Below are 108992 nucleotides of genomic sequence, written 5' to 3'. Positions count from 1 at the left end.
GCCGGGCGGCGGGCTACAAGAGTCATGCGGCGGAAGGGTTCAGGCGCCGCGAGGATGGTTTCAAGCCGCGGGAGGAAGGCGACCGTCCGGCGCGCAAACCCTATGCCGGCAAGTCTGAAGGCTACAAGCCACGCGGCGAGGGCCTTGCTGCGCGTGAGGACGGCGAGCGCCCGGCGCGGAAGCCCTATGCCGGGAAATCAGAAAGTTACAAGCCGAGAGGTGAGTACAAGCCCCGGGAAGACGGGGATCGTCCGAAGAAACCCTATGCGCCGAAGGGCGAAGGCTTCCGTCCGCGTGAGGATGGCGACCGTCCGAAGAAGACCTATGCCGGGAAGGGTGACGAGGCGCGTCCCTTCGTGAAACGCGAGGGCGCGGCCAAGGCTGGCGGATTCAAGAGCCATGCGGCGGGCGGCAAGAAACCCTTCGACAAGCCGCGGGCGGAAAAGCCGAAGGCAGACGCGCGCGATACCTCGAAGCGGTTCGTGCCGCCCAAGGGGCCGAAACGCTGATACTGTGGCGAGAGCCCCGTCCCCTTGCCTGGGAGGGAAGGAGGGCTGAGATGCCAGAAACAGCAAAGCCGCCGTGTCTGAGCACCGGCGGCTTTTGCGTCGTTTGGAGAAGAATGGTGCCGGTGAAGGGACTCGAACCCCCGACCCCATCATTACGAATGACGTGCTCTACCAGCTGAGCTACACCGGCATTCTTCCCTGCGCGCGGCTCTTAGCATCGCCCAAGGGGACTGTGTAGCCCTAATTTGCGCGCCGCGCGATCTCGTCCAGCGGGAGGGGTTCCTCCTCCGGCGGAGGGGCTTCCGGTTCTGGTTCGGGGCGCGCCTCCATCAGTGGAAGAAGCTCGGCCAGCGCGGGGGAGGCAGTTGTCGTCGCCGGAGGCGTCTTCCAGGACAGGGTGTCGAAACTGCCGCAATTGTCGCAGACCGGCTGCCAGCCGTCGTGGATCGCATGGCATTTGTCGCAGACCCATTGCGGGCCGCGGGGCGCAGCTATGGCGCGAGCGACAATATCGCGCACGACTGAATCGTCCTCGCCCTCGCCCCGTGCGATGGCCGCCAGGATGGCCAGCGAACGCTGGGTTGGCGCACGGGTGGCCACATCATCCAGGGCACGCCGGGCGGTGGGGAAATCCTCGGTCGCCAGTAGAAGCTCCGCCAGGAGCATCTTCGACTCGTCGGCATCCGGCCTGGCGTTGGTCAGCGTGCGGAAACGTTTCAGCCGTTCCTGCGGTGTCTCATCGGGTTCGATATCGGCGAAGGCGGCGGCGAGGTCGGGATGGGGCAGAACCTCCCATGCCTTCTTGAGAACACGCGTGGCATTCTTGCGGTCGCCCTTGGCGAGATAGCCGCGCGCGGCCATGGCTGCGGCGGGAATCAGATCGGGCGACAGCTTGTTCGCCTCGATGGCGGCCTCGCGTGCCTCGATGCTGGACGCATCGTCGATCACCGTGCGCGCCTGTTGCAGGGCGAGAACGGCATCGCGGCGGCGATAGACATCCTTGGGCAGGGTCCCGGCCTTCAGCTTCGCCCCAAGTGTCGTGCGTGCACCGGACCAGTCGCCTGCGTCGGATTGCAGTTGCAACAGGACGTCCTGCGTCTCCGCATGGCGGGGCCGCAGCTCGAAGGCCTTCTCCGCCAGCTTCAGCGCGACCTCGCGGTCGCCCTCGGCGAGCTTCTGCTGCAGCAGACCGCGCACGCCGACGAAGCGGGTGGCATCGTCTTTCAACAGGGTCTTGTAGGCCTCGGTTGCACGCTTGCGGTCTCCGGCGGCTTCCGCGGCCTGCGCGACGAGCAGCGTGGTGAGCTCCGGCTTTCCGAGCAAACGCTCGGCATTCTGCGCACGGTTAAGCGCGAGCCGCGGTTCGCCCGAGGCCAGCGCCATCATGCCTTCGGACAGCGCGCGATAGCCCTTGCGTTCGCGGTTGCGGTCGAAATAGCGCGAGATCGCGGTCTCGTCGCCGTTCAGAAAGCGGAAGGTGGCGGCGAGGAGGCCAAGAATACGCAGCGCCAGCCATACCGCGAGGAAGAGAAGCACGCCCAGCACGACCGCCTGGACGGGGCCGATGGTGAACTCCCATCCCGCGACCACGATCCGCAGCGCTTCACCGGTTTCCGACAGGAGCCCGGCGCCGAGGGCCAGTGCGCCAATGATGATGACGAAGAGTACGACCTTTGTAAGCGACCAGAGCATCATTCCCCCCGTGCGGCTTGCAGGGCCGCAATGGCCGCAAGATGGGCTTTCGCCTGTGCAATCCACGGATCGAGCGGGGCTTTCACGGCTGAGTCTAGCGCGTCGAGTTCGGCCAGCGCGTTGGTGACGCGGCCCTCGGACAGCGCGAATTCGGCGCGGGAGAGCACTGCGTCGGGCGTGGTCCCCTCCAGCGGAGTCAGCGGGCGCGCGCCGGTCTGTGCGGCAAGGAAATCGACCAGGCGGGCGCCCCAGCCGTCTTCGGTGCTCAAGTCGCGGGACAGGCGAAGCACCTCGCGGGCTGCGTCGGGGAAGGCGGATTGGAGCTGCGTCAGGGAAGGCGCGCCAGCTTCTGCGAGCGGAGCGAGTGTTGTGGCGAGGGTCGGATCGTTCAGCGCCTGAAGCTCGGCGGTGAAGGGCAGGCCGGTTTCGATGGCGGCGGCAAGCGCATCCAGCGCCTTGGCGCGGGCCGCGGACCGTGTGGCCGCCTCGGCCTCGGCGGCGCGGGCGGTGGCTGCGGATTCGGCGGCGGTCAGACGGGCGAGGGCGTCGTCCAGCTTCTGTTGCAGGGCAGGGTCGGCAGCACCGGAAGGCAGGGTGGCAAGACGTTTTTCCAGTTCAGCGACCTTTGCGGTCAACGCGGGGGTCGAGGCGCTGCCCTCGGTCGGGATCGCTTCCAACGCGGCAAGGCGCTGGTCGAGGGCGTCGAGACGGGAGAGATCGGCCGCCGCCGGGGCAGGCGCGGATTCAAGGGCTGCAACCCGATCGGCAAGTTCGGCAAGGTCCGTCCCAAGCTTCTGCGCGGCAGTCGCCTGCTGATTTGCCGTCTCGTCCAGCCGGGCGTCAAGGACGGTCAGTGCGGAGGGATCAGTGCTCAGCCCCAACACATTGAAATGAGATAAAGCGAAGCCGCCGATAGCCGCAAGTGCGCCGCCGAAGAGCGGCGCAGCGATGCCGGGGCGCCGGGGTGGGGGGGACTGCGGCGACGACACCGGCTCGGCCTCGATGGGCGGTGCGGGCGGGACTGCGGACACGGGATCGACCTCGGCCACAAAGGGATCGACCGGGGGGGGTTCAGGCTGGAGGCTTTCCGGTTGGGGGTCCTTGCGTCTGGTCATGCTGCGGCCCTTTCCATCCCTTCTTCTAACCTAAGCATTCGCTGCCCAGGGGTTCAAGGCGCTGGCAGGGCGGCAAGCAAGCTTTCGACCGCTTCCAGCATCGCCGGGGCGTCGGGGTGGCGGGCAATGGCAAGCGCGGCGCGGGGCAGGCCGGCCAGCGCGTCAGCAACGGCGGTGCTCATCGCGGCAAGGTGCAGGCGGGCGGCGGTGTCGGGGGGCAGGGCCGCGCGGAAAAGGTCGGCGCTGCGCGGAGAAAACAGCGGAACGATCAGGTCGTGTGGCGTCGTGACAAGCGCGAGAGCCTCGGCGGCGAGCGGTCGGGGTTCCTGCGCATATACAATTGCAACATCGATATCAATTCCAGCAAATTCCAGCTTTTCCAAAAGATTGCCGCGTATATCTACACCATGTAGATACAGAATTCTGCCATCTGGCGGATTTTTCAGAATGGCGTCTGCCAGGGTCTTCGCATCTCCGTCAGCCGATCGTGCGTGGAACCCCGAAGCGCTGGCGGCGGCGGCGGTCTTGCGGCCGACGCACCAGGCAAGGCTCGGCAAGGAAATCCCCAGGCGGCGGGCGGCTTCGACGGCCTGGGCTGAGGTGAAGACCACGGCGGCGTAGTCACGGTCGGGAATCACCGGGGTCAGGAAGCGGGGGGCGATCAGGGGGGCGACGACGGGCCGCACTTTCCCGCCGAAGCGGGCGGTGAGCGCGGCGGCGAAGGCCTCGCCGTCGGCCCGGGCGCGCGTCAAGAGGACAGGGGTCGCCGGTGCGGATTGTCTCGCCATGTGCAAGGTGTTACCTGCCGAAAACTCTTCGCGCAACGGCTGCCATGGACCGGACCCTGACCCTTCTCGGCATCGAATCGAGCTGCGACGATACGGCGGCGGCGGTGGTGCGCGCGGATGCGGGACGACCGGAGATCCTGTCGTCGCAGGTGCTGGGGCAAACTGCGCTGCACGAGGCCTTCGGTGGCGTGGTGCCCGAGATCGCGGCGCGCGCCCATGCCGAGCGGCTGGACGGGGTGGTGGAGGAGGCGCTGGCGGTGGCTGGGGTCTCGCTGGACCAGATCGACGCGATTGCGGTGACGGCGGGGCCGGGGCTGATCGGCGGGGTGCTTTCGGGCGTGATGCTGGCGCGGGGGTTGGCGGCGGCGAAGGGCCTGCCGCTGGTCCCGGTGAACCACCTTGCCGGTCACGCGCTGACGCCGCGGCTGACCGACGGAATTCCCTTTCCCTACCTGATGTTGCTGGTCTCTGGCGGGCATTGCCAGTTCCTGCTGGTTCAGGGCGTGGATCGCTTCGTGCGTCTTGGCGGGACCATTGATGATGCGCCGGGCGAGGCTTTCGACAAGACCGCGAAACTGCTGGGCCTGCCGCAACCCGGGGGGCCCTCGGTTGAAGAGGAGGCGGCGCTGGGCGATGCGGGGCGGTTCCAGTTCCCCCGGCCGCTGCTTGATCGAGAGGGGTGTGATATGTCCTTCTCTGGCCTGAAGACTGCGCTCTTGCGGGCGCGGGATGCGCTGGTGGTGGAGAAGGGCGGGATCACGGTGCAGGACCGCCGCGACCTGTGCGCGGGGTTCCAGGCGGCGGTGGCCGAGGTGCTGGCAAAGAAAACATCGCACGCGATAGATCTCGCCGGGAGGCCGCTGACAGCCCTCGCCGTCGCGGGAGGCGTGGCGGCGAACACTACGATTCGGGCCATGTTAGAGACTGTTTCGACTCGCGCAGGCCTGCCGTTCCTCGCTCCGCCGCTGCGGCTTTGCACCGACAACGCAGCGATGATCGCCTGGGCGGGGATCGAGCGCCTGCGCACCGGTCTGTCGCACACCAGCGATTTCGTCGCGCGCCCGCGCTGGCCGCTGGATGACCGTGCCCCGGCCTTGCTCGGGTCGGGCAAGAAGGGGGCCAAGGCATGATCGGAATCGCGGGGGCGGGGGCTTTCGGGACGGCTTTGGCGGTGGCCTTGGCGAAAGGGGGGCGCGAGGTGCGGCTCTGGGCCCGCGACCCGGATCAGGTGCGGCAGATGCGTGAAACCGGGCGAAATGAGGTAGCCTTGCCGGGGATCGCGTTGCCGGAAAACGTCTCTGTTCACGCTCAGATCGGAGAAGTGACCCACGGACAGGCGCTGTTGCTGGCCATGCCGATGCAGGCCCTGGGCGCGGCGCTGGACGCTTCGCCAGAGATCGACGGGCGGCAGCCGTTGGTGGCCTGTTGCAAGGGCGTCGACCTGACGACCCTGCGCGGTCCGGTTGCGGTGATCGAAGGACGCCGACCGGGTGCGCCCGCGGCGATCCTGACCGGGCCAAGCTTCGCGGCAGACATCGCATGCGGCCTTCCCACCGCCCTGACGCTGGCAACGACCGGCGATGGCGAGGCATTGCAGGAACTGCTCTCCACTCCCACCCTGCGGCTTTACCGGACCGATGACGTGATCGGCGCAGAGCTTGGTGGCGCCTTGAAGAATGTCGTCGCGATCGCCGCCGGAACAGTGATCGGCGCGGGACTTGGCGACAGCGCCCGTGCGGCGCTGATGACGCGGGGTTATGCCGAGATGGTACGGCTGGCGGAAGCCCTAGGCGCAAGGGCCGAGACGCTGGCGGGCCTGTCGGGCTTTGGCGACCTGGTGCTGACCTGCACCTCTGCCCAATCGCGCAACTTCCGCTACGGCTGCGCCTTGGGGAAGGGTGAGGCTTTCGATCCCAAGGTCACGGTCGAGGGCGTCGCCACCGCCCGCGCTGTGGTGCGGCTCGCCGAGGGAAAGGGAATCGACATGCCGGTCACAACGATGGTCAATGCCCTTGCCCTTGGGCGGATCGCGTTGAATGATGCCATCGGCCAGTTGATGAGCCGGCCCCTTAGACAGGAATGACAATGCGTTACGCACTGATCTGCCTCGACAAACCCAACGCCCTGCAAACAAGGGTCGACAACCGCGCCGCGCATCTGGCGTATATACAGGAGACCGGCGTGGTGGAGCAGGCCGGGCCGTTCATCGACGCGGCGGGGCAGATGTGCGGGAGCTTGGTGGTGCTTGGGGTGGGCTCGAAGGCTGACGCGGAAGCTTGGGCGTCGGATGATCCCTATGCCAAGGCGGGGCTGTTCCAGTCCGTAATGATTCAGGAATGGAAACGGGTGATCGGATGAACCATTGGCTTTTCAAGTCGGAACCCGATGTCTGGGGCTGGGACCACCAGGTCGCCAAGGGCGATCAGGGCGAGGAATGGCACGGCGTCCGCAACTATCAGGCGCGCAACAACATGCGGGCGATGAAGATTGGCGACCGGGGGTTCTTCTACCACTCGAACATCGGGAAAGAGATCGTCGGGATCGTCGAGGTCTGCCGCGAAAGCAGCACCGACAGCACCACCGACGACTCGCGCTGGGACTGCGTCTGGATCAAGGCGGTAAAGCCGTTGAAGCGGGGGATCAGCCTCGAGGAATGCAAGGTCACGCCGGGGCTGGAGAAGATGGTTCTGGTCAACAACTCGCGTCTATCGGTGCAGCCGGTCAGTGACGAGGAATGGGCGATCATCTGCCAGCTGGGGGGTGTCGACCCCTGACGCTTGCGCTATGGGCGGCGTGCTGTATTCCTTCTGTCGACAAGCGGGGCGGCATGACCGAAGCGGATGACCAGCAGGAACGCAAGCGCGGTACCGGGGCGCGCTTCGTCTATGACACGCTGCGGGACGAGATCCTGAACCTTGTCCTGCAACCCGGTGAACCGATCGACGAGATCGGCCTGGCCGAGCGGCTGAGCATGTCACGCACCCCGGTCCGCGAGGCGCTGGTGCGGCTGGCGGGCGACGGGCTGGTGACGCTGTTGCCCAACCGCTCAACAGTGGTTTCGCAGATCGACTTCCCGAACCTGCATCACTTTTTCGACGCGCTGACTCTGATGTACCGCGTCACCACAAGGCTGGCGGCGCAGTTCCATGACGAGGCCGACCTTCAGGCGATCCGTGCCCGGCAGGCGGTCTTTGCGGAAGCCGTGCTGGCGGGCGATACGGCGGGGATGATCCAGCTGAACCGCGATTTCCACGTCGCCATCGCCGAGGCGGGGCGGAACCCCTATTATCTGCAACTCTTTTCGCGCCTTCTGGACGAGGGGCGGCGCATCCTGCGGCTCTACTATTACCCGACCTTCGAGCCGCGCCTGCCACACCCGTATATACAAGAGCACGAGGCGATCATCGCAGCGGTGGCGGCGCGGGATGTAGATACATGCGACCGGCTGGCGAAGGACCATGCCGACAAGATCGTCCGGCAAATCCAGGGGATGATGGCCCGCGACCTTCGGCAGGACATAGAGATCTAGGGCAACTTCGCCTTTCCTATTGAAATTATATGTAAAAATCTTGTCGACAAATAAAATGCAAGATATATGCTGGGATCAGGATGCGGATTCGGCCGCTATAGGAGGATTGCAATCATGAAGTCTGAAATCTTCTCGGGTACCATCCCGGCGCTGATGACTCCCTGCAAGGCAGACCGATCGCCCGATTTCGAAACACTTGTCGCCAAGGCCAAGGAACTGGTCGGGCTCGGCATGTCGGCCGTGGTCTATTGCGGCTCGATGGGCGACTGGCCGCTCCTGACCACAGAGCAGCGGATGGAAGGGGTGGAGCGGCTGGTGAAGGCCGGGATCAAGGTCGTGGTCGGCACCGGCGCGGTGAATACCGCCACCGCCGCCGCCATCGCCGCCCATGCCCAGAGGGTCGGCGCGCATGGTTTGATGGTGATCCCGCGCCTCCTGTCGCGCGGCACCGTGGTCGCGGCGCAGCGGGCGCATTTCAAGGCGGTCCTCTCGGCTGCCCCGACCCTTCCGGCGGTGATCTACAACAGCCCCTATTACGGCTATTCCACCAAGGCCGACCTGTTCTTCCAGCTCAGGGCCGAGCATCCGAACCTGGTCGGCTTCAAGGAATTCGGCGGCTATGACGACCTGTCCTATGCCGCAAACGCGATCACCGGGGCTTCGCCGGACCTGAAGCTGATGATCGGCGTCGATACCGCCGTCTATCACGGCTATGTCAACTGCAACGCCGATGGCGCGATCACCGGGATCGGCAACGTCCTCCCGCGCGAGGTGCTGCATCTGGTCTCGCTCTGCAAGGCTGCGCAGAAGGGCGATGCCGAGGCGCGGCGGCTGGCCTATGAGCTGGATCAGGCGATGCAGGTGCTGTCGGAAGTCGACGCCGGACCTGATCTGGTGCTGTTCTTCAAGCACATGATGGTGATGCGCGGCGAAGCGGCCTATACTCACCATTTCAACGCGGAAGATCAGCTGTCGGCCAGCCAGAAGGGCTTCATCGAGGCGCAGCTTCGGATGTTCGACGCGTGGTATGCCGATTGGGCGAAGCAGCCGGAGGCGCGGAAATACGCCGCCTGACATGACACGGATCGTCGTCATCGGCGCAGGGGTTATCGGGCTGTCCACTGCCCTGATGGCGCAGGCCCGGGGATTGTCCGTCACGGTGGTGGACCGCGAAGGTCCCGCCGCAGGAGCCTCGGCAGGCAATGCCGGGGCCTTCGCCTTCACCGACATCCTGCCGCTGGCCTCGCCCGGCATCCTGAAAAAGGCGCCGAAATGGCTGCTGGACCCGCTCGGTCCGCTGACAATCCCGCCCGCATATGCGCTACGCATCGCTCCATGGCTCTACCGCTTCTGGCGCGCCTGTTCGCCCCGAGCCGTCGCGGCCTCGACCACGGCGCAGACAGCGCTGATGGACCTTTCAAAGGCCGAGCTGGAGCCGTTCCTGGCGGCGACCGGCACGCTTCCGATGTTGCGCAAGGATGGGAATCTCCAGGTCTATGAAGGCGAGGCGGAGTTTCGGGCATCGCTGCCCGGCTGGAGGGCGCGCGATGCGCACGGGATCGAATTCCGGCATCTGACGGCCGAGGAGATGCAGGGCCTGCAACCCGGCCTCGCGCCCCGCTTCACGCATGGCACCTTCACCCCCGGCTGGTATTCCATTGCCGATCCCCTGGAGCACATGCTTGCGCTGGCGGCGCGATTTCGTGCGCAGGGCGGCGAGATCCTGCGCGCCGAGGTGACCGGCCTGGAGCCGCAGGAGAGGGGTGTGTGTATACGCACCAAGGGCGAACTGCTTCTCGCCGACAAGGTCGTGCTGGCAGCGGGGGCCTTCTCGCACCGGATCGCGGCGACGCTGGGCGAGCGCATCCCGCTGGAGACCGAGCGCGGTTACAACACCACCCTGCCACCGGGCGCGGTGGACCTCCGCTGTCAAATCACCTTCGGCGGCCACGGTTTCGTCATCACGCGCCTGTCCTCCGGCATCCGAGTCGGTGGCGCGGTAGAACTGGGCGGGCTCTCGCTGCCACCGAATTACCGGCGGTCAGACGCCATGCTGCAGAAAGCAAAGGCTTTTCTGCCGGACCTGACTACAGAGGGCGGTACGCGTTGGATGGGCTTCCGTCCCTCGCTTCCCGACAGTCTGCCCGCCATCGGGCGGTCGCGAGTTTCGCCACAGATTGTATATGCCTTCGGTCACGGTCATCTGGGCCTGACCCAATGCGCCGGGACCGCCCGGATCGTGGCCGATCTTCTCACGGACCGGACCCCGCCAGTGGACCTGGCCTCCTTCAGCCCGCAAAGGTTCTGACATGGCTGTATATACGTTCTCCTGCATCGACGGCCACACCTGCGGCAACCCTGTGCGGCTGGTCTCGGGCGGCGGACCGCGGCTGGAGGGGGCGACCATGCTGGAGCGCCGGGCGCATTTCCTGAAGGATTACGACTGGATACGGACCGGGCTGATGTATGAGCCGCGGGGGCATGACATGATGTCGGGCTCGATCCTCTACCCGCCGACGCGGGCGGATTGCGACGTGGGGGTGCTGTTCATCGAGACCTCCGGTTGCCTGCCGATGTGCGGGCATGGGCTGATCGGGACGGTGACGATGGGCCTTGAAAACGGCCTCATCACGCCCCGCGAACCGGGTCGGCTGGCGGTGGATGCTCCGGCTGGGCGGGTGGAAGTTTCGTATATACAGGAAGGGCGGTTCGTCGAGGAGGTGCGGCTGACCAATGTGCCGGGTTTCCTTTATGCAGAAGGGCTTACGGCAGAAGTCGAGGGTCTGGGCGAGGTGGTAGTGGACGTCGCCTATGGAGGCAACTTCTATGCCATCGTCGAGCCGCAGACGTGTTTCCGCGACATGGCCGACCATACGGCGGGGGAGCTGGTGGGCTGGTCGCCGAAGCTTCGCACCGCGCTGAATGCGAAGTATGAGTTCGTGCATCCCGAGCATCCGGCGATCACCGGGCTAAGCCATATCCTGTGGACCGGCAAGCCGACGGTGCCGGGCGCCCATGCCCGTAACGCCGTGTTTTACGGGGAAAAAGCCATTGATCGCAGCCCCTGCGGGACGGGGACCTCGGCCCGGATGGCGCAGTTGGCGGCGAAGGGGAAACTGGCCGTGGGGGACGAGTTCCACCATGAGAGCATCATCGGCTCGATCTTCAAAGGCCGGGTCGAGGCCGCGGCAAAGGTGGCGGGGAGGGAGGCGATTGTACCCTCGATCGCCGGCTGGGCCCGGCAGACGGGGATCAACACGATCTTCATCGACGACCGCGATCCGTTTGCGCATGGGTTCGTGGTGAAATAGTCGCCAGGCCGATCCTTCGATCCTTGGCCCTGTTCAGGTCGTGCCTGTTGCTCCGGCCCCCAACCGCTTCGACACTGTGGCAGCCATCACGAGCAGCTCTTCTCTCGCTCCGTCGACCGATACCGTGTTGGTCCCCGAAAGGCGCCGGATGAACGGAATGGTGATCGCCGCAACAACGCGACCTGTCATGTCACGGACGGGCGCGGAAATGTTGGTCACACCTGCGATGGTGAAGGACTCGTTCTGGGCATAACCCATTGACCGAACGGCAGTCAGATCGGTGATAAAGGCGGCCTGTCGGTCCCCACTGCCAGGTCCCGCATCCACCAGCAGAGCCGCGAGGGCGTCCTCGTCCATCCAGGCCGCAAGCACGCGGCCGGAGGACGTGTCGTACAGCGATATCTGCGCGCCCAGACGCACTGCGGTGATGTTGTTGTCGTTGCAGTCCACCTGCGCGATCACCAGGACCTTGCCCGAATGCAGGATCGCCAGGTGCATGGACTGGTTGATGCGGTTGGCAAGCTTCTGCATCGCCTCGCCCGCGATGCTGGTCAGGCGGCGCACCGGCGGATGGCGATGGGCGATCTCGAACAGCTTGGTCGTCAGGCTGTAACGGTCATCCTCCTCGTTCAGATGCACATAGCCGCGTTTGCGCAGGACCATCAGCATCCGGAAGATCTCGGAGGTGGTGCGCCCCAGCGTCTTCGCAATCTCGGCCTGGGTCTTGCCCTCGGCCTCGCTTGCCAGATGTTCCAGGATGTCGAGCCCTTTCGACAGGGCCGGCGCCCGATACTTGTCTTCCGGACCCTCGCCCTCGTCGAACTGGTCGTCGTCCTCATCCCTGCGCGCCATGCCGTCTCTCCCTTCGCCAGCGATAGCATGGGTTCAAATGTGAAATCAAATCCGCCGCTGGATTTGAAATGTGAAAATACGTTTTACTTGTAAATTGTATCTTGCTACAAAGCGACAGAAGGTGGAGGACCGGATTTGGCAACGGAAATCGTCCTGAAGGGCATGACTTGGTCCGATCCACGGGGCTATGATCCGGTCGTGGCGGCGGCGGCGGAGTTTGCCAGGCTGCATCCCGGTGTCCGCATCGACTGGGACAAGCGGTCGCTTCAAGGGTTCGAATCCACCCCGGTGGATGAACTTGCTGCAGCCTATGACCTCATGGTGATCGACCATCCCCATGTCGGCGCCGTGGTGGCCGACGGGTGCCTCTTGCCGCTCGACCTGCATGCCGATGCCGACAGCCTGTTGCAGCTCGAGGCCGACACCGTGGGCAAGAGCTTCGCTTCCTACCGGCTGGCTGGACGGCAATGGGCCCTGCCGATCGACGCGGCGACGCAGGTCCAGGCGATCCGGCCCGACCTGCAACCGACGCCGGCCCTGCGCTGGGATCAGGTCATGTCCGCCGCGCGCGACGGGGCCGTCCTCTGGCCGCTGCGACCACCGCATGTCCTGATGGGCTTCTTCACCCTCGCCGCCAACCTGGGCGATCCCTGTGCGGTGACCAAGGGGCCGCTGGTCGACCGCAGAACCGGCCTTGCCGTGCTGTCGGCGCTTCAAGCGCTGGCCGAGCTGGTCGATCCGGCCTGCCAAAAGATGGACCCGATTGCCGCGCTGAACGCCTTGGCCGAAAGCTCCCGGAGCCGGATCATCCCGCTGACCTACCTTTATGCGCCCTACGCGCGAGAGGGCTATCGGTCCAACCGCATCGCCTTCCACGACATGCCCGCCATTGGCCATGGCGGTCCCATCGGGTCGGCCCTCGGTGGGACCGGGATCGCCGTCTCGGCCCGGACCGCCCAGCCCGAGCTTTGCACCCGCTTCGCGGTCTGGCTCGCCTCGGCGACGGTGCAGCGCGGGCTCTATACAAAGCACAACGGGCAGCCCGGCAACGCCCGCGCCTGGGGCGATGCTTCCGTGAACTCCGCCGTGGGCAATGCTTACGCCGACACCCGCCTGACGCATGAGTGCGCCTGGCTGCGACCGCGCCACAAGGGTTACATGGCCTTCCAGGAGACGGGCAGCCATATCGTTCTTGATGCGATCACCGGCCGCACCTCGCACGCTGCGGCGCTGGACGCGCTGGACCGACGCTTCATCGAGAGCTTCCCGGAATGACGACCGCCCCCCTGCCGCTTGAGGGCCTGCGCGTCCTCGACTTCAGCCAGTTCCTGGCCGGGCCCTATGCCGCGCTGAAGCTGGCCGACATGGGTGCCGATGTCGTCAAGGTCGAGCGGATCGGCACTGGCGATCTGTCGCGCCACCTGTACCTCACCGACACGAGGATCGGCGGGGAAAGCACGATCTTCCACGCGATCAACCGCAACAAGCGGTCGGTTGCCGTGGACATGAAGTCCGAAACCGACCGCGCGGCGATCCGCGATCTTGTGCGCGGCGCGGATGTGGTGTTGCAGAACTTCCGGCCCGGCGTGATGGACCGGCTGGGGTTCGGATACGAGGCTGTCCGCGCTATCAACCCGAAAGTGGTCTACGGCTCGGTCACCGGCTACGGCACCGAGGGTCCTTGGGTGGACCTGCCCGGCCAGGATCTGCTGGCGCAGGCCCGGTCGGGCATGATGTGGCTGACGGGCGGCGCGGAAGACGGGCCGGTTGCCGTCGGCCTGCCCATCGCCGACGTGCTCGCGGGTGCTGCGCTGGCGCATGGTGTGCTGGCGCTCCTCTTCCGCCGCGAACGCCATGGGATCGGCGGGTTGGTCGAAACCTCGCTGATGGAAGTCTTGGCCGACCTTCAGTTCGAGTTGCTGACCACCTGGCTGAACGACGGCGGGCGGACGCCCCGGCGGTCGGCACAGAACCCTGCGCATGCCTATCTGGCGGCCCCCTACGGGGTCTATGCGACAGCGGATGGTCATATCGCCATCGCGATGGGCAAGCTGGATATTCTGGCCGGGATCACCGGACTGGACAGGGAAACCGCCTCGCTCGACCCCTTCACCGCGCGCGATCGCATCAAGGCCGGACTGGCGGCATCGCTCGCCACGAAACCAAGCGCCGAATGGATGGAGGCCTTCGTCGCCGCCGACATCTGGGCCGCGCCGGTGCTGGACTGGCGCGAGCTGGCCGCGATGGACATGATGGAAACGCTGGACATGCTGCAGGAGGTCGAACGCGGAGACGTGCGGCTGAAGACCACCCGGCTGCCGATCAAATTCGACGGACAGCGTCCCGCAGCCCCAAAGGCCGCCCCTGCCCTAGGCGATGCAAATGCGCTTCTTTCAAAGGGATGGACCTGAGCCATGGCTGAGATCGGCGTTCATGCGCGTGCGATGGCGGGTCTGCCGCAGGACCATGCGGCGATCCCGGTCTGGAACTCCGAGGACTGGTATTTCGAGGACTTCGCGATTGGTGACAGGATCCGTTCGATCCGCCGCACCATCGCCGAAGGCGAGTCGATGCTGTTCAACAGCCTCGTCATGGACCACCATCCCTATGTCAGCGACGAGACCTTCGCCCGCGAGGAAGGCGTCTTCGGGCGCAGGCTGGTGGCGGGAGCCTTCGTCTTTTCGCTGGGCCTTGGGCTTGCGGCGACGAACTGCCTGAATTCGTTCAGCTACGGCTATGACCGGCTGCGCTTCATCAAGCCGGTGTTCATCGGCGACACGATCTACACGATCCGCGAGAACCTGTCGAAAGAGGTCCACAACAAGACGATGGGCAAGCTCAAGGTCAGCTATTCCGTCTACAAGGCCGAGGGCGAACTGGTGCTTTACGCCGAACACCTGCTGACGGCGCTTTACCGCGATCCCGCCCCGTTCGCCCAAGAGGCGCGGGAAAGGATGGCGGCAAAGGAAAAGTCCCGCAGCTGATCAGCCACGGGACCCTTTCAGTCAGCTGTCGGCGATGCAGACCTGACGTTGTCGGCCCAGCCCTTCGATCCCAAGCTCCACCACGTCGCCCGGCTTCAGATACTGCGGCGGCTTCATCCCCAGCCCGACCCCCGGAGGCGTCCCGGTGCTGACCACGTCGCCCGGATGCAGGGTGAAGAACTGCGACAGGTAGGACACGAGGAAGGGCACCTTGTAGACCATTGTCGCGGTGCTGCCGTCCTGCATCCGCTTGCCGTTCACGTCCAGCCACATGCGCAGCTTGCCCGGGTCCGGCACCTCGTCCCGCGTGACCAGCCAGGGGCCGATGGGGCCGAAGTTGTCGCTGGACTTGCCCTTTGACCATTGGCCGGAACGCTCGGTCTGATAAGCCCGCTCCGACACGTCATTGCAGACCATGAACCCGGCCACGTGGTCCATCGCATCGGCCTCAGCGATGTACTTGCCGGACTTGCCGATGACGAAGGCCAGCTCAACCTCCCAGTCGGTCTTTTCCGAACCGCGCGGGATGATGATCGGATCATCCGGCCCGCAGACCGCCGAGGTGTACTTGGCAAAGATCACCGGTTCTGGCGGGACCGCCATGCCGGACTCGGCCGCGTGGTCGGAATAGTTCAGCCCGATGCAGATGAACTTGCCGATCTGGCCCACTGCGGCGCCGATCCGCGGGGTGCCGGGGACAAGCGGCAGGCTTTCCGGGTCAAGTGCCTGCAACGGGGCAAGGTCGGCCAGCACCGCACCCGCGATATCGGGCACATGCGCCGACAGATCGCGCAGGCGACCGTCCGCATCCAGCATCCCGGGCTTCTCGGCGCCCCGCGCTCCATATCGCACAAGTTTCATCGTGATCTCCTCAGGTCGTCCAGCCGCCATCGATGACATGCTCGGTTCCGGTGGTAAAGGCGGCCTCGTCCGAGGCCAGGTAGCAGACCAGCGCCGCAACCTCCTCGGCGCGGCCCAGCCGTCCCATGGCCTGCCGCGCGATGAACGCCTTGAGCGCGCCGTCATAGTCGCCCGTGGCGCGCAGCCGCTCGTGCAGGCTTGGGCTGTCCACCGTCCCGGGACAGATCGCGTTGCAGCGGATGCCTTGCGTCACGTAGTCCGCCGCGACCGCTCGCGTCAGCCCCACCACCGCCGCTTTCGATGCCGAATAGACCGCGCGGTTGACCGGCCCCTTCTTCGGTCCCGCGACCGAGGACATGTTGATGATGGAACCGCCCCCCTTTGCCAGCATCCCCGGCAGGAAGGCGCGGATCATGCGGAACTGCGCCTTGGCGTTCAGGTCGAAAGCAAAGTCCCAGTCGCTCTCTGATGCTTCCATCACCGTGCCGTTGTGGACCACGCCCGCGCAGTTGAACAGGATGTCGATGGCTCCGACCTCCTTCGCGCAGGCCGCAATGGCGGCGGCGTCCAGCACATTCAGCCTGCGTGCCACGATGCCCGGCACCTGTGCCAGCTCGGCCAGTGCGGCATCGTTCACATCGGTCGCGATCACGGTCGCGCCTTCGAGCGCCATACGCTCGGCGGTGGCGCGGCCAATGCCCTGCCCCGCGGCCGTGATCAATGCGGTCTTTCCGGTCAGTCGTTCCATCTGATGTCCTTATGCGCTGGCCGGCAGGCAGGCCGGGCCAATCGGGTCAAAGCTCTTGTAGGTCAGGATGAACTCCCGGTGCCCCAGCGTCTCGGAGGCGGTCTGACGTCCGCCGGCGACCGCAAGCACCAGATCCCGGATCTCGCGACCCACCTCATCGATGCTGCGGCGGCCCTCGATGATGTCGCCTGCGTTGACGTCCATGTCCTCAGCCAGCGCGCGGAAGGTGTCGGGGTTGGCGCAGATCTTGATGACCGGCGAAATCGCCGAGCCAACAACCGAGCCACGCCCGGTGACGAACAGCGTCAGATGCGCGCCCGAGGCGATCATCTCGACGATCTCGGCATTGTCGCTGATGTTCGGGAAGCCGAAGCGCACCTCGCCGTCGGGGACCACATCCATCAGGTAAAGCCCGCCGCGCGGCGGCAGGTCGCCGGGCTTGATGATGCCGGAAATCGGACTGTCACCGGATTTTACGTAGGCCCCCAGCGATTTCTCCTCGATGGTCGAAAGCCCGCCCGCGGCATTGCCGGCGGCAAAACTGCCATAGCCCAGCGTCGCGTAGTAACGCTCCGCCTTCTGCACGCTGTCGCGCAGAAGCTGGCCTAGCTCCGGAGTGACGGCGCGCGAGGCCATGATCTCCTCGCAGCCGATCAACTCGCCGGTTTCCTCGAAGATACACGCAGCGCCTTCACTGACAAGCAGGTCGAAGGCCCGCCCCGCCGCCGGATTGCCAGAGATGCCGCTGGTGCCGTCCGAGCCACCGCAAACCGTGCCGATCACCAGATCGCTTGCAGCCATCGGCACCCGCACGGCGGTGGCGATCTCGGCCAGCGCGCCTTCCACCCAGTCCTGCCCCGCCTTGACCGTGGCCCGGGTTCCCCCCGCCTTCTGGATCACCAGCGTCTTGACCGGGCGGCCCGAGGCTTCGACCGCATTGCTTGCCCGCACCTTGTCAAAGCTCTCACAGCCAAGCGAGACGAAGAGAACCGCACCCACGTTCGGGTGCGTGCAGAGCCGTTCCATCATCCGGGCGGCGTATTCGTTTGGGAAACACCCCGGGAACCCGATCAACTGCACATCCCGGCCGCGGAAGCCCGCCACGATCTCCGACGCGACGAAATGCGCGCATTCCACCAGATAGGCCACGACCACCGTGTTGCGGATACCCTTGCGCCCGTCGGCGCGTAGCCAGCCCTGCATCAGCCTGTCCTCCCGTCGGCATCCTGAAGAACCACGCTTGGCGTATAGCCGGAGCGGAGGTTGTGGACGTGGACATGCGACCCGGCAGCGATATCGGCGGTGGCGATGCCGATGGGCATGCCATACTTGCGGACGGTGTCGCCCGCCGCGATGGGCTGGCGAGCGATCTTGTGGGCCATCGGGATCGACTGCGACAGCCGGACAGCGCCGGTTTCAAGCGCGACCTCGGTGCCTTCCGGTGCAGTGGCGCGGGCGACCAGGACGTTGTCGTCCGGGTGCAAGAGCAGGAAAGGTCCGGTCATGGGCGACGCTCCACCATGTAGATATGATCGGCGACGAGCACCGTATCGCCCTGCTGGTTGGCGACGGTCAGCCGTTCGGTCACGCGGCCGAAGCCGGGGCGCTTCTCCATCGGCTCGACCGCGATGATCTCGACCCGCGACCGGATCGTGTCGCCGATGAAAACCGGCTTCACAAAGCGCAACCTGTCATAGCCGTAAGAGAAGGCGACCGGATTGATGATGGTCGCAGTCAAACCGACGCCAATGGTGAAGACCATGGTTCCATGCGCGATGCGCTGGCCGAATGGCAACGTCTTGCAGAACTCGACATCCAGATGATGCGGGAAGAAGTCGCCGGAATGGCCGGCATGGACGACGAAATCCGTCTCGGTGATGGTGCGGCCCGTGGTTTCACGGCCTTCGCCCACGACGAAGTCCTCGTAGTATTTCACCTGTTCAAGCATCGGGTGCCCCCTTGATCGGATGTGCGGGCAGGGCCGCGCTGTCATAGGCCGCTTCGACCAGCGCCATCGTATGCCAGGCGTCCTCGGCGCTGCCTTGCAGGTTGTCGTCCTCGCCCACCGCGAAACGCATCACTTGGGTGAAGCGGCCGAGGAAGGCCTCGATGAACCAGTTGCCCGCCAGCGACACCTGCTCCCACCCTGCGCCGGTGTTCAGCCACAGCTCGTCGGGTTCTCCCTTCGGATAGTCGAGGTTCACCCCCAGCTTCACATAGGCCGCCCCCCGGGTGCCGCAAATGCGGAACTCGCAGGCCTGGAATTGCCGACCGAAGCTGTGGTTGTGATTGATCGACAGGGCGCAGCGCACCTCTGGTCCGTAGTCGAGGATCATCGCCGAGCGGGTGTTCGACACGGTCGAGGAGGGATGGCCAAGGGTCCGGGCATGCACACCGAGCGGATTGCCCAGAAGGTCGCGGATCGCGTCGAGGTAGTGGATGGAGTGCAGCAGGATCTCCACCCTCGGCAGATTGGCCAGGAAGGCCCACAGATGCCACGGCGTGTCCACGGCCAAGAGCCCGTCGATATCGACGACCTGCCCCAGAAGGCCCCGGTCGATGGCATCCTTCAACGCCAGAAGGGCCGGCGCGAACCGAAGCTGGAAGTTGACCGCCGCCTTCAGCCCCTTCGCCCGGCAGATGCGGATGATGCGGTCAGCCTCGGCCATGTCCGAGCCCATCGGCTTCTGCATGATGCAGACGGCACCGTCCGGCAGCGCCTCCAGAAGGGCCGGATGCGCGGCGGGCGGGGTGGCAAGATCGTAGACCGCGCCCAGTCCAGGCGCGGTGGCCTCCGCGACGCTGGCAAACGCGCGGGTGCCTGCCTTTGCGGCCACCGCCTCCGCCTTCGCCAGATCGGGATCGTAGATCCCGGCGATCTTGAACCCCAGCCGGGCATAGGCCGGCAGATGTGCGTCGGTGACGATGGACCCGGCCCCGAAAATCACCAGGGGCAGCGAGGTCTTCGGCAGGAGAATGGTTTGCCGCAGCTCAGTCGACATGGAAGACTTCCGTCATCTCGGCCCACCACTCGCCATCCTTCCGGCTGTCCAGCGGGCGCTGCAATGGCATGTTGACCGCCCACCAGCGCTGCGTCTCGGGGTCTGCGGCCATCTTCATCATATCGGCGGCAAAGTCGGTGCCGTGGTATTCGAAGTAGGAGAACATCAAGTTCTCCGGCTCTTTCAGAAAGATCGAGTAGTTGCGGATATTGCACTCCGCGATCTTGGCGAGCACGCTAGGCCAGACGGCCGCGTGCAGCTTGCGGTATTCGGCCTTGCCCTCTTCCGACAGGCCGATGACGGAACCATAGCGCTTCATGCGGGCCTCACTTCAAACTGGCTGCCTTCGGACATGCGGGCCTGCAATGCGGCTTCGTCCCAGTCGATCCCGATACCCGGAGCCTTGGGGGCCAGCGCATAGCCACCCTCGCGCGCCATGGGGGCGGCGATCTCGTCCAGTTGCGGGATATATTCCAGCCAGGGCGCGTTCGGCACGGCGCACACCAGGCTGACGTGAAGCTCCATCAGGAAATGCGGGCAGATCGCCAGGTTATGCGCCTCGGCCATATGCGCGACCTTGAGCCAGGGGGTGATGCCGCCCACCCGTGCCACATCGGCCTGCACGATCCCGCAAGCCCCGGCCGCGATGTAATCGGCGAACTGGCCGGGAGAGTAAAGGCTTTCCCCCAGCGCGATGGGCACCCGCGACTGGCGGGCCAGGCGGGCATGGCCGGCGATGTCATCGGCGGGAAGGGGTTCCTCGAACCAGCCGATGTTCAGCGATTCCAGCAGCGGCAGGCGGCGCGCGGCTTCCGGCCCGGTCATCGACTGGTTGGCGTCGGTCATGATCTCGTAATCCGGGCCAAGGGCGGTCCGCACCGCCGTCAGCCGCGCGGCATCGCCTGCGACCGTCGGCTTGCCGATCTTGATCTTCGACCCCAGGAAGCCCTGGGCGCGCATGGCCAGCGCATCTTCGACAAGGGCCGCCGGTTCCAGATGCAACCAGCCACCTTCGGTCGAATACATCGGCACCCGCGGCTTCGCCCCGCCCGCCAGTACGTGCAGCGGCAGTCCGGTCCGCTTGCCGCGCAGATCCCACAAGGCGGTGTCGATGGCGGCGAGCGCCAGCGACATGATCGGCCCGACCGCCGTGGCATGGCTCGTGAACAGAAGATCGCGCCAGATCGCTTCGATCATCGCGCCCTCGCGTCCCATCAACGCGGGCAAAAGCGTGTGATGCAAGAGCGCCAGGACCGAAGGCCCGCCGTCGCCGATGGTGTAGGAATAGCCCCTGCCGGTCGCGCCCTCGGCGTCGGTCAGGGTGACGAAGATCGTCTCCTGGCTCTTGAAGCTCTGGATCGCGTCGGTGCGTTTGACCTTGGGCACCAGATCGACAAGGAAGGCCTCGGCCCGTTCGATGACCGCCATGTCATACCCTCAGGCTTGCGCCGGTCTCGGCGTCGAACAGGTGGCATTTGTCCAGCGCGATCCCGAAGCGCAGGACTTCCCCCGTCCGCACCGGGCGCGGGTTCAGCATCTTGGCCTGCACCTCGGTCCCCGCCAGCGTGCCGAACAGCAGCGTCTCGGTCCCCAGGGGCTCGGTCAGGGTCACCGGCATGTCCACATGCGCCATATGCGCGGTCGGCGGCAGGGAATGGCCTTCGGGCATGATGTTGTCGGCCCGCACGCCGAACTGCACCGCCTGCCCCTCGTGCGCCGAGAGACCGGGCGGCAGCGGCAGGGCGGTTCCATCGGCCAGTCGCAGCGCGCCGCCTGTCACGGTGGCAGGCATCAGGTTCATCGGGGGCGAGCCGATGAAGGTCGCGACGAAGGAATTCACCGGGCGCTCGAACACCTCCAGCGGAGTGCCGATCTGCACGATATGCCCGTCGCGCATGATGACGATGCGGTCGGCCAGCGTCATCGCCTCGACCTGGTCGTGCGTCACATAGATGATCGTGGTGCCGACCTTCTGGTGCAGGCGTTTGATCTCGACTCGCATCTGGGTGCGCAGCTTGGCGTCGAGATTCGACAGCGGCTCGTCGAACAGGAACACGTCCGGATGGCGCACGATCGCGCGGCCCATCGCAACCCTTTGGCGCTGGCCGCCCGACAACTGCCCCGGCTTGCGATCCAGCAGCGGGGTCAGTGACAGGATGTCCGCCGCCTCGGCCACGGCCTTTGCGATCTCCGGCTTCGACCGCTTGGCGATGTGCAGCGAGAAGCCAAGGTTTTCCCGCACCGTCATGTGCGGGTAAAGCGCGTAGTTCTGGAACACCATGCTGATGTTGCGGTCACGCGGGGGCAGATCGTTCACCATCCGGTCCCCGATCCGCACCTCGCCGCCCGAGATATCCTCCAGCCCCGCGATCATCCGCAGCGTGGTCGACTTGCCGCAGCCCGACGGGCCGACCAGCACCACGAACTCGCCATGCGCGATGTCGAGGTTGATCGCATGTACCACCGGCAGGGCGCCGTAGGTTTTCACAACGTCCCGCAGGACAACTTCAGCCATGACTTATCCTTTCACGCCGCCGAAGGTCAGGCCGGCGATGAGGTGTTTCTGCACAAGGAAGGTCAGCACCAGCGCGGGGATGATCATCAGCACCGCCAGCGCACACATGCCGCCCCAGTTGAGGGTGAACTGCGAGGTGAAGTCCATGAGCCCGACGGGCATGGTCTTCGAGTTGAGCGACCGGGTCAGCTGACTGGCCAGCGCATATTCGTTCCACGAGGTCAGGAAGGCGAAGATCCCCGCGCTGGCGATGCCCGCCCGCGCCACCGGGAATTCCACTTTCCAGAAGGCCTGCCAGCGGGTGCAGCCGTCGATCTCGGCCGCCTCGGCCAGTTCCTTCGGGACCTGCCGAAAGAAACCGTCGATCAGCCAGATTGTGAAAGGCACGTTCAGCGCGACATAGACGAGGATCATGCCGAAATGCGTGTCGATGATGCCAATCCGCCCGAACAGGATGAAGAGCGGCAGCGACAGCGCCACCCCCGGCACCGCCCGCGTGACCATCAGGCCGACGAAGATTGCCGCCTTGCCGGGAATGCGATGCCGCGCAAAGGCGTAGCCGCCCGCCATGCCGACCAAAAGCGCTATGGCGGTGGAAGTCAGCGAGATGATCATCGAGTTCCAGAAGTAGGTCAGCACCGGCACACCGCCCTCGCCGACGCCGCCGAACATCGCGCGGTAGTGGTCGAGGTTCAGCTCGGTCGGAATCCAGACCGGCGGCTTGGCCATGATCTCGACCGTGGGCCGGAAGCTGTTCAGCACGACCCAGAGGCCGGGCAGACAGATGATGCTCATCGCGAGGAATAGGCCAAGGAAATGGCCCCCCTTCAGCAGTCGGCGGCGGATTCGGTGCGTGCGGCCTTGGTCCATGGTGTCAGTCCCCCATGCCAAGACTGGTCCGCGCCGTGGTCAGCTTGCGGAAGAAGTAGACGGTGAAGACGATCGACAGCAGGATGGCGATGTACCCCATCGCATTGGCGTATCCCATCCGCGCGTCGACATAGCCGGTGCGCCCGATCAGCGTCCACAAAAGTTCGGTCCTGCGGGCGGGGCCGCCCGCGGTCATCACCTGCACGATGTCATAGGCCCGAGCCACGTCCAGCGACCGGATCGCCATCGCGATATAGATGAAGGGCATCAGGAACGGCAGCGTCACATAGCGGAAGGTCTGCCAGGGCGTACAGCCATCCACCCGCGCTGCCTCGACCGGATCCTGGGGGATCGCGAAAATGCCGGCAAGGATCAGGATTGCGAAGACCGAGGTCGAGGTCCAGACCTCGGCAGCCACGATGGCCAGGAAGGCGAGGTTGCCGTCGACCAGCCAGGGGATCGCCACGTCGGTCAGTCCCAGCGATTGCAGGGCGTTGTTCAGAAGGCCCACGTTGTCATTGAAGATGAACTTGAACTGGAAGCCCACCAAGATGGGCGAGAACATCATCGGGAACATCATCATCGTGCGCAGCAGGCGCTGCCCGAGCGTGACCTTGGCGACCATCACCGCCAGGCCAAGTCCCAGTAGCATCTCAAGGTTGAGGGCCAGCGTCAGGAGAAGAACCGCGCGCCCGAACGCTGCCCAGAAGTTAGCATCGCCCATCGCCTTCCCGTAGTTGAAAGTCCCGATCCAGCGGGTGATCGTCTCGGGCCGGGTCAGCTGGAAGGCGGTGAAACTGGAATAGAGGCTGAGAACCAGCGGAATCGCGACCACTGCAAGCAGGATCACGAATGCCGGCAACAACAGGACCAGCCACGGGGGTAGGCGCATCTGGTACATCGGGGTCCTTCCGCGAGGCAAGCTGGAAGCGGCGCCAGCGAAGGGCGCCGCTTCCATTCAGGTTCAGGACAGGATCAATAGACCCCGTTCTCGCGCATCAGGCTGTCCACGGCGTCAGAGGCGGTCTGCAATGCCTCGTCCACCGTCTTGTCGCCCAGGATGGCCGCCTGAAGTTCCGGGTAGATCAGGTTCGTCGCCTCGATCCAGTAAGGAGTCTTCGGCACCGGGAAGGCGGTCTTCGCGGTTTCCTGGAAGGCGGCCAGCACTTCGGCCTTGTAGGGGTCGGATGCGGCGTCGGCGATCACCTTGTCCCAGACGGCCGTCCGCGTCGGCAGCGGTCCGGCAGCGGATTCCAGCGCCTGGCTGTCCTCGTTGGTCAGGAAGTCGACCAGCGACGCGGCGGCCTCCTTGTTTGCGCAGGCTTCGGTGACGGAAAATCCGTGGAAGCCTGACCAGCCCGTGCGCACGCCCGCGGCTCCCTTTGGCGCGGGTGCCACGCCTACATTGCCGGCGACCTTCGATGCCGCAGGATCGTTGAAGAAGCCCGACCAGCCCGGCCAGTCCAGGTTCAGCGCGATGGTGCCCGAGGCAAAGCCGTTGCCAAGGTCATCCCACAGATAGTTGGTGGTCCCCGGCGGCACGGCCCCCGCCTTGTAGAGATCGACGAACCATTGCAGCGCCATCTTGCCCTCGGGCGAGTTGAAGGCGGGCGAGAAGTCGTCGTTGAACATCTTGCCGCCATTGGCCACGACAATCTCGTAGAACCGACCGGCAATGCCCTCTTCCTTGCCGGCGTACTGGGTGCCGTAGAAGTTGGGCGGATCGGCGAAGAACATTGCCTGGTCGCGGAACTGGTCCCAGGTCTCCGGCACGGCCAGGTCATAGCCATACTTCGCCTTGAACGCCTCGGCCTTGGCCGGGTCGGTGTAAAGCGACTTCTGGTAATACAGCGCCGAGACGTCGAACTGGGCGCGCGGCAGCATCACCAGCTTGCCGTCCAGCGTCGCCGCCTCGATGTTCGCGGGGACAAAGCCCGCGATCGTCTCGGCGGGCAGAAGCGGTGTCAGGTCGGTGTAAAGCTGCGGGTACTGCGGGGCGAAGGAGGAATGGTTCGACCCCACGCACCAGGTGATTGCACCGGCGGCGATGTCGGCCTTGAACTCCTTGTCCAGCTCGAAGTGGTTCTTCTGGCTGACGATGTTCACCTTGGCGCCGGTCTTGGCCTCCCATTCCGGGATGCGGGCATAAAGCGCCTCGTACTGCTGCCCGCCGATCAGCTTGGCGTCGATGGTGACCCCGGCATACTCGCCATCGGCGAGCGCGCCCGAGGCCAGGCCAAGCCCCGCCAAAAGTGCCAGCGCGCTGCTGGCCGCGAATGTCTTCATGGCATTTCCTCCCTGGTTTGTGCCGTGCCGTCGGCGACCGCACCTCGCACCGCTATCAATTTCATATCCGGAACGATGTTTCATGTATAAATGTAGTTGAAAGACTGCGTCAAGCTGCGTTTAGATGCGACAGTGCACCGCGCAGGCGAAATCCGGGGGATGGAATGATCTTTGACACGCACCTGCACCTCATCGACCGGTCGCGACTGAGCTACCCTTGGCTGGCCGGTGTGCCGGCCCTGGATCGTGACTGGGATTTCGATTCCTACGCAACCACCGCGGCGCGGGTCGGGATCACGAGCGTCCTGCATATGGAGGTTGATGTCGCGGAAACCGACATCGACGCGGAAACTGCCTGGATCGCAGAGCTGATGGCGCGACCAGGAAGTCTGCTGCGCGGGGCGATCAGTGCTGCCCGACCCGAATCCGACGGTTTCGAGGCCTGGCTCGACCGCGTCGATCGACGGGTCGTGCGGGGCGTGCGACGGGTGCTGCATGTTGTTCCCGATGCCGTATCGCAGGAAGAGCGCTTTCGCCGGAATCTTCGGAAACTTGGGCAGTTGGGGCTGCCGTTCGACATCTGCATGCTGCAACGCCAGCTTTCGCTGGCGGTTGCACTGGTGGATGCCTGCCCCGACACGATGTTCATTCTGGACCATTGCGGTGTGCCCGATATCGCATCGGGCGCCTTCGCTGACTGGGCAGGCTGGATCAGTCGCCTTGCCGAACGGCCGAACGTGAACGCGAAGCTTTCCGGGATCAGCGCCTATGGCCCGCCGGACTGGACCTTGCAGACATTGCAACCCTACACGCGCCATCTGATCGAAGCGCTCGGCCCCGGTCGTGTCGTCTGGGGGTCGGATAGCCCGGTTTGTACCCTGCAATCCTCTCTGCCCGAATGGGTCGCCGCCACGCAGGCCTTGTTGTCTGACCTCACCCCGGACGAGCGTAACGGCATCCTGAATGGCAATGCCGATCGGCTCTGGTTCAAGACCTGATAGTCGACCGTCATCCCAAGGCGACATGACCCAAGGCGAAGGGACCGGTGCATTCTACATAAGAATGCTTGGCATCGAGCGGTCGTGGCAGGACGAAGCCTTGGGTCGAGCCTCGGATCCTTTCTTGTCGCCGTCTCGTCGTCCCGATCAATCAGGCCGGCACGATCTCTGGACGTGGCTCTGGTCGTCTTTGGCCTGCAACGTGGATTGGCACAGAAAAGCGCCCGCTTACCCCTTTGCCGAGAAGTAGTCCGCGATGGTCTTGGCCATTGCCTCGGAAATTCCGTCCACGGCCTGCAAGTCTGCCACCCCGGCCCGCGCGACGGCCTTGGAGCTGCCGAAATGTTGCAGAAGGGCGCGTTTCCGGGTAGCGCCGATGCCGGGGATATCGTCGAGGGGGGTCAGGCTGACGGCCTTCGCCCGCTTGGCGCGATGCGCGCCGATAGCCCAGCGGTGGGCTTCATCCCGCAGGCGCTGGATGAAGTAGAGGACGGGGTCGTTCCTTTGCAGGGCGAAGGGGCGTTCGCCCGGGCGATGGAATTCCTCTTTCCCGGCGTCGCGGTCGACGCCCTTGGCGACCCCGACCATGGCGATGTCGTCCACCCCCAGTTCCGCCATGATCCCCGCCACGGCAGAGACCTGCCCGGCGCCACCGTCGATCAAAAGGAGGTCGGGCCACATTTCGGTCTTGCGGTCGGGGTCTTCCTTCAAGAGGCGCTCGAACCGGCGGGTCAGGACTTCCTTCATCATGCCGAAGTCGTCGGAATTGGCCCCGGCCTCGGAGCGGATGTTGAACTTGCGGTATTGGCTTTTCAGGAAGCCCTCGGCGCCCGCCACGATCATCCCGCCGACGGCATGGGCGCCCTGGATATGCGAGTTGTCATAGACCTCGATCCGCTGCGGCGGGGCATCGAGGTCGAAGGCTTCGGCAAGACCGGCGAGGAGCTTGTTCTGGGTGGTGGATTCGGCCATCCGGCGGGCGAGGCTTTCGCGGGCGTTGCGGACCGCGTTCTCCACCAGCTCGGCCTTTTCGCCCCGTTGCGGCACGGCGAGTTCCACCTTGCGTCCCGCCCGGATCGACAGGGCCTCAGTCACGAGGTCGGGGTTGTCGACGGGATGGGAGAGCAGGATCAGCCGCGGCGGCTCCTTGTCGTCGTAGAACTGGGTGAGGAAGGCCTCCATGATCTCGGGTGCCTCGGCCCCGGCGCCGGTCTTGGGGTAGAAGTCACGGTTGCCCCAGCTTTGGTTGGCGCGGATGAAGAAGACCTGCACGCAGGCCTGCCCGTGTTCGAGGTGGAGGGCCACCACATCGGCCTCGGCCACGCCCTGCGGGTTGATGCCCTGGCTCTGCTGGATCTGGGTCAGCGCCTTGATCCGGTCGCGCAGGGCGGCGGCGCGTTCGAATTCCATCGCTTCCGAGGCGGCGGCCATGTCGCGGGCGAGGTCGGCCTGGACCGAGGTGGTCTTGCCTTCGAGGAACCGTTCGGCATCGGCCACCAGCTCGGCATAACCCTCCTGGCTGATCTTGCCGACGCAGGGGGCGGAGCAGCGCTTGATCTGGTATTGCAGGCAGGGCCGGGTGCGACTTTCGAACATGCTGTCCGAGCAGTTCCGCAGCAGGAACACCTTCTGCAACTGGTTCAGCGTCCGGTTCACCGCGCCCGCGCTGGCGAAGGGGCCGAAATAGGCGCCCTTCTCGGACTTCTTGCCGCGGTGCTTCTTGATCTGCGGGAAGGGGTGTTCGGCAGAGATCAGGATGTTCGGGAATGACTTGTCGTCGCGCAGGAGCACGTTGTAGCGCGGCTTCAGCTGTTTGATGAGGTTCTGTTCCAGAAGCAGCGCCTCAAGCTCCGTCCGCGTGGTCAGGAACATCATCGAGGCGGTTTCGTGGATCATCCGGGCGATGCGGCCGGAATGGCCTGCAGGACGAGCGTAGTTCGTCACCCTTGCTTTCAGGTTACGCGCCTTGCCGACGTAAAGGACTTCGCTGGCCGCGTTCAGCATCCGGTAGACGCCCGGCGAACCGTCGAGCGTGCGGAGGTAATCCTGGATCACCTCATGTCCGGTACGGGGTTTTTCGTCGGTCATCTGGCGGTGTCGATTCTCTGGTCAGGGCTGCACTGAACGGGTGGTGGTGGCAAGAGCAAAGCTGTCCACGGAATCTGGGGATAACTCTGCGGAGAAGATTTCAGGAGCGCGGATTTTCCCTTGTTTTCGGGCCGGTTCGTGAAGTTGCCTATTTTTTAGGCACATTGGGAACACGTTGATTCCAAACAAAAGATTTTCTATCTCGTCGCAAATCCCTGAAATCCCAGTTGAATCATGACGGTCTTGTGACGGATGCGTGAGAAGTGGACAAGTTGACGCGGGGTCGTTCTGGAAAGCCTATTCCACGCCCAGAACGTCAGGCGTTTTCCAGCCGAGATGCTGGCCTCCGTCCACCGCGATGAACTGGCCGGTCACGCCAGGGCTGTCGAGGAAGAAGCCCAGCGCTGCGGTGATGTCCTCGGGGTTCGAGCCGCGTTTCAGGACGGTCGCCGCACGCTGGCGGGCGAAGTGGTCGCCGGACTGCCGCGCGCCGCGCAGGGTTGGGCCCGGGCCGATGGCGTTGACGCGGATATGCGGGGCAAGGCCCTGGGCGGCGGTCTGGGTCAAGGCCCAGAGGCCCATCTTGGCGATGGTGTAGGTGGAAAACTCGGGCGTGAGCTTCAGGATGCGTTGGTCGATCATATTGACGATCAGGCCCTGCGCACGGGGTTCGCCGGTTTCGTCTGCCGTCGCGGGGGGGCACTGGCGCGCGAATGCTTGTGTCAGGACGTAGGGCGCGCGGAGGTTGGATTCGATGTGGCGGTCCCAGCTTTCGCGGGTGGCGGTGTCGATCCGGTCGTATTCGAAGATCGAGGCGCTGTTGACCAGCACGGTCAGCGGGCCAAGCGCGGCGGCGGCGGCGGGGATCAGGGCCTGGACCTGCGCCTCGTCCAGAAGATCGGCCTGGAAGGCCCGGGCGCGGCGGCCCATGGCGCGGATTTCGGCGACGGTGGTGTCGGCCTCGTCGGCAGAGGTGGCGTAGTGCACCGCGACATCGTGGCCGCGCCCTGCCAGATACAGTGCCATCGCGCGGCCAAGCCGCTTTCCGGCGCCGGTGACCAGCGCGGTCATCGGGCCTTGCCCCCGCAGGCGCAGGTCTTCTGGCCGATCAGGTAGCGCCCGCATTTGCCGCAGCGCGGAGGGTCCTGGCGTTTGCGCAGGATGCGGGGCAGCGACGAGGGGAAAAGGGCGCGACCGACCAGGGCGACAAGGACCATCGCGGCCAGGAAGAGGAAGATGACCTTGACCAGCATCTAGAGCCCGTATCGCGCCCAGAGCGCCCTATCCTCGACCGCGCCGAGGGTTTCGTCGATGACCGAAAGGCCGAGGCGCTGGAAGAGGCTGCGCTTGCGACCGAGGGGGAGGAGCCTGACCTTGTCGCCGTACAGGTCCTTCAGCTTGGGGACCATGTGGGCGATGCCGTCGGCAAGACCGAGATCGACCGACTGCTGGCCGACCCAGATGTCGGCGTTGAAGAGATCTGCGGTTTTGCTGAGGCGCTGCCCGCGTGAGTGCTTCACATGATCGATGAAGGCTTGGTGGATCGGGGTTTGCAGCGCTTTGAGGCGGTCGATGTCTTCGGGTTTCTGCGGCAGGAATGGGTCGGCGAAGCTTTTGGACTTGCCCGCCGTGACCACGCGGCGTTCGACGCCCTGTCGGGCCATCAGCTCGGGGAAGCCGAACGAGGCGAAGATCACGCCGATGGAGCCGACGAGGCTGCTGGGATCGACCCAGATGTCATCGGCCGCACAGGAAAGCCAGTAGCCGCCCGAAGCCGCCACATCCTCGACGAAGGCGTGGACGGGGATCTTCTTCTCGTCCGCCAGCCGCCGGATGCGCGCGGCGATGAGCGAGGACTGCACGGCAGAGCCGCCCGGCGAGTTGATCGCCAGCGCCACGGCAACGGGCTTCAGCTTGAAAGCCTTTTCGATCAGGGGAGCGAGGGCCTCGTCGTTCAGGCCACGCGTGCCGGTGCCGATGGTGCCCGAAAGGCGGATCACCGGAACGACGGGCGGTTTCGGCAGGAAGGGGATCAGGCGGCGCATGGCCAACAGGTAAGGCCTGAAGGGCTTGCGGGCAAGGGCGGGGCGCGGCAGGGTCTTCTGCATGATCGACAAGCTGGAAATGTTCATCGCGCTGGCGAAGGAACGGCACTTCGGCCGGGCGGCGGAGGCGTGCGGAGTAACGCAGCCCTCACTATCAAGTGCGATCCGGCAGCTGGAGGATCAGCTGGGCGTGCAGCTGGTGTTCCGCGGCAGCCGTTTCCAGGGCCTGACGCCGGAGGGGCAGCGCGTGCTGGACCGGGCCTTGGGCATCGTCGGCGACGTGCGGGCCCTGAAGGACGAGATGCGGGTCGTGCGCACCGGCCTCTCGGGCAATCTGCGGATCGGGGTGATCCCCACCGCGCTGCCGATGGTGGCCGACCTGACCGGGCCGTTCACCCAGAAACATCCGAATGTGCGGGTGTCGATCCTGTCGCGGACCAGCGTCGAAATCCTGACGGGGATCGAGGCGCTGGATCTGGAGGCCGGGGTCACCTACCTCGACAACGAGCCCTTGGGCCGGGTGTCGCAAGTACCGCTCTACACCGAGTTCTACCGCCTGCTGATCGCGCCAGGGTCGGAGCTTGCAGGGCGGCGGCAGATCAGCTGGCATGACCTGTCGGCGATTCCGCTGTGCCTGCTGACCTCTGACATGCAGAACCGGAGGATCGTCAATCAGCACCTTGGCGAGGCCGGGGTGGATGCGGCGCCGATGATCGAATCGAACTCGACGATGGCGCTGGTGGCGCATGTGCTGACCGGGCGCTGGGCGTCGGTGGTGCCGAAGAAGCTGGCAGATATGTTCGTCGCGGACGGGCGCTTGCATTCCATTCCCATTGTCGAACCGGAGGCGGAGCATACCGTCGGGCTGATCGCGGCGCGGCGCGACCCGCAGACGCCCGTCTTGCAGGCGCTGGTGGATGAGGCTGTTCGGCTGTTTCGATAGGCATGGCCTATTGAGCAACGGCATATCTGGATTGAATCGCCTATCAATCGGCGTATACCCTTGCATGCCAGCCAGAGGTTGCCCGCATGCTCGATTCCCACGTCCAGTCCGACCGAATTGCCGAAATCCTTGAGGCCCATATTGGGCTTGAGGGACCGCTGCTACCGATCCTCCACGCGATCCAGGCAGAGTTCGGCCATGTGCCCGAAAGCGCGATTCCGCAGATTGCGGCGGCGCTGACGATTTCCAAGGCGGAAGTGCATGGGGTCATCAGCTTCTACCACGATTTCCGCGAGAGGCCTGCCGGGCGGCATGTGCTGAAGCTGTGTCGGGCCGAGGCCTGTCAGGCGGCCTTTGGCAACTCGGTCGCGGAACGGGCGAAGCAGAAGCTTGGCATCGACTGGCACGAGACGACGCCAGATGGCGCGGTGACGCTGGAGCCGGTGTTCTGCCTGGGTCTTTGCGCCTGCGGACCGGCGGCGATGGTAGATGGTCGACTGGTGGGAATGCTGACGCCGAAATCGGTCGAAAAGCTGATCGACGAGGTGGAGAAATGAGGGTCTGGCTTCCGCTTGACAGTTTCGCCCTGGCGATGGGCGGTGAAGAGGTTGCCAGAGCCATCCTGGCCGAGGCGAAAGCGCGCGGGGTCGAGGTGACACTGACCCGCAACGGCAGCCGTGGCATGGCCTGGCTGGAACCGCTGGCCGAGGTGGAGGTAAACGGCGTCCGGCACGGCTTCGGGCCAATGACGCTTGCGGATGTGCCGGGCCTGTTCGGTGATCTGGCTGCGCATCCCAAGGCTCTGGGTCCGGTCGAGGAGCTGGGCTGGATGAAGGGCCAGACCCGGCTGACCTTTGCCCGCGTGGGGGTGATCGACCCGCTTTCGCTGGCGGAGTATCGGGCGCATGGCGGGTTGGAAGGGCTGGACAAGGCCCGAACCATGACCAAGGCACAGATCGTTGCCGAAGTGACGGACTCCGGCTTGCGGGGTCGTGGTGGCGCGGGTTTCCCGACGGGGATCAAGTGGAAGACCGTTAGCGAGGCGAAGGCGGACCGCAAGTATATCGTCTGCAACGCCGACGAGGGCGACAGCGCCACCTTTGCCGACCGGATGCTGATGGAGGGCGACCCCTTCACCCTGATCGAGGGCATGGCGATCGCCGGGCTGGCCTGCGGGGCGACGAAGGGCTTCGTCTACATTCGCAGCGAATATCCGGTGGCGATCCGGGTGATGCGCGCGGCGGTGGACATCGCACGGGCCGAGGGCGTGTTGGGCAAGGCTTTCGACATGGAGATCCGCGTCGGCGCCGGGGCCTATGTCTGCGGCGAGGAAACGAGCCTCTTGAACAGCCTGGAAGGCAAGCGCGGGATCGTGCGCGCCAAGCCGCCGCTGCCGGCTCTGGAAGGCTTCATGGGCAAGCCGACGGTGGTGAACAACGTGATCTCGCTGGCCTCGGTGCCGGTGATCCTGGCCAAGGGGGCGGCGTTCTACAAGGACTTCGGCCTCGGCCGGTCGCGCGGGACGATCCCGCTGCAGATCGCCGGGAACGTGAAATACGGCGGGCTCTATGAAACCGCCTTCGGCCTGACCCTGGGCGAGATCGTCGACAGGATCGCGGGTGGCTGCTTCACCGACCGGCCGGTCAAGGCGGTGCAGGTGGGCGGCCCACTGGGTGCCTATTTCCCGCGCGCGCTGTTCGACACGCCCTTCGGCTATGAGGAATTCGCCGCGAAGGACGGGCTGATCGGCCATGCCGGGCTGACGCTCTTCGACGACAGCGCCGACATGCTGGCGATGGCCCGCTTCGCGATGGAGTTCTGCGCCATCGAGAGCTGCGGCAAATGCACCCCCTGCCGGATCGGGTCGACCCGTGGGGTGGAAACGCTGGACCGGCTGGCGCGCGGCGATGCCGATGCGATCCCGATCCTCACCGATTTGTGCAACACGATGAAGCTTGGTTCGCTTTGCGCATTGGGCGGCTTCACCCCATATCCGGTAATGAGCGCGCTGACGCATTTCCCGGATGACTTCGCCCGCGCGAAGGAGGCCGCCGAATGACCGAGACCGTGAAGGGCCCCGCGTCCTACTTTCCGTCGATCGAAAAGACCTATGGTCAGCCGGTCGGCCACTGGTTCGCGCAGATCGCCGGTATGCTGGACCAGCCGCACATGCAGATCGTCGGTTTTCTGAAAGAAACTCACGGGCTGGGCCACGGCCACGCCAATGCCATCGTCGCCCACCAGCTTGCCGCACGGAAAGGCTAATCAGATGAAAGACTTCATCATTCCCGACCGCGATTTCGGAACCCCGGCATCCAAGGCCAAGGCGATGGTTACGCTGACCATCGACGGCTTCGACGTGACTGTGCCGGAAGGCACCTCGATCATGCGCGCGGCGGCAGAGATCGGGATTTCTGTTCCAAAACTTTGCGCCACCGACAGCGTCGACGCCTTCGGGTCCTGCCGCCTTTGTCTGGTCGAAATCGAGGGGCGGAACGGGACGCCGTCGTCCTGCACGACTCCGGTCGCGCCGGGGATCAAGGTTCACACCCAGACCAGCCGGATCAAGCAGCTGCGCCGGGGGGTGATGGAGCTTTACATCTCGGACCACCCGCTCGACTGCCTGACCTGTGCCGCGAACGGCGACTGCGAGTTGCAGGACATGGCCGGTGCCGTGGGCCTGCGCGATGTCCGCTATGACGCGGTCGACACGCACTTCCGCGCGAAGAACACCAGCGGCGAAGCCAACCCGCAGTGGCTGCCGAAGGACGATTCCAACCCTTATTTCACCTATGACCCGGCGAAGTGCATCGTCTGCTCACGCTGCGTCCGGGCGTGTGAGGAAGTGCAGGGGACGTTTGCGCTGACCATCGAGGGGCGGGGCTTCGACAGCCGGGTGTCCTTCGGTGCGAAGACCGACAATGCGCTGGCCTCGGATTGCGTCAGCTGCGGCGCCTGCGTGCAGGCCTGCCCGACAGCGACGCTGAGCGAGAAGTCGGTGATCGACATCGGCACGCCCGACCGGTCGATCATCACCACCTGCGCCTATTGCGGCGTCGGGTGCAGCTTCAAGGCCGAGATGCGCGGCGACGAGCTGGTGCGGATGACGCCCTACAAGCACGGCAAGGCCAACCGGGGCCATAGCTGCGTCAAGGGCCGCTTCGCCTATGGCTATGCCACGCACCAGGACCGGATCCTGAAGCCGATGATTCGCGACAGCATCAACGATCCGTGGCAGGAAGTCTCCTGGGCCGAGGCGATGGAGTTCGCAGCAAACCGGATGAAGGGCATCCAGGCGAAATACGGGCGCAATTCGGTGGGGGTGATCACCTCCTCGCGCTGCACGAACGAGGAGACCTACCTCGTCCAGAAGCTGACCCGCGCGGTGTTCATGAACAACAACACCGACACCTGCGCCCGCGTCTGCCATTCGCCCACTGGCTATGGCCTGGGCCAGACCTTCGGGACATCAGCGGGGACCCAGGACTTCGACTCGGTCGAGGAATCGGACGTGATCCTGGTGATCGGCGCCAACCCCTCGGCGGCGCACCCGGTCTTCGCGTCCCGCATGAAGAAGCGGCTGCGCAAGGGCGCGAAGCTGATCGTCGTCGACCCGCGCCGGACGGAAACCGTGGAAGGCCCGCATTACAAGGCCGCGCATCACCTGGCGCTGACGCCGGGGACGAACGTGGCGGTCGTCAGCGCGCTGGCGCATGTCATCGTGACCGAGAAGCTCTACGACGAAGAGTTCATCCGCACCCGCTGCGACTGGGACGAATTCCAGGACTATGCCGAGTTCATCAGCGCCCCGAACCACTCGCCCGAGGCGGTGGAACTGGTGACGGGCGTCCCGGCCGAAGAAGTGCGCAAGGCGGCACGGCTTTATGCGACCGGCGGCAACGGGGCGATCTACTACGGGCTGGGGGTGACGGAACACTCGCAGGGCTCGACCACTGTCATCGGCATCGCCAACCTCGCCATGCTGACCGGCAACATCGGGCGGCAGGGCGTCGGGGTGAACCCGCTGCGCGGCCAGAACAACGTGCAGGGCTCCTGCGACATGGGGTCCTTCCCGCATGAACTGCCGGGCTACCGCCATGTGAAGAACGCCGATGTGCGGGCGATCTACGAGAACCTCTGGGGCGTCACCATCGACCCGGAGCCGGGCCTGCGCATCCCGAACATGCTGGACGCTGCGGTGGAGGGCAGCTTCAAGGGCCTCTACTGCCAGGGCGAGGACATCCTGCAATCCGACCCGGACACCCACCATGTCGCGGCGGGTCTGGCGGCGATGGAATGCGTCATCGTCCACGACCTGTTCCTGAACGAGACGGCGAACTATGCCCACGTCTTCTTCCCCGGCTCGTCCTTCCTGGAAAAGGATGGCACCTTCACCAACGCCGAGCGGCGGATCAACATGGTCCGCAAGGTGATGGCGCCGAAACAGGGCTATGCCGACTGGGAGGTGACCCAGCTGTTCGCCAACGCGATGGGCGCGAACTGGACCTACACCCATCCCAGCCAGATCATGGACGAGATCGCCATGACCACGCCGTCCTTCGCGGGCGTGACCTATGAGAAGATCGAGACCATGGGTTCGGTCCAGTGGCCCTGCAACGACAAGGCGCCGGAAGGCACGCCGCTGATGCACATCGACGGCTTCGTACGCGGCAAGGGCAAGTTCATCCGCACCGAATATGTGGCGACGGACGAGAAGACCGGCCCGCGCTTCCCGCTGTTGCTGACGACCGGGCGCATCCTGTCGCAGTACAACGTGGGGGCGCAGACGCGGCGGACCGACAACGTGGTCTGGCACGACCAGGATATGCTGGAGATCAACCCGCACGACGCCGAGAACCGGGGCATCCGGGACGGCGACTGGGTGCGGCTGGCCTCGCGCTCGGGCGAGACGACGCTGCGGGCCGAGATCACCGACAAGGTCTCGCCCGGCGTGGTCTACACCACCTTCCACCACCCGGACACGCAGGCCAATGTCATCACCACCGACTTCTCGGACTGGGCGACGAACTGCCCGGAATACAAGGTGACGGCGGTGCAGGTCGCGCCCTCCAACGGTCCGTCCGAGTGGCAGGAGGAATACAACGCCCAGGCCGCCCTCTCGCGCCGGATCCTGGCGGCGGAATGATCGGCGCGCGGGCCACGCCCCGGCTGGTGTTCGGGCCCTCGGTTCAGCCGGGGGACCGGGTCCTGCCCGAGGAGGTGGCCGTCGCGCTGTCGTTCAACGGGACGACGCAGGCGGTGATGATGGCGACGCCCTCGGACCTTGAGGACTTCGGGTATGGGTTTGCCCTGACCGAGGGAATTGCAGGGCCGCAGGATATCCTGTCGGTCGAGGTTGAGGAGCTGGCCCGGGGCTACGACGTGCAGGTCTGGCTGCGGCCAGAGGCCGAGTCACGGCTCGCTGCGCGGCGACGGGTGATGGCGGGGCCGGTGGGCTGCGGGCTGTGCGGGATCGACTCGATCGACCAGGCTTTGCGCGAGGTGCCGATGGTGGCTCCGTCCGGGTTCCGGATGACCCCGGCGCAGGTGCGGGAGGCGGTGGCGGCGCTGCCGGGCGAACAGCGGCTGCATGACGCGACGCGCGCAGTGCATGGCGCGGCGTTCTGGAACGGGCGGGTGCTGCTGGCGCGGGAAGACGTGGGGCGGCACAATGCGCTGGACAAGCTGGTGGGCGCGATGGTCCGCCAGGGCATCGGGCCGGAGGGGGCGGTGGTGCTGACCAGCCGCGTCTCCACCGACATGGTGCAGAAGGTCGCCATGCTGGGCGCCCCGCTGATCGTCGCGGTCTCGGCGCCGACGGTGGCGGCGGTGGAACTGGCCGAGCGGGCGGGGATCACGCTGGTTGCGCTGGCGAAGGGGGACCTGTTCGAGGTCTTCTCGCATACGGATCGTTTGAAGACGGAGGGGGCCCATGTCGGCTGACAAGATCGTGCGCATGGCGAATGACATCGCGAAATTCATGGAATCGAAGCCGCATGCCGAGGGGGTTTCGCTGCTCGCCGCGCATATCAACGATTTCTGGGAGCCCAGGATGCGGCGGCAGCTGTTCCAGAAGATCGATGCGGGCGGAGAGGGTTTCAGACCCCTGGTGCTCGAAGCGGCGGGCAAGATCCGGCGGCCTGCGGCGGAAGAGGCGGCCTGACTGTCCACGGTGGACAATCGTTGAATGACAAGTGATTTCAGCAGGTTAGTCGCGGGCGTTCACGGTTTCTTAACCCCTGACAAGGGGTGCCCGTGACAGTGGGGCAAGGTCACTCTTTGAGCACGCTTGCCAGATGCGCGCCGTAGCTGGACTTGCCGAAGACCTTTGCCCGTTCGCCCAACCCGTCACGGCTGATCCAGCCTTGCCGGAAGGCGATCTCGTCCGGAGAGCCGACCTGCATCCCCTGCCGGTCCTGTAGCGTGCGAACGAAGTTCCCGGCGTCGAGCAGGCTGCCCGGCGTGCCGGTGTCCAGCCAGGCGAAACCGCGGCCCATGCGTTCGACCTGAAGCGAACCCTCGGCGCGGTAGTGTTCCAACACGTCGACGATCTCCAGTTCCCCACGCGGCGAGGGCTTGATCTGTGCCGCGATGTCGGGGGCGCGGCCGTCGAGGAAGTAAAGGCCGGTGATGGCGAAGCTGGAGGGCGGGTTCTTCGGCTTTTCGATGATCTGGGTGACGCGGCCATCGGCGTCGAAGGCCGCCACGCCGTAGCGTTCGGGGTCGGAGACATGGTAGCCGAAGACGGTGCCGCCGGTGTCCTGGTCATGGGCGCGCGACAGGATTTCCGGCAGGCCGTGGCCGAAGAAGATGTTGTCGCCCAGCACCATCGCCGAAGGTGCGCCGTTCAGGAAATCGCGGGTCAATAGGTAGGCCTGCGCCAGCCCCTCCGGCTTTTCCTGGATGATCCAGGTGAAGCGCACGCCCCATTGGCTGCCGTCTTGCAGCAGGCGCTGGAACTGGGGCTGGTCTTCCGGCGTGGTGATGATGGCGATCTCACGGATGCCCGCCAGCATCAGGACCGAGATGGGATAATAGACCATCGGCTTGTCGTAGATCGGCAGAAGCTGTTTCGAGGTGCCGAGCGTGATCGGCCAGAGCCGCGAGCCGGTGCCTCCGGCGAGGAGAATGCCTTTGCGGGTCATGCGGTCAGCTCCTTCACGATGACGGCAAGGCCCGCGCGCCAGTCGGGGCGGGGGATGCCGAACGCGTCCTGCAATGCATGGCAATCAAGGCGAGAATTCAGCGGGCGTCGGGCGGGAGTGGGGTAATCGGCGGTTGGGATGTCATTGATCCGGCAGGCAAGCCCGGCCTCGGCCATGATCGCCCGAGCAAAACCGGCCCAGCTGGTATCGGGGGCGCCCGCAAAGTGATGAGTGCCGCCGGGCATGCCCTGGACCATGGCCTTGGCGGCGGTGATCAGCGCGCCTGCGATGTCGGCTGCCGGGGTGGGGCCGCCGATCTGGTCGGCGACGACGTTGAGGCTTTCGCGCTCGGCCCCGAGGCGGAGCATGGTCTTGATGAAATTCGCCCCGTGCGCCGAGACGACCCAGGAGGTGCGCAGGATCAGGTGGCTGCCGCCTGCGGCGCGAATGCCCTGTTCCCCGGCCAGCTTGGAGCGGCCATAGGCGTTCAGCGGCGCGGTCGGATGCTCAGGGGCGAAGGGCCGGGTGCCCTGTCCGTCGAAGACGTAGTCGGTGGAGATATGAAGGAAGGGCAGGCCTTTGGCGGCAGCGGCGCGGGCCATTGCGGCGGGGGCCGCGCCGTTGACGATGGTGGCAGCGGCTTCCTCGACCTCGGCCTTGTCGACGGCGGTCCAGGCGGCGGCGTTGATCACGGCTTGCGCGTCGGTGGCGGCGATGGCGGCAGCACAGGCGGCGGGGTTCAGGAGGTCGGCCTCGTCGCGGCCAAGGAAGGTCGCCTCTGGCACGATCCGCGCGAGTTCGCGCGCGACCTGGCCGGTCTTGCCGAAGATCAGGAGCTTCATGCCTTGCCGAGCCTTTCCCCTACGCCTTTCCGGTCGAGGAGAGGGCGCCACCAGCTTTCGTTGTCGAGATACCAGCGGACGGTGCGGCGCAGGCCTTCCTCCACGGTGACCGAGGGCCGCCAGCCGAGTTCCTCGCGGAGGCGGGAGGGGTCGATGGCGTAGCGGGCGTCGTGGCCGGGGCGGTCGGTGACGAAGGTGATCTGGTCGGCGTAGGGGGTGGCTTTCGGGGCCATCTCGTCGAGCAGCGCGCAGATGGTGCGGACCAGGTCGATGTTGCGGCGTTCGTTCTCGCCGCCGATGTTGTAGCTGCGGCCCAAGGCGCCCTTTTCCAGGACGAGGAGGAGGGCGTCGGCATGATCCTCGACATAGAGCCAGTCGCGGATGTTCTCGCCGGTGCCGTAGACCGGGATCGGGCGACCGTGCAGCGCGTTCAGGATGGTGACGGGGATCAGCTTTTCCGGGAAATGGTAGGGGCCGTAGTTGTTGGAGCAGTTCGTAAGGAGCACGGGCAGGCCGTAGGTCTCGGTCCAGGCGCGGACCAGATGGTCGGAGGCGGCCTTGGAGGCGGAATAGGGCGAGCGGGGGTCGTAGGGGGTGTGTTCGGTGAACTGGCCCTCCGGTCCCAGCGAGCCGAAGACCTCGTCGGTGGAGATGTGGTGGAAGCGGAAGCTTTCGGGTTTGCCTTGGCGGGTCCAGTGGGCGCGGGCGGCTTCCAAAAGATTGAAGGTGCCGGTGATGTTGGTCTCGATGAAATCCGACGGGCCGTCGATGGAGCGGTCGACATGGCTTTCGGCGGCGAGGTGCATCACGGCGTCGGGGTTATGCGTGGCGAGGATGCGGTCGAGGGCTGCGCGGTCGCGGATGTCGGCCTTCTCGAAGCTGTAGAGGTTCGACTGGGCGACCGACGCGACGTTGGCCTCGTTCGCGGCATAGGTCATGGCGTCGAGGTTGACGACCTCGTGGCCGCGGGCGACGGCAAGGCGGACCACGGCGGAACCGATGAAGCCGGCGCCGCCGGTGACGAGGAGCTTCATTCCGGGACTCCGTAGCGGAAGGGCTGGCCGATGTCGGCGAGGAGGGGGGCGCGGGCGTCCTTGTCGGAGAGGGTGGGGGTGCTGGTGCCCCAGTCGATGCCGAGGGCCGGATCGTCCCAGCGGACGGCGCCGTCATTCTGAGGGCTGTAGAGGTCGGAGCATTTGTACTGGACCTCGGTGTCGGCGGTCAGCGTCACGAAGCCGTGCAGGAAGCCCTTGGGGACGAAAAGCTGGCGGCCGTTGTCGGCGGTCAGCTCGACGGCGACGTGCTGGCCGAAGGTCGGCGAGCCGCTGCGGATATCGACCGCCACGTCAAGGATCGCGCCCTTCGAGCAGCGGACGAGCTTGTCCTGCGCGCGGGGCGGCGACTGGAAGTGCAGGCCCCGCAGCGTGCCTTTGGTGGCGGAGAAGGAGTGGTTGTCCTGCACCCAGGGCAAGTCGAGTCCGGCATTGGCCATCCGCTCGGCGTTCCAGGTTTCCATGAACCAGCCGCGCGCGTCACCGAAGCGGCGGGGGGTGAGGACCAGCACCTCGGGAAGTGGGGTGGTGTCGATTTGCATCTTGGCCTGACCTTCTGACATTCCGCCCAGACTTGCACCGGCGGACGGCGGGTTTCAAACGGGAATCACGGCGAAAGCTGTGGCGGATCGCCGGATTGCGGGGTCTCTGCGGCGGTCTCTGCGGGGGAGGCGCTGGACTTCACGCCGGGCCGACGCCGGATCAGCTGGCGCGATCTTTCGTCCAGCTCGGGGGGTGCGGAGCGGAGCGGGGATCGCCCCCGTTCCATCCGCGCCAGCCAGGTTTCGAGCACCGGACGGGGCGGTCCGATCGCAGCGTCGGTGGCAAGGAAGCCGAGACGGCGCAGCGCCGCGCACAAGGCCTGCAGGTCGAGGAGGGCGACGCTGGTGTTCGATGGCCCGCCCCGCCGGGAGAAATCCGCGATCCGGGTATCCAGATAGTCGAGCTTCACGTCGGGCAACCCCTGGAACCAGCGTGCGATATGGCTGTCCAGTGGGCGCCGCAGGATCATCGCCGCCTGCTGCTCGGGCCTCGCGATCAGCGACCAGAGGTGGACGGCGGACCCATCGGCGAAGACAAGCTTCTCGGCTGAGCCATAGGCGCGCATCTGGTCGGCCATCGACAGCGTTTCGGGGTGGATGATCCGATAGCCTTGGCTCTGGAGGAACGCCTCGAGGTCGGCCTCTTGCAGGAATTGCCCGTTGGCGAGGCCCAGCCTGGCCCGGCTGACATAGAGCTGCAGTCCGGGTTCGGCCGGCGTCGCCGGACGGTGCGCCCGGAGCCAGGCCGGGAACTGCGGCATCACGCTGGGCCGGCGATGCAGGTTGCACAGCTCTTCGCCCACCACCAGCTCCTCGACCCGCAGGGGCTGGCAGACCAGTTCCACCGGATTGCCGATGCCCAGCTGGCGCAGCACCTGCACGAAATAATCGGGGATCACGGTCAGCCCACGACGCGAGCTGACGAAGAGGACAGGGGCCTCGGGGAAGAGGTCGCAGAGCCAGAGACGCCCGATCGACTGGGTCAGCAGATGGCCGAACCCCGGCCCGATCACGCCGCCGTAGATGCAGCGTCCGGGGCGGTGTCCGGCTTCGGTCTTCACCGCGTCCAGCGGCACGGGCCGCGAGCGGCGGTGCAGGAAGACATCGGTTCCGAAGCGGGCCTTGGTCCCGTCGGCGCGGCGGACCCCGATCCCCATCAGGGGACGGCCCATCCCCGGCGCGGTCCCGTCGTCTTCGGCCTCGCGCCCGCGGCCGGGCTCGCCCGCGACAATCGTCGCCTGTCGCTCGATGTCGAACGGGGGCAGGTCCTTCGGGATCGTCGGCATATGCGGGGCCACCTGTGGCGTTTCGACCTTGGCCCGTCCTCTATCCCGATTTCCTGTCCGGCCCGCAAGGCTTTGGACCCGTCCTGCCGGAGACATCCATGCCGATCGCGGACCCCTGTATCCTGGCGCCGGTTCTGCTATCACGCGGCAAATTTGGGAGGGACCGGGACATGACCCATCTCTGGGTGCGGGCCGAGCAGCGGCCGAACGAGGAGCGGGTGGGAATCACGCCCGAAGGTGCGGCCGCGCTGGTGAAGGCGGGCATCCGGGTGACGGTGGAGAAGTCCTCGGTCCGGGCGATCCCGCTGGAGGGGTATGTTTCGGCGGGCTGCGAGGTCGCTGCGGAGAATGCGTGGCCCACGGCTCCTGCCGATGCGATCATCTTCGGGCTGAAGGAACTGCCGGAGGACGGCACGCCGCTGACGCATCGGCACATCATGTTCGGCCATGCGTTCAAGGGGCAACCGGCGGGGCGGGTCCTGCTCAAGCGGTTCAAGGCCGGGGGCGGGGTACTGTATGACCTGGAATATCTTGTGGGCGAGGATGGGCGGCGGGTCGCGGCCTTTGGCTATTGGGCCGGCTATGCGGGCGCAGCGGTTTCGCTGACATGCTGGGCGGCGCAACAGCGGGGCGGGATTGCCGGCCCGGTGCGGAAGGTGGCGTCGAAGGAGGCGCTGCTGGCGGAGTTGGGCGCGGAACTGGCGGGGCTATCGCGGCCCCGGGCGATCATCATCGGGGCATTGGGGCGGGTCGGTACGGGGGCGGCCGACCTGTGCACGGCAATGGGCGTGGCGGTGACGAAATGGGACATGGCGGAGACCGCGAGCGGCGGGCCGTTCCCTGAGGTCTTGCAGCACGAGATCTTCCTGAACTGCATCCTCGCCCGGCCGGGCTGCCCGGTGTTCGTGCCTGCGTCTGCGAAGACCGATCCGCGCAGGCTGACGGTGATCGGGGATATCGCCTGCGACCCGACCTCGGATTTCTCGCCGATCAAGGTCTATGATCGGGCGACGGACTGGGATGCTCCGGCGCTAAGGGTGCATGATGTGCCGCCGCTGGATGTGACGGCGATCGACAACCTGCCGAGCCTGATGCCGGTGGAATCGAGCGAGGATTATGCGGCGCAGCTGTTGCCGTCGCTTCTGACGCTGGATGCGCTGGACCGGGGCGTCTGGGGGCGGGCGAAGGTGGAATTCGACAGGCACGTCGCGGGCGTGTGAGCAAGGTATCGAGCGGGGCCCAAATTCCTTGAGGAAGGAATTTGTCAAGAATCTTGAGTAAGATTTTTGGGTCTCCGGGACACAGGGGAGCAAAGACATGACGATCCATTGGTGCGGCACGGGGCTGTCGTCGATTCCGGGGCTGCGGCGTCTGATCGAGGCGGGGCATCCCGTCACGGTCTGGAACCGCACGGTCGAAAAGGCGCGGGCCGAGGTCGGCGACCTGACCCAGGACATCCGGCCCTTCAGCCTGGAGGCGCTCACCGCCGCGTTGAAGCCGGGTGACATCGCGGTGTCGATGCTGCCGGCCGACCAGCATGTCGGCATCGCCAAGCTGTGCCTGGAGAAGGACGCGAACTTCTGTTCCTCCAGCTACATCGCGCCGGAAATGCGCGAGCTGGACGGGGCGTTCCGGGAAAAAGGCCTGGTTTCGGTGAACGAGGTCGGCCTTGATCCCGGCATCGACCACCTGATGGCACATGATCTGGTGGCGCGCTATCGGGCCTCGAAGGCCTATCACAACGACAACGTGCTGAGCTTTACCAGCTATTGCGGCGGGGTGCCGAAGGAGGCGAACGCCTTCCGCTACAAGTTCAGCTGGGCTCCCGCCGGGGTGCTGAAGGCGCTACGGTCTCCGTCCCGCAGCCTGCGGCATTTCACCGAGTTGCGGGTCAACCGGCCCTGGGATGCGATCAGCCGCTATGACGCGCCGCTGCCCCAACCGGAAAGCTTCGAGGTCTATCCCAACCGCGACAGCTATCCCTTCATGGAGGAATACCGTTTCGAGAAGCACTGGAGGGTGCGCGACTTCGTGCGCGGGACAATCCGGCTGAACGGCTGGGCCGATGCCTGGGCGCCGATCTTCCGCGAGATCGAGGGGCTGGAAGGCAAGTCCACGGCGGAGATCAACGCCGCCCTTGACGCGCGGGCCGCGGAGCTTCTGAACGACAACTCCTATGCCGAGGGCGAGCCCGACCGGGTGGTGCTGTTCGTGTCCCTGAAGGCGGAACGCGACGGGGTGCCGGCGTTCCATCAGACCTGGGCGCTGGATGCCTGGGGCGATGTGCGGGGAACGGCGATGGGGCGGCTGGTGTCGGTGCCGGTGTCGCTGGCCGTCGAGGCGGTGCTGAACCGTGAGATCCCGGCGGGGGTGCATGGTGCACCGCATGATCCGAAGCTTCTGGCGCGCTGGCTGGACCAGGTCGGGCATCTGGCGCAGGTACTGCAAAGGATCGACCATCTCGCCTGACGGAGTTTGTCTCTCACCGGGCGGGGCGTGACGAAACCGTCGACGCGCGGGCCGGTTTTGCCTATCATACCCGCCTACGACCCGGGCGAACCGGGCAAGCGAGCGAGGCAGGACGTGCGCACCACGTCGAAGCGACTGGATCGGCTGGCCGACCGGCTGGCGGTGCTGGCGGCGCGCCGCGCGCGGCCAGCGGGCGGGTTCGTGTCGCAGCCGGAGCCGCGGTCGATCGGGCTTTACCCGCGCGGCAAGCAGCTGGTTTCAGGCAATATCCTGCTGGCGGGGCATCTGGCCGAGGCGCCTGGCGTTTCGCTTTGGGACATCGCCGCGCCGGAGCGCTTTCTCGCGGAGGCGCAGGGTTTCGGCTGGCTGGACGACCTGGTGGCGCTGGGGACCAAGGAGGCGCAGGGGCGGGCGCAGGACTGGACCTGGGGCTGGATCGACCGCTATGGCGGGGGCAAGGGGCCGGGCTGGACGCCGGACCTGACGGGCCGAAGGATCATCCGCTGGGTGCATCATGCCACCTACCTGATGCAGGTCCGCGACAGGGTGCAGTCGGCAGCGTTCTATGCGGCGCTGTCGCGGCAGGCGGCCTATCTGGCGAGGCGCTGGCGGAGTGCGGCGGAGGGCCTGCCAAGGTTCGAGGCGCTGACCGGACTGGTCTATGCGGGGATTTCCCTGATCGGGATGGAGGGATTGGTCGCCCCGGCCTCGGCGGCGCTCGCGGCGGCCTGCGAGGCGGACATCGACGCCGAGGGCGGCATCCCGACGCGGAACCCTGAGGAGCTGCTGGAGGTGCTGACGCTGCTGACCTGGTCGGCGAGCGCTATGAGCGAGGCCAATCTGACCGTGCCGCCCCCGTTGTCGGCGGCGATCACCCGGATCGCCCCGGCGCTGCGGGGATTGCGGCATGCGGATGGTGAGCTGGCGCGGTTCCATGGTGGCGACAGGGGGGAGGAGGGGCGACTGGACCAGGCGCTGGCGGCGGCGGGGGTACGGGCGGGATCGACGCCCTCCATCGCGATGGGCTATGCCCGGCTGCACGGCGGGCGGACCTCGGTCATCGTCGATGCCTCGGCCCCGCCGGGGGGGCGGGCGGCGCGGACGGCCCATGCCTCGACAAGCGCCTTCGAGCTGTGCTCGGGGCGGCGGGCGCTGGTGGTGAACTGCGGCCCGGGGGCGGGCTTCGGGACGGACTGGTGGCGGGCCTCGCGGGCGACCGCTTCGCATTCCACGCTGGGGATGGAAGGGGTGTCCTCCTCTCGGCTGGGGGCAGAGGGCGAGGCGCTGGAGCATCGGGCGCAGGTCACGTCCTCGCGCCTGACGATGGGGACCGAGGGGGCGGACCTGTATCTGGCGCATGACGGGTGGCTTTCCAGCCATGGGTTGACGGCGAGCCGCAGCCTGACTCTGGCGCAGGACGGGCGTCGGCTGTCCGGCGTGGATGCGCTGACGGCAATGACGGCCGAGGCGCGGCGGCGGTTCGAGGATGTGATGACGCAGACCGCGATGGCGGGTGCGCGCTTCGCGATCCGCTTCCACCTGCACCCCGAGGTGGACGCGACGCTGGACATGGGCGGCGCGGCGGTGTCGATGGCGCTGCGCAGTGGCGAAATCTGGGTTTTCCGCTTCACCGGGCAGGCGGATCTGGCGCTGGAGCCCTCGGCCTATCTGGAAACCGGGCGGGTGAACCCGCGGCCCTGCCTGCAAATTGTGCTGCATGGGCAGGCGCGAGGCTTCGAGACACGGATAGGCTGGACCTTGGCGAAGGCAAAGGATACTCCGCTGGCCATCCGGGACCTGGAGGGGATGGACCCCTGACGGACCCAACTGATGCCTCATCGGCAAGCGAAGGGTTCAAGCGATGACCAACCTCGTCCCCATCGGCCGTGCGCTGATCTCGGTTTCCGACAAGACCGGACTTCTGGACCTTGCGCGGGCGCTGGCGGGATACGGGGTGGAGCTGATCTCGACCGGGGGCACCAGCGGAATGTTGCGGGCTGCGGGGCTGGCGGTGCGGGATGTCAGCGACGTGACCGGGTTCCCCGAGATGATGGACGGGCGGGTGAAGACGCTGCATCCGAACGTGCATGGCGGGCTTCTGGCGCTGCGGGATGACGACGAGCATCTGGTGGCGATGGCGGCGCATGGGATCGAGCCGATCGACCTCTTGATCGTGAACCTCTACCCGTTCGAGCAGATGGTGGCGAACGGGGCGGACCATGCCACCTGCATCGAGAACATCGACATCGGCGGCCCGGCGATGATCCGGGCCGCGGCGAAGAACCATCGCTTCGTGACGGTGGTGACGGATCCGCTGGACTACGGCTGTCTGCTGGCGACGCTGAAGGCCAACGACGGGGCCACGACGATGGCCTATCGCTCGAGGCTGGCGCTGACGGCCTATGCGAAGACCGCAGCCTATGACACGGCGGTCAGCACCTGGCTGGCGGGAGAGATCAGGGAGCCTGCCCCGAGGTACCGCAGTTTCGCGGGCAAGCTGGCGCAGACCCTGCGCTATGGCGAAAACCCGCATCAAGCGGCGGCCTTCTACACCGACGGCACCCGCCGCCCCGGCGTGGCGACGGCGCGGCAGTGGCAGGGGAAAGAGCTGTCCTACAACAACATCAACGACACCGACGCGGCCTTCGAGCTGGTGGCGGAATTCGCGGGCGGCGCTCCGGCCTGCGCGATCATCAAGCATGCGAACCCTTGCGGGGTGGCGACGGCCTCGACCCTGCTGGAGGCCTACAGCAGGGCCTACCAGTGCGACCAGACCAGTGCCTTCGGCGGGATCGTCGCGCTCAATCAGGTGCTGGACGCGGCGACGGCGGAAGAAATCGTGAAGATATTCACCGAGGTGGTGATTGCCCCCGATGCGACCGAGGAGGCGCGCGCGGTGTTTGCGGGCAAGAAGAACCTGCGGCTCTTGACGACAGGCGCGCTGCCGGACCCCAAGGCGAAGGGGCTGGCCTTCAAGCAGGTGGCGGGGGGCTTCCTGGTGCAGGACCGGGATGCGGGGCATGTCGCGCCCGCCGACCTGAAGGTGGTGACGAAGCGCGTGCCCACGGAGGCCGAACTGCGTGACCTGATGTTCGCCTGGACCGTGGCCAAGCATGTGAAATCGAACGCGATCATCTACGTGAAGGATGGCGCGACCGTGGGCGTCGGCGCGGGGCAGATGAGCCGGGTGGATTCCACCCGCATCGCAGCGCGGAAGGCGCAGGACATGGCCGAGGCGCTGGGGCTGGCCGGGCCACTGACCAAGGGGTCGGTCGTGGCCTCGGACGCCTTCTTCCCCTTCGCCGACGGGCTGATCACCGCGGCAGAGGCCGGGGCGACGGCGATCATCCAGCCCGGCGGCTCGATGCGCGACGACGAGGTGATCGCGGCGGCGGACGAACGCGGGCTGGCCATGGTCTTCACCGGACAGCGGCATTTCCGGCACTGAGATGCGGCGCTTCTGGATCACCGCCGTCACCACCTTCGGCATCGACCAGTTGACCAAGCTGGGCGTCGTACAGGGATTGGACCTGATCGACCGTCACGAGATCGACGTGCTGCCCCCGTATCTGGTCTTTCGCATGGCCTGGAACGAGGGCATCAACTTCGGGCTGCTGTCGCACGGCTCGGACATCGCGCGCTGGGGGCTGATTGTGGTTGCTCTGGCTATCTCGGCCTGGGTGATCTGGTGGATGCGGCGCGAACGCGGGAACTGGAAGGCAGAGCTGGCGGGAGGCCTGCTGGTGGGCGGCGCGCTGGGCAATATCGTCGACCGAATCGCTTATGGCGCGGTGGCGGATTTCCTGAACATGTCCTGCTGCGGGATCGAGAACCCCTATGCCTTCAACGTGGCGGACATCGCGATCTTCGCGGGGGCGCTTGGGCTGGTGATCTTTGCCAAGGGAAGCGAGGGCCGCAGGACAACCGGCGGAAAACCCCCCGGCAAGACGCGCTAAACACCCGTGACGCCCGCATTGCTTTAGGCTAAGACGGGGCAAAGACGGTTCGGAGGCGGGTATGCGGGCAGTGAAGGGCAGGGCGGTCATCGCGGTTGCGGCGATGGTCACGCTTGCGGCCTGCGGCGGCAAGGGCGCGCCCCAGCTTATGAACCTGCGGTCGGGCCAAGGTCCGGACGAGTTCGCCATCGTGCCGCCCAAGGCGCTGGAAATGCCGGAAAGCCTGAGCGAGTTGCCGGAGCCCACGCCCGGCGGCTACAACCGCACCGACCAGACGCCCGAGGCCGATGCGGCGGTGGCGCTGGGGGGCAAGCCCGCGGCAGCGGGGGGTATTCCGGCAGGCGATTCAGCGCTTTACGCCCATGCCGCCCGTTTTGGGGTGGATGGCGGCATCCGCGCCACTTTGGCCTCGGAAGACCTGGAATGGCGGCGCGACAACAATGGTCGCCCGCTTGAGCGGCTGTTCAACGTGAACGTCTACTACAAGGCGTATCGCAAGCAGAGCCTGAACCAGCAGGCCGAGCTGGCCCGCTGGCGCAAGCTGGGCGTCCGCACCTCCTCGGCGCCGCCGCGCCAGGTGGGCGAAGAGTAACAAGCGCGTGGCTCTGGCGCGGCCCGGCTTGATTGTCCGGGCATTGCGCCGCAGTTTCCCCGAACACCTGACCTGGAGAAGCCGATGCTCGGACGAACAGGCGCTGGCATTGCCCTTGCGCTGACCCTGGCCCTGCCTGCCGCCGCTGATGAGCCGGTGACGAGTTTCACCCTGGAGAACGGGCTGAACGTGGTGGTGATCGAGGATCACCGCGCGCCGGTGGTCGTGCAGATGATCTGGTATCGCGTGGGTGCAGCGGACGAGCCCCCCGGCCACTCCGGCATCGCGCATTTCCTGGAACACCTGATGTTCAAGGGCACCGAGAAGGTGGCGCCCAATGCCTTCTCGGGCATCGTCGAGGCACAGGGGGGCGATGACAACGCCTTCACCAGCTGGGACTATACCGCCTATTTCCAGCGCATCGCCGCCGACCGGCTGGACCTGGTGATGGAGATGGAAGCCGACCGGATGCGCAACCTGCGCCTGACCGAGGAGGACGTGACGACCGAGCGTCAGGTGATCCTGGAGGAGCGGGCGCAGCGGACGGACAGCGATCCCGGCTCGCTTCTGATGGAGCAGATGCGGGCGGCGCAGTTCCTGAACACGCCCTACGGCATTCCGGTGATCGGCTGGCGGCACGAGATGGCGGAATTGTCGCGCGACGACGCGCTGTCCTATTACCGGCGCTTCTATGCCCCGAACAACGCGACGCTGGTGATCGCGGGGGATGTGACGCCGGATGCGGTGAAGGCGCTGGCCGAAAAGTATTACGGCCCGCTGGCGCCGTCGGAGGGGATCGTCGCGCGCGAGCGTCCGCAGGAGCCGCCGCAGCTGGCCGAGCGTCGGCTGGTGCTGGAGGACGAGCGGGTGTCCGAACCATATGTCTTCCGCACCTACCTGGCCCCCGAGCGCGACCCCGGCAACCAGCGCGAGGCGGCGGCACTGACCGTGCTGGCCGAGCTTCTGGGCGGGAACGGGCAGACCTCGGTCCTGGCGCGGGCCTTGCAGTTCGACAGCCAGGTCGCGGTCTATTCCTCGGCCTTCTACGACGGGACCTCGATCGACGACGCGACCTTTGGGCTGGTGGTGATGCCGGCGCCGGGGGTGAGCCTGACCGATGCCGAGGCGGCGCTGGACAAGGTGCTGGCGGATTTCCTGGCCAAGGGCCCGGATCCGGCGGCGCTGGAGCGTATCCGCACGCAGGTGCGGGCGGGCGAGATCTATGCCCGCGACGACGTGGAAAGCCTGGCGAACCGCTATGGGCAGGAGTTGAGCGTGGGCCTGACGATGACGGACATCGACACCTGGGACGAGGCCTTGTCTGCCGTCACTGCCGAGGACGTCATGGCCGTGGCGCAGAAGGTGCTGGACCGGAAAAACGCTGTAACGGGCTGGCTGACCCGGCCTGCCGACGAAGCGGGTGCGGAAGCGGCTGTGGAACCTGCTGGCGAACCTGTCTCCGCGCCTGCGACGGGAGAGGAGGTCCAACCATGATTCGCGCCCTGTTTGCCGCTGCCCTGTTGCTGGCCGCTCCGGTCCGGGCCGAGATCGCGATCCAGGAAGTCACCTCGCCCGGCGGGATCAGGGCCTGGCTGGTCGAGGATCACAACATCCCCTTCACCGCGCTGGAGATCCAGTTCAAGGGCGGCTCGTCGCTGGAGGCGCCGGACAAGCGGGGGGTGGTCAACCTGATGACCGCCACACTGGAAGAAGGCGCAGGCGACATGGACAGCAAGGGGTTCGCCGAGGCCCGCGAGGCGCTGGCGGCCGGGATCAGCTTCGATTCCGGGGCGGATTCGGTGGGGGTCTCGGCCAAGTTCCTGACCGAGAACCGCGATCAGGTGATCGAGCTTCTGCGCGAGGCGCTGGTCAACCCGCGCTTCGACCAGGACGCAGTCGACCGGGTTCGGGAACAGGTGCTGTCGAACCTGCGCGCGAACGAGAAGGATCCGGGAACCATCGCCTCGGAGACGTTCGACGCGCTGGCCTTCGGCGACCATCCCTATGCGACGACCGGCGACGGGACAGTCGAGACGGTGACGAAGCTGACCCGCGACGATGTGGTGGCGGCGCACAAGGCAGCACTCGCCCGCGACCGGGTCTATGTCGCGGCCAGCGGCGACATCACCGCAGAGGAGCTGGGCAAGCTTCTGGACCGGCTTCTGGGCGACCTGCCGGCGACCGGCGCGCCGCAGCCGGGCACAGCACCCTGGCTGTTGCCGCCGGGGGTGACGGTGGTCGACTTTCCGACGCCGCAGTCGACGGTGTTCTTCGGGGAAGCGGGCATTCCGCGCGACGACCCGGACTTCTTCCCGGCCTTCATCCTGAACGAGGTGATCGGCGGCGGCCGCTTCACCGCGCGGCTGATGACCGAGGTCCGCGAAAAGCGCGGGCTGACCTATGGGATCGGCACCTATCTGGTGAACATGGATCATGCCGACATGCTGCTCGGCCAGTTCTCGGCCTCGAACGAGAAGGTGGCCGAGGCGATCAAGGTGGTGCAGGCGGAATGGGGCCGACTGGTGACCGACGGCGTGACGCCGGAGGAGCTGGAGGCGACGAAGACCTACCTCACGGGGTCCTACCCGTTGCGCTTCGACGGTAACGGGCCGATTGCCAGCATCCTGGTGGGGATGCAGATGGACGGGATGCCCATCGACTATGTCACCACGCGGAATGCCAGGGTCGAGGCGGTGACGATGGAAGACATCAAGCGCGTTGCGGCCCGGTTGTTCAAACCCGAGGCCCTGCAGTTCGTGGTGGTGGGCCAGCCCGAGGGAATGTGAGTTCAACCTCGCATAGGGAGGGGCCGGTTGCCGCGCCGTGCCCAACAACCCCCTTCCCCCTGCGGGACCCTTGGTCTACCAATCTGGCATGACCTGGACGATCCCGAATACGCTGACCGTGCTTCGTCTGCTCGCCGCTCCCGGTGTGGCGATCATGTTCCTGTATTTCCACCGCCCCTGGGCTGACTGGCTGGCGCTTACGCTCTTTGTTGGTGCGGCCATCACCGACTGGTTCGATGGCTATCTGGCGCGGCTCTGGAAACAGGAATCGAAGTTCGGCGCGATGCTGGACCCGATTGCCGACAAGGCGATGGTGGTGATCGCGATCATGGTCATCACCGGCTACAACGGGATGAACCCCTGGCTGATCCTGCCCGCGACGCTGATCCTGTTCCGCGAGGTCTTCGTGGGGGGGCTGCGAGAATACCTTGGACACAAGAGCAGCTTGTTGAAGGTGACGAAGCTGGCGAAGTGGAAGACCACGGCGCAGATGATCGCGATTGCGGTGCTGTTCCTGGGGACCGGGCTGGAGTACCTGAACGGCGTGGCGATGCAGGGGATGACGCCGGAGCAGTATGCCGAGGCGGTTACGGCCGGAACCGCCGATCCGATCCGCGCCTGCGGCACGCGGGATTGCGCCTCATATGCGAACCTGGTGGGCTTCTGGCTGCTGTGGATTGCGGCACTTCTCACCGTGGTCACGGGCTGGGAGTATTTTTCCAAGTCGCTGCCTTTCCTGCGGGAAGACAAGTGATCGACGTGCTGTATTTCGCCTGGGTCCGCGAGCGGATCGGGCTGCCGCGTGAGCGGCTGGAGACCCGGGCGACCACGGTCGCCGGGCTGGTCGAGGAGTTGCGTGCGCGGGAAGAGCGCTATGCGGCGGCCTTTGCCGACCTGTCGGCGCTGCGGGTGGCGCTGGATCAGGAGCTTTCGTCATTCGATGCGCCGCTGGCCGGGGTCCGGGAGGTCGCCTTCTTCCCGCCGATGACAGGGGGCTGAGATGCGCGTCGCGGTTCAGTCCGGGGCTTTCGACCTGGGGGTCGAGGTGTCGGCTTTCTCGGCGGCGGTTCCGGGGGCGGGGGCGGTGGTCAGCTTCACCGGGCTGGTGCGGGACGAGGGCGGCAGGCTTTCCGCGATGGAGATCGAGCATTACCCCGGCATGACCGAGACGGCGATCGCGGGGATGGTCGCGGAGGCGGTCCGGCGCTGGTCGCTGGTGGATGCCCTGGTGATCCACCGGCATGGGCGCCTGGCGCCGGGAGAGGCGATCATGATGGTCGCGACAGCGGCGTCGCACCGGGGGGATGCCTTTGCTGCGGCGGAGTTCCTGATGGACTACCTGAAGTCGCGGGCTCCGTTCTGGAAGAAGGAGATCGGGGCCGACGGGGCGGAATGGGTGGCCGCGAAGGATTCGGACGAGGATGCCCTGAAAAGGTGGTGATGTCCACGCTGGGCGGGTTTGCGAACCGTGGGATTTCAATAGCTTGGCTGTGGGCGTTTACGGGCGGTTAACCCACCGGAGGTCAGGCCGAAGGCCCCTCCAGCCGCAGTCCGGGCTGCAAGGCGATATCGGCGAGGGTCGAGCGGTCGAGATCGGCGAGGAAGGCCGCCTCGGCGGCGCGGAGCCGGGTCTTCAGACGGCAATGCCCGTCGAGCGTGCAATCGCTGCCGATGGACGCGAAGCATTCGACCAGCGGCTGCCCGTGTTCGAGCAGGCGGATCAGCTGGCCGAGGCGGATTTCCGCGGCGGGCCGGGCCAGCGTCGCCCCGCCTCCGCCGCCGCGCCGGGTGGTCACATAGCCGGCTTGGGCAAGCTTCCGGACGATTTTGGTCAGGTGGTGGCGGGAGAGGCCGAAGTCTTCGGCCATCTCGGCGGTGGAGAAGCCCCGCTCCGGCGCGCCCGCCATCCGCATCAGCATCCGCAGCGCGTAGTCGGTGAAGGAGGTCAGGCGCATGGGGTTGCCCCGATTGAATAGGCATTGAAAATACCGATTAGCAGGCCTAGACAGGATTGCAAGCAGATCGGGACCCTTGCCATGTCCTTGCCCCCGCCGCCGATGGCGTCCGCCCGCCCCGAGATCACCGCCGCGCTGATGGCCGAGACCGGGCTGGACGAGGCGATCCTGCGCGATCTGATGCATCGGTTCTACGACCGGGTCCGCGCCGATCCGTTACTGGGCCCGGTCTTTGCCCCCCGCATCGCCGACTGGCCCCGGCATCTGGAGCGGATGGTGGACTTCTGGTCCTCGGTCGCGCTGATGACCGGGCGGTATCACGGGGCGCCGATGCCCGCCCATGCGGGGCTGCCGGTGACCTGGGCGCATTTCGACCGCTGGCTGGCGCTGTTCCGCGCGACCGCCGAGGAGATCTGCCCGCTTGCGGGCGCGGCGCTGCTGGTCGACCGGGCCGGGCGCATCGCGCGGTCGCTGCATCGCTGAGAAGAAGGAGGAGAGGATGAGCGAGACCCTGCCGCTGGACGACGCCGCCGCCCTGACCCGCTACATCGAGGCGCGGTTCCATGCCCGCCACCGCGAACAGCTGCCGGGGCTTGCCGCATTGGCCGAGCGGGTGGAGGATGTGCATTTCGGCGACGAGACCGTGCCCGAGGGCCTGTCGGCCCTTCTGCGGCAGATGATCGGCGCGCTGGAGGTGCATATGAAGAAGGAAGAGCTGATCCTGTTTCCGGCGATCCGCCGGGGCGGCGGGCCGGGGATCGCTGCGCCCATCGCGGTGATGCGGGCTGACCATGACGACCACGACCGGGAGGTCGCCGAGATTCGGCGGTTGACCGGCAACCTCGCCCTGCCGGACGGGGCCTGCCGGACCTGGACGGCGCTTTACGCCGGGCTGGGCACGTTCCTGGAGGACCTGACCGAGCATATCCGGCTGGAGAACGATGTGTTGTTTCCGCCCTTCGAGACTGAAGCCGCCCGTGCCTGACCCGGTTTCCCCCGTCCCGCCGATCCCTCCGGTTCCGGGCGATCCGGCCGACCGCATCCGCGTCAAGCGGGTCTACCGGGCGGCACGGGTGTCGGATGGCAAGCGCATCCTGGTCGACCGGCTGTGGCCGCGCGGCGTGTCGAAGGACCGCGCTCGGCTTGACCGATGGTGCAAGGAGATCGCGCCGAGCGATGCGCTGCGGCGCTGGTTCCATGCCGGTCCGCAGGACTGGGACGCGTTCGAGCGACGCTATCGCGCCGAGCTTGCCACGCAGCCCGAGTTGCTGCGCGAGCTAGTCGCCCTGACAGCAACGGATGTTGTCACGCTGCTGTTCGGCTCGAAGAACGAGGAGCGGAACAACGCGACCGTGCTGGCCGAGGTCCTGCGGGAGGAGATCGTCCGGGAGCGTCGCGCGGGCTGAGCGGGCCGTCAGGCGGCGATGGTGCCCGGGCCGACGGCCAGAACCGTCAGGTCGCGGTGTTCGCCGCTGCGGGTTTCCCACTGGAACCGCGCGCCCGCCTTCAGCCCGATCAGCGCCACGCCGATCGGAGTCAGGACCGAGGCACGTCCCGCGTCGATATCGGCCTCCTCCGGCCAGACCAGCGTGGCGGTCTGTTCCTGGCCCGTGGTTTCGTCGCGCCAGGTGACGCGGCTGCCGATGCCGACGACATCGGCGGGAATCCGGGCGGCGGGCAGGATGCGGGCGCGCGACAGTTCTTCCAGCAGGCGCTCGGCCAAAGCGGGCATCCGCGCCGAGGCACCCTGGACCAGCGCTTCCAGATGGTCGACGGTTTCCTGCGCGATGGTGATCTGCGGGCGGCGGGATTTGGACATGCGGACGCTCCTTCAAGGGGGCGGGTGGCGGGAGGGAAAGGTTCAGGTGTCCCCGGACGCAGGGTCAGCGGTGCCGCGCCAGCGCCCGGGGCCGGGCGCTGTCCTGCGGAAAACCGGCGATCTTCCGGTATCTGCTGCTGGTGACGATCCTGATCATGCCGACAAGATAGGACGGCCCGGCGCCAAGGTCCATGCCGGTCATGCCCCGTCTTCCAGGAGCAGCCCCATGACCTGCGCCCCGAGGGCAAGGTCGGAGACCTGTCCGAAATGCCGCGCCCGCATCTCGCCCGCGCGATCGAAAAGGACGAGCGTTGGCGTCCCTTCAAGCTGCCATTCGGCCATGGTCCGGGGCATCGGGCCCTGGGTGCCGGGCTGGTCCACCGCGACGGGAAAACGGATGCGGTATTCGTGCAGGAAGGCACGGAGAGCGACGGGGGTCATCGCTGCGTGATGCTCGAAGACCGAATGCAGGCCGATGACGGCCAGCTTGTCCGACGGGAAAGTGCTGGCCAGGCGCATTGCCTGCGGCAAGCCGTGGCTCACGCAGCCGGGGCAGAGCATCTGGAACACCTCGACCGCGAGCACCTTGCCACGCAATGCCTCCAGCGAAAGCGGCTGGTCGGTGTTCAGCCATTCCTGGGCGTGAAGTTCGGTCATGGCGTCCGTCAGGGCCGGCGGCGGCGTCGGGAAGGGTAGGGCCACCGGGAAGGACCCGTCAAGCGGCTGGTCCCGAGAGTGGACGGATCGGCGGGCCCGCAGGTTTTCCGGCCGGACCCAAGGGCAGGCTGGAAACCTGAACGATTGCCGCGTAACAAGAGCTTACCAACCTTCGTCGGAGCTGCCGGGGTGTCACATCACCGTCGTGCGGACAGGATACGGGGGGCCGGTCAACAACGGAGGATTGCCTGATGAAACTGAAGACTGCACTTGGACTTGCCACGGGGCTGGTGGCGGCATTGTCGACCACGACGCTGACCGCGCAGACGCTTGAGGAAATCGAGACCGCTGCCAAGGCGGAAGGCACGCTGTCGACGATCGCGCTGCCCGACAGCTGGTGCGGCTATGGTGACGTGATTGCCAAGTTCAAGGCCAAGTATCCCGAGATCGCCTATAACGGCCTGAACCCCGACGCAGGGTCGGCCGACGAGATCGAGGCGATCAAGGCCAACAAGGACAACAAGGGCCCGCAGGCGCCGGACGTGATCGACGTGGGCCTGGCCTTCGGCCCGCAGGCCAAGGACGAGGGGCTGACCCAAGCCTACAAGGTCGCCACCTGGGACACGATCCCCGCCGACGCCAAGGATGCCGACGGCCACTGGTACGGCGACTATTATGGCGTGATGGCCTTCCTGGTGAACAAGGATCTGGTCCCGAATCCGCCCACCAGCTTTGAAGACCTGCTGAAGCCGGAATATGCCGGGCAGGTGGCGCTGGCGGGCGACCCGCGGGCCTCGAACCAGGCGATCCTGGCGGTGATGGCGGCGGGCATGGCGCGTGGCGCCGAGCCGGGGGCCGCCGCGGGCGAGGCCGGGCTTCAGTTCTTCAAGGAGCTGAACGACGCGGGCAACTTCGTTCCCGTCATCGGCAAGGCCGGGACGCTGGCGCAGGGCACGACGCCCATTGTCATCGCCTGGGACTACAACGCGCTGGCCTGGCGGGATTCGCTGGAGGGCAACCCCCCGGCCGACGTGATCGTGCCCGCCGACGTGACGCTGGCCGGGGTCTATGTGCAGGCGATCAGCGCCTATGCGCCGCAGCCGAACGCCGCGAAGCTGTGGATGGAATACCTCTACAGCGACGAGGGGCAGCTGGGCTGGCTGGCGGGCTATTGCCACCCGATCCGGTTCAACGACCTGGTCGCGAACGGCAAGGTTCCGCAGGAGATGCTGGACAAGCTGCCCCCCGCAGACGCCTATGAGCGTGCGGTGTTCCCGACCATCGATGCGGTGAATGCCAACAAGACCGCCGTCACCGGCGGCTGGGATGCGACCGTCGGCGCCAACGTCGCCGAGTGATCCGATCCGCTGCCCCGTCCCGGCCAAACCGGGGCGGGGCACGCTCACCGGGGCCGACAGACGCCTTGGGAGCCTGACCGACAGGGGAAGTTCCGATGCGAGACACCGCTCCGCGCGCTGCCAGAGGACGCCTGCCCGTCGAATGGCTGGGCATCCTGCCCTTCGTGGCCTTTGCGCTGCTGTTCCTGATCCTTCCGACGATGAAGATCGTGTTCGGGGCGTTCCAGTCCGGCGATGGCAGCTTCACGTTTCAGAACCTGATCGACCTGAACACCGATTCGATCCGCAACGCCTACTGGACCTCGATCAAGCTGTCGCTGGTCACCGCGCTTCTGGGCTGTGTGGTGGGCTTTGCGATGGCTGCGGCGGTGGTCTTCGGCGGGTTGCCAAAGGCGATCCGCAGCCCGCTTCTGACCTTTTCCGGTGTGGCGTCGAATTTCGCGGGGGTGCCCCTGGCCTTTGCCTTCATTGCCACTCTGGGCCCGGCGGGGCTGGTGACGATCTGGCTGAGGACCGAGTTCGGCATCAACCTGCGCGCCTATGGCTTCAACCTCCTGTCCTTCTGGGGGCTGGTCGTCACCTACCTCTTCTTCCAGATCCCGCTGATGATCCTGATCATCACCCCGGCGCTGGACGGGCTGAAGCGCGAATGGCGTGAGGCTGCAGAAGTGCTGGGGGCAACCGCTGGGCAATACTGGCGCATGGTCGCCTTCCCGATCCTGTTCCCTTCGCTGCTGGGCACCTTCGCGCTTCTGTTCGCCAATGCCTTCGGCGCGGTCGCCACTGCGTTCGCGCTGACCGGGCCGCAGCTGAACATCGTGCCGATCAAGCTTTTCGCGCAGATCAGGGGCGACGTGCTGGGCAACCCCAACCTCGGCTATGCGCTGGCCTTCGGGATGATCGTCCTGACCGGGCTGGCGAATGTCATCTACATCGTGCTGCGGACCCGGTCCGAGAGGTGGTTGAAATGAAGCGCCTCGTCGCCTGGGCTGCCTTCATCGGGGGCTGCCTGTATTTCCTCTTGCCGCTGGTCGGCATGACCGAGTTCAGCCTGAAGATGCGGCGGGGGGAGTACTCCTTCGACGCCTATGCCCGCGTCTTCGGGGACCCACGTTTCTGGGAGACCTTCGGCTATTCGCTGACGCTGGCGGCGGCGACCATCGCATTCGGTGTGCTGCTGGTGGTCCCGACCGCCTACTGGGTGCGGCTGAAACTGCCGCAGGCCCGCCCGGTGATCGAGTTCATCACCCTGCTGCCGCTGGTCATCCCGGCCATCGTCATCGTCTTCGGCTATATCCGGCTGTACAACACGTCGAGCTGGCTGCCGCTGACCGGCTCGGCCTTCGGCACCGACATCCTGCTGACCATGGGCTATGCCACGCTGGCGCTGCCCTACATGTACCGCGCTGTCGATACCGGGCTGCGCACCATCGACGTCGCCACCCTGACCGAGGCGGCACAAAGCCTTGGCGCGGGCTGGTTCACCATCCTGGCGCGGATCATCCTGCCGAACGTGCTGGTCGCGGTCCTGTCGGGCGCCTTCCTGACGCTGGCCATCGTGATCGGAGAGTTCACCATGGCGGCGCTGCTGAACCGCCCGGCCTTCGGGCCCTTCATGCAGCTTCTGGGCGCCAACCGCGCCTATGAGCCGCCGGCCCTGGCGGTGATCGCCTTTGCGATCACCTGGGGCTGCATGGGGCTGATCCAGCTTGTCACCCGCTTCTCGAAACATGAAAGGGCGAAAGCCTGATGGCCTTCCTTGAGTTGACCAACCTGGAAAAGACCTTCGGCAGCAACCGCGTGGTGAAGGACTTCAGCCTGGGGATCGAGAAGGGCGAGTTCGTCTCGCTGCTTGGTCCCTCGGGCTGCGGCAAGACCACGGTGCTGCGGATGGTCGCGGGGTTCGAGACGCCGACGGCGGGCGCGATCCGCATCGACGGGCAGGATGTGACGGGGCTCAGGGCCAATGCGCGCAACATCGGGATGATGTTCCAGGCCTATGCGCTGTTCCCGAACATGACGGTGGCCGACAACGTGGCCTTCGGGCTGAAGGTCAAGGGTGTGCCCCGGGCCGAGCGCGAGGCGCGGGTGGCCGAGATGCTGCGCCTGATCGGCCTGCCCGAGATGGGCGGGCGCTTTCCGTTCCAGCTGTCGGGCGGCCAGCAGCAGCGGGTGGCGCTTGCGCGTGCGCTGGCCCCGCGCCCGCGGGTGCTGCTCTTGGACGAGCCACTGTCGGCGCTGGACGCCAAGGTGCGGGTCAGCCTGCGCAACGAGATCCGCGAGATCCAGCGCGAGCTGGGGATTACCACGATCTTCGTGACCCATGACCAGGAAGAGGCGATGTCGATCTCGGACCGGATCGTGGTGATGAACGGCGGTATCGCCGAACAGGTCGGCGCGCCGTTCCAGATCTACAACCAGCCGACCACCCGCTTTGTCGCCAATTTCGTCGGCACGCTGAACTCTCTCTCGGCGGCGGTGGTGTCGCCCGAGGCGGGGCAGGTCGAGGTGGCCGGGCAGGTGGTGACGCTGGCCAAGGCGCCGATCCCGGCGCGCAAGGGCGACCGGGTGACATTGGCGCTGCGGCCGGAAGCGGTGCGGTTCGGGCGCGAGGCGGGGCGCGAGGTGGTGCTGCCCGCCACCATCGCCGAGGTGCATTTCCTGGGCTCGGTGATCCGGCTGACCGTCGATGTCGATGGCACGATGGTGGCGCTGGACACGTTCAACCGCCCGGACCAGCCGCCGCCGCCGATCGGCCTTGACAGCGAGATCAGCTTCGCCGCCGCTGACGTTATCCTGCTGTCCGACGCCTGACGGGGATCAGGTCCGGGTGTGACCGAAGCGCGATTGCCAGCTGGGCTGGAGATCGCCCGGTTCGGACTGTGCAAGATACACCGCCCTGGCGATGGCGCGGGCGAGGCAGGTGGCGGCGGCGTGGCCGAGTTGGAAGCTGTCGGTGAGGGGGTCTTGCAGCGGGCGCTCTCCGGTCGCGACGCTGAAGACAAGGTCTCCATCCAGCGGCGTATGCGACGGGACAAGGGCCCGGGCCATGCCGTCATGCGCGGCCACGGCCATGCGCTGCGCCTGCGCCTTGGTGAGGGTCGCGTCGGTGGCGACCACGGCGATGGTTGTGGCTTCGCCCAGCCGTTTGCGTGGCAGGGGGGCGTCCTGCGGGAGCATGGGGGCGGGACCAAGGCCGCCATATTCGCTGCCTTCCTCCCAGGGGGCGGCCCAGAAGTGGGGGGTCTCGCCGACGGTGGCCTGACCCAGCGCGTTGACGACGACCAGTGCGCCGACGGTCAGGCCGGAGGGCAGGATGCAGGAGGCAGAGCCGAGGCCGCCCTTCAGGGTGCCGGTCATCGCTCCGAAGCCTGCGCCCGCGGTCCCGAGGGCGAAGTCGCGGGCAGCGGCGTCGAAGGCGCGGCGGCCGAGGTTGGGGTAGGGGCTTTCGCTCCAACCCTTGTCGCCGCCGTTCAACAGGTCGAAGACGATGGCGCCGGGGACGATGGGGACGCGGACGGGGCCGACGGCGAAGCCCCGGCCGGCTTCGCGCAGGCCCTGCATGACGCCCTGCCCGGCATCAACACCGAAGGCGGACCCTCCCGACAGGAAGATCGCGTCGATGTCCTGCACCATGCGGTCGGGGGCCAGGAGGTCCGTCTCGCGCGTGCCGGGGGAGCCGCCCATGACATGCACGGCGGCCACGAAGGGACGGTCGGCGGTCAGCACGGTGGTGCCGGAGCGGAGCTGCGCGTCGTGCGCATTGCCGACGCGAAGGCCGCGGACATCGGTGATGAGGTTCAGGGGACCGGGGCGCATCAGATGCGGACCTTGGTCGCGGCGGTGGCCGGGTCGCCGGTGTTCGGGGTGCCCGCGGGCTCGATCAGGAGGAGATGGGTTTCCACGGCGGCGCGGGGGCGGTGCTGGACGCCTTTTGGGACGACGAAGACCTCGCCGGGTTTCAGGGTGACGGCGCCGTCGGGGAGGTCGATGGTGAGTTCCCCGCTGAGGACCATGAAGAAATCGTCGGTGTCGGGGTGGTCGTGCCAGACGAACTCGCCCAGCACCTTCACCACCATCAGGTCATGGCCGTTGAAGCTGCCCACGATCCGGGGCGACCAGTGGGCGGTGAAGGTCGAGAGCTTGTCGGAAAGGTTGACGGGTTGCATCGGTCTGGTCCCCGGTTTGGACGGGCCGAGTTTCGCAGAAGTGACGGGAATGGGAAGTGGCGGGTGCGCTCCTCGTGAGACTTCGTCTTCTCGTCGCAGCGACGAGTGACGAAGTCATCGAGGAGCGGGGGTCAGAAGTCGAAGAGGTCGCTCAGGAAGCTTTCCTTGCGCTTCTTCTTGTAGCGGTAGTCGTCATCGTCATCCTTCTGGCGACGGCGGTCGTCGTAGTGCGAGCCGCGCGGCTCGGGCTGGTAGACCGGGGCCGCGTGCTGGGGGGCGTGGCTCTGGATCGCCTGTTGCGGCGTGGGAGCGGGGGCGGCAGCGGGGCCGCCGAGGGAGCGGTCGATGATCTTGTCCAGCTCTCCCCGGTCCAGCCAGACGCCTCGGCATTTCGGGCAGTAGTCGATCTCGACCCCGCCACGGTCGGCCATCACCAGGGTTTCGTTGTCGACCGGGCAGCGCATCGGCATCTCCATTCCATGTGTCAGGTCGTTACATGGGGTCGCAAACGGGTCTCGCAAGGGTCGTTTCGATGCTTGCGCGAAATGTCGCGAAGGCGCATGCAGGGGATGAGCCGTGGCGATGGCGTCGCCGCAGGGGCCTTGCCCCGACGCTTGTGGGGCAAACCCGCTTCCGTCCTGTACGCCGGGACCTTTCGGGGTCTCATGGCGCATCTGCCCGACCCCTGGATATGAGGTCTGGAAATGTCGTTGAACCGTCCCGAGATGTACCGCTTCCACAATGGCGGGGCGAAGCACGCCCTGCCCTTCGCCGACCAGGAATACCATGACCGGCTGGCGGGCCTGCGCGAGATCATGGAGCTGCACGATCTGGACGCGGTGGTGCTGACCAGCATGCACAACGTCGCCTATTACTCGGGCTTCCTCTATTGCTCGTTCGGTCGGCCCTATGCCTGCGTGGTGACGAAGACTGAATGTGTCACGATCAGCGCGGGGATCGACGCGGGGCAGCCCTGGCGGCGGTCGATTGCGGACAACATCACCTATACCGACTGGACCCGCGACAACTTCTGGCGGGCGGTGGCCTCGGTCACGGGAACCGGCAAGGCGGTGGGCTGCGAGGCGGATCATCTGACGATGGAGCGGGCCGAGAAGTTCAACACCTTCCTGAAGCCGAAGCGGGGGGTCGATGTGGCTCCGGCGACGATGCACCAGCGGATGATGAAGTCAGGGGCCGAGATCGCGCTGATCAAGCATGGGGCGAATGTGGCCGACGTGGGCGGTTATGCGATCCGCGATGCGATCAAGGTGGGGGCGACGGAGCTTGAGGTGTCGATCGCGGGCCGCGACGCGATGGAGCGGGAGATCGCGAAGCGCTTCCCGGATGCGGAATATCGCGACACCTGGGTCTGGTTCCAGTCGGGGATCAACACCGATGGCGCGCACAATCCGGTGACGAACCGGAAGCTTCGCCATGGCGATATCCTGAGCCTGAACTGCTTCCCGATGATCAGCGGCTATTACACCGCGCTGGAGAGGACGCTCTTCGTGGGCGAGGTGGACGATGCCAGCATGAAGGTCTGGCAGACCAACATCGACAGCCATGAGTTCGGGATGAAGCTGTTGAAGCCCGGTGCGTCCTGCGCCGAGATCACCATGAAGATCAACGAGTTCCTGGCCGAGCGGCAGATGCTGCAATACCGGACCTTCGGCTATGGGCATTCCTTCGGGGTGCTGTCGCACTACTATGGCCGCGAGGCGGCGCTGGAGCTGCGCGAGGATATCGACACGGTGCTGGAGCCGGGGATGGTGATCAGCATGGAGCCGATGCTGACGATCCCGGAAGGGATGCCGGGGGCGGGCGGCTACCGCGAACATGACATCTTCGTCGTGACCGAGGACGAGCCCGAGGACATCACGCATTATCCCTACGGGCCTGCGTTCAACGTGGTGGGCTAAAGGAAAGGGCCGGGGTGATCCCCCGGCCCTTGCCGTTCAGGCGCGTTTGACGAGGCGTATCAGGAACAGAAGGATCACCGCGCCGACCGTGGCCGCGATGATGGCGCCAAGCAGGCCTCCGCCCAGCGACAGGCCGATGCGCGGGAACAGGAACCCCGCGATGAGCGCGCCGACGATGCCGACGATGATATTGCCGACAAGGCCGAAGCCGTAGCCGTCGACGATCTGCCCGGCAAGCCAGCCGGCAATGGCGCCGATGATGAGAATGACCAGAAGTGCGGTGAGTTCCATTCTTCCCCTCCTGCCCCGGAATTGGGGCGCAAGCCCGAATTGCCTTGTCGGAACGCAGGCGACGGGCTCCCGGTTCCCTAGGTTCGAAATCTACTACAATTTCGCCGCGAAGACAGCATTGGCGGCGAAGATTCGGAAAAGCCTGTGCTTTTGGGCTTGACGGATACCCGCCCGCGTGGCGCAAGGTGGCCCAAGCTGCCCTAACTCCGAGTCTGCCAAGTGACCCACTCCCTTGCCCGGATCTTCGCGATCCTTGCCCTTCCCTTGCTTGCCGCCTGTGCGGGCACCGCGAAACAGACCTCGCCAGAGGTCGTCCCCGGATATGAGGGCGTGCAGGACGGGGAGTTCTTCATCGAAGCGGTCCCGGCTAAATACCTCCAGGACGGCAACAGCCGCACCGAAGTGGCCTATACCGGGCCGGAAGCGCCGGGCACGGTGGTCGTCGATACCTTCGCGCGCAAGCTCTATCTGGTGAACGAGGGCGGCACGGCGACGCGCTATCCCATCGCCGTGGGCCGGGAAGGGCTGTCGTTCCGCGGTGCGGGCTCTGTGGGGCGCAAGGCGGAATGGCCGTCGTGGCAGCCGACCGCGAACATGATCCGCACCCGGCCCGACCTGTATGCCGCCTATGCCGGCGGCCTGCCGGGCGGACTGATGAACCCCCTGGGTGCGCGGGCGCTTTATCTCTATCGCGGGTCGCGCGACACGATGTTCCGCATCCACGGCACGTCGGACGCGGCTTCGGTCGGCCACGCGACAAGCGCGGGCTGCATCCGGCTGTTCAACCAGGACGCCATCGACCTGTACAACAAGGTGCCGAACGGGACCCGGGTGAAGGTGCGGACCGAGGCGGAGAGCCTGGCGCTGGAAGGGCCGCAGATGCTGAACGCCTATGGCCACATGGTTCCCGAGACGCCCGAGAATGTGGCCAAGAGGGAAAAGGACGAGGCTGCGCTTGCCAAGCAGGAGGCCCGTGACAAGGCCGCTGCCGAGAAGGCCGAGAAGAAGCGCCTGGCCGCCTGCGCACGCCGGGGTATCCCGGATGCCGAATGCGCCCCGCCGGAAAGCGTGGCGACGGTGACGGTGGGCACGTCGGACGCCGGTTAAAGCCGGATGACATAGTCCTTGAGGGTGGTCTGCACGACCTCCCAGGTTCCTTCGAAGCCCGGGCGGATGATCAGGCTGTCGCCCGGGTGCAGCTGGGTGACGCTGCCGTCCGCGCCGGTGAGCAGCGAATAGCCTGACAGGATTCGGAAGTATTCCCATTCGGAATAGCTGACGCGCCACTTGCCGGGGGTGGATTGCCAGAGCCCGGCAAAGAGGCCGTCGCGGTCTTCGAGGTTCCAGGTGCTGTGGACCGGGTCGCCCGAGATCACCTTCTCTGGGTCGGGTCGGGTGATCTCGGGTGCGGTGCCGTCGCGGCTTACGCGCTGGATCAGGGTCATGGCTGTCTCCTTTGCCGTCATTCAGGACGCAGGGGTGGCGCGGGTCAACCCTCTGGCGCGGCGGTCGGCGGTGCTGCGCTGCGGCGCAAATCTGTTGCGGCGGGGTTCTGCTTGTGCCCATATGTCGGGCAGAATGTGAAAGCGGAGGCCTGCGATGAGCGCCACGTCCCCTGTTCGCCCTGTGCTTCCCCCCGACATCCGCGCCCGCAAGGGGGGTGAGCCCTTGGTGGTGCTGACCGCCTATTCGACGCCGGTCGCCCGGCTGGTGGATGCGCATTGCGACGTGGTGCTGGTGGGCGACAGCGTGGGAATGGTGATCCACGGGTTACCGTCCACGCTGGGCGTGACGATGGAGATGATGATCCTGCATGGCCGCGCCGTGGTGCGGGGGGCGCAGAAGGCGATGCCGGTGATCGACATGCCCTTCGGGTCCTATGAGGAGGGGAAGGAGCAGGCGTTCCGCAATGCCGCGCGGCTCATGGCCGAAACCGGCGCCCCGGCGGTGAAGCTGGAAGGCGGGCAGCATATGGCCGAGACCATCGCCTTCCTGACCGCGCGGGGGGTGCCGGTGATGGCGCATGTGGGATTGACGCCGCAGGCGGTGAACACCTTTGGTGGCTACAAGGTGGTGGGCCGGGGGGAAGAGGCCGAGAAGGTGATGGCCGACGCCCGCGCGGTCGAGGAAGCCGGGGCGTTTTCCGTGGTGCTGGAGAAGGTGCCGGTGGGCCTGGCTGCACGCATTACCCAGGCACTGACCATTCCGACCATCGGGATCGGGGCCGGGGTGCGGTGCGACGGGCAGGTGCTGGTGGTGGATGACATGCTGGGTCTGTTCACCGATTTCCGGCCGAAGTTCGTCAAGCGCTATGCCGAGCTTGGGAAAACGGCGGACGAGGCGATTGCAGCCTATGCGGCGGAGGTGCGGTCGCGGGCGTTTCCGGCGGCGGAGCACTCGTTTGCGGACGAAGTTCCGGTGAAGAAATGATCCTGAAGACGGTGGCAGACCTGCGTACTGTCGCGCGCGGCTGGCGGGCGAAGGGAGAGGTGATCGGCGTGGTGCCCACGATGGGCGCGCTGCATGACGGGCATCTGTCGCTGGCGCGGCGGGCCAGGGCGGAATGCGACCGGGTGATCACCACGATCTTCGTGAACCCGAAGCAGTTCAACAACCCGGACGACCTGAAGAAATACCCCCGGACCCTGGAGGCGGATGCCGAGCTTCTGGGCACGGTGCCGGTGGATGCGATCTTCGCGCCCGCGGTCGAGGAGGTCTATCCCGAGGGCTTCATCACCAATGTCACGATGCAGGGGGTGGCGCAGCCGCTGGAAGGCTACATGCGCCCCGGCCATTTCGACGGGGTGGCGACGGTGGTGACGAAGCTCTTCGGCATGACGCTGGCCGACAAGGGCTATTTCGGCCAGAAGGACTGGCAGCAGTTGCAGGTGGTGCTGCGGCTGGTGCGCGACCTGAATGTCCCGGTGGAGGTGGTGGGCTGCGAGACGATCCGCGAGGCGGATGGCCTCGCGATGTCCTCGCGCAACGTGCGGCTGACGGCGGCGGGCCGGGCCAAGGCGCCGGTGTTGTATGCGGCGATCACCCGGGCAGCCGAGGATATCCGCGCGGGCCATGCCGACCGGATGGCGATCCGCGAGGCGGCGGAGACGATGCGCGAGGCGGGGTTCGAGCGGGTGGAATATATCGAGCTGCGCGATGCCGAGACGCTGATGCCTTCCGACGACCCTCGGCGACCCCGGCGGATGCTGGCCGCAGCCTGGATCGACGGCGTGCGGTTGATCGACAACATCCCCGTCTGACCTTTCATCTTTGTCCAAATATCTCCGCCGGAGGCATCCCGCCGCCGCGGCCAGACCTGCCATTCCGCACTTGGCGGATGCCCGAACTTGCTGCAAGACTTGACCCGTTCAGCGGTGTCCGAAAAACCGGCGCCGGGATGATGTAATTCGCTGTTACATCACTATGTGATTGAAACGGGTTCAACGGAGGGTCGGATGGCCGATTTCGAAACGCAGATCAAGGAAAGCCAGGCTCAGGTCGCCGAGGCGCAGGCGAAGATTTCCGCCATCACCAGCCGGATCGAGGAAGCCCGGTCGAAGCTGGACCAGGGGGCCGAGCTGGACGTGGAGAACGCCACGCTGGAGGATGTCCACAAGCATACAGACCTGATGAACGCCAACATCGCCGAGCTGATCATGGGGCTGGATGATGTCACGGCGGGATTCTCGGCCGAATTCAACGAGATGCGGACGAAGACCGGGATGGAGAGCTTCATCGGCATCTTCTCTTCCGCCAAGGCGGAGTCGATGCGGCAGGAGCGGATGCGCTCGGCCTCGGTCGATGACAAGTTGCAGGACCTGATCTCGAAATCGGATGTGATCGTGAAGCTGCTGCAGGGGCAGTTGAACCTGTTGAACGGGCAGAAGACCAAGGTGGAGGCGAACCTGGCCGGGACGCTGGTCGAACGGGAAGAAACCGTGGCGGCGCTGGAGGCAGTCAGGTCCGAGGTGGCGGCGATGGACCCGCGGATCATCGAGCTGGAGAACAAGATCAGCGTCGAGCAGGACGCGGCGGCGAGGACCAAGCTGGAAACGGAGCTGGCGACGCTGAACGCCAAGTACAACGCTCTGGTGCAGGACGAGCAGGTGAAGCTGGCGAAGTCGCAGACGCTGGAGCGGTATATCGAGAAGGGGAAGACCTGGGTCGACTCGCTTCAGAACCAGGCGGCGACGCAGCTGGTGCTGATCAACAAGCTGCAGACCGACACCAAGCAGCGGGTGGTGCTGTATGACGCGCTGACCTCCAGCTTGAAGACTGCGCAGCAGCAGGACGTGGCGCATAGGATCAACGAGATCGGGGTGAAGACCGACCAGGAGGCCCAGACCGCGATGGCGGCCATTGGCGCCGCGACCAACGACAAGATGGCCGACATGCTGGAGGCGCATGAGGGGCACATGGTCTTCGCCCGGCAGATCCTGGAGCAGAAGGCGAAGGCGGATGAACGCTTCGCCCGGCGGTTCGCGGCGATTGTCGAGAAGCACGACAAGAATGCGTATGGGGAGTAGGGGTGAGCGAGCTTGAACAGCCGAACGAGCCCTCCCTTCTAAACAACAAAAACCAGACTCCTCCGTCTGGCAATTGGCTTGAAGGCTACATCGCTGTGTGGATCGGATTGCTGTTGGTCAATGCGGTGTTCCTTGCGTTTGCTCTGCCCGTGATGGCGATACTCCTGTTGCTTCAGGCTGTGCTCGGTGAGGCTGGCATATGGGTGGGAGCGGTGATCATCGCTCCTGCTTGGATATGGCTTTGCTTCAGGTTCTTCTTGCCAGCAATGACTCAGATCATCTGGATTGACGGTAGACCGGCTCTCTTTGCCCTTCACCGTGTGACGTTGCGGAGGATGATCGGAGTTGTAACCGCGCAACTTTCGGTTCTTCGGTCGGATTTGTATTCGCTCTCAACCCGCATCGGGAATTGGCTCAATGCCTGACCCCACCGTCAAAGACGTTCTGACCTCGGACCATGCCGAGCTATACGACACGCTGACCGCCCGGCGCTATTTCGCCAAGTTCGAGCGGATCACCGGGCATCTGGCGCGGGTGGCGGCGGAGGTGGAGGCGGAGGGCAAGCTGTCCCGAACCGAGGCGCGGGTGCTGGGGGTCTATCTCAAGGCGGTGGCGGCAACGTTCCGGGCGCTGAACCACAAGTATCTGATGACTGGGCGGGGCGAGGGGGCACCGAAGCTCACCATCGACCGGCACGAGAGCGGCTTCCCGGTGGCGCAGGAGTTGATGGCGATGGCCGTCGACGCCCAGCAGGCCGAGAAGCATCTGGCCGGGATGCCATCGGAAGCCGAGCTGAAGGACCGGATGGTGCGGCAGATCGTCGGCGACCTGACGATCCCCACGGCGCTGCAGTTCGCGCTGTCGCAGCGGTATTACTATGAGGCGCTGCTGGCCGGGGGCATCTTCTGGGCGCGGAACGATCCGGACGCGCAGTGGATTGAAGACCTGGGCGAGCGGCGGCATTTCCTGCTGCATTGGGCGGTGTGGGACACCCAGGTCAACCTGCCGGTGGTGTACCTGATGGATGTGGAGGATTCGGGCAAGAAACCGCTGCCGAACGATGCCTACCGCTGGCCGCAGGTACAGCAGGCCTTGATGGCGCAGGCCATTGGCGGGTTGAAGCTGGTGACGATCGCCACCGGATTCGACAAGGATTTCGAGGGACTGCACCCCAAGCGACTGCGGCGGATCATCCTTGGGCCGATGTATTCGGCGAGCTTCACCCTGCAATCGGGCCCGATCTCCAAGGTGCTGGAGGGCGCGAAGGCCCCGGAGGGCGAGGACTGGGCGCTGGTCTGGACGGTGGAGGATCTGGTCTCGGACCGCGAGGAAGCGGTGAAGGACGGCTGGTTTTCCACGGCGACACGGCAGGTTTACAAGCTGGACCCGGTGGCGGGGGCGGAGCTGGGGGCCACGCGGCAGGAGCGGATGATCATCCTGCCGGAGAAGCCCTATCAGGTGCTGGCCGAGCAGAACCCGAAGGGCTTGCAGGGGCTGCGGAAGTTCGTGGTCGGGGCCGGGGGGCGGTTGATCCCGACGTTGTGATTGCTGAACCCCCGGGGGCGCTGCCCCCGGACCCCCGGGATATTTGTGGACAGAAAATGAGGGTTTCATGAGCACGCGCGACACGATGGAGCTGAAGGAAGAGACGATCCGGGCGCAGTATGAGGCGGCCTTGGGGATGGTCTTCGGCTTCGACCACGCGCCGCGGCTGGCGAAGCCTTTGGTGGTGGCCCCGGCGGTGGAGCGGTCGCCCGGTGTGGGGGTGCGACCCACGTTCCGGTCCACCGTACCGGGGATGGCGACGCGGTCGACGGCGCGGCCGGGCGGGGTGCGGTTGTCGGAGCGGATCGAGGGGCTGTCGGATGGGTTGGTCTCGCCGGTGCAGGCGGCGGTGCTGAATGCGTTCCGGCGATCTCTGGCGATTGCGCTGGCGATGGGGGAGACCTTTTCGGCCCAGTCGGGGCTGGCGGAGTTGAAGAAGGCGAACCTGGAGGGCCGGGTGCCGGACGCCCGCCGCGCGGAGTTTGGCGAACTGTTGCAGGGCGAGGCGCTGGTGGTTCTCTTCACCTTTGCCAATGCCCTCGCCTACCTGATCGCGCCGCATGTCGGGCCGGGGACGGTGGAACTGGGCGAGGTGGAGGAGGTCTTGACCGACAACGCTCCGCTGGCCTTGCAGGGGGCTTTGTGGGAGCTGGACCAGGACATCGGGGCGCTGGCGACGGATGATGCCAAGCTGGTGGCGGTGGTATCGGCCTTCGCCGAGGCGCTGATGAAGAAGGTGCAGATCCGGGCCGAGAACGGGGCGCGGACCTCGGTGTTCACGGCCGGGTCGTGGAAGGTGGAGGCGGACGGGCTGACCATCGCCGGGTTCAAGCCGGCGAAGGCGGCGAAGGGCGGGTCCATCGTCATGGCCTTCAAGAGCCCGCATGAGGTCGTGGGGAACCACATCGCCAAGTACCAGAGCCTGCGGCTGGCGAAGATGCTGATGGCCTATGATTTCGAGCGGCGGCTGAACCCGTTCGCGGAACTCGGCGGGTTCATCTTCACCTTCATGGGCGACGGGAAGCCGGGGACGGGGAAGACCACGCTGATCCAGATGATGGCGGGGCTGCTGGACGGCTACTGCAAGGTGGCGGGCTATCCGTTCCGCTACCAGAACTTCTCCATCGACCAGATCGACAGCTATCAGGGCAAGTCCGGCCAGAACGCCAAGGCCTTCATCGACGCGGTGCTGGACCCTTCGGTGATCGGCTTCGGCACCATCGACGACATCGACCAGGTGGCGGGCAAGCGGGGGGACCGGCAGTCCTCCGCGGGCCAGCAGGAGGTGACGGCGGTCTTCATGCAGGCCTTCGCCGGGGCGGGGACGGTGGTGCGGGGGAACTGCACCTTCGGGATGTTCTCGAACTACCCGGAGAACGTGGACGACGCCCTGCGGCAAAGGGCCGGGGCGCGGTTCCTGGTCGACGGGCCGCAAAGCCGGGAGGATTACATAGACATCCTCTCGCTTCTGCTGGGGAAGAACCATTCCATTCCGGTGGGCGAGCACCAGCTATTCGCCGCGCAGGAGATCAGGAAGGCGGTAGCGGCCTCGTTCGAGGGCTATTCGAAGCCGCATGAGGAGGGGCTGCTGAAGGTCTGGGACCGCGTGGCCTCGGACATCGGGCCGCTGGATACGCTGGCGAAGATGGGAGCCTATCTGAAGGCGATCCAGCAGGCGGACGAGCGGTTCACCGGGCGGGCGATCAAGAACATCACCGATGCGGTGAAGGTCCGGGCGATGGATTTCGAGCTGCCGGATGAGTGGATGGAGGAGCCGGATCTCTTTCTCTTCAAGCCCTATGACGAAAAGCTGGCGATGATCCGGGGGCTGATGACGCCGATCACGGTGGAGATGGTGATCCAGGAGATCAACCGCTACGCCGACAGCGAATTCCGCTATGCCGACAAGTCGGACGCGGTTGCCATCGAGGCGATGGTGCGCGAGTTCGGCCGGACGGAAGAGGCGAAGCGGCGGTATCTGGAGGGGAAGGGGTGAAGATGGTGGACCTCACGAATCGCAAGGAGTACCTTGCAGCCTCGAAGCAGTTTAGATCATGACCGTCGAACCGAGCCAGTTCTGGAAGTCTCGACTCGCCACTCCGGCCTACCGGATTGGCGAAGCGGCCAGTTATGCTCACATTTCTCCTCAGACTGTCGCAGCGTGGCACCGGGTTCGTCTCGATGGTCGCAAGGTGATGCTTAAGGAGAAAGAGAAGAGTGTAGGTCTGTCGTTCCTGCAACTTATTGAGCTGGCAGTTGTGGCCAGAATGCGTCGGTCAGGTCTTAAGGTTGCGGAGATTGCGAGAGCGCGAGACTGGTTCACCCGCTCGACGGGGCTTCAGCGTCCGTTTGCACAACTTCGCTTCAAGACCGATGGCGCCGAAATACTCCAAGACGATGATGGCCCGCTTCGCGAAGGCGACGTCGAAAAGCTGATATCAGCCAACCACGGCGGGCAGTATGTTTGGCGTGAGCTGCTTTCCCAACGATTGGAAGAATTTAACTACGATGAAGACACCGGAGAAGTGTCTTTCTGGAAGGTTGCGGGCGCAGATAAGCCAATCCTAATCGATCCAAAGGTCGCGTTTGGCGCTCCTCAGGTGCGCGGGGTGAAGACCGGCATTCTGAAAGCACATTGGCTTTCAGGAGAAGATGTGCCTGATCTAGCAGAAGACTTCGATTTGACTGCCAAAGAGATTGTCGAGGCACTCAAGTTCGAAGGTGTGCAAGGTGAGAACCCGCGACTGAGTAAATGGATAAACTGACGCTCTACTTTGATCGAAATGTTGGAAAGCGGTTGCCGAGCGCCCTGTCAAAGTTGCGCCCGCCAGCAGAAATCCGATGGCATCAAGGTGAAGGGCTTCCTCAAGACCTACCGGACGACGTTTGGTTGGAGCGAGTGGCGAAGCGCAATTGGGTTGTCCTGACCCAAGACATGCGTTTTCATGTCAACGAGAGTGAGCATCAGGCGGTTCGACAGCACGGAGTCAGGTGCTTTTATTTGCCGGGCGCACAGGACGGCATGTGGCAAACCCTCTGCACGTTCACAAGAATACACAAGAAGATCCTAAAGCTGTCTGTATCTACGCCCGCGCCCTTCATCTTCGCCTTCTCGGCTAGTGGGCGATACAAGCGGATACTGTAACAACCAATGAAACGCCTCATCCAGCGCGGCCTGATGTTCGGGAACCTGATCGAGGTCTCCTCTCCGGCGCTTGTCGAACGCTACAACCGGGCGCTCAAGCATCTTACCGGCAAGACGACAAAGCTCGACGATTTCCACATCGACCTCTCCGGCTATTCGCCCGAGATCGGGGATGAGCTGGGCGACGACCTCTACCTCAACCCCAACGGGGCAAACCGGCAGTTCATTTTGCTCACCACGGCGCAGAAGGATGCGCCACTTCTGAACATCAAGTTCTCGACCAGCCGCGGCATCCTCACCCAGTTCATCGAGAAGAACGAGGCGCAGCTCTTCGCCCTGACCGCGCGGGATGCGGTGGCGGGGGAGTTGCAGAACTCGGTCTATGCGGTGGATACCCCCGCCCGCCTTTTCGACATCAGGCAGGTGACGGTGGAGGCGGATACCATCGGCGGGCATGTGGCGGATGCGGGCAAGCTCGCCAAGCTGATCGAACGCTTCCGGCAGGAGCCGGACGGCTGGCGCGACGACGTGCTGGTGGCGGAGATGATCACTCTGGCGAAGAAGACGGGCGACGTGACGCGGGTGCCGATTGCGCTTCCGGCGATGACGTTCCAGCAGTCGAATTTCTGGACCAGCTTCTTCGGCGGGGTCTACATTTTCCAGGGCGTGCGCTATCCGGCGGCGATTTCCACGCTGGACTGGCGGTCCCTGGGCGATGTGCCGGTGGCGCAGGTGATGGACCTGACCCACCGCAACCAGATCGCCGACTGGCTGGAGCGGAACGGGTTGACCGAGCCCATCGTGCAGGCGCGGGGGGCGGATGCGGCCTCGATCCTGCGGCAGAAGATGGATTTCATTCTGGTCGATGCGGCCGACCGATTGGGGATCGAGGTTGGCGACGCAAGGCGGACGGAGCTGCGGAAGGTGGCCTACAAGCTGGGAACCTCGCTGCCGCAGGAGTTCCTGGGGCTCGCGGACCTTCTGCGCTGGGTCGAGGCCGGGGGGCCGTGGCCGAAGATCACCAGCGAACACCCGGCCTATTTCTACACCCTGCGCGGCAAGGCAGGACCGGACCGCGACCTGGTGAACATGCTGCTGACCGAACTGTCGCCGATGGACATCCGGCAGATGTTCATCATCCACAAGGAGTTGTTCTACGCGCAGTACATGACATGGTCGGATCGCAAGAAGACCTATGTCGCGGATTTCCTGGCGCGGGAGTATCAGGTGGACCGGGAAGGCGCGCGGACGGCGCTCTTCGGGCCGGAGCCGAGCATGGACGAATTGCACCGGCCGCAGATGGCCGAGGGGCCGAAACCAGTACGGCCCCCGATCACCGGGCCCTGGGGAGGGAGACGCTAGATGGGTTGGCTGCGGCTTGCGTTCCTGATGTATGTTGGATTGACGATCATCTACTTCGTCACCGGCATCTACTCCCGCTCGGTCCGGCGCGAGAAGCTGGAGAAGGAATGGGATACCGACCCTGCGCGGGAGGGGCTGACCGTCCAGGAGCGCAGTGCCTTCATCGAGGCGGGGATGGTGCAGTATGACAAGGGGCTGAAAAAGCGCCTTTTGTGGCTTATCTATATCGTTCCGACCATTGGCTTCCTGGTCACGATCTACTTTGTCAACTGGCACTGAAAGGGCGCATCCATGTGGACCAAGATCAAATGGGGCATCCGGATCCTGTTACTGGTGATCGTGGGGTTGTTCCTGCACTACACCCTGCCGCAGCGCGACGTGGTGCGGATCACCGAGACCTCGAACCGGATCACCCAGATCGGCGGCAACTGGATCTTCTATTCCATCGAGGACACCGGCACCGGGTCGGAAACCAGCACGACGCGCGACATCCGCTTCATCGACGCGGCCTTCGCGGACGGCGATGTGATGGTTTACCGGAACGAGGATACCGGTTGGTTCTGGCCGCCCTATTTCAAATGGGACAGCGCCACCCTTCAGGCCGAGGCCGCGAACCTGAAATCCACCTCGGCCGCGCCGCAATGGGTGGCGATCACGCATTACGGCTGGCGTATCCCGCTGTTCTCGGCCTTTCCGAACGCGGTTTCCATCACCCCGGTCGAGGGGCCGGATGTGCGGCTGATCCCCTGGGTCAACATCATCCTCCTCGCCTTCCTTGCCTTCGTGATCCTGATGATCCGCCGCATGTGGCTGCAGTTCCGCGAGCGGATGGTCGACCCGGCGCTGGCTGACGCGGGCGAGGCGTGGGATTCGGTCGAGGCGCGGGCCGATGCCGCGAAGAAGGAGGCGCGCGGCTTCTTCGGGCGGATCGGGGCCTGGCTGAATACCTGGAAGGCGAAGAGGTAGCTCGCCTCAGGCCGCGCGGGTTGTTGCCGTGACGACACCCGCGCCAATCAGCAATGCGCCTCCGGTCCGGTTGAAGCCGCGCACGACGCGCTCCGACCTGACAAGATTGCGCGCGCGGCTGGCCAGAAGGCCGTAGCCCAGCGAATTGGCGAAGGCGAGGGTCAGGAACGTCGCCTCGAAGATCACCATCTGGGTCAGGACGTCACCCGAGCGGTCGAGGAATTGCGGCAGGAAGGCCACGAAGAAGGTGATGCTTTTCGGGTTCAGCGCGGTCACAAGCCAGGCATGGGTGATCATCCGGCCGACGCCCTTGCTTTCGGTCACGGGTTTCGCGTTCAGCGATCCACCGGCGCGCCAGAGGCTGATGCCGAGCCAGACCAGATAGGCGGCCCCTGCCAGTTTCAGCACGGTGAAGAGCGTGGCCGAAGCGGCCAGCAGCGCGCCGATCCCGAGCATCGACAGGGTCATCGCGGTGAAATCCCCAAGGGCCACGCCGACCGAGGTCGGGAACGCAGCCCGCCAACCCTGTCCCAGGCCGTAGGAGATGACGAGGAGGATCGTCGGGCCGGGGATGATGAGAAGCACCATCGTTGCGGCGGCGAATGTGACCCAATGTTCGAATGACATGCATTGTCCTCCCTGACGTTGAAGCAAAGACAGGAAGAGGCGGCGGCTGTCCAGAGGAATGGACAGCCGCCTTCGGTCAGGCCCGAAGCGTTCCGCCCGTCGCCTTCGTCACCTTCTCGATGATCCTGGCGCTGACCGCCTCGATCTCGGCTTCGGTCAGCGTCTTGTCCTGCGGCTGGAGGCGGACGGTCAGCGCGATGGACTTCTTGCCCGGCCCCATCTGCGCCTCGGCCTTGTCGCCGGTGAACTGGTCGAAGACGCGGACAGAGTCGATCAGCGCCTTGTCGGCCCCCTGCGCGGCGTTGACGGCGGTCAGCGCCTCGACCGCCTTGTCCACCACGAAGGCGAAGTCCCGTTCCACCGCCTGCAGGTCGCTGATCGCCAGCGCCGGGCGGGTGGGGGTCTTGACCTTGGGCGCCGGGATGCTGGCGACCAGAACGGTGAAGGCCACGGCAGGGCCTTTCACGTCCATCGCCTGCAACACACGCGGGTGAAGCTCGCCGAAGGTGGCCATGACGTTCGGGCCAAGGCCGATCACGCCGGAGCGGCCGGGGTGCCACCACCCTGCGACCTTGCGGCTGATCTGCACGCGGGCTGGGGCGCCAAGCGCGGCCAGCACCGCCTCGGCATCGGCCTTGGCATCATAGACGTCGATCATCCGGCGGCTGCCGTGCGGGTCGCGTTGGGCCGCCGCGCCCACCAGCAGGCCGGTCGCCTGCAGATGCTGGTCGCCCGGTTCGCCGCCGTGGAACACCGGGCCGATCTCGAACAGCGACAGGTCCATGAAGCCGCGCGCCTGGTTCCGTGCCGCCGCCGCCAGAAGACCGGGCAGGAGGTCGGGGCGGAGATGCGTCATCTCGGAGGAGATGGGGTTGTCGACGCGGACGGCCTCGGTCCCGCCGCCGAACAGGGCTGCGGCTTTCGCGTCGATGAAGCTGTAGGTCACGCATTCGTTGTAGCCGAGCGCCGCGATGGTGCGGCGGGCAGTGCGTTCGCGCACCTGCAAGGGCGTCAGGATCGGGCGCGGCACGCCGGGCTCAGTCCGGGCCATCGGCGCGCCCTGCAGTTTCGTCAGGCTCGCGATGCGGGCGACTTCCTCGATCAGGTCGGCGTCGCCCAACACGTCGGGCCGCCAGGTCGGCGGGGTCACGTCGTTGCCGTTCAGCCGGAAGCCGAGCGCCTGAAGCGTGGCGCGCTGGATTGCCTCGGGGATTTCCATCCCGACGAGGCTGACCACACGGGCGGGGTCGAGCCGGTAGCTACGGGTCGGTTCGATCGGGGCGCCATCCTGCACCACGGTCCCGGCCTCGCCGCCGCAGAGGTCGAGGATCATCTGCGTTGCCAGTTCAAGGCCGGGCAGGGTGAAGGCGGGGTCCACGCCGCGCTCGAAACGGTAGCGGGCGTCGGAGTTGATCTTCAGCGCGCGCCCCGTCGCGGCGATGGTGATCGGGTCCCAGAAAGCGGATTCGAGGAAGACGTCGGTGGTCTCCGGCGTGCAGCCCGAGGCCTCGCCGCCCATGATCCCGGCCAGCGATTCCGGGCCGTGGTCGTCGGCGATGACCATCTGGCTGGGGTTCAGCGCATAGGTCTTGCCGTCGAGCGCAAGCAGCGTCTCGCCCTCGCGGGCGGGGCGGATGTGCAGGTCGCCCTTGACCTTGGCGGCGTCGAAGACGTGCAGGGGCCGGTTCAGGCCGAAGGTGAAGTAGTTGGTGATGTCGACCAGCGCCGAGATGGGCCGGAGGCCAATGGCCTTGAGCCGCGCCTGCATCCAGTCGGGCGAGGGGCCGTTCTTCACGCCGCGGATCAGGCGTCCGGTGAAGTGGGGGCAGCCCTTGGCCTTGAGAGCCGGGTCGATGTGGATGCCGATGGGGGTGGGGAAGCTGCCCTTGACGGGCATCGCCTCGACCGGCTTCAGCTTGCCCAGACCCCGCGCCGCCAGATCGCGGGCGATGCCGTGGATCCCGAGCGCGTCGGGACGGTTGGGCGTGACCTTGACCTCCACCACCGGGTCGTTCAGGCCCTTCCAGTCGATGTAGCGCACGCCCATCGGGGCATCGGCGGGCAGTTCGATGATGCCGTCGTGGTTGTCCGACAGCATCAGCTCGCGTTCCGAACAGAGCATGCCGTTCGAGTCCACGCCCCGGATGTTGCCGGGTTTCAGGTCCACGCCCGTGCCGGGGACATGGGTGCCGGGCGGGGCAAAGACGCCGACGAGGCCGGTCTTCGCATTGGGCGCGCCGCAGACCACCTGGACTTCCTCGGTCCGGCCGCCGGGGCCTTCCGGCCAGGTTTCCACCCGACAGACGCGCAGGCGGTCGGCATTGGTGTGCTGCACGGCCTCGATCACCCGGCAGATGCGGAACGGTCCAAGCTGTGCGGCGGGATCCTCGATGCTCTCGACCTCCAGCCCCAGATCGGTCAGCGCCTCGGCGAGGGTGTCGACGCTGGCCTCGGTGTCGAGGTGATCTTTCAGCCAGGCAAGGGTGAACTTCATCGGCGGGCCTCCAAACTTGCGGCCCGGATTAGCGGAAAGCAGCGGGAAGGGGAAGCGTCAGGAATGGGCCCAGGCCCAGGCGTTGAACAGTCCGAAGAGGATGGGCTGGTGGATCAGATAGATGATGAGGGAGTGGCGGCCGGGGAAGGTGAGGATGCGGCTCAGGCGCGAGGGCGCGGTGCCCTGCCATTGGTCGATGCGCAGGGCCTTGGCGGTGGCCAGACCGGCAAGGGCGGGGGCGGCCCAGGGGATGAGGGGAACGTAATCGCCCATCATCGGGCGGTAGGCGGCGAGGCCGGTCCAGACCAGCCAGAGCGGGTCCAGCGCCTCGAACCGGGGACCCCAGGCGGCGGCGAAGATCAGGGCCGCGACGGCGAGGGTGAGGGGCCAGGGCAGGCGGAGGAAGACCAGGCCGAGGAGCGCTGTGGCGGCGATGGCGTGGAGGATGCCGAACCAGATCGGGCCGCCGGGAACCAGCCAGATGGAGGCGATGGTGATGAGCGCGGCGGCGCCGACGATCATCGCCCAGCGTTTCCAGAACGAGGGCCAGCGGATGCCCCGGCCATGGGCAAGCCAGAGGCCGACGCCGGAGAGGAAGAGGAAACTTCCGGCGATCGTCCGGGCGAAGTAGTACCAGAAGGGCTGGGACATCGTACCCGCGTCGATATGGCCGAAGAGCGCGAGGTCGAAGGTGAAGTGGAAGATCACCATGCAGAGGACGGCGAGAGTCCGGGCGGTGTCGAGGAACGTGAGGCGGCCGGGGGGGAGGAGCGCTTCGGTCATGGCGCGGAGAGTGGCGCGGTTTGGCGGTGGTCGCAAGCTGCGCGGGTGCCCACCCGGGCAGTCTGGGCGGTTTCGGCGAAGCTGATGGGCTGGCCTGGGGGCGTTCGGGAAAAGTCGGGTTGTTGGGCGAGAGCTTGGCCGGGCGCGCCCCACCCCTCCCCACGCGGGAAGCCGCTTGGGGAAATCGTCGGGCGGAAACCGCTGATCGCCTCGCCGGTTGGGGCGGTTGTCATATTGAGCGCGCTCCGCGCGAGCCTTCTGTCTCGCCTCTGCGCGCCTGGGCCGGGTCGGTGGCGTGGGCTTCATCTTGCGGGGCTGGTGCAGGTCGGGTGAGGCCCAGGGGAGACCCGAAGTCCAGGCTCAGAACATCTGCAACAGGCGCTTGAGGTAGTCCAGTTCTTCGAGCGGACGGGCGAGTTCGCCGGAGCGGCGGCGGATTTCGTCCAGGAGTTCCTGGGCGCGCTCGTTGGGATCGTTCTGCACCATGTTCTCGTCCGAGCCGATGCGCGCCGTCTCGCCCGGGCGGCGACCGAGCGGGTCGGTCCCGTTCGGGTCGGCGCTGCCGAAGTCGCGCTCGCCGCCCTGGCCGTCGCGGTTCTGGCGCTGTTCCTCTGCCAGCGCCTCGCCCAGGTTCTGCATCCCGTCGCGCAGCGCCTCCATCGCCTCGGCCTGGCGGTCGAGCGCGCCGCCGAGATCGCCGTCGCGCAACGCATCCTCGGCCTCTTCCATCGCACGGCCCGCGCGGTCGAGGTCGCGACGGCCCTCTTCGCCCTGTTCGGTGCCGTCGCCGGGCAGGTCGCCGTTCTGCAACTGGTTCAGCCGTTCGCGCAACGCGCGCTGACGGTCGGAAAGCGAGCCCTCGTCGCCGCTGCCCTGGCCCTGGTCGCTCTGGTTCTGGCCAAAGCGGTCGCCCTGCTGATCTCCCTGCTGGTCGCCCTGGCCCTGGTCCTGCCCCTCGTCCTGCCCCTCGCCGGGCTGTTCACCCGGACGCGGGACGCCCTGCAGGTCGCGGAAGGCGTCGTCCGACAGATCCTGCTGGTCACGCAGCGTCTCGCCCAGGCCCTGCATGCCCTTCTGGCCCGGTCCGCCCTGGCCCTGCCCCTGCTGGCCCTGCACAACCTGCATGTTCTGCATCAGCTGGCGCAGCTGCTCCATCAGCTCGGCGGCCTCGGCGGTCTTGCCTTCCTCCATCAGCTGCTGGAGCTTGTCGAGCATCTCCTGCAACTGGTCGCCCGACATCATCTGGCCCTGCATCATGCCTTGCTGCTGCTGGTCGGGGTTGCGCTGCGCCTCCTCGGCCAGTTCGCGCATGTAGTCGTTCAGCGCCTGCTGCATTTCCTTCATCAGCTGGTCGATTTCCTCGGGCGAGGCGCCGTTCTTGATCGCCTCGTCCAGCCGGTCCTGCGCGCGTTGCAGGCGGTCGAAGGCGTCCTGCAGGTTGCCCTCCTCGACCATGAGGGCGATTTTCCACAGCTCCTCGGCGATCTTGTCGCGGCTTTCGGTGGTCAGGGCAGACTCTTGCGCCTCAAGGCTGCGCATCAGCACGCGCAGGTGCAGAAAGGCGCGGTCGTGACGGATGAAGCCTTCGGGGCGGTTGGTGACGGCTTTCAGAAGGTCAACCGCGCGCGGCGCGTTGATGCGGTTCCACAGCATGTCGCGCCGCATCTCGATCAGCGCGGCGGCGAGGGGGTCGAAGAAGCGCTTGCCGTGCAGAATGACTTCGTAGGGGGGCGAGCTGCCCTCGTTGCCGCCTGCGTCGGTGACGGCGAAGACCATGGTCACGGGCAGGTTGGCGAAGACGTGTTTCGACAGGTCGTCGACCAGCGTCGCGGTCAACTCGGTCCGCTTGCCCTTGCGCGGCAGCGGCACGTCGAGGACGACGGGCGCCACCGCCTCGGGGTCGACGGTCAGGCCATGGCGCCGGTCGACCTTGGCCAGGTCGAGGGAGATGGTGACGCGGGCTGCGGTGACGCCATAGTCGTCAGCCGCCTTGATGGTCTGCTTGAAGCGGCCGTCGGCCTCGCGGACCATGCTGCCGGAGACTTCCACGGTCGGGGCGGTGTCGGGAATGGCGGTGATCTGCCATTCACGGCCGCCGGGACCGTCGATGGACAGGTCGCCCGAGCGGGTGACGGTCAGGTCGAAGATGCCCTTCATCGCGTTCGGCACGGCAGCGGCGGGGGTGGCTTCGGTGCCGGTGGCCGGTTCGGGCGCCGGCGGCGGCGCGTCGGCGACGGTCTGTGCGACGGTAAGGTTGCCCTCCGGCCCGTAGAGGCGGATCTGCAACCTGGTGCCGGTAGGCAGGTCCAGCGCCGGGTCGGTGATGTCGTTCAGGTAGAGCGAGGGTTTGCCGGTATAGGCCGGGGGCTGGGCCCAGGCCTCCCAGCTGGGGCCGCCGGGCATGGCGACGGCTGCGCCGGGGGTAAGACCGGCGACGGTGCCGGCCTTCCAGAACGAGCCGAAGAGCGCGGCCATGACGAAGGCGGTGAGCGCGACGTAGCGCAGCGAGAAGCGGTCGCGGGAGGAGAGTTTCAGGTCGGGCTGGACGGGCCTTGCGCCTGCGGCGCGTTGCGCCATCCGCTCCTGGTGCGCCTGCCAGACGGCGAGCGAGGCGGGGTCATTGGTGCCGATGGCCTGGGTGTCGCGCAGGGCGGCGATGGGACGACCGGGCATGGTAGCATCCAGCCGGTCGAGAGCATCCATCGCGGTGGGTTTGCGGAACCGTTTCAGGCCGAGGGCGAGGAGGGCGAGCGCGACAAGGCCGACGACAGCCCCGGCGGCTTGGGCATAGCTCAGCGGCCCGAGGTCCTGCGCGCCGAAGGCCAGCGCGGCGAGAGTGATCAGCGTCAGCGACCAGAGCGGCCAGAAGGCGCGGGCCAGACGTTCCGCCCACAGCCCCGCCAGCGTCAGCCGCATGGGCCAGACGAGCGATTTCAGTGGCGGCTCTGGAGTCTTTCCGGTCATCTCACCTGCCTGCGACCGGACCCACTGTCACAGCCACGAAGGAATGCTATCGCGGTTGAGGATTTCGTCAAAGCTCGGTCGCGCCCGGATGACAGCGAAGTGATCCCCGTTCACTAGCACTTCGGGAATGAGGGGCCGAGTATTGTATTCCGACGCCATGACCGCGCCATAGGCGCCCGCGCTGCGGAAGGCCACGAGGTCGCCTTCGCTGACCAGCGGCAGGTCGCGGCCCCTGGCGAAGGTGTCACCGGTTTCGCAGACCGGGCCGACCACGTCGAATTCCTGCGTGGGGCTGGCGACGGGAGGTTCGGCCACGGGAACGATGTCGTGGTGCGCGCCGTACATCGAGGGGCGGACGAGGTCGTTCATCGCGGCGTCGAGGATCAGGAAGTCGCGCCCCTCGCCGTTCTTGACGTAGATGATGGAGGCGACGAGGAGGCCCGCATTGCCGGAGATCAGGCGGCCGGGTTCGATCTCCACTTCGCAGCCGAGGTCGCCGACGGTGCGCTTGATCAGCGCGCCGTAGTCGGTGGGCAGCGGCGGCGCGTCGTTCGACCGGGTGTAGGGGATGCCGAGCCCGCCGCCGAGGTCGAGCCTTGTGATCGTGTGGCCCTCGGCCCGCAGGCGGTGGGTCAGGTCGGCGACCTTGAGATAGGCCTGCTCGAAGGGGGCGAGGTCGGTCAGCTGGCTGCCGATATGGACGTCGATCCCCACGACCTGAAGGCCGGGCAGGCGGGCGGCCTCGGCATAGACTTCGGAGGCGCGGGCGATCGGGATGCCGAACTTGTCTTCCTTGCGGCCGGTGGCGATCTTCTCATGGGTCTTCGCGTCCACGTCGGGGTTCACCCGCACGGCGATGGGGGCGGTCAGGCCGAGGGGAGTCGCAACTTCGGAGAGCGCGCGCAGCTCTGGCTCGCTTTCCACGTTGAACTGTCGGATGCCGCCGGTGAGGGCAAGGCGCATCTCCTCGCGCGTCTTGCCGACGCCGGAAAAGACGATGCGGTTGCCAGGGACACCCGCCGCCTTCGCCCGCAGGTATTCACCGCCGGAGACCACGTCCATCCCGGCGCCGAGATTGCCGAGGGTCTTGAGGACGGCGACATTGGAGAGCGACTTGATCGCGAAGCAGACGAGGTGGGGAAGGGGGCTGAGGGCTTCGGTGAACAGGCGGTAGTGGCGGGTCAGGGTGGCGGTGGAGTAGACGTAGAACGGGGTTCCCACGGCGGTGGCGATCTCGGGGATCGCGACGCCCTCGGCGTGGAGGGTGCCGTTGTGGTAGAGGAAATGGTCCATGCGTCGGCCCCCGGGTGCTTCCGCGCTGTCATATCCGGGTGGGGGCCGGGTGCAAAGTGCCGATTTCTGCGGGGAAAGCGGGAAAGGGCGCCCGGGCCAAGGGCGTTATTTCACCACAACGCCGACCTGGGCCTCGCCAGAAATCGCGAGGCCCGTCGTCGCGGGCTTTTCCGGCGGGCCGTCGGCGCCGCAGGCGGCGAGGGCGAGGCAGGCGAGGAGGAGAAGGCGGGGCATGGGCATCCTTTCGTCAGGGGTCGATGCCAAGGGTGGCACCGGCGGCCGTGGCGGGCAAGGTCGGGTTTGCCGTCATCCCCGGTCGAGGCTCTCGCGCCAGCGGGCGATCTGGGCGCGGACCTGATCGGGGGCGGTGCCGCCATAGGAGGTGCGGCTGCGGACGGAGTTGTCGACGCCGAGGACGGAGTAGATTTCCTGGGTGATGCCGGGGTGGACGCTGTTCATCTCGGACAGCGTGAGATCGGGCAGGTCGCAGGCCCTGGCCTCGGCCATTGCCACCAGCGCGCCGGTGACGTGATGCGCCTCGCGGAAGGGCAGGTTCAGGCTTTTCACCAGCCAGTCGGCCAGGTCGGTCGCGGTGGAGAAGCCGCTGGCAGCGGCGGCCTTCAGCACCTCGCGGTTGGCGGTCATGTCACTGACCATACCGGTCATCGCGGCAAGCCCGAGCATGAGGGAATCCGCAGCGTCGAAGACCTGTTCCTTGTCCTCCTGCATGTCCTTGGAATAGGTCAGCGCAAGGCCCTTCATCACGGTGAAAAGCGCGACGGTGGCGCCGAGGATGCGGCCCAGCTTGGCGCGGAGGAGTTCGGCCGCATCGGGGTTCTTCTTCTGCGGCATGATCGAGGAGCCGGTGGTCCAGCGGTCGCTGAGCCGGACGAAGCGGAACTGGGCGGAGGACCAGATCACCAGCTCTTCGGCGAAGCGACTGAGATGCATGGCGCAGATCGAGGCGGCCGACAGGAACTCCAGCGCGAAATCGCGGTCGCTGACCGAGTCGAGACTGTTCGCCGTGGGGTGGTCGAAGCCCAGGGCTTTGGCGGTCATGTGACGGTCGATGGGGAAGCTGGTTCCCGCCAGGGCTGCCGCACCAAGCGGGCATTCGTTCATCCGCCTGCGGGCGTCTTCGAAGCGTGAGCGGTCGCGGGCGAACATCTCGACATAGGCCAGCATGTGATGGCCCCAGGTCACGGGCTGCGCGGTTTGCAGATGGGTGAAGCCGGGCATCACCCAGTCCGCCCCGGCCTCGGCCTGCGACAGGAACGCCTGCATCAGCCCGGTCAGCCCGGCAATCGCCTGGTCGCACTGGTCCCGCACCCAAAGCCGGAAGTCCACTGCCACCTGATCGTTCCGGCTGCGCCCGGTGTGCAGGCGCTTCCCGGCCTCGCCGATGCGCTCGGTCAGGCGGGCCTCGATGTTCAGGTGGATGTCTTCCAGGTCGGTGGTGAAGGGGAATTTGCCCCCCTCGATCTCTGACAAGATCGCGAGCAGGCCTTCCCCGATCGCCTCGGCATCCGTAGAAGAGATGATGCCCTGCGCGGCCAGCATCGCCGCATGGGCCCGGCTGCCCGCGATGTCCTGGGCGTAGAGCCGCTGGTCGAAGCCGATCGAGGCGTTGATCGCCGTCATGATCGCGCTGGGGCCTTCGGCAAAGCGCCCGCCCCACATGGTGTTGGCGGATTTGGGGGTGCGGGCGTTGGACATGACGGGGCTTTCGAGGGTGGGAAACGTGCGGAAATTGCTGGTCGTCCTTTATACGGCCTTGATCCTTGGTGCAAACCCGGCGGCGGCGGATGTTTCGGCCTTGCGCGACGGCGACATGAAGAAGCTGATCCTGCACGAGGCGCCGGTCGCGGTGCCCGAAGCGGCGCTGCTGGATGCCGAGGACGGCGAACATGCGCTGGCCGATCACAAGGGTAAATGGGTGGTGCTGAACTTCTGGGCGACCTGGTGCGCCCCGTGCCGCCGCGAGATGCCCTCGCTGGAGCGGTTGCAGGCGGCGATGCCGGAACTGGCGGTGGTGCCGGTGGCGACGGGGCGCAATGCGGTGGAGGGGATCAGGCGGTTCTTCGAGGAGGCGGGGGTGAAGACCCTGCCGATCCTGCGCGACCCGCAATCGCAGCTGGCGCATGCGATGGGCGTGATGGGCCTGCCTGTGACGGTGATCCTGAACCCCGAGGGGCAGGAAGTGGCCCGGCTGATCGGCGATGCCGAATGGGACAGCGACAGCGCGAAGGCGGTGCTGGGCGCGCTGATGGCGGGTCAGTAGTTTCGTTCAGTAGCCGAGGCGGTCGTCGAAGACGAAGGGCTCGGTCAGGGCGACAGTGAGACCGGCCATCTCTGGGTGGCGCGGGTTGAGGAGGACGTTCCGCTCCAGCGGGATGACGCGGCTGGGGACGAGGAGGCCGAGGGAGGAGGCGGACCGGAGCCAGGCGTCGCCAAGGGCTTGGCTTTCGGACACTGATAGTTCGGACGCAAATCCCGGATTCGCGATCAGGCTATCCGGCACGTCCACTCCGATGGCGATGTATCGCGGCATTCGCTCCTTGTGGCGCTCGATCTGGGGCAGATGAACCAGAACCTCTAGAGCGGCCAGGGCAAGTGAATCGGAGGTATAGATCACCGGCGCACCCGCCGAGTTCCAGCGACCGCCAAACAGCCTGGCCCCTTCTCCTTCCAGATCCGGTGCGTAGCGGGGCTGGGCCAACCGCCAGATCCGCATTCAGGAATAGACTCCATAGGCCAGCCTGCCGATGATCGTTTCTACCTCCCGTGCGCCGATGTCGGTCTGCGCCATATGGATCGGGATGCGATCACCCAGCGCCGGGTTGGGGCTGCGCAGGAAAGTGTCGGCGTTCTGGTCGTTCTCGAACAGGTCGCGCGCGGCCCTGACCACGCGCAGAAGTCGCGCCAGGCCATCGGCTTCCTCGATCTTCAGGTTCTCTCCGGCGGCGATGCGACGGTCGAGCGTGCGGTCGGGGATGATGCGGCGGATGTCGTCGCGGGTCAGGCCCTGCGATTCGAGCGAGCGGGCCCAGGCGGCGGGGATGCCCTTTTCCAATGCCTTGAATGAGGTGAAGACGGCGGCCTGCTCGGCAAAGCCTGGGGCCGGAGGGGGGACAGGTTTTCGCACTGGGTTTGCCATGGTGATCTCCGCCATTTGCCGAACCATATCACGGCAAATGGCGGAAGTCATCCTATAGATCAAATGTCGCGAAAACCGGGACGTGATCGCTGGGCTGCTCCCAGCCGCGCACCGGGCGCAGGATGCGGCTGCCCGAGGCCGCGCCGGAGATGTCCGGGGTCGCCCAGATGTGGTCCAGCCTGCGGCCCTTGTCGGCGGCGTCCCAGTCGGGGCTGCGGTAGCTCCACCAGCTGTAGAGCCTGCCATCCGGAATGTCCTGCCGGGTGATGTCCTGCCAGCGGCCCGAGTCCATCGCCTCGCCCAGATGTTCGACCTCGACGGGCGTATGGCTGACGATCTTCAGAAGCGCCTTGTGGTTCCAGACGTCATCCTCGCGCGGGGCGATGTTCAGGTCGCCGACCAGGATCGCCTTGTGCGGCCGGTCGGCGCGGAAGTGGTCGCGCATATGGGTCAGGAAGTCGAGCTTCTGGCCGAACTTCACGTTCTGCGCGCGGTCCGGGATGTCGCCACCTGCCGGCACATAGAAATTGTGGAGGGTGACGCCATTTTCTAGCCGGGCGGCCACATGCCGGGCGTGGCCCAGGGTCGCAAAATCGTGCCCGCCCACATCCTGAATCGGCAGTTTCGACAGGATCGCAACGCCGTTGTAGCCCTTCTGCCCCCGCGCGACGACATGGCTGTAGCCCAGCGCGCCGAACCCCTCTCGCGGGATCAGGTCGACCGGGCATTTGCATTCCTGCAGGCAAAGGATGTCGGGCGTCTCCTCGGTCATCAGACGCGAGACCAGTGCCTCGCGCAGGCGGACCGAGTTGATGTTCCAGGTGGCGAGGGTGAAGGGCATGGCTGTCTCCTGTTCGGAGGCGGAGCCTAGGGCGGGACCGGGCCAACCTCAACCGGGCAAAAAAAGGCCGGGCATAAAGCCCGGCCAGGTCCAACAGGGAGGATGCCGCGCCATAACCCCGACGCGACGAGGGGAACCTGCTGCACAACCCGTGCATGTGAAAAAGGTAGCAAGTGAATCCGGCAACAATAAGCCCTAAGCGGCAAGATTTCGTGGTTGTTGCATGGCGGTCGCAATCAACCGTGGCTGCAACGGCACAAGACCGCCGCTGGTTCCCATGCTGTCAGGCCACCAGCCGGTATCCGCCGCTTTCCGTCACCAGAAGCCGTGCGTTCGAAGGGTCGGGCTCGATCTTCTGGCGCAGGCGGTAGATGTGGGTCTCCAGCGTGTGCGTGGTCACGCCCGCGTTGTAGCCCCAGACCTCATGCAAAAGCACATCCCGCGCCACCACGCCGCTGGTCGAGCGGTAGAGGTATTTCAGGATGTTGGTTTCCTTTTCCGTCAGGCGGATCTTCTTGTCCTTCTCGTCGACCAGCATCTTCTGCGCGGGCTTGAAGGTGTACGGGCCAAGCTGGAACACCGCGTCTTCCGATTGTTCATGCGTCCGAAGCTGCGCGCGGATGCGGGCCAGGAGGACCGGGAACTTGAAGGGCTTGGTCACATAGTCGTTCGCGCCTGCGTCAAGGCCAAGGATCGTGTCGCTGTCGGTGTCATGCCCGGTCAGCATCAAGATCGGGCATTTCACCCCCTGCTTGCGCATCCGGCGGCACAGCTCGCGCCCGTCGGTGTCGGGCAGGCCAACGTCGAGGATCACCAGGTCGTAAAGCGCGGCCTTGACCTTCTCCATGCCCTCGGCGCCGTTCCGCGCCTCGAACACGTCGAAATCCTCGGTCATCACCAGTTGCTCGCTCAGCGCTTCGCGCAGGTCATCGTCGTCGTCGACGAGCAGGATTTTCCGCAGTCCGGCCATGGGTGCCTCCCTTGCTGTTGCGGTTCAGATGCGCCGCGATCACGAATGCCGCAAGATTTGCTACCAAATGCTCACGCGGACGTGTCGGTTCCGTGGGCAATGTTTCAATTCCGTCATCCGTTGGGTATGGAAGGGCATGGTCCTTAGCCTTTCCATCCCCGAACGCCTGACCCGCGCCCGCGCCGATCTGCGCATGGGGGTGCCGGTGGTCCTGTGCGGCGCGGAAGGGGCGGCTTTGGTGGCGGCGGTCGAGACGCTGGATGCGACGCGGCTGGCCGACCTGCGCGGGTTCGGCGCGCCGGTGCTGGCGATCACCGCACGGCGGGCCGAGACGCTGAAGGCGCGGGCCTATGACGGCGACCTCGCGCGGATCGTGCCGCCTGCCGATGCGGGGCTCGACTGGTTGCGGTCGGTCGCGGACCCGGCGGATGACTTGCGGACGCCGATGAAGGGGCCGCTGCAATCCTTGCGCGAGGGCGCGCCCGATCTGGCCCGCGCGGCGCTGGCGTTGGCGAAGTCGGCGCATCTTCTGCCCGCGGCGCTGCTGGTGCCGGTGCAGGATGCGCTGGCTTTGGCGGGGGCGAACGGCCTGACCCTGTTGACGCTGGACGAGATCGCCCCTGCGCTGGTCGCCCTACCCCCCCTCGACGAGGTGGTCTCGGCCCGGGTGCCGCTGGTCGCCTCGTCGGCGGGGCGGGTGCACGTGTTCCGCCCGGACGACGGCGGTGAGGAGCACTATGCGATTGAGATCGGCCGCCCGGACCGCGCGCGGCCGGTGCTGGCGCGGCTGCATTCGGCCTGTTTCACCGGCGACGTTCTGGGGTCCTTGAAATGCGACTGCGGGCCGCAGCTGCGGGCGGCGCTGGCCCAGATGGGCGAGGAAGGGGCGGGGGTGCTCCTTTACCTCAACCAGGAAGGCCGCGGGATCGGGCTGGCGAACAAGATGCGCGCCTATTCCTTGCAGGACCAGGGCTTCGACACGGTAGAGGCCAACCACCGCCTCGGTTTCGAGGATGACGAGCGCGACTTCCGCATCGGGGCGGAAATCCTGCGCAAGCTGGGGTTTTCCTCGGTGCGATTGCTCACGAACAACCCGAAGAAGCTGGCGATGATGGAAGGCTGCGGGCTGCATGTCACCGAACGGGTGCCGCTGAAGGTGGGCGAGACCGCGGAGAACCGGGCCTATCTGGCGACCAAGGCGGCGAAATCGGGGCATCTGCTGTGACCCCCGCCGATCTGGTGGTGACGCCGATGGGGCTGCGGTTCCTTGGCCGCGTGTTCCCCTGCACGGTCGGGCGCGGCGGGATCGTCGCTGCGGATGACAAGCGCGAGGGCGACGGGGCGACGCCCGCCGGGGTGCACCGGCTGGTCGGGATGCTCTACCGGCCCGACCGGATGGCGCGGCCTGCGGTTTGGGCGGAACCGATCGGGCCTGCGGACCTGTGGTCGGACGACCCGGGCGACAAATACTACAACAATATGGTCCGCGCCCCGCACGGGTTCAGCCATGAACGCCTGCGCCGGCCTGATCCGATGTATGACCTGATCCTGATCACCGGTTGGAACTGGCCCGATGCCGAACCGGGCCGGGGGTCCGCCATCTTCCTGCACCAATGGCGCCGCCCCGGTGCGCCCACGGCGGGCTGCGTGGCGCTTTCCCGTCGTGACCTGCACTGGATCGCCCCGCGCCTCTCCCTCCGAACCCGGCTGGTCGTGCAGTTGTAGACGTCTTCCCAAAACGCTTTGGAATGGATAATCTGCCGGTATTCCGGGGAGGAGACCATGGCTAAACCGCAGACCGGTGAAGATGATCTGTTCGACCTGCGGCTGGCCCGCTCCTCGCATGACCTCTTCCCGATGCTGGAGGCACTGTATGGCGCGCGGCCCGACTATCCGTCCTTCCGCGAGAAGCTGGTCAAGGCGTTGCGCAAGGGCTGGGCCGACCGGCCCGAGGACCTGAAGCGGCTGGACCTGATCCGCGACCTGGAGCCGGACTGGTTCCAGCGTCCCGGCATGGCGGGCTATGTCTTCTACATCGACCGTTTCAACGGCTCGCTTCGCGGCATCCTCGACAAGCTGGACTACCTTCAGGACCTCGGCATCACCTATGTCCACCTGATGCCCTGCCTGAAGCCGCGACCCGGCGACTCCGACGGCGGCTATTCGGTGATGGACTACCGCCGGATCAACTCGGCCTTCGGGACGATGGCGGACTTCGAGGCGGTCACCCAGGCGCTTCGGAAGCGGGGCATGTCGCTTTGCGTCGACCTGGTGCTGAACCATACGGCGAAGGAGCACGCCTGGGCGCGGAAGGCGGCGAAGGGGGATGCTAAGTATCAGGACTACTACCTGATGTTCGACTCGCCGGACACGCCGAAGCTTTACGAGCAGACGCTGGTCGAGGTCTTTCCCGACAACGCGCCCGGCAACTTCACCTATTACCCGGAGATCGGCAAATGGGTCTGGACCACCTTCAACGAACACCAGTGGGATCTGAACTGGGCCAACCCGGCAGTGTTCCTGGAGATCGTCGAGGTCATGCTGTTCCTTGCCAACAAGGGGGTCGACGTGCTGCGGCTGGACGCGGTGGCGTTCATGTGGAAGCGGCTCGGGACACGCTGCCAGTCGGAGCCGGAGGTGCACATGCTCCTCCAGGCGCTGCGGGCCTGTTCCCGGATCGCCTCGGCGGCGGTGATCCATCTGGAGGAAGCCATCGTCGCACCGGAGGAGATGCTGCCCTATCTGGGCCGGGGCCAGCATGATGGAAAGGAGGGGAACCTCGCCTACCACAACTCCCTCATGGTGCAGTTCTGGTCGGCGCTGGCCACGCGAGATACCCGGCTGATGACGCATGTGCTGGCCACCCATTTCCCCGACCGGCTGACGAACGCCACCTATGCGACCTATATCCGCTGCCACGATGACATCGGCTGGGCGGTGACCGACCAGGATGCGGCGGCAGTGGGGGTGTCGGGGCAGGGGCACCGGGGCTTCCTGTCGGACTTCTATGAGGGCAGCTTCCCCGGCACCTTCGCGAAGGGAGCGCTGTTCCAGGTGAACCCGTTGACCGGGGACAAGCGGATTTCCGGCAGCTTCGCCTCGCTTGCCGGGCTGGAGCGGGCGGAGGCGGAGGGCGACGCGGCGGGGGTGGAGATGGCGGTGCAGCGCATCCTGATGGGGCACGCCCTGATCGCGAGCTTCGGGGGGATCCCGCTGGTCTACATGGGGGACGAGCTGGCGGCTCTGAACGACTACACCTATCTCGACGACCCGGATCACGCGCATGACAGCCGCTGGGTCCATCGGCCGCGGATGGACTGGCAGCGGGCCGAGGCGCGGCATGGCGACGATTCGCCCCCGGCCCGTGTGTTCCGGGGCGTGAGGGCGATCCTCGCCCGGCGGGCGGCAACCCCGGCCCTGCACGGGGCGGTACCGGTGCGGGTGGTGGGGGCGGGGAATGACGCGGTCTTCGCCTTCCAGAGGCTCGCGCCGACCGGGGCTTTGCTGGGGCTCTTCAACTTCACCGAGCACTGGCAGGAGGTCGGGGAAGCCTGGGTCCGCGGTCTGGGGGTGACGGAACTGTGGGACGCGCTGTCTGACCGGCGGGTCGAGCCGCATCACGGGCGGGTCGTGTTGCCGCCCTATGCGCGAGTCTGGCTGACCTGAGTGTCCACGGTGGACATTTTCGGTTATCCGAATGATTCCAGAATGTTGCGCGTGGGCGTTAGGGGTTTGTTAGCCGGCGCCGAGGTGGCGGGTGAAACCTGTGGATCGACCGGGCGGAGGGATGGGATGGTGGGTTGGCACCCATCCTAAGGGGCGGAATACGACCGCGCGCCGAAGATCGCGCTGCCGACGCGGATGTGGGTCGCGCCATGCGCCACGGCGGCTTCGAAATCGCTGCTCATCCCCATCGACAGGCCGGAAAGTCCGTGGTCGGCGGCCATCCGGGCCAGCATCGCGAAATGCGGGGTGGAATCCTCGCCCTCGGGCGGGATGCACATCAGGCCGATGGGGGTCAGGTCCAGTGCCCGGCAGTCGCGCAGGAAGGCGGTGAGGTCGGCGGGCAGCACGCCGGCCTTCTGCGGCTCTTCCCCCGTGTTCACCTGCACGAAAAGCTGCGGCAGCGACCCGCGCGCCTGGGCGAGGCTGGCCAGTTTCGCGGCGAGCGAGGGGCGGTCGAGCGTGTGGATCGCGTCGAAGAGGTCGACGGCCAGCCTGGCCTTGTTGGTCTGCAAGGGGCCGATCATGTGAAGCGCCACGCCGGGAAACCTGTCGCGCCAGGCGGGCCACTTCCCGGCGGCCTCTTGCACATAATTCTCGCCGAAGACGCGGTGGCCCTGTTCCAGCACGGCCTCTACCCGTTCGGGGGGCTGGACCTTGGAGACGGCGATGAGCGTGACCGAACCTTCCGCCCGCCCCGCCGCTGTCTCGGCGCTGCGCAGTCGCGCCAGAATATCCGTCAGTGCCATGCATCGCCCCCGTCTTCGGGCAAACCTAACCGGGGGCGGCACAAAAAGAAAAGAGCGGGCTTTCGCCCGCTCTTTCCGTCCGTTCGGATCCCGGAAGGATCAGAACGAGAAGTTGATGCCGAGGTCGGCGTAGGTCTGGTCGTCGAAGCCTTGCTGGATGGTGCCAGCGATGGTCGCGCCGCCGAGGTCGTAGTTCGCGCCGATACCGATCGCGAAATCGTTGGCATAGGTCACGTCCGAGTCAACGCCCGAGATGAAGGCGCCGACGCCCATGCCGCTCGCCAGCTTGGTGTTGCCGTAGAGGGTCAGGGTGCGGTCGTTTTCTTCGCCGTCTTCGCCGATGAACTGCAGACCGATGTTGGTCATGTCGTTCATCGCGTATTCGCCGAGCAGAGCGTAGACGTCGTAGTCAGCGATGCCAGCGGCGTCGGTCACGTAGCCGAAGCCCAGCTTGTAGGCGCCAGCGGTGTAGTCCAGCGAGATGCCGAGTTCTTCGTTGTCGGTCGAAACGTTCTGGTCGTAGTCGATGTACGACAGACGAGCCACCAGGTTGCCGGTGCTGTAGCTGGCGAACAGGCCAACGCGGTCAAACTGGCCGGGCTCATACGGGCTCGAGCTGTACGAGTCATACGAGAACAGCGAGTACGAGCCGGTGGTCGACGAGATGAAGCCGAGTTCCGCGTTGTACAGGGTCGCCAGCGAGTCGAAGGCGGTGTTGACGTTACCGATTTCGAAGCGGAAGCCAGCGGTTTCAGCGTAGAGCATCGCGGCGTTGAGTTCGGCGAGCCCGCCAACGGTGTCGTTGTCGCCGTTGTCGTACTGCAGACGGATCCGGCCACCGAACTTGACGCCCGAGTCGGTTTCGGTCGAAGCGTCGATGTTGACGCGCATACGGTAGGACAGGACGGTGTCGCTCGTGCCAGCGCCATCATCGGTGTAGACCAGACCGAAACGGCCCGAGCCGCTGAGCGTGACGTCGGCTGCGGCCATGCCAGCGAAGCCGAGCAGCGCGGTCGAGGCCAAGAGAACCTGTTTCATGTTTTTCCCTCTTTCTTCAAGGTAAGCCCGCCGCAGGGGAATCCGCAGGGGAATGCACCGTATTTCACCCTTGCCGCCCCGGATTGCAACGACTGCAAACGGGCTGCGGGAATTCGGAAGGAAGTTGGTGCAGCAAAGCCACAGGTCGGGAATCCGGCCTCGTGGCCGCTCATGCGCGGGCGCGTGCGCCTGCCGGGAGTGAAAGGCCTTGGCAGGCCCCGAACCCCGCGTTAGACAGCAGGCAAGGGTTCAAAGGGTGGCCGGATGATCTTGCACCAATTCGCACGCATGGCTCTGGCCACGGGTCTGGTCTTGTCGCTGTCCTCATGCGGGGGGGGCGGAGGCCTGTTCGGCAAGGGCACGCTGACCGCCGAACAGCGGGCCGAGCGCGACGCGGCGGCCGCGGCCCACCGGGACGGGACAACCAAGGCGGGGGCCCAGACCTCGATCTGGAGCCTGTTCAAGAAGTCGGACGACCCGAACACCACGGTCGAGGTGAACAAGTACATCTGGCAGGCTTCGCTTGAGGTGCTGAACTTCCTGCCCATCGAATCGGTCGACCCGTTCACCGGGGTGATCGTGACGGGCTACGGGCGGCCCCCCGGCGGCGGGCGGGCCTATCGCGCGACGATCTATGTGCAGGACCCGGCGCTGGATGCGCGCAGCCTGAAGGTGGCCTTGCAGGGCCAGGGCGGCGGCTCGGTCGCGCCGGAAACCGTGCGGGCGGTCGAGGATGCGATCCTGACCCGCGCGCGGCAGCTCAGGGTGCGCGACAGCAAGCTTTAAGGGCGTTGCGCCCTGTGGCAACCCCGGGGCGCTGCCCCGGACCCCGGGATATTTGCAGACAGAAAATGGAGCGGGGTGGACCTTTTCGCCGCGTTCCGTGTAACTGCGCCCGGCAAGTTGTGAGAGGCCCCTGATGTCGCGCTATGACCCTTCGGTGATCGAACCCAGATGGCAGGAAGCCTGGGAGGCGGCGGGGGCCTTCACGGCGCGGCGTGATCCGTCGAAGCCCAAGTATTACGTGCTGGAGATGTTCCCCTACCCTTCCGGGCGCATCCACATGGGGCATGTGCGCAACTACACGATGGGCGACGTGGTGGCGCGGACCAAGGCGGCGCAGGGGTTTTCCGTGCTGCATCCGATGGGCTGGGATGCCTTCGGGATGCCCGCCGAGAATGCGGCGATGGAGCGGGGGGGCCATCCGAAGGACTGGACCTACGGCAACATCGCCGACATGAAGGCGCAGATGAAGCCCCTGGGGCTGTCGATCGACTGGAGCCGCGAACTGGCGACCTGCGACCCGGAGTATTACGGCCAGCAGCAGGCGATGTTCATCGACATGATGGAAGCCGGGCTGGTCTACCGCAAGGCGGCTGTGGTCAACTGGGACCCGGTCGACATGACGGTGCTGGCCAACGAGCAGGTGATCGACGGCAAGGGCTGGCGGTCGGGCGCGGCGGTGGAGCGGCGCGAGCTGACGCAGTGGTTCTTCAGGATCAGCGATTACTCGGAAGAGCTGCTGTCGGCGCTGGACGGGCTGACGCATTGGCCCGAGAAGGTGCGGCTGATGCAGGCCAACTGGATCGGGAAGTCGCGCGGGTTGCAGTTCGCGTTCGAGACGGTTGGGGCTCCGGAAGGCTTTGAGAAGCTGGAGGTTTATACGACGCGGCCTGACACGCTGTTGGGGGCGTCCTTCGCGGCGATTTCTCCGGATCATCCGCTGGCGAAGGCGCTGGAGGGCGACCCGAAGGTTGCGGCTTTCGTCGCCGAATGCCGCAAGGGTGGGACGTCGGCCGAGGAAATCGAGACGGCAGAGAAGATTGGCTATGACACGGGGATCAGGGTGAAGCATCCGCTTGATCCGGCTTGGGAACTGCCGGTCTGGATCGCCAACTTCATCCTGATGGACTATGGCACTGGGGCGATCTTCGGCTGCCCGGCGCATGACCAGCGGGACTGGGACTTCGCCACGAAATACCGCCTGCCGATCAAGCCGGTCTTCGCGCCGGTCGAGGGCGACGCCCCGGCGGACGAGGCTTTCGTGCCGATGAAGTCGGAGCGGGTGCGCTATGTCGACGGCTTTGCCGGTGATGCGGTGCAGACCGGGGACGACGGCGTGGCGGCGGCCATCGCCCATGCCGAGGCGAAGGGCTACGGCCAGGGCGTGACGAAATACCGGCTGCGCGACTGGGGGGTCAGCCGCCAGCGGTATTGGGGATGCCCGATCCCGGTGATCCATTGCGCCAAATGCGGGGTGGTGGCGGAGAAGAAGGAAAACCTGCCCATCGAGCTGCCCTATGACGTCAGCTTCGACGTGCCGGGCAACCCTTTGGACCGGCATCCGACCTGGCGCGACTGTACCTGCCCGAGCTGCGGCGGGAAGGGGCGGCGCGAGACGGATACGATGGACACTTTCGTCGATTCGTCCTGGTACTACGCACGCTTCACCGCCCCCCGCGCGACGACGCCCACGGTGGCGGAGGACGCGGAGTACTGGATGAACGTCGACCAGTATATCGGCGGGATCGAGCATGCGATCCTGCACCTCCTCTATTCCCGCTTCTTCGCAAGGGCGATGCACAAGACCGGTCACCTGCCCGCAAAGGCCATCGAGCCGTTCAGCGCGCTCTTCACGCAGGGCATGGTGACGCATGAGATCTACCGGACGACCGACGCCGACGGCCGCCCGGTCTATCACCTGCCGGAAGACGTCACCATCTTCACGCTGGCAGACCGCCGGATCGCCGTGCGGGGGACTGTTCCGCCGCCGCTCGACATGGTGGATGATGTCGATGCCTTTATCCGCGCCCTGAGCGACGAGGGGCTTCTGGTCGAGATCATCCCCTCGGCCAAGATGTCGAAGTCGAAGAAGAACGTGGTCGACCCGATGAACATCATCGCGGCTTTCGGCGCGGATACCGCCCGCTGGTTCGTCATGTCGGACAGCCCGCCGGAGCGCGATGTGGAATGGACCTCGTCCGGTGCCGAGGCGGCCTTCAAGCATCTGAGCCGCGTCTGGGGCCTGTCGGCCCGCATCGGCGAGATGCCTGCGGACCACAAGGGCGAGGGCGATGCCGACCTGGCGAAGGCCACCGCCAAGGCCATCGACGAGGTGACGAAGGGGATCGAGGGTTTCGCCTTCAACAAGGCGATTGCCAGCCTTTATGCCTTCACCAACACCATCGCCAAGGCCAATGCCTCGACTGCGGTGATGAAAGAGGCCATCCGCACGCTGGCACGGCTGATGTCGCCGATGACCCCGCATCTGGCTGAGGAAATCTGGTCTGTGCAGGGCGGCGCGGGCCTTTGCGCGCAGGCGGGCTGGCCCAAGGCAGACGCGGCGCTGCTGGTCGACGACACCGTGACCCTGCCGATCCAGATCAACGGCAAGCGCCGGGCGGAAATCAGCGTGCCGAAGGATATGGCCACGGGCGAGGTTGAAAAGCTGGCGCTGTCGGACGAGGATGTGGTCAGGTTCCTTGCCGGGCAGCCGGTGAAGAAGATCATCGTCGTGCCGGGCCGCATCATCAATGTCGTCGTCTGACCGTAGCCCCTCCACAACAGGGTGCCCCCCCACCCTAACCCTCCCCCACGAAGGGGGGAGGGGACCTGTTGCGCCTGTCATCGAGCGCAGCGCTTCAAGACCGGCGCCTCCCTCCCCCCCGGTGGGGGAGGGATGGGGTGGGGGGGGCCTGACCCGTCGGACAATGATCCTCGCCTCCCTCGCCCTTGCCGCTTGCGGCTTCACCCCGGCCTACGGTCCCGGCGGCAGCGCGGGCAAGCTGACGGAAACCGTCTGGGTGCAGGACCCGACCGACAAGAACGCCTTCGACCTGGTCGAGCGGCTGGAGGAACGGCTGGGGCGCCCCGAGTCGATCCGCTATGATCTGGCCTACACGATCACCACCGAGACCGTGGGCGTGGGAATCACCCCGGATAACAAGATCACCCGCTACAACCTGAAAGGCGTGGTCGACTACGCGCTGACCGACCGGGCGACCGGGGCGCAGGTGACGGGCGGCCGGGTGCAGAGCTTCACCGCCTATTCCGCCACCGGCTCGACGGTCGCCCAGCTGGCCGCCGAAGAGGACGCAAGCCTGCGGCTGATGCGCATCCTCGCCGACCAGATCGTCGCCCGGCTGATCGCGGCCTCGGCCAGCCTGCCATGATCCTGAAGGGGGTCGAGGCCGCGCGGTATTGCGCGAAGCCCGATCCTGCGCGGGCGGGCCTTCTGATCTTCGGCGCCGATGCGATGCGGGTGGCGCTGAAGCGGCAAGAGGCGATTGCCGCGCTGGTCGGTCCCGAGGGCGAGGCCGAGATGCGGCTCACGCGGATGTCGGGGGCCGATCTGCGCAAGGATGGCAGCCTGCTCCTGGATGCGATCAAGGCGGTGGGGTTCTTCCCCGGCCCGCGGGTGGCCTTCGTGGAGGAGGCCACCGACGGGTTGGCCGATACGGTGGCCGTCGCGCTGAAGGAGTGGAAACCGGGCGATGCAGGGATCGTGGTCACTGCGGGCAACCTGACGGGCAAGTCGGCGCTGAAGACCCTGTTCGACAAGCATCCGAATGCGGTCTCGATCGGGCTGTACGACGATCCGCCCAGCCGGGAAGAGATCGAGGATGCGCTGAAGAAGGCGGGGCTGCGCGACATCGACCGCGAGGCGATGAACGACCTCAACACCCTTGCGCGCGCGCTCGACCCCGGCGATTTCCGGCAGACGCTGGAGAAGATCGCGCTTTACAAACATGGCGATCCGTCGCCCCTGACCCCGGCAGACGTGGCGGCGATGGCCCCCGCGACCATCGAGGCCGAGGTGGATGACCTGATCGACGCGGTGGCCGAGGCGCGGAGTGCGGCCATCGGCCCCTTGTTCCGGCGGCTGGAGGGGCAGGGCGTGCTGCCGGTGACGATCTGCATCGGGGCGCTGCGGCATTTCCGCATCCTGCACGCGGCCGCGACCGACCCGGCAGGTCCGGGGGTGGGCATCCAGAAGGCACGGGTCAACTTCAAGCAGAAGGACGCGATGGGGCGGCAGGCCGGGCAGTGGGGCACTCGCGCGCTGGAGCAGGCGGTGGCGGTGCTCCTGGAGACCGACCTGACGCTGCGGTCCGCCAGCAAGGCACCGGGCATGGCCCTGATGGAACGCGCGCTGATCCGCATCGCGATGACGCGGCGGTAGCGCCGATCTCTTCGAAGACATCGGTCCGGAGTTTTCGAAAGCTCCGGGGTCCCACGGTCTGGAAGCGCCCGACATTGACAGTCAGACTGCGCCCTTCGACAGTGATCCTCCCAGTCAAGCGCAAAGGCCCCTTCCGTGACCGCATTCACCGACCTTCACGCCCGTTGCGCCGCACTTGGCACGCGGTTGTTCACCGTGACCAAGCTGGACGAGGGCGCGGCGCTGTTTGCACGGGTCTTCACCTCGCATCCGGTGGAATATCCGGTGTCGGGCACCAAGCCGATGGAGAAGGACGGCTGGTATGACACGACCATCGCGGGGAAGCGGACCTTCGTCGCCAACACGCCGCCGGAGTTCGCCAAGTATTTCTTCGACCATGAGCTGATCGTCTCGCTGGGCCTGGGGTCCTGCATCAACGTGCCGGTGGTGGACGGGACGCGGGTGCTGGGGACGGTGAACATCCTGGCCGAAGCCGGGCATTTCACGCCCGAAAGGCTGGCGGCCTATGAGGCTCTTGTCACCGAAGCGACCCCGGCGCTGGCGGCGGATTTGCGCTGATGGCGAAGGAACTGACCCCGGTCGAGGCCTTCCTCGTGCCCCTAGGGCGGATCGCGCGCCAGCATCGCGAGATCGAGGGGCTGGTGTTCTGGGGCGGGCCGGAGGGCTGGGACCCTGCGCCCTCCGAGGCACTGGAGGCGGAGGAGATCACCTTCTACGCCGAGGGGCTGCTGATCGACGGCTTCCACATGGACTGGACACTGGTGGGCGAGGGCGAGTCTCCGGACCATCTGCGCCTGTGCTTCTGGCAGGAGGGCGAGCCGCCGCCGCCGGTCGCGGCACCCTGGCGGAGCCTCGATGGTGCGCGCTGGGCGCCCTAGACCCGGGACAACAGAAGCCCCGCCATCACCAGCACGGCCGAGGCGATACGGGTCGGCGTCACCTCGCGCGCGGCGACCCCCAGGGCCCCGGTCGCGTCGATCACCATGGCGGCGGTCATCTGGCCGAGGATAAGCGCGGCGACCAGCGTCACGACGCCCAGCTGCGAGACGCCCCAGACCGAGGTCAGCACGTACCACGCGCCGAGGCAGCCGCCGATGAGCGTCCAGGCGGGGACTTGCGGCAGTTTCAGAAAGGCGCCGCCCTGACCCTGGAGCAGCGCGATCACCAGCAGCACCGCGAAGCCCACCCCGAAGGAAACCGCCGCGGCCGGGACGGGGCCGCCAAGCTCGCGCGCCAGCGCCGCATTGACCGGCGCCTGCAGGGCCACCGCCGTCCCGCCCAGCACCACCGCCGCCACGATCCACCACATCGACGCCTCCCCGTCCGGTTTTTCCGCATCTCACCATGCCGGGAGTCGGGCGGCAACCCTTGCCGTAGCCTGGAAATCGGGCACATTGGGCGATGGTTCCTTTCGGTGCTTCCGATGGCTTTCACCTTGCGCCAGCTGCAGTTCTTCGTCGGCGCCGCCGAGGCCGGATCGGTTTCGGGGGCCGCACGGGCCCTGTCGATCAGCCAGTCCTCGGTGACAGAGGCGATCCGCGGGCTGGAGGACGACCTGGGTGTCGTGCTGTTCGACCGGCAGGCGCGGGGCATCCTGCTGACCCACAAGGGTTCTGCCTTCCTGCGGCATGCGCGCAAGATTCTGGCCGATGTGGCTTCTGCCCGCTCGGCCTTCCAGGCGGAACCCGAAGCCGCGACAGGCCGCCTGTCGCTGGGCGTGACCAGCCTGGTCGCAGGCTATGTCCTGTCGGACATCCTGGCCCGCTATCGCCGTGCCTTCCCGCAGATCGAGCTGAACGTGATCGAGGACAACGGCGACTATCTGCAACACCTGCTGATCGGGGGCGAACTGGATGTGGCGGTGCTTCTGACCTCGTCGGTCAAGGACCGGCTCGCGCTGAATGTCGAGACGCTGCTTGTCTCGCCCTACCGGCTGTGGATGCCGCTGGGTCATCCGCTGGCCCAGCAGGAAACGATCACGCTGGAGGAACTGGCGGGCCAGCCGCTCATTCAGCTGATGGTGGACGAGATTGAGGAATCGACCCGCAGTCTGACCGCCGCCCTGCCGGTGAAACCGCAGATCACCTTCCGCACCCGCAGCGTGGAGGCGGTGCGCAGCCTGGTGGCCACCGGGGCGGGGCTCGCGATCCTGCCGAGCCTGGTCTACCGGCCCTGGTCGCTGGAAGGCGACCGGATCGAGATTCGCGACGTGTCGGGCGATCTGCCCACGGTGCAGGTCGGCCTTGCCTGGCGCAAGGGCGCGCCACTGTCGGCCCCGGCGCACAACTTCGTCCGCACGGCACAGACCGGGGTTGCCCTGCCATAAGGCGCGATGCGAAGCGCCTGTGTCATCCTGTTCCGATCAGGCGATCCGGTCTATGCTGCCAGCCAGATGTTCCCGATCCCTGCCAGGATCGGTTTCCTGGTTGTCAATTCCAAGGTGGTCCCCATGCGCCTGGCTTTGGTCTTCTTGCTCTTGCTGGTCGGCCCGTCATTGGCCAAAGATTGCGAGCCTCCCAAGAAGGAGGGCAGGGAAATCAGTGGTTTGATCGATTTCTCCGAATGCATGATCGACAAGGTGGCCGCCCTTGAACGTGAAAACGCCGCGCTGAGGAAAGAGCTGGAGACGATCCAGGCCGCGCTTTCCAGGTTCCCCGGCGAACTGCGCAACGAGAACGGTCGGGTCACGCGCACCGGCGGCGACAATCTTGTCCTCGCGACGTTTTCCACCAGTGCCCGCCGCCGCGAGACGGTCGCCAGCGTCGCCATCGACCAGAAGGCACTGGAAGCCCTGTGCGATGTCGGCTGCTCGATCAGCATCGTGCTGTCGGCGGAAGGTCTGCGCAAGGATGATCCGCCCCCGGTCTTTGCCGACGCCAGTTGCACCTTGCGCTACACCGCCAAGAGCGGTGCCTGGGCCCAGGGTGGCGGATGTGGCGAACCCGTCACCGGCGTGGATGGCGACGGCAAGCCGCCAGGCCGCTCTGGTGGCGAGGTCATCGCGACGGCGGGCGGCGTTTGCATTCTCGCCGATGCCGAACCGGGCCGGGGCGTTGCAGCGGACGGGCAGCTTCTTGGTGCGGACCGCGCGAAGGGGCTTTATCTGATCGCGGCGCCGGCGTTCTGGACCGAAACGGCAGATCGTTTTCGCTGCGACGTGAAATTTGGCCGCTAGAGGCCTGAGGGGACGCAAGCGGACAAACCAACCCATCGGCTTTTCCGATATCGCGCATTCGCGTTTTGCATTTGCGATTCCTACTGATCGCTTTAGCCTGTGGACATGACCGGAACACCGGCTCGTCGCGCAGCGGGTCTGCCCTGCGCGGTGCATCCACAGGGAGTTTGCGATGAAGACCATGAAACTGATGGCCACGACTGCATTGTGTGCCCTGACCGGCCTCTCCCCCGCCCTTGCCCAGGTCGCTGCGCTGGGCGAGCCGGAGGGACAGGTGAACATCGTCGCCTGGCCGGGCTATATCGAACGGGGCGAGACCGACAAGGCCTTCGACTGGGTGACGAAGTTCGAGGCGGCTTCGGGCTGCAAGGTCAACGTCAAGACCGCGAACACCTCGGACGAGATGGTGGCGCTGATGAACGAGGGTGGGTTCGACCTGGTGACCGCCTCGGGCGATGCCTCGCTGCGGCTGGTGGCGGGCGACCGGGTGCAGGCGATCAACACCGACCTGATCCCGTCGTGGAAGAACGTGGACGAGCGGTTGCAGAGCGCGCCCTGGCATACGGTCGACGGCGTGCACTACGGCGTGCCCTACATGTGGGGCCCGAACGTCCTGATGTACAACACCGAGGCGTTCAAGGACGCGCCGCCGACATCCTGGAACGTGGTGTTCGAAGAGATGACCCTGCCCGACGGCAAGTCGAACAAGGGTCGGGTGCAAGCCTATGACGGGCCGATCCACATTGCCGACGCCGCGCAATACCTGATGGCGCACAAGCCGGAGCTTGGCATCAAATCGCCCTACGAGTTGAACGAAGACCAGTACAAGGCCGCGCTAGACCTCTTGCGCGCCCAGCGCGAACTGGTCAGCCGCTACTGGCACGACGCCTTCATCCAGATGGATGACTTCAAGAACGAGGGCGTCGTTGCTTCGGGTTCCTGGCCGTTCCAGGTCAACCTCCTGAAGTCGGAAGGCCTGCCCATCGCCAGCGTGATTCCCGAAGAAGGCGCCACTGGCTGGGCCGACACGACGATGATGCATGTCGATGCGCAGAACCCGACCTGTGCCTACCTTTGGATGGAACACACGCTGTCGTCGAACCTGCAATCCGACCTCGCGGTCTGGTTCGGGGCGAACCCCTCGGTCCCGGCGGCCTGCACCGACGGGTCGGGTATGTCGACGGCGGAAAGCTGCACCGCGAACGGGATGGACGATTTCGACAAGATCCGGTTCTGGACCACCCCGGTGTCGAACTGCTCGCTGGGGGACGGGGCCTGCGTGCCCTATTACCGCTGGGTCAGCGACTATATCGGCGTGATCGGCGGGCGGTAAGCCTATCCCTGTAGGGTGCGCATTCGTGCGCACCTTCCTTTCAGCCAGTGGTGCGCCATGAATGCGCACCCTACGGATGCCCCATGACCACAGCCGTCACCTTCCAGAACGTCTCGCGCCATTTCGGCACGGTAAAGGCCGTAGATGGCGTCGACCTCACCATCGCCGAGGGCTCGTTCTTCGCCATGCTCGGGCCGTCCGGATCGGGCAAGACCACCTGCCTGCGGCTTATCTCGGGGTTTGAGAAACCGACCGGCGGTGCGATCCGCATCTTCGGCGAGGATGTGTCGAACACGCCGCCGCATCTGCGCAACGTGAATACCGTCTTTCAGGACTATGCCCTCTTCCCGCACATGAACGTGCGCGACAACGTGGCCTACGGGCTGATGGTCAAGGGCATGGGCCGCAGCCAGCGCCATGCCAAGGCCGAGGAGATGTTGGCGCTGGTCAAGCTCGACGCCTATGGCGGCCGCAAGCCTGCGCAGTTGTCGGGCGGGCAGCGACAGCGCGTGGCCCTGGCGCGGGCGCTGGTGAACGAACCCCGGGTGCTGCTTCTGGATGAACCGCTGGGCGCGCTGGACCTGAAGCTGCGCGAGGCGATGCAGGATGAACTGAAGGCATTGCAGCACAAGCTGGGCCTGACCTTCGTCTTCGTCACCCACGATCAGCACGAGGCCCTGTCGATGGCCGACAGCCTGGCGGTGTTCAACGAGGGCAAGATCGCCCAGATCGGCTCTCCACAGGACATCTACGATCGCCCCGCAACCCGCTTCGTGGCGGATTTCGTAGGGTCGTCCAACGTGCTGCCGCCCGACCTGACCCGGGCGCTGGGCGGCCCGCCGGAATGGGCCAGCCTGCGGCCCGAGGCAACGCGGCTTGCGGCCAGCGGCCCGGTCTCCGGCCCGGTGACGGCGCTGCGCTACCTTGGCTCGGGGACGCGCGTCGTCCTTGACCTCAAGGGCACCGAGGTTGCGGCGCTGGTGCCTGCCGGCCAGCCGGTTCCGGCGGAAGGCGCGACCTCTGCCATCGGCTTCGATCCGAAGGACCTGCACCTGATGGGGGCCGCATGACCGCCGCCCCGGCCATCCTGCCGGCGCGCAGCCTTGCCGACCGGTTGACCGCGACCTTCTGGCGTCATCCGCGCGTACTGCTGGCGATCCTGCTGACCCCGCCCCTGCTCTGGCTGGGTGTGGTCTACCTCGGGTCGCTCGCCGCCCTCCTGCTGCAAAGCTTCTATTCGATCGACGAATTCTCGGGCGTGGTGAAGCAGGAATTCACGCTGAAGACCTATGCCGAGCTGCTGCGCCCCTCGAACTTCGACATCCTCGTCCGCACCGTGATCATGGCCGCTTCGGTGACGCTGGCCTGCGCGGTGCTGGCCTTCCCCATCGCCTATTACGCCGCCCGCTATGCCAAGGGGCACTGGAAGGCCGCCTTCTACCTGGGCGTCATGCTGCCCCTGTGGTCAAGCTATCTGGTCAAGGTCTATGCCTGGAAGCTGATCCTGGCCAAGGAAGGAATCATCGGCTGGGCGGCAGAGCGGACGCATACCTCCTGGATCATCGACGGCCTGTTGTCGATCCCGGGGCTTGAGGGGTCGTCGCTGTCGACCTCGCCGCTTGGGACCTTCGCGGTCTTCGTCTACATCTGGCTGCCCTACATGATCCTGCCGATGCAGGCGGCGCTGGAGCGGGTGCCGAATTCCATGCTGGAAGCCTCGGCAGATCTGGGGGCCACAAGGGCGCAGACCTTCCGCACGGTGATCCTGCCGCTGGCGCTGCCGGGGGTGATCGCCGGGTCGATCTTCACGTTTTCCCTGACGCTGGGCGACTACATCATTCCCCAGATCATCGGCAATTCGGCCAATTTCATCGGCATGGCGGTCTACCAGTTGCAGGGCACCGCCGGGAACATCCCGCTGGCCGCCGCCTTCGCCGTGGTGCCGATCCTGATCATGCTGGTCTATCTCTGGCTGGCGCGTCGGATGGGGGCCTTCGATGCTCTCTGAACGCTCTCCCCTGTCCCTGCGCGCGGCGGCCATCGGGGGCCTGCTGTTCCTGCACCTGCCGATCCTGTTGATCTTCCTTTATGCCTTCACGACCGAGGAGCGGAGCTTCCAGTTCCCGCCGCCGGGCCTGACGACGCAATGGTTCACGACCGCCTGGTACGACCGGCCCGACATCTGGCCGCCACTCTGGCTGTCGCTGAAGGTCGCGACCATCGCCACCTCCATCGCATTGATCCTCGGCACCCTCGTTGCCGCCGCCATGACCCGCACCGCCTTCTTCGGGCGCGACCAGATTTCGCTGCTGATCCTTCTGCCCATCGCCTTGCCCGGCGTGATCACCGGCATGGCGCTGCGCTCGGCCTTCGGGATCATGGACATCCCGTTCAGCGTCTGGACCATCGTCCTTGGCCACGCGACCTTCTGCATCGTCATCGTCTACAACAACGCCGTCGCCCGGTTGCGCCGTCTGTCCGGGGGCATCATGGAGGCGTCGGCGGACCTGGGCGCCAACGCCTTCCAGACCTTCCGCCACGTCCTTCTGCCCAACATGGGCTCGGCCCTGCTGGCGGGCGGGATGCTGGCCTTCGCGCTTTCCTTCGACGAGGTCATCGTCACCATCTTCACCGCAGGGTCCGGCGCCGAGGCGAAGACCCTGCCGATCTGGATGCTGGACGAGCTGATCCGACCGCGCCAGCGGCCGGTGACGAACGTCGTCGCCATCGTGGTCTTCGCCGCCACCTTCTTCCCCATCCTTGCAGCCTACTACCTGACCCGCGGCGGCTCCGAGACCGCCGGCATGGGCAAATAAGGAGACCTCCGTATGACCATCCAGACGCAACTCCTGATCGGTTCCGCTTTCGAGGCGGGGCAGGAGGCGAAGGAATCCGTCCTGAACCCGCGCACCGGCGCGCTGATCCTGGAGGTCCCGGAAGCCTCGACCGCGCAGGTTGACCGGGCGGTGGCGGCGGCGCGCAAGGCCTTCGAGGGCTGGTCGCGCACCACGCCCGCCGAACGCTCCGCCGCGCTCCTGACCATCGCCGACCGGATCGAGGCCGAGGCGGATGCCTTCGCCGCCTTGGAGGCGCTGAACTGCGGCAAGCCGATCAACGCTGCGCGGAATGACGAGATCCCCGCCATCGTCGACTGTTTCCGCTATTTCGCGGGCGCGGTGCGCTGCATGACCGGGACCGTGGCCGGGGAATATCTCTCGGGCCATACCAGCATGATCCGCCGCGACCCGGTGGGCGTGGTGGCCTCCATCGCCCCCTGGAACTACCCGCTGATGATGATGGCCTGGAAGCTCGGCCCCGCGATCGGCGGCGGCAACACCGTGGTGTTCAAGCCCAGCGAGCAGACGCCCCTCACTGCCCTGAAGATGGCGCATATCCTGGCCGAGGTGCTGCCCGAAGGCGTGGTCAACGTGATCGCGGGCCGCGGGCAGACGGTGGGCAGTTATCTGATCAACCATCCGGGCGTCGATATGATCTCCCTCACCGGCGATGTGGCGACCGGCAAGAAGATGCTGGACGCCGCCGCCAAGACCGTGAAGCGCACCCATCTGGAACTGGGCGGCAAGGCCCCGGTGATCGTGTTCGACGACGCCGATGTGTCGGAAGTGGTCGAGGGTCTGCGCGCCTTCAGCTTCTACAACGCCGGACAGGACTGCACCGCCGCCTGCCGGGTCTATGCCGGGAAGAAGGTCTACGACAATCTCGTTGCCGACCTCACCTCCGCCGCCGCCTCGATCACGCTTGGCGCCGAGGACGACACCACCAACGAGATCGGCCCCCTGATCAGCCAGCGCCAGCGCGACCGGGTGGCAAGCTTCGTCAACCGCGCCCGCGAGCTGAACCATGTGCAGGTCACGACCGGCGGCGAGGCGATGGACCAGGGCTTCTACTACCGCCCGACGGTGGTGGTGGGTGCCAAACAGGATGACGAAATCGTAAGGCGCGAGGTCTTCGGCCCGGTCGTCTCGGTCACGCCATTCTCCGATGTGGAGGATGCGGTGACCTGGGCCAACGACAGCGATTACGGCCTCGCCTCATCTGTCTGGACCCGCGACGTGGGCCGCGCAATGGCCACCGCCGCGCGGCTGCGCTACGGCTGCACCTGGATCAACACCCATTTCATGCTGACCAACGAGATGCCGCACGGCGGGCTGAAGCAAAGCGGCTACGGCAAGGACATGAGCGCCTATGCGCTGGAGGATTATACGGTGGTGCGGCATGTTATGGTGAAGCATGGGTGAGGGGGGCGGTCACGGGTCATGACCCTTGACTTTTTGGTGTGGGGTAAGCACCTATCACCTGTGCCTTAAAGAGCATTTTGAGTCGGCTTCACCTGTGAATCGGCCCGCTCATGTGGAAGGTGATCCTTGCAGGGGGATCATTTGTAGGACACGCAAGGGTGGTTCCCGACCCCGATGAGCTAAGGGAACGCTGCTACTGCAAGCACAGCATCAGCGCACGGTTCCCACGCGGGAGCCGTGCGTTTTTGTTCCTGAGAATGCGGTGACCACTGACCAGACGGATGCGTCGCGTCGCTCTCTGAATTCAACGACCGCCGTTCCCGTGGCAGATCGGACTGCCATAAGTCGGGTCTGCTGCCAAATTGCGCCTTCAAAATATAGCGGCGTTCCAACCCGAATAATGGACAGAACATAGAGCGGCACATCCGCTTCTGAGATGTGACCTGACCTTTCCATCTCAATCCTGTGCTCCGCCCAGATATGCCTTGCACCAAATCCCTTGTTCGGACCGATGTGACGGCGAAGAGGCAAATGAATCGGCGCTTCCGGCAACATGACACCCGAAAGCTTCAAACTTGGCACGATGCCGAAAGACTGAAGGCCGGTGAGCGGATTCAGAATTGCGAGTGAACTCAAGCTCTATGGCCTCAAACGAATGATCGCCAAACTTAGGCAGCAATCATCAGGCACTGCAAGCCATCACCCCGCCGCCTTCCCCAGCACCTCTTCCGCCCATTGGTTCAGGCTTTTCCCCGCCAGTTCCGCCGCGAGCGCGGCCTTGCGGTGGACCTCGGGGTTCACGAAGGACACATCATCTGGCCGGAATAGGCCCGCTGCGGGTCCTTCCCGATCTTCGCACAGGTTTCCAGGTAATCCTCCACCGCCT

Annotated in this window: 119 protein-coding genes and 1 tRNA gene (2 of these 120 cut by a window edge); 68 read left to right on the top strand and 52 right to left on the bottom strand. The window is 66.1% G+C overall.

The features are described from left to right. A protein-coding gene (locus JNJ68_RS08465; RefSeq protein ID WP_294981385.1) for a DEAD/DEAH box helicase crosses the window boundary here: on the top strand, window positions 1-509 show its 3' portion. 1972 nt of this gene lie to the left of the window's left edge; the window shows 509 of its 2481 coding nt (coding positions 1973-2481); its start codon lies off the left edge, out of view; it ends in the stop codon at window positions 507-509. 114 nt (window positions 510-623) lie between these two features. Here JNJ68_RS08465 and JNJ68_RS08460 read toward each other — a convergent pair. The 4 genes from JNJ68_RS08460 to JNJ68_RS08445 form a co-directional block, all read right to left on the bottom strand. Next, a tRNA-Thr gene (locus JNJ68_RS08460) sits at window positions 624-699 on the bottom strand. Between the two features lie 50 nt (window positions 700-749). Next, window positions 750-2201, bottom strand: a complete 1452-nt coding sequence (locus JNJ68_RS08455; protein WP_294981382.1) for a heme biosynthesis HemY N-terminal domain-containing protein — start codon at window positions 2199-2201, stop codon at window positions 750-752. Then, complete coding sequence (locus JNJ68_RS08450) at window positions 2201-3316, bottom strand: hypothetical protein (RefSeq protein WP_294981379.1); 1116 nt, start codon at window positions 3314-3316, stop codon at window positions 2201-2203. The genes JNJ68_RS08455 and JNJ68_RS08450 overlap by 1 nt, the downstream gene beginning before the upstream one ends. A gap of 53 nt (window positions 3317-3369) precedes the next feature. Next, window positions 3370-4068, bottom strand: coding sequence for a uroporphyrinogen-III synthase (locus JNJ68_RS08445; protein ID WP_294981377.1), 699 nt, complete (start codon window positions 4066-4068; stop codon window positions 3370-3372). A gap of 80 nt (window positions 4069-4148) precedes the next feature. On the opposite strand from JNJ68_RS08445, the gene tsaD reads away from it, so the two are divergent. The 8 genes from tsaD to JNJ68_RS08405 all read left to right on the top strand — a co-directional run bounded on the left by tsaD (window position 4149) and on the right by JNJ68_RS08405 (window position 10944). Further along, window positions 4149-5234, top strand: coding sequence for a tRNA (adenosine(37)-N6)-threonylcarbamoyltransferase complex transferase subunit TsaD (gene tsaD / locus JNJ68_RS08440; protein ID WP_294981374.1), 1086 nt, complete (start codon window positions 4149-4151; stop codon window positions 5232-5234). Further along, a complete protein-coding gene (locus JNJ68_RS08435; RefSeq protein WP_294981372.1) occupies window positions 5231-6187 on the top strand; it encodes an NAD(P)H-dependent glycerol-3-phosphate dehydrogenase in 957 nt (318 codons plus the stop codon). The genes tsaD and JNJ68_RS08435 overlap by 4 nt, the downstream gene beginning before the upstream one ends. 2 nt (window positions 6188-6189) lie before the next feature. Then, window positions 6190-6462 (top strand): YciI family protein, encoded by a 273-nt coding sequence (locus tag JNJ68_RS08430; protein WP_294981369.1) that lies wholly within the window; start codon window positions 6190-6192, stop codon window positions 6460-6462. Then, window positions 6459-6878, top strand: coding sequence for an EVE domain-containing protein (locus JNJ68_RS08425; protein ID WP_294981366.1), 420 nt, complete (start codon window positions 6459-6461; stop codon window positions 6876-6878). The genes JNJ68_RS08430 and JNJ68_RS08425 overlap by 4 nt, the downstream gene beginning before the upstream one ends. Before the next feature lie 53 nt (window positions 6879-6931). Next, the gene (locus tag JNJ68_RS08420) at window positions 6932-7633 is read left to right on the top strand and encodes a GntR family transcriptional regulator (RefSeq protein WP_294981364.1); all 702 of its coding nucleotides are present in this window, start codon (window positions 6932-6934) and stop codon (window positions 7631-7633) included. 114 nt (window positions 7634-7747) lie between these two features. Then, window positions 7748-8707, top strand: coding sequence for a dihydrodipicolinate synthase family protein (locus JNJ68_RS08415; protein ID WP_294981361.1), 960 nt, complete (start codon window positions 7748-7750; stop codon window positions 8705-8707). A gap of 1 nt (window position 8708) precedes the next feature. Beyond that, the gene (locus tag JNJ68_RS08410) at window positions 8709-9941 is read left to right on the top strand and encodes an FAD-binding oxidoreductase (protein WP_294981359.1); all 1233 of its coding nucleotides are present in this window, start codon (window positions 8709-8711) and stop codon (window positions 9939-9941) included. A 1-nt stretch (window position 9942) separates the two neighbouring features. Beyond that, complete coding sequence (locus JNJ68_RS08405; protein ID WP_294981356.1) at window positions 9943-10944, top strand: 4-hydroxyproline epimerase; 1002 nt, start codon at window positions 9943-9945, stop codon at window positions 10942-10944. Window positions 10945-10977: 33 nt separating this feature from the next. Here the strand turns inward: JNJ68_RS08405 and JNJ68_RS08400 are convergent, their stop codons facing one another. Next, window positions 10978-11796: an IclR family transcriptional regulator gene (locus JNJ68_RS08400; RefSeq protein ID WP_294981353.1), complete on the bottom strand. Its 819-nt coding sequence runs from the start codon at window positions 11794-11796 to the stop codon at window positions 10978-10980. Between the two features lie 135 nt (window positions 11797-11931). Here JNJ68_RS08400 and JNJ68_RS08395 point away from each other — a divergent pair, with 135 nt between their 5' ends. The 3 genes from JNJ68_RS08395 to JNJ68_RS08385 are packed head-to-tail and all read left to right on the top strand — an operon-like array spanning window position 11932 to window position 14780. Next, window positions 11932-13071: an extracellular solute-binding protein gene (locus tag JNJ68_RS08395; RefSeq protein WP_294981350.1), complete on the top strand. Its 1140-nt coding sequence runs from the start codon at window positions 11932-11934 to the stop codon at window positions 13069-13071. Further along, window positions 13068-14207, top strand: a complete 1140-nt coding sequence (locus JNJ68_RS08390; RefSeq protein WP_294981347.1) for a CoA transferase — start codon at window positions 13068-13070, stop codon at window positions 14205-14207. Before JNJ68_RS08395 ends, JNJ68_RS08390 begins: the two co-directional genes overlap by 4 nt. Before the next feature lie 3 nt (window positions 14208-14210). Then, window positions 14211-14780: a MaoC family dehydratase gene (locus JNJ68_RS08385; RefSeq protein WP_294981345.1), complete on the top strand. Its 570-nt coding sequence runs from the start codon at window positions 14211-14213 to the stop codon at window positions 14778-14780. 21 nt (window positions 14781-14801) lie between these two features. Here the strand turns inward: JNJ68_RS08385 and JNJ68_RS08380 are convergent, their stop codons facing one another. The 12 genes from JNJ68_RS08380 to JNJ68_RS08325 form a co-directional block, all read right to left on the bottom strand. After that, window positions 14802-15641 (bottom strand): fumarylacetoacetate hydrolase family protein, encoded by an 840-nt coding sequence (locus JNJ68_RS08380; RefSeq protein WP_294981342.1) that lies wholly within the window; start codon window positions 15639-15641, stop codon window positions 14802-14804. Window positions 15642-15651: 10 nt separating this feature from the next. Then, window positions 15652-16389: an SDR family oxidoreductase gene (locus JNJ68_RS08375; protein WP_294981340.1), complete on the bottom strand. Its 738-nt coding sequence runs from the start codon at window positions 16387-16389 to the stop codon at window positions 15652-15654. A 9-nt stretch (window positions 16390-16398) separates the two neighbouring features. Then, window positions 16399-17592 carry a UxaA family hydrolase gene (locus tag JNJ68_RS08370; RefSeq protein ID WP_294981337.1) on the bottom strand — a complete coding sequence of 398 codons (1194 nt, stop codon included), beginning with the start codon at window positions 17590-17592 and terminating at the stop codon, window positions 16399-16401. Further along, window positions 17592-17894: a UxaA family hydrolase gene (locus JNJ68_RS08365; RefSeq protein WP_294981334.1), complete on the bottom strand. Its 303-nt coding sequence runs from the start codon at window positions 17892-17894 to the stop codon at window positions 17592-17594. The genes JNJ68_RS08370 and JNJ68_RS08365 overlap by 1 nt, the downstream gene beginning before the upstream one ends. Then, window positions 17891-18337, bottom strand: coding sequence for a MaoC family dehydratase (locus tag JNJ68_RS08360; protein WP_294981331.1), 447 nt, complete (start codon window positions 18335-18337; stop codon window positions 17891-17893). Before JNJ68_RS08360 ends, JNJ68_RS08365 begins: the two co-directional genes overlap by 4 nt. Next, window positions 18330-19391 (bottom strand): Gfo/Idh/MocA family oxidoreductase, encoded by a 1062-nt coding sequence (locus tag JNJ68_RS08355; RefSeq protein ID WP_294981329.1) that lies wholly within the window; start codon window positions 19389-19391, stop codon window positions 18330-18332. Before JNJ68_RS08355 ends, JNJ68_RS08360 begins: the two co-directional genes overlap by 8 nt. Continuing rightward, the gene (locus tag JNJ68_RS08350) at window positions 19381-19710 is read right to left on the bottom strand and encodes an L-rhamnose mutarotase (RefSeq protein ID WP_294981326.1); all 330 of its coding nucleotides are present in this window, start codon (window positions 19708-19710) and stop codon (window positions 19381-19383) included. Before JNJ68_RS08350 ends, JNJ68_RS08355 begins: the two co-directional genes overlap by 11 nt. After that, complete coding sequence (locus tag JNJ68_RS08345) at window positions 19707-20819, bottom strand: mandelate racemase/muconate lactonizing enzyme family protein (RefSeq protein ID WP_294981324.1); 1113 nt, start codon at window positions 20817-20819, stop codon at window positions 19707-19709. The genes JNJ68_RS08350 and JNJ68_RS08345 overlap by 4 nt, the downstream gene beginning before the upstream one ends. A gap of 1 nt (window position 20820) precedes the next feature. Continuing rightward, window positions 20821-21906: a sn-glycerol-3-phosphate ABC transporter ATP-binding protein UgpC gene (ugpC, locus tag JNJ68_RS08340; RefSeq protein ID WP_294981322.1), complete on the bottom strand. Its 1086-nt coding sequence runs from the start codon at window positions 21904-21906 to the stop codon at window positions 20821-20823. Between the two features lie 3 nt (window positions 21907-21909). Continuing rightward, entirely contained in the window at window positions 21910-22701 is a 792-nt protein-coding gene (locus tag JNJ68_RS08335; protein WP_294981320.1) for a carbohydrate ABC transporter permease, read from the bottom strand. Window positions 22702-22780: 79 nt separating this feature from the next. Beyond that, window positions 22781-23668, bottom strand: coding sequence for a sugar ABC transporter permease (locus JNJ68_RS08330; RefSeq protein WP_294981318.1), 888 nt, complete (start codon window positions 23666-23668; stop codon window positions 22781-22783). A gap of 83 nt (window positions 23669-23751) precedes the next feature. After that, a complete protein-coding gene (locus JNJ68_RS08325; protein WP_294981317.1) occupies window positions 23752-25062 on the bottom strand; it encodes a sugar ABC transporter substrate-binding protein in 1311 nt (436 codons plus the stop codon). Between the two features lie 164 nt (window positions 25063-25226). Between JNJ68_RS08325 and JNJ68_RS08320 the strand changes: the two genes are divergently transcribed. Then, the gene (locus JNJ68_RS08320; protein WP_294981315.1) at window positions 25227-26060 is read left to right on the top strand and encodes an amidohydrolase; all 834 of its coding nucleotides are present in this window, start codon (window positions 25227-25229) and stop codon (window positions 26058-26060) included. A 228-nt stretch (window positions 26061-26288) separates the two neighbouring features. Here JNJ68_RS08320 and uvrC read toward each other — a convergent pair whose 3' ends face one another. The 4 genes from uvrC to JNJ68_RS08300 all read right to left on the bottom strand — a co-directional run bounded on the left by uvrC (window position 26289) and on the right by JNJ68_RS08300 (window position 30193). Then, entirely contained in the window at window positions 26289-28148 is a 1860-nt protein-coding gene (gene uvrC / locus JNJ68_RS08315; RefSeq protein ID WP_294981312.1) for an excinuclease ABC subunit UvrC, read from the bottom strand. Window positions 28149-28445: 297 nt separating this feature from the next. After that, window positions 28446-29219, bottom strand: coding sequence for an SDR family oxidoreductase (locus JNJ68_RS08310; RefSeq protein WP_294981309.1), 774 nt, complete (start codon window positions 29217-29219; stop codon window positions 28446-28448). After that, window positions 29216-29401 (bottom strand): hypothetical protein, encoded by a 186-nt coding sequence (locus JNJ68_RS08305; RefSeq protein ID WP_294981306.1) that lies wholly within the window; start codon window positions 29399-29401, stop codon window positions 29216-29218. The genes JNJ68_RS08310 and JNJ68_RS08305 overlap by 4 nt, the downstream gene beginning before the upstream one ends. Next, window positions 29402-30193: a S49 family peptidase gene (locus JNJ68_RS08300; RefSeq protein ID WP_294981303.1), complete on the bottom strand. Its 792-nt coding sequence runs from the start codon at window positions 30191-30193 to the stop codon at window positions 29402-29404. Window positions 30194-30254: 61 nt separating this feature from the next. Here JNJ68_RS08300 and JNJ68_RS08295 point away from each other — a divergent pair, with 61 nt between their 5' ends. The 7 genes from JNJ68_RS08295 (at window position 30255) to JNJ68_RS08265 (ending at window position 37299) form a co-directional block, all read left to right on the top strand. Continuing rightward, window positions 30255-31136, top strand: a complete 882-nt coding sequence (locus JNJ68_RS08295; RefSeq protein WP_294981299.1) for a LysR family transcriptional regulator — start codon at window positions 30255-30257, stop codon at window positions 31134-31136. An 86-nt stretch (window positions 31137-31222) separates the two neighbouring features. Then, a complete protein-coding gene (locus JNJ68_RS08290) occupies window positions 31223-31693 on the top strand; it encodes a formate dehydrogenase subunit gamma (RefSeq protein WP_294981297.1) in 471 nt (156 codons plus the stop codon). Next, entirely contained in the window at window positions 31690-33195 is a 1506-nt protein-coding gene (locus tag JNJ68_RS08285; protein WP_294981294.1) for a formate dehydrogenase beta subunit, read from the top strand. Before JNJ68_RS08290 ends, JNJ68_RS08285 begins: the two co-directional genes overlap by 4 nt. After that, on the top strand, window positions 33192-33401 hold the full coding sequence (locus JNJ68_RS08280; RefSeq protein WP_294981291.1) for a DUF4287 domain-containing protein: 210 nt from the start codon (window positions 33192-33194) through the stop codon (window positions 33399-33401). The genes JNJ68_RS08285 and JNJ68_RS08280 overlap by 4 nt, the downstream gene beginning before the upstream one ends. Before the next feature lie 4 nt (window positions 33402-33405). Then, window positions 33406-36282 (top strand): formate dehydrogenase subunit alpha, encoded by a 2877-nt coding sequence (fdhF, locus tag JNJ68_RS08275; RefSeq protein WP_294981289.1) that lies wholly within the window; start codon window positions 33406-33408, stop codon window positions 36280-36282. Further along, window positions 36279-37079 carry a formate dehydrogenase accessory sulfurtransferase FdhD gene (gene fdhD / locus JNJ68_RS08270; RefSeq protein WP_294981286.1) on the top strand — a complete coding sequence of 267 codons (801 nt, stop codon included), beginning with the start codon at window positions 36279-36281 and terminating at the stop codon, window positions 37077-37079. Before fdhF ends, fdhD begins: the two co-directional genes overlap by 4 nt. Next, entirely contained in the window at window positions 37069-37299 is a 231-nt protein-coding gene (locus JNJ68_RS08265; RefSeq protein ID WP_294981285.1) for a formate dehydrogenase subunit delta, read from the top strand. The genes fdhD and JNJ68_RS08265 overlap by 11 nt, the downstream gene beginning before the upstream one ends. Before the next feature lie 109 nt (window positions 37300-37408). On the opposite strand, the gene rfbA is transcribed toward JNJ68_RS08265, so the two are convergent. From rfbA to JNJ68_RS08240, 5 genes are all read right to left on the bottom strand, one after another. Next, window positions 37409-38281 carry a glucose-1-phosphate thymidylyltransferase RfbA gene (gene rfbA / locus JNJ68_RS08260; RefSeq protein ID WP_294981283.1) on the bottom strand — a complete coding sequence of 291 codons (873 nt, stop codon included), beginning with the start codon at window positions 38279-38281 and terminating at the stop codon, window positions 37409-37411. Beyond that, window positions 38278-39123 carry a dTDP-4-dehydrorhamnose reductase gene (rfbD, locus tag JNJ68_RS08255; RefSeq protein WP_294981281.1) on the bottom strand — a complete coding sequence of 282 codons (846 nt, stop codon included), beginning with the start codon at window positions 39121-39123 and terminating at the stop codon, window positions 38278-38280. Before rfbD ends, rfbA begins: the two co-directional genes overlap by 4 nt. After that, on the bottom strand, window positions 39120-40157 hold the full coding sequence (rfbB, locus tag JNJ68_RS08250) for a dTDP-glucose 4,6-dehydratase (protein ID WP_294981279.1): 1038 nt from the start codon (window positions 40155-40157) through the stop codon (window positions 39120-39122). The genes rfbD and rfbB overlap by 4 nt, the downstream gene beginning before the upstream one ends. Next, the gene (rfbC, locus tag JNJ68_RS08245) at window positions 40154-40717 is read right to left on the bottom strand and encodes a dTDP-4-dehydrorhamnose 3,5-epimerase (protein WP_294981277.1); all 564 of its coding nucleotides are present in this window, start codon (window positions 40715-40717) and stop codon (window positions 40154-40156) included. The genes rfbB and rfbC overlap by 4 nt, the downstream gene beginning before the upstream one ends. A gap of 65 nt (window positions 40718-40782) precedes the next feature. Then, a complete protein-coding gene (locus JNJ68_RS08240; RefSeq protein WP_294981276.1) occupies window positions 40783-42003 on the bottom strand; it encodes a glycosyltransferase family 61 protein in 1221 nt (406 codons plus the stop codon). Between the two features lie 170 nt (window positions 42004-42173). Between JNJ68_RS08240 and JNJ68_RS08235 the strand changes: the two genes are divergently transcribed. From JNJ68_RS08235 to JNJ68_RS08185, 11 genes are all read left to right on the top strand, one after another. Continuing rightward, the gene (locus JNJ68_RS08235; RefSeq protein WP_294981274.1) at window positions 42174-43223 is read left to right on the top strand and encodes a saccharopine dehydrogenase; all 1050 of its coding nucleotides are present in this window, start codon (window positions 42174-42176) and stop codon (window positions 43221-43223) included. A gap of 97 nt (window positions 43224-43320) precedes the next feature. Then, window positions 43321-44472 (top strand): saccharopine dehydrogenase family protein, encoded by a 1152-nt coding sequence (locus JNJ68_RS08230; RefSeq protein WP_294981272.1) that lies wholly within the window; start codon window positions 43321-43323, stop codon window positions 44470-44472. A gap of 114 nt (window positions 44473-44586) precedes the next feature. Then, window positions 44587-46290: a heparinase II/III family protein gene (locus JNJ68_RS08225; protein ID WP_294981269.1), complete on the top strand. Its 1704-nt coding sequence runs from the start codon at window positions 44587-44589 to the stop codon at window positions 46288-46290. A gap of 43 nt (window positions 46291-46333) precedes the next feature. Further along, window positions 46334-47920 (top strand): bifunctional phosphoribosylaminoimidazolecarboxamide formyltransferase/IMP cyclohydrolase, encoded by a 1587-nt coding sequence (gene purH, locus JNJ68_RS08220; protein ID WP_294981266.1) that lies wholly within the window; start codon window positions 46334-46336, stop codon window positions 47918-47920. Between the two features lies 1 nt (window position 47921). Next, complete coding sequence (gene lspA / locus JNJ68_RS08215) at window positions 47922-48428, top strand: signal peptidase II (protein WP_294981264.1); 507 nt, start codon at window positions 47922-47924, stop codon at window positions 48426-48428. Between the two features lie 61 nt (window positions 48429-48489). After that, window positions 48490-49020 carry a DUF3035 domain-containing protein gene (locus tag JNJ68_RS08210; protein ID WP_294981262.1) on the top strand — a complete coding sequence of 177 codons (531 nt, stop codon included), beginning with the start codon at window positions 48490-48492 and terminating at the stop codon, window positions 49018-49020. An 84-nt stretch (window positions 49021-49104) separates the two neighbouring features. Next, window positions 49105-50514: a pitrilysin family protein gene (locus JNJ68_RS08205; RefSeq protein ID WP_294981259.1), complete on the top strand. Its 1410-nt coding sequence runs from the start codon at window positions 49105-49107 to the stop codon at window positions 50512-50514. Next, the gene (locus JNJ68_RS08200) at window positions 50511-51806 is read left to right on the top strand and encodes a pitrilysin family protein (RefSeq protein ID WP_294981257.1); all 1296 of its coding nucleotides are present in this window, start codon (window positions 50511-50513) and stop codon (window positions 51804-51806) included. Before JNJ68_RS08205 ends, JNJ68_RS08200 begins: the two co-directional genes overlap by 4 nt. 88 nt (window positions 51807-51894) lie before the next feature. After that, a complete protein-coding gene (gene pgsA / locus JNJ68_RS08195; RefSeq protein WP_294981256.1) occupies window positions 51895-52560 on the top strand; it encodes a CDP-diacylglycerol--glycerol-3-phosphate 3-phosphatidyltransferase in 666 nt (221 codons plus the stop codon). Beyond that, window positions 52560-52805 carry a molybdopterin converting factor subunit 1 gene (moaD, locus tag JNJ68_RS08190; RefSeq protein WP_294981460.1) on the top strand — a complete coding sequence of 82 codons (246 nt, stop codon included), beginning with the start codon at window positions 52560-52562 and terminating at the stop codon, window positions 52803-52805. The genes pgsA and moaD overlap by 1 nt, the downstream gene beginning before the upstream one ends. A 1-nt stretch (window position 52806) precedes the next feature. Next, on the top strand, window positions 52807-53247 hold the full coding sequence (locus JNJ68_RS08185) for a molybdenum cofactor biosynthesis protein MoaE (protein WP_294981254.1): 441 nt from the start codon (window positions 52807-52809) through the stop codon (window positions 53245-53247). A gap of 82 nt (window positions 53248-53329) precedes the next feature. Here the strand turns inward: JNJ68_RS08185 and JNJ68_RS08180 are convergent, their stop codons facing one another. After that, complete coding sequence (locus JNJ68_RS08180; RefSeq protein WP_294981253.1) at window positions 53330-53761, bottom strand: Rrf2 family transcriptional regulator; 432 nt, start codon at window positions 53759-53761, stop codon at window positions 53330-53332. A 102-nt stretch (window positions 53762-53863) separates the two neighbouring features. Between JNJ68_RS08180 and JNJ68_RS08175 the strand changes: the two genes are divergently transcribed. Genes JNJ68_RS08175 through JNJ68_RS08165 form a run of 3 tightly spaced genes read left to right on the top strand, consistent with a single transcriptional unit; the run spans window position 53864 to window position 55167 of the window. Next, on the top strand, window positions 53864-54244 hold the full coding sequence (locus JNJ68_RS08175; protein ID WP_294981251.1) for a group III truncated hemoglobin: 381 nt from the start codon (window positions 53864-53866) through the stop codon (window positions 54242-54244). A 16-nt stretch (window positions 54245-54260) separates the two neighbouring features. Next, complete coding sequence (locus JNJ68_RS08170; protein WP_294981249.1) at window positions 54261-54746, top strand: hemerythrin domain-containing protein; 486 nt, start codon at window positions 54261-54263, stop codon at window positions 54744-54746. Next, entirely contained in the window at window positions 54739-55167 is a 429-nt protein-coding gene (locus JNJ68_RS08165) for a DUF488 family protein (protein ID WP_294981247.1), read from the top strand. Before JNJ68_RS08170 ends, JNJ68_RS08165 begins: the two co-directional genes overlap by 8 nt. An 8-nt stretch (window positions 55168-55175) precedes the next feature. On the opposite strand, the gene rnk is transcribed toward JNJ68_RS08165, so the two are convergent. From rnk to JNJ68_RS08150, 3 genes are all read right to left on the bottom strand, one after another. Further along, on the bottom strand, window positions 55176-55580 hold the full coding sequence (gene rnk, locus JNJ68_RS08160; RefSeq protein WP_294981245.1) for a nucleoside diphosphate kinase regulator: 405 nt from the start codon (window positions 55578-55580) through the stop codon (window positions 55176-55178). Window positions 55581-55644: 64 nt separating this feature from the next. Then, complete coding sequence (locus JNJ68_RS08155; RefSeq protein ID WP_294981243.1) at window positions 55645-55782, bottom strand: hypothetical protein; 138 nt, start codon at window positions 55780-55782, stop codon at window positions 55645-55647. After that, window positions 55779-56237, bottom strand: a complete 459-nt coding sequence (locus JNJ68_RS08150) for a TlpA family protein disulfide reductase (RefSeq protein WP_294981241.1) — start codon at window positions 56235-56237, stop codon at window positions 55779-55781. The genes JNJ68_RS08155 and JNJ68_RS08150 overlap by 4 nt, the downstream gene beginning before the upstream one ends. Before the next feature lie 251 nt (window positions 56238-56488). On the opposite strand from JNJ68_RS08150, the gene JNJ68_RS08145 reads away from it, so the two are divergent. The 4 genes from JNJ68_RS08145 (at window position 56489) to JNJ68_RS08130 (ending at window position 60409) form a co-directional block, all read left to right on the top strand. After that, window positions 56489-57595 (top strand): ABC transporter substrate-binding protein, encoded by a 1107-nt coding sequence (locus JNJ68_RS08145; RefSeq protein ID WP_294981240.1) that lies wholly within the window; start codon window positions 56489-56491, stop codon window positions 57593-57595. Between the two features lie 95 nt (window positions 57596-57690). Beyond that, window positions 57691-58566, top strand: a complete 876-nt coding sequence (locus JNJ68_RS08140) for an ABC transporter permease subunit (protein ID WP_294981238.1) — start codon at window positions 57691-57693, stop codon at window positions 58564-58566. Then, window positions 58563-59345, top strand: a complete 783-nt coding sequence (locus tag JNJ68_RS08135) for an ABC transporter permease (RefSeq protein WP_294981236.1) — start codon at window positions 58563-58565, stop codon at window positions 59343-59345. Before JNJ68_RS08140 ends, JNJ68_RS08135 begins: the two co-directional genes overlap by 4 nt. Further along, window positions 59345-60409, top strand: a complete 1065-nt coding sequence (locus JNJ68_RS08130; RefSeq protein WP_294981234.1) for an ABC transporter ATP-binding protein — start codon at window positions 59345-59347, stop codon at window positions 60407-60409. Before JNJ68_RS08135 ends, JNJ68_RS08130 begins: the two co-directional genes overlap by 1 nt. A gap of 6 nt (window positions 60410-60415) precedes the next feature. Here the strand turns inward: JNJ68_RS08130 and JNJ68_RS08125 are convergent, their stop codons facing one another. The 3 genes from JNJ68_RS08125 to JNJ68_RS08115 form a co-directional block, all read right to left on the bottom strand. Further along, window positions 60416-61414 carry a P1 family peptidase gene (locus JNJ68_RS08125; protein WP_294981232.1) on the bottom strand — a complete coding sequence of 333 codons (999 nt, stop codon included), beginning with the start codon at window positions 61412-61414 and terminating at the stop codon, window positions 60416-60418. Then, window positions 61414-61764 carry a cupin domain-containing protein gene (locus JNJ68_RS08120; RefSeq protein WP_294981229.1) on the bottom strand — a complete coding sequence of 117 codons (351 nt, stop codon included), beginning with the start codon at window positions 61762-61764 and terminating at the stop codon, window positions 61414-61416. The genes JNJ68_RS08125 and JNJ68_RS08120 overlap by 1 nt, the downstream gene beginning before the upstream one ends. A 131-nt stretch (window positions 61765-61895) precedes the next feature. Further along, window positions 61896-62228: a zf-TFIIB domain-containing protein gene (locus tag JNJ68_RS08115; protein WP_294981226.1), complete on the bottom strand. Its 333-nt coding sequence runs from the start codon at window positions 62226-62228 to the stop codon at window positions 61896-61898. Window positions 62229-62474: 246 nt separating this feature from the next. Between JNJ68_RS08115 and JNJ68_RS08110 the strand changes: the two genes are divergently transcribed. After that, entirely contained in the window at window positions 62475-63683 is a 1209-nt protein-coding gene (locus JNJ68_RS08110) for an aminopeptidase P family protein (RefSeq protein WP_294981457.1), read from the top strand. A gap of 36 nt (window positions 63684-63719) precedes the next feature. On the opposite strand, the gene JNJ68_RS08105 is transcribed toward JNJ68_RS08110, so the two are convergent. Continuing rightward, window positions 63720-63974 (bottom strand): GlsB/YeaQ/YmgE family stress response membrane protein, encoded by a 255-nt coding sequence (locus JNJ68_RS08105; protein WP_294981224.1) that lies wholly within the window; start codon window positions 63972-63974, stop codon window positions 63720-63722. 219 nt (window positions 63975-64193) lie between these two features. On the opposite strand from JNJ68_RS08105, the gene JNJ68_RS08100 reads away from it, so the two are divergent. After that, window positions 64194-65081 carry a L,D-transpeptidase gene (locus JNJ68_RS08100; protein WP_294981222.1) on the top strand — a complete coding sequence of 296 codons (888 nt, stop codon included), beginning with the start codon at window positions 64194-64196 and terminating at the stop codon, window positions 65079-65081. Here JNJ68_RS08100 and JNJ68_RS08095 read toward each other — a convergent pair. Next, window positions 65078-65419 (bottom strand): cupin domain-containing protein, encoded by a 342-nt coding sequence (locus JNJ68_RS08095; RefSeq protein WP_294981219.1) that lies wholly within the window; start codon window positions 65417-65419, stop codon window positions 65078-65080. The genes JNJ68_RS08100 and JNJ68_RS08095 overlap by 4 nt on opposite strands. A gap of 154 nt (window positions 65420-65573) precedes the next feature. On the opposite strand from JNJ68_RS08095, the gene panB reads away from it, so the two are divergent. The 11 genes from panB (at window position 65574) to JNJ68_RS08045 (ending at window position 75518) form a co-directional block, all read left to right on the top strand. Next, the gene (gene panB / locus JNJ68_RS08090) at window positions 65574-66404 is read left to right on the top strand and encodes a 3-methyl-2-oxobutanoate hydroxymethyltransferase (protein WP_294981216.1); all 831 of its coding nucleotides are present in this window, start codon (window positions 65574-65576) and stop codon (window positions 66402-66404) included. Continuing rightward, a complete protein-coding gene (panC, locus tag JNJ68_RS08085; protein ID WP_294981213.1) occupies window positions 66401-67234 on the top strand; it encodes a pantoate--beta-alanine ligase in 834 nt (277 codons plus the stop codon). The genes panB and panC overlap by 4 nt, the downstream gene beginning before the upstream one ends. 195 nt (window positions 67235-67429) lie before the next feature. Further along, window positions 67430-68500 (top strand): hypothetical protein, encoded by a 1071-nt coding sequence (locus JNJ68_RS08080; RefSeq protein WP_294981210.1) that lies wholly within the window; start codon window positions 67430-67432, stop codon window positions 68498-68500. Window positions 68501-68502: 2 nt separating this feature from the next. Next, window positions 68503-68925, top strand: a complete 423-nt coding sequence (locus tag JNJ68_RS08075) for a hypothetical protein (RefSeq protein WP_294981208.1) — start codon at window positions 68503-68505, stop codon at window positions 68923-68925. Beyond that, on the top strand, window positions 68918-70045 hold the full coding sequence (locus tag JNJ68_RS08070; RefSeq protein ID WP_294981206.1) for a hypothetical protein: 1128 nt from the start codon (window positions 68918-68920) through the stop codon (window positions 70043-70045). The genes JNJ68_RS08075 and JNJ68_RS08070 overlap by 8 nt, the downstream gene beginning before the upstream one ends. A 67-nt stretch (window positions 70046-70112) precedes the next feature. After that, window positions 70113-72041: an ATP-binding protein gene (locus tag JNJ68_RS08065; RefSeq protein ID WP_294981203.1), complete on the top strand. Its 1929-nt coding sequence runs from the start codon at window positions 70113-70115 to the stop codon at window positions 72039-72041. 58 nt (window positions 72042-72099) lie between these two features. Beyond that, entirely contained in the window at window positions 72100-72810 is a 711-nt protein-coding gene (locus tag JNJ68_RS08060) for a hypothetical protein (RefSeq protein ID WP_294981201.1), read from the top strand. Next, complete coding sequence (locus JNJ68_RS19450) at window positions 72798-73190, top strand: hypothetical protein (protein WP_363165606.1); 393 nt, start codon at window positions 72798-72800, stop codon at window positions 73188-73190. Before JNJ68_RS08060 ends, JNJ68_RS19450 begins: the two co-directional genes overlap by 13 nt. A gap of 6 nt (window positions 73191-73196) precedes the next feature. Further along, a complete protein-coding gene (locus JNJ68_RS08055; RefSeq protein WP_294981198.1) occupies window positions 73197-74552 on the top strand; it encodes a DUF6638 family protein in 1356 nt (451 codons plus the stop codon). Continuing rightward, window positions 74553-74831, top strand: coding sequence for a hypothetical protein (locus JNJ68_RS08050; RefSeq protein ID WP_294981195.1), 279 nt, complete (start codon window positions 74553-74555; stop codon window positions 74829-74831). Between the two features lie 12 nt (window positions 74832-74843). Continuing rightward, a complete protein-coding gene (locus JNJ68_RS08045; protein ID WP_294981193.1) occupies window positions 74844-75518 on the top strand; it encodes a DUF1523 family protein in 675 nt (224 codons plus the stop codon). A 6-nt stretch (window positions 75519-75524) separates the two neighbouring features. Here JNJ68_RS08045 and JNJ68_RS08040 read toward each other — a convergent pair whose 3' ends face one another. The 7 genes from JNJ68_RS08040 to argH form a co-directional block, all read right to left on the bottom strand. Continuing rightward, the gene (locus JNJ68_RS08040; RefSeq protein WP_294981191.1) at window positions 75525-76145 is read right to left on the bottom strand and encodes a LysE family translocator; all 621 of its coding nucleotides are present in this window, start codon (window positions 76143-76145) and stop codon (window positions 75525-75527) included. A 76-nt stretch (window positions 76146-76221) separates the two neighbouring features. Next, window positions 76222-78639, bottom strand: a complete 2418-nt coding sequence (gene pheT, locus JNJ68_RS08035; protein ID WP_294981189.1) for a phenylalanine--tRNA ligase subunit beta — start codon at window positions 78637-78639, stop codon at window positions 76222-76224. A gap of 57 nt (window positions 78640-78696) precedes the next feature. Beyond that, a complete protein-coding gene (locus tag JNJ68_RS08030) occupies window positions 78697-79422 on the bottom strand; it encodes a heparan-alpha-glucosaminide N-acetyltransferase (protein WP_294981186.1) in 726 nt (241 codons plus the stop codon). A gap of 360 nt (window positions 79423-79782) precedes the next feature. Then, entirely contained in the window at window positions 79783-82386 is a 2604-nt protein-coding gene (locus JNJ68_RS08025; RefSeq protein ID WP_294981184.1) for a TIGR02302 family protein, read from the bottom strand. Window positions 82387-82413: 27 nt separating this feature from the next. Then, a complete protein-coding gene (gene lysA, locus JNJ68_RS08020) occupies window positions 82414-83679 on the bottom strand; it encodes a diaminopimelate decarboxylase (RefSeq protein WP_294981181.1) in 1266 nt (421 codons plus the stop codon). A gap of 105 nt (window positions 83680-83784) precedes the next feature. Then, window positions 83785-83913 carry a hypothetical protein gene (locus JNJ68_RS08015; RefSeq protein WP_294981178.1) on the bottom strand — a complete coding sequence of 43 codons (129 nt, stop codon included), beginning with the start codon at window positions 83911-83913 and terminating at the stop codon, window positions 83785-83787. 72 nt (window positions 83914-83985) lie between these two features. Further along, window positions 83986-85395 (bottom strand): argininosuccinate lyase, encoded by a 1410-nt coding sequence (gene argH / locus JNJ68_RS08010; protein WP_294981175.1) that lies wholly within the window; start codon window positions 85393-85395, stop codon window positions 83986-83988. Here argH and JNJ68_RS08005 point away from each other — a divergent pair. Further along, window positions 85394-85960, top strand: coding sequence for a TlpA disulfide reductase family protein (locus tag JNJ68_RS08005; RefSeq protein ID WP_294981172.1), 567 nt, complete (start codon window positions 85394-85396; stop codon window positions 85958-85960). The two genes, argH and JNJ68_RS08005, sit on opposite strands and share 2 nt — an antisense overlap. 6 nt (window positions 85961-85966) lie before the next feature. On the opposite strand, the gene JNJ68_RS08000 is transcribed toward JNJ68_RS08005, so the two are convergent. The 4 genes from JNJ68_RS08000 to JNJ68_RS07985 form a co-directional block, all read right to left on the bottom strand. Beyond that, window positions 85967-86413 (bottom strand): RES domain-containing protein, encoded by a 447-nt coding sequence (locus JNJ68_RS08000; protein WP_294981169.1) that lies wholly within the window; start codon window positions 86411-86413, stop codon window positions 85967-85969. Further along, window positions 86414-86836, bottom strand: coding sequence for an antitoxin Xre/MbcA/ParS toxin-binding domain-containing protein (locus tag JNJ68_RS07995; protein WP_294981166.1), 423 nt, complete (start codon window positions 86834-86836; stop codon window positions 86414-86416). Between the two features lie 52 nt (window positions 86837-86888). Then, window positions 86889-87677, bottom strand: coding sequence for an exodeoxyribonuclease III (locus JNJ68_RS07990; protein WP_294981162.1), 789 nt, complete (start codon window positions 87675-87677; stop codon window positions 86889-86891). Window positions 87678-87960: 283 nt separating this feature from the next. Next, a complete protein-coding gene (locus tag JNJ68_RS07985; protein WP_294981159.1) occupies window positions 87961-88647 on the bottom strand; it encodes a response regulator transcription factor in 687 nt (228 codons plus the stop codon). A 136-nt stretch (window positions 88648-88783) separates the two neighbouring features. Between JNJ68_RS07985 and ribA the strand changes: the two genes are divergently transcribed. From ribA to JNJ68_RS07970, 3 genes are read left to right on the top strand one after another with little or no spacing between them, the layout of a single operon-like run. Further along, the gene (ribA, locus tag JNJ68_RS07980; protein WP_294981156.1) at window positions 88784-89872 is read left to right on the top strand and encodes a GTP cyclohydrolase II; all 1089 of its coding nucleotides are present in this window, start codon (window positions 88784-88786) and stop codon (window positions 89870-89872) included. After that, on the top strand, window positions 89869-90372 hold the full coding sequence (locus JNJ68_RS07975) for a L,D-transpeptidase family protein (RefSeq protein ID WP_294981153.1): 504 nt from the start codon (window positions 89869-89871) through the stop codon (window positions 90370-90372). Before ribA ends, JNJ68_RS07975 begins: the two co-directional genes overlap by 4 nt. A gap of 57 nt (window positions 90373-90429) precedes the next feature. Beyond that, window positions 90430-92313, top strand: coding sequence for an amylosucrase (locus JNJ68_RS07970; RefSeq protein WP_294981151.1), 1884 nt, complete (start codon window positions 90430-90432; stop codon window positions 92311-92313). A 146-nt stretch (window positions 92314-92459) separates the two neighbouring features. On the opposite strand, the gene JNJ68_RS07965 is transcribed toward JNJ68_RS07970, so the two are convergent. Both JNJ68_RS07965 and JNJ68_RS07960 read right to left on the bottom strand, forming a co-directional pair. After that, the gene (locus JNJ68_RS07965) at window positions 92460-93119 is read right to left on the bottom strand and encodes a YggS family pyridoxal phosphate-dependent enzyme (RefSeq protein ID WP_294981149.1); all 660 of its coding nucleotides are present in this window, start codon (window positions 93117-93119) and stop codon (window positions 92460-92462) included. A gap of 99 nt (window positions 93120-93218) precedes the next feature. Continuing rightward, window positions 93219-94157 (bottom strand): porin, encoded by a 939-nt coding sequence (locus JNJ68_RS07960; protein ID WP_294981147.1) that lies wholly within the window; start codon window positions 94155-94157, stop codon window positions 93219-93221. Window positions 94158-94445: 288 nt separating this feature from the next. On the opposite strand from JNJ68_RS07960, the gene JNJ68_RS07955 reads away from it, so the two are divergent. From JNJ68_RS07955 to JNJ68_RS07930, 6 genes are all read left to right on the top strand, one after another. Continuing rightward, complete coding sequence (locus tag JNJ68_RS07955) at window positions 94446-94943, top strand: DUF3576 domain-containing protein (RefSeq protein WP_294981146.1); 498 nt, start codon at window positions 94446-94448, stop codon at window positions 94941-94943. Between the two features lie 133 nt (window positions 94944-95076). Continuing rightward, window positions 95077-97704: a leucine--tRNA ligase gene (gene leuS / locus JNJ68_RS07950; RefSeq protein WP_294981143.1), complete on the top strand. Its 2628-nt coding sequence runs from the start codon at window positions 95077-95079 to the stop codon at window positions 97702-97704. A 163-nt stretch (window positions 97705-97867) separates the two neighbouring features. After that, a complete protein-coding gene (lptE, locus tag JNJ68_RS07945; RefSeq protein WP_294981140.1) occupies window positions 97868-98329 on the top strand; it encodes an LPS assembly lipoprotein LptE in 462 nt (153 codons plus the stop codon). After that, window positions 98326-99339, top strand: a complete 1014-nt coding sequence (gene holA, locus JNJ68_RS07940) for a DNA polymerase III subunit delta (RefSeq protein ID WP_294981136.1) — start codon at window positions 98326-98328, stop codon at window positions 99337-99339. Before lptE ends, holA begins: the two co-directional genes overlap by 4 nt. A 135-nt stretch (window positions 99340-99474) precedes the next feature. After that, window positions 99475-99897, top strand: coding sequence for a GAF domain-containing protein (locus JNJ68_RS07935; protein ID WP_294981133.1), 423 nt, complete (start codon window positions 99475-99477; stop codon window positions 99895-99897). Continuing rightward, window positions 99897-100217: a hypothetical protein gene (locus JNJ68_RS07930; RefSeq protein ID WP_294981131.1), complete on the top strand. Its 321-nt coding sequence runs from the start codon at window positions 99897-99899 to the stop codon at window positions 100215-100217. Before JNJ68_RS07935 ends, JNJ68_RS07930 begins: the two co-directional genes overlap by 1 nt. On the opposite strand, the gene JNJ68_RS07925 is transcribed toward JNJ68_RS07930, so the two are convergent. Continuing rightward, on the bottom strand, window positions 100214-100648 hold the full coding sequence (locus JNJ68_RS07925) for a DMT family transporter (protein WP_294981127.1): 435 nt from the start codon (window positions 100646-100648) through the stop codon (window positions 100214-100216). The genes JNJ68_RS07930 and JNJ68_RS07925 overlap by 4 nt on opposite strands. A gap of 114 nt (window positions 100649-100762) precedes the next feature. On the opposite strand from JNJ68_RS07925, the gene JNJ68_RS07920 reads away from it, so the two are divergent. The 7 genes from JNJ68_RS07920 (at window position 100763) to JNJ68_RS07890 (ending at window position 108106) form a co-directional block, all read left to right on the top strand. Beyond that, window positions 100763-101665: a LysR family transcriptional regulator gene (locus JNJ68_RS07920; protein ID WP_294981124.1), complete on the top strand. Its 903-nt coding sequence runs from the start codon at window positions 100763-100765 to the stop codon at window positions 101663-101665. 6 nt (window positions 101666-101671) lie between these two features. After that, complete coding sequence (locus tag JNJ68_RS07915) at window positions 101672-102514, top strand: hypothetical protein (RefSeq protein ID WP_294981121.1); 843 nt, start codon at window positions 101672-101674, stop codon at window positions 102512-102514. A 172-nt stretch (window positions 102515-102686) separates the two neighbouring features. Further along, entirely contained in the window at window positions 102687-103847 is a 1161-nt protein-coding gene (locus tag JNJ68_RS07910; protein WP_294981118.1) for an ABC transporter substrate-binding protein, read from the top strand. A gap of 83 nt (window positions 103848-103930) precedes the next feature. Then, window positions 103931-104917, top strand: coding sequence for an ABC transporter ATP-binding protein (locus JNJ68_RS07905; RefSeq protein WP_294981115.1), 987 nt, complete (start codon window positions 103931-103933; stop codon window positions 104915-104917). Continuing rightward, window positions 104914-105855 (top strand): ABC transporter permease, encoded by a 942-nt coding sequence (locus JNJ68_RS07900; protein ID WP_294981111.1) that lies wholly within the window; start codon window positions 104914-104916, stop codon window positions 105853-105855. The genes JNJ68_RS07905 and JNJ68_RS07900 overlap by 4 nt, the downstream gene beginning before the upstream one ends. After that, window positions 105845-106663 carry an ABC transporter permease gene (locus JNJ68_RS07895; RefSeq protein ID WP_294981108.1) on the top strand — a complete coding sequence of 273 codons (819 nt, stop codon included), beginning with the start codon at window positions 105845-105847 and terminating at the stop codon, window positions 106661-106663. The genes JNJ68_RS07900 and JNJ68_RS07895 overlap by 11 nt, the downstream gene beginning before the upstream one ends. A gap of 18 nt (window positions 106664-106681) precedes the next feature. After that, window positions 106682-108106, top strand: coding sequence for a gamma-aminobutyraldehyde dehydrogenase (locus JNJ68_RS07890; protein ID WP_294981454.1), 1425 nt, complete (start codon window positions 106682-106684; stop codon window positions 108104-108106). Between the two features lie 210 nt (window positions 108107-108316). Here the strand turns inward: JNJ68_RS07890 and JNJ68_RS07885 are convergent, their stop codons facing one another. The 3 genes from JNJ68_RS07885 to JNJ68_RS07875 all read right to left on the bottom strand — a co-directional run. Continuing rightward, a complete protein-coding gene (locus JNJ68_RS07885) occupies window positions 108317-108742 on the bottom strand; it encodes a hypothetical protein (RefSeq protein WP_294981105.1) in 426 nt (141 codons plus the stop codon). A gap of 63 nt (window positions 108743-108805) precedes the next feature. Then, window positions 108806-108916 carry a toxin-antitoxin system HicB family antitoxin gene (locus JNJ68_RS07880; protein ID WP_294981102.1) on the bottom strand — a complete coding sequence of 37 codons (111 nt, stop codon included), beginning with the start codon at window positions 108914-108916 and terminating at the stop codon, window positions 108806-108808. Next, window positions 108904-108992, bottom strand: the end of a protein-coding gene (locus JNJ68_RS07875; protein WP_294981099.1) for a type II toxin-antitoxin system HicB family antitoxin. It continues 148 nt past the right edge of the window; only the last 89 of its 237 coding nucleotides appear in the window; its start codon lies off the right edge, out of view; it ends in the stop codon at window positions 108904-108906. The genes JNJ68_RS07880 and JNJ68_RS07875 overlap by 13 nt, the downstream gene beginning before the upstream one ends.

It is taken from the genome of Tabrizicola sp. (assembly GCF_016793705.1).
GTDB lineage: Bacteria > Pseudomonadota > Alphaproteobacteria > Rhodobacterales > Rhodobacteraceae > Tabrizicola.
The sequence above is the reverse complement of the archived record's forward strand: the minus strand, read 5'-3'. Positions and strand labels throughout refer to the sequence as shown.

What these genes read in the sequence shown, in the direction of transcription:
- JNJ68_RS08455 (WP_294981382.1), bottom strand. Translation starts at nt 2,201, where the DNA reads ATGCTCTGGTCGCTTACAAAGGTCGTACTCTTCGTCATCATCATTGGC.
- JNJ68_RS08450 (WP_294981379.1), bottom strand. Translation starts at nt 3,316, where the DNA reads ATGACCAGACGCAAGGACCCCCAACCGGAAAGCCTCCAGCCTGAACCC.
- tsaD (WP_294981374.1), top strand. Translation starts at nt 4,149, where the DNA reads ATGGACCGGACCCTGACCCTTCTCGGCATCGAATCGAGCTGCGACGAT.
- JNJ68_RS08435 (WP_294981372.1), top strand. Translation starts at nt 5,231, where the DNA reads ATGATCGGAATCGCGGGGGCGGGGGCTTTCGGGACGGCTTTGGCGGTG.
- JNJ68_RS08430 (WP_294981369.1), top strand. Translation starts at nt 6,190, where the DNA reads ATGCGTTACGCACTGATCTGCCTCGACAAACCCAACGCCCTGCAAACA.
- JNJ68_RS08425 (WP_294981366.1), top strand. Translation starts at nt 6,459, where the DNA reads ATGAACCATTGGCTTTTCAAGTCGGAACCCGATGTCTGGGGCTGGGAC.
- JNJ68_RS08420 (WP_294981364.1), top strand. Translation starts at nt 6,932, where the DNA reads ATGACCGAAGCGGATGACCAGCAGGAACGCAAGCGCGGTACCGGGGCG.
- JNJ68_RS08415 (WP_294981361.1), top strand. Translation starts at nt 7,748, where the DNA reads ATGAAGTCTGAAATCTTCTCGGGTACCATCCCGGCGCTGATGACTCCC.
- JNJ68_RS08410 (WP_294981359.1), top strand. Translation starts at nt 8,709, where the DNA reads ATGACACGGATCGTCGTCATCGGCGCAGGGGTTATCGGGCTGTCCACT.
- JNJ68_RS08405 (WP_294981356.1), top strand. Translation starts at nt 9,943, where the DNA reads ATGGCTGTATATACGTTCTCCTGCATCGACGGCCACACCTGCGGCAAC.
- JNJ68_RS08400 (WP_294981353.1), bottom strand. Translation starts at nt 11,796, where the DNA reads ATGGCGCGCAGGGATGAGGACGACGACCAGTTCGACGAGGGCGAGGGT.
- JNJ68_RS08390 (WP_294981347.1), top strand. Translation starts at nt 13,068, where the DNA reads ATGACGACCGCCCCCCTGCCGCTTGAGGGCCTGCGCGTCCTCGACTTC.
- JNJ68_RS08385 (WP_294981345.1), top strand. Translation starts at nt 14,211, where the DNA reads ATGGCTGAGATCGGCGTTCATGCGCGTGCGATGGCGGGTCTGCCGCAG.
- JNJ68_RS08380 (WP_294981342.1), bottom strand. Translation starts at nt 15,641, where the DNA reads ATGAAACTTGTGCGATATGGAGCGCGGGGCGCCGAGAAGCCCGGGATG.
- JNJ68_RS08375 (WP_294981340.1), bottom strand. Translation starts at nt 16,389, where the DNA reads ATGGAACGACTGACCGGAAAGACCGCATTGATCACGGCCGCGGGGCAG.
- JNJ68_RS08370 (WP_294981337.1), bottom strand. Translation starts at nt 17,592, where the DNA reads ATGCAGGGCTGGCTACGCGCCGACGGGCGCAAGGGTATCCGCAACACG.
- JNJ68_RS08365 (WP_294981334.1), bottom strand. Translation starts at nt 17,894, where the DNA reads ATGACCGGACCTTTCCTGCTCTTGCACCCGGACGACAACGTCCTGGTC.
- JNJ68_RS08360 (WP_294981331.1), bottom strand. Translation starts at nt 18,337, where the DNA reads ATGCTTGAACAGGTGAAATACTACGAGGACTTCGTCGTGGGCGAAGGC.
- JNJ68_RS08355 (WP_294981329.1), bottom strand. Translation starts at nt 19,391, where the DNA reads ATGTCGACTGAGCTGCGGCAAACCATTCTCCTGCCGAAGACCTCGCTG.
- JNJ68_RS08350 (WP_294981326.1), bottom strand. Translation starts at nt 19,710, where the DNA reads ATGAAGCGCTATGGTTCCGTCATCGGCCTGTCGGAAGAGGGCAAGGCC.
- JNJ68_RS08345 (WP_294981324.1), bottom strand. Translation starts at nt 20,819, where the DNA reads ATGGCGGTCATCGAACGGGCCGAGGCCTTCCTTGTCGATCTGGTGCCC.
- ugpC (WP_294981322.1), bottom strand. Translation starts at nt 21,906, where the DNA reads ATGGCTGAAGTTGTCCTGCGGGACGTTGTGAAAACCTACGGCGCCCTG.
- JNJ68_RS08335 (WP_294981320.1), bottom strand. Translation starts at nt 22,701, where the DNA reads ATGAGCATCATCTGTCTGCCCGGCCTCTGGGTCGTGCTGAACAGCTTC.
- JNJ68_RS08330 (WP_294981318.1), bottom strand. Translation starts at nt 23,668, where the DNA reads ATGCGCCTACCCCCGTGGCTGGTCCTGTTGTTGCCGGCATTCGTGATC.
- JNJ68_RS08325 (WP_294981317.1), bottom strand. Translation starts at nt 25,062, where the DNA reads ATGAAGACATTCGCGGCCAGCAGCGCGCTGGCACTTTTGGCGGGGCTT.
- JNJ68_RS08320 (WP_294981315.1), top strand. Translation starts at nt 25,227, where the DNA reads ATGATCTTTGACACGCACCTGCACCTCATCGACCGGTCGCGACTGAGC.
- uvrC (WP_294981312.1), bottom strand. Translation starts at nt 28,148, where the DNA reads ATGACCGACGAAAAACCCCGTACCGGACATGAGGTGATCCAGGATTAC.
- JNJ68_RS08310 (WP_294981309.1), bottom strand. Translation starts at nt 29,219, where the DNA reads ATGACCGCGCTGGTCACCGGCGCCGGAAAGCGGCTTGGCCGCGCGATG.
- JNJ68_RS08305 (WP_294981306.1), bottom strand. Translation starts at nt 29,401, where the DNA reads ATGCTGGTCAAGGTCATCTTCCTCTTCCTGGCCGCGATGGTCCTTGTC.
- JNJ68_RS08300 (WP_294981303.1), bottom strand. Translation starts at nt 30,193, where the DNA reads ATGCGCCGCCTGATCCCCTTCCTGCCGAAACCGCCCGTCGTTCCGGTG.
- JNJ68_RS08295 (WP_294981299.1), top strand. Translation starts at nt 30,255, where the DNA reads ATGATCGACAAGCTGGAAATGTTCATCGCGCTGGCGAAGGAACGGCAC.
- JNJ68_RS08290 (WP_294981297.1), top strand. Translation starts at nt 31,223, where the DNA reads ATGCTCGATTCCCACGTCCAGTCCGACCGAATTGCCGAAATCCTTGAG.
- JNJ68_RS08285 (WP_294981294.1), top strand. Translation starts at nt 31,690, where the DNA reads ATGAGGGTCTGGCTTCCGCTTGACAGTTTCGCCCTGGCGATGGGCGGT.
- JNJ68_RS08280 (WP_294981291.1), top strand. Translation starts at nt 33,192, where the DNA reads ATGACCGAGACCGTGAAGGGCCCCGCGTCCTACTTTCCGTCGATCGAA.
- fdhF (WP_294981289.1), top strand. Translation starts at nt 33,406, where the DNA reads ATGAAAGACTTCATCATTCCCGACCGCGATTTCGGAACCCCGGCATCC.
- fdhD (WP_294981286.1), top strand. Translation starts at nt 36,279, where the DNA reads ATGATCGGCGCGCGGGCCACGCCCCGGCTGGTGTTCGGGCCCTCGGTT.
- JNJ68_RS08265 (WP_294981285.1), top strand. Translation starts at nt 37,069, where the DNA reads ATGTCGGCTGACAAGATCGTGCGCATGGCGAATGACATCGCGAAATTC.
- rfbA (WP_294981283.1), bottom strand. Translation starts at nt 38,281, where the DNA reads ATGACCCGCAAAGGCATTCTCCTCGCCGGAGGCACCGGCTCGCGGCTC.
- rfbD (WP_294981281.1), bottom strand. Translation starts at nt 39,123, where the DNA reads ATGAAGCTCCTGATCTTCGGCAAGACCGGCCAGGTCGCGCGCGAACTC.
- rfbB (WP_294981279.1), bottom strand. Translation starts at nt 40,157, where the DNA reads ATGAAGCTCCTCGTCACCGGCGGCGCCGGCTTCATCGGTTCCGCCGTG.
- rfbC (WP_294981277.1), bottom strand. Translation starts at nt 40,717, where the DNA reads ATGCAAATCGACACCACCCCACTTCCCGAGGTGCTGGTCCTCACCCCC.
- JNJ68_RS08240 (WP_294981276.1), bottom strand. Translation starts at nt 42,003, where the DNA reads ATGCCGACGATCCCGAAGGACCTGCCCCCGTTCGACATCGAGCGACAG.
- JNJ68_RS08235 (WP_294981274.1), top strand. Translation starts at nt 42,174, where the DNA reads ATGACCCATCTCTGGGTGCGGGCCGAGCAGCGGCCGAACGAGGAGCGG.
- JNJ68_RS08230 (WP_294981272.1), top strand. Translation starts at nt 43,321, where the DNA reads ATGACGATCCATTGGTGCGGCACGGGGCTGTCGTCGATTCCGGGGCTG.
- purH (WP_294981266.1), top strand. Translation starts at nt 46,334, where the DNA reads ATGACCAACCTCGTCCCCATCGGCCGTGCGCTGATCTCGGTTTCCGAC.
- lspA (WP_294981264.1), top strand. Translation starts at nt 47,922, where the DNA reads ATGCGGCGCTTCTGGATCACCGCCGTCACCACCTTCGGCATCGACCAG.
- JNJ68_RS08210 (WP_294981262.1), top strand. Translation starts at nt 48,490, where the DNA reads ATGCGGGCAGTGAAGGGCAGGGCGGTCATCGCGGTTGCGGCGATGGTC.
- JNJ68_RS08205 (WP_294981259.1), top strand. Translation starts at nt 49,105, where the DNA reads ATGCTCGGACGAACAGGCGCTGGCATTGCCCTTGCGCTGACCCTGGCC.
- JNJ68_RS08200 (WP_294981257.1), top strand. Translation starts at nt 50,511, where the DNA reads ATGATTCGCGCCCTGTTTGCCGCTGCCCTGTTGCTGGCCGCTCCGGTC.
- pgsA (WP_294981256.1), top strand. Translation starts at nt 51,895, where the DNA reads ATGACCTGGACGATCCCGAATACGCTGACCGTGCTTCGTCTGCTCGCC.
- JNJ68_RS08185 (WP_294981254.1), top strand. Translation starts at nt 52,807, where the DNA reads ATGCGCGTCGCGGTTCAGTCCGGGGCTTTCGACCTGGGGGTCGAGGTG.
- JNJ68_RS08180 (WP_294981253.1), bottom strand. Translation starts at nt 53,761, where the DNA reads ATGCGCCTGACCTCCTTCACCGACTACGCGCTGCGGATGCTGATGCGG.
- JNJ68_RS08175 (WP_294981251.1), top strand. Translation starts at nt 53,864, where the DNA reads ATGGCGTCCGCCCGCCCCGAGATCACCGCCGCGCTGATGGCCGAGACC.
- JNJ68_RS08170 (WP_294981249.1), top strand. Translation starts at nt 54,261, where the DNA reads ATGAGCGAGACCCTGCCGCTGGACGACGCCGCCGCCCTGACCCGCTAC.
- rnk (WP_294981245.1), bottom strand. Translation starts at nt 55,580, where the DNA reads ATGTCCAAATCCCGCCGCCCGCAGATCACCATCGCGCAGGAAACCGTC.
- JNJ68_RS08155 (WP_294981243.1), bottom strand. Translation starts at nt 55,782, where the DNA reads ATGACCGGCATGGACCTTGGCGCCGGGCCGTCCTATCTTGTCGGCATG.
- JNJ68_RS08150 (WP_294981241.1), bottom strand. Translation starts at nt 56,237, where the DNA reads ATGACCGAACTTCACGCCCAGGAATGGCTGAACACCGACCAGCCGCTT.
- JNJ68_RS08145 (WP_294981240.1), top strand. Translation starts at nt 56,489, where the DNA reads ATGAAACTGAAGACTGCACTTGGACTTGCCACGGGGCTGGTGGCGGCA.
- JNJ68_RS08140 (WP_294981238.1), top strand. Translation starts at nt 57,691, where the DNA reads ATGCGAGACACCGCTCCGCGCGCTGCCAGAGGACGCCTGCCCGTCGAA.
- JNJ68_RS08135 (WP_294981236.1), top strand. Translation starts at nt 58,563, where the DNA reads ATGAAGCGCCTCGTCGCCTGGGCTGCCTTCATCGGGGGCTGCCTGTAT.
- JNJ68_RS08130 (WP_294981234.1), top strand. Translation starts at nt 59,345, where the DNA reads ATGGCCTTCCTTGAGTTGACCAACCTGGAAAAGACCTTCGGCAGCAAC.
- JNJ68_RS08125 (WP_294981232.1), bottom strand. Translation starts at nt 61,414, where the DNA reads ATGCGCCCCGGTCCCCTGAACCTCATCACCGATGTCCGCGGCCTTCGC.
- JNJ68_RS08120 (WP_294981229.1), bottom strand. Translation starts at nt 61,764, where the DNA reads ATGCAACCCGTCAACCTTTCCGACAAGCTCTCGACCTTCACCGCCCAC.
- JNJ68_RS08115 (WP_294981226.1), bottom strand. Translation starts at nt 62,228, where the DNA reads ATGCGCTGCCCGGTCGACAACGAAACCCTGGTGATGGCCGACCGTGGC.
- JNJ68_RS08105 (WP_294981224.1), bottom strand. Translation starts at nt 63,974, where the DNA reads ATGGAACTCACCGCACTTCTGGTCATTCTCATCATCGGCGCCATTGCC.
- JNJ68_RS08095 (WP_294981219.1), bottom strand. Translation starts at nt 65,419, where the DNA reads ATGACCCTGATCCAGCGCGTAAGCCGCGACGGCACCGCACCCGAGATC.
- panB (WP_294981216.1), top strand. Translation starts at nt 65,574, where the DNA reads ATGAGCGCCACGTCCCCTGTTCGCCCTGTGCTTCCCCCCGACATCCGC.
- panC (WP_294981213.1), top strand. Translation starts at nt 66,401, where the DNA reads ATGATCCTGAAGACGGTGGCAGACCTGCGTACTGTCGCGCGCGGCTGG.
- JNJ68_RS08080 (WP_294981210.1), top strand. Translation starts at nt 67,430, where the DNA reads ATGGCCGATTTCGAAACGCAGATCAAGGAAAGCCAGGCTCAGGTCGCC.
- JNJ68_RS08070 (WP_294981206.1), top strand. Translation starts at nt 68,918, where the DNA reads ATGCCTGACCCCACCGTCAAAGACGTTCTGACCTCGGACCATGCCGAG.
- JNJ68_RS08065 (WP_294981203.1), top strand. Translation starts at nt 70,113, where the DNA reads ATGAGCACGCGCGACACGATGGAGCTGAAGGAAGAGACGATCCGGGCG.
- JNJ68_RS08060 (WP_294981201.1), top strand. Translation starts at nt 72,100, where the DNA reads ATGACCGTCGAACCGAGCCAGTTCTGGAAGTCTCGACTCGCCACTCCG.
- JNJ68_RS19450 (WP_363165606.1), top strand. Translation starts at nt 72,798, where the DNA reads ATGGATAAACTGACGCTCTACTTTGATCGAAATGTTGGAAAGCGGTTG.
- JNJ68_RS08055 (WP_294981198.1), top strand. Translation starts at nt 73,197, where the DNA reads ATGAAACGCCTCATCCAGCGCGGCCTGATGTTCGGGAACCTGATCGAG.
- JNJ68_RS08050 (WP_294981195.1), top strand. Translation starts at nt 74,553, where the DNA reads ATGGGTTGGCTGCGGCTTGCGTTCCTGATGTATGTTGGATTGACGATC.
- JNJ68_RS08045 (WP_294981193.1), top strand. Translation starts at nt 74,844, where the DNA reads ATGTGGACCAAGATCAAATGGGGCATCCGGATCCTGTTACTGGTGATC.
- JNJ68_RS08040 (WP_294981191.1), bottom strand. Translation starts at nt 76,145, where the DNA reads ATGTCATTCGAACATTGGGTCACATTCGCCGCCGCAACGATGGTGCTT.
- pheT (WP_294981189.1), bottom strand. Translation starts at nt 78,639, where the DNA reads ATGAAGTTCACCCTTGCCTGGCTGAAAGATCACCTCGACACCGAGGCC.
- JNJ68_RS08030 (WP_294981186.1), bottom strand. Translation starts at nt 79,422, where the DNA reads ATGACCGAAGCGCTCCTCCCCCCCGGCCGCCTCACGTTCCTCGACACC.
- JNJ68_RS08025 (WP_294981184.1), bottom strand. Translation starts at nt 82,386, where the DNA reads ATGACCGGAAAGACTCCAGAGCCGCCACTGAAATCGCTCGTCTGGCCC.
- lysA (WP_294981181.1), bottom strand. Translation starts at nt 83,679, where the DNA reads ATGGACCATTTCCTCTACCACAACGGCACCCTCCACGCCGAGGGCGTC.
- JNJ68_RS08015 (WP_294981178.1), bottom strand. Translation starts at nt 83,913, where the DNA reads ATGCCCCGCCTTCTCCTCCTCGCCTGCCTCGCCCTCGCCGCCTGCGGC.
- JNJ68_RS08005 (WP_294981172.1), top strand. Translation starts at nt 85,394, where the DNA reads ATGACGGGGCTTTCGAGGGTGGGAAACGTGCGGAAATTGCTGGTCGTC.
- argH (WP_294981175.1), bottom strand. Translation starts at nt 85,395, where the DNA reads ATGTCCAACGCCCGCACCCCCAAATCCGCCAACACCATGTGGGGCGGG.
- JNJ68_RS08000 (WP_294981169.1), bottom strand. Translation starts at nt 86,413, where the DNA reads ATGCGGATCTGGCGGTTGGCCCAGCCCCGCTACGCACCGGATCTGGAA.
- JNJ68_RS07995 (WP_294981166.1), bottom strand. Translation starts at nt 86,836, where the DNA reads ATGGCAAACCCAGTGCGAAAACCTGTCCCCCCTCCGGCCCCAGGCTTT.
- JNJ68_RS07990 (WP_294981162.1), bottom strand. Translation starts at nt 87,677, where the DNA reads ATGCCCTTCACCCTCGCCACCTGGAACATCAACTCGGTCCGCCTGCGC.
- JNJ68_RS07985 (WP_294981159.1), bottom strand. Translation starts at nt 88,647, where the DNA reads ATGGCCGGACTGCGGAAAATCCTGCTCGTCGACGACGACGATGACCTG.
- ribA (WP_294981156.1), top strand. Translation starts at nt 88,784, where the DNA reads ATGGTCCTTAGCCTTTCCATCCCCGAACGCCTGACCCGCGCCCGCGCC.
- JNJ68_RS07970 (WP_294981151.1), top strand. Translation starts at nt 90,430, where the DNA reads ATGGCTAAACCGCAGACCGGTGAAGATGATCTGTTCGACCTGCGGCTG.
- JNJ68_RS07965 (WP_294981149.1), bottom strand. Translation starts at nt 93,119, where the DNA reads ATGGCACTGACGGATATTCTGGCGCGACTGCGCAGCGCCGAGACAGCG.
- JNJ68_RS07960 (WP_294981147.1), bottom strand. Translation starts at nt 94,157, where the DNA reads ATGAAACAGGTTCTCTTGGCCTCGACCGCGCTGCTCGGCTTCGCTGGC.
- JNJ68_RS07955 (WP_294981146.1), top strand. Translation starts at nt 94,446, where the DNA reads ATGGCTCTGGCCACGGGTCTGGTCTTGTCGCTGTCCTCATGCGGGGGG.
- leuS (WP_294981143.1), top strand. Translation starts at nt 95,077, where the DNA reads ATGTCGCGCTATGACCCTTCGGTGATCGAACCCAGATGGCAGGAAGCC.
- lptE (WP_294981140.1), top strand. Translation starts at nt 97,868, where the DNA reads ATGATCCTCGCCTCCCTCGCCCTTGCCGCTTGCGGCTTCACCCCGGCC.
- holA (WP_294981136.1), top strand. Translation starts at nt 98,326, where the DNA reads ATGATCCTGAAGGGGGTCGAGGCCGCGCGGTATTGCGCGAAGCCCGAT.
- JNJ68_RS07930 (WP_294981131.1), top strand. Translation starts at nt 99,897, where the DNA reads ATGGCGAAGGAACTGACCCCGGTCGAGGCCTTCCTCGTGCCCCTAGGG.
- JNJ68_RS07925 (WP_294981127.1), bottom strand. Translation starts at nt 100,648, where the DNA reads ATGTGGTGGATCGTGGCGGCGGTGGTGCTGGGCGGGACGGCGGTGGCC.
- JNJ68_RS07920 (WP_294981124.1), top strand. Translation starts at nt 100,763, where the DNA reads ATGGCTTTCACCTTGCGCCAGCTGCAGTTCTTCGTCGGCGCCGCCGAG.
- JNJ68_RS07915 (WP_294981121.1), top strand. Translation starts at nt 101,672, where the DNA reads ATGCGAAGCGCCTGTGTCATCCTGTTCCGATCAGGCGATCCGGTCTAT.
- JNJ68_RS07910 (WP_294981118.1), top strand. Translation starts at nt 102,687, where the DNA reads ATGAAGACCATGAAACTGATGGCCACGACTGCATTGTGTGCCCTGACC.
- JNJ68_RS07905 (WP_294981115.1), top strand. Translation starts at nt 103,931, where the DNA reads ATGACCACAGCCGTCACCTTCCAGAACGTCTCGCGCCATTTCGGCACG.
- JNJ68_RS07900 (WP_294981111.1), top strand. Translation starts at nt 104,914, where the DNA reads ATGACCGCCGCCCCGGCCATCCTGCCGGCGCGCAGCCTTGCCGACCGG.
- JNJ68_RS07895 (WP_294981108.1), top strand. Translation starts at nt 105,845, where the DNA reads ATGCTCTCTGAACGCTCTCCCCTGTCCCTGCGCGCGGCGGCCATCGGG.